The following is a 111,276-nucleotide window of genomic DNA, read 5'->3' as shown; positions in this document are numbered from 1 at the left end:
GAACGCGAGATGCGCGCGGGCGTCGCGGCGCGGTGGTGTCAGGACCGGCGGGCGTAGGCGTCCGGTTCGAGGCGGATGATGATCCGCCGGATCATCGGCAGGGCGGCGCACAGCACCGGCAGCGCGATCATCCAGGACATGATCCATGCGACCAGCCAGCGCAGCAGATAACCCTCGCGCAGGCCGAAGCCGACGGTGGTCGAGACGGCCGCGGTGACCAGCGACAGGATGAGCGACAGCAGCACCGCGGCGACGATGGTGGCGTAGCGGCGCGGCAGGTTGAAGGGTTCGAGAGCCGACGGTGCGAGGCGCGTGGTATCGATGTCCACGGGCACGGAGCCCGTGGGCGGAAGGTGGGTCGAAAGAGTGTTCATGGGTCTGTGTGGTGTTGAGTAATGTTGATGGGAGGAGCCAGGCCACGCCTGTAGAACGCCCAGAATGTCGCGAGCAGCGTGTCGTCGAGGATCTGCGCCTGCTTGGCGGCGATCTCGGCCGCCGGTGTTGCGGCATAGGGCAGCCCGGTGGCTAGCAGGGCGAGTTGTGAGCGGCAGGCGCGCTCCAGGAACACGCCGGTCAGCGTGCAGGCCGCAATGGAGCGGCCGACGAAGGCGATGCCGTGGTTGCGCATGAGCACCGACGATGCGTCGCCAAGCGTATGCGCGAGCGCGGCGCCGAGCTGCGGGGTGTCGATGAGGCCGGTGGTGTCGTTGAAGCGTGGAACGCGCGGACCGAGATAGACCGCCTCGTTGGTGACGGCGCGCAGCTCGATGTCGAGCGCGGAAAACGCGGTGGCGTGGAACGGATGGCTGTGGCCGACGACGTTGATGTCCGGGCGTGCGCGCAGGATTTCGGTGTGCAGCGGCCATTCCTTGTGGAGACGGCCGTCGCCGGCGAGGCGTCGACCGTCGAAGTCGATCAGCACGAAGTCGCTGGGATCTCGCACCTCGCCGAGGCCGATGCCCGAGCGCTTCAGCCACACGCCGCGGCCATCGGGATCGCGCAGCGACAGATGGCCGAGGGTCATGTCGGCGTGGCCCTGCTGGTGCAGGATGCGGCAGCCGCTGGCGAGTTGAAGCAGGTCGCGGGCGAGGGCGTCTGCGATCGGTGGTGCGCCGGCTGCCGCGCTGTCAGTCATTTCACGTCCTCGATCGCGACCGCGGCGGCGTCGAGCGCGGCGGCGATGGCGCGGACCTGTTCGGGTGTCAGCGGTCCCCGCGACTGGCGCAGTTGCAGCGCGAGCCGCAGGTTCTCCATGGCGCGGACGAGCTGTGGCGCGGGTCCGGGCCGTTCCGCGGCGCTTGCCGCCTTGAGTCGGGCCAGCACCTCGTCGACGATGGTCTTGTTCTCTTCGAGATAGGCGCGCCCGGCGTCGGTGATCTCGTAGAGCTTGCGCGGGCCGTCCGGGGCGGTGACCGTGGCAAGGCCCATTTCCTGCAGCAGGGTGAGGGTCGGATAGACCACGCCCGGGCTCGGGCTGTAGGCGCCGCCGAGGGTCTCCTCGATGTCCTTGATCACCTCGTAGCCGTGGCGCGGACGCTCGGCGATCAGGTGCAGGATCAGGAAGCGGAGCTCGCCATGGCCGAACAACCGTCCGCCACGCCGGCCGCGTCCACGGCCAAAACCATGTTCGCCACGGCCGAAGCCGCTGGCGTGTTCCTCGCCGCGGTGGTGCCGTCCGTGCCGGCGATGTCCGTGTTCCGCGTCCTCGTGAAAGCCTTCGTGCCGGTCCCGGCCGCCAAATCGATGTCTCATGTGTCTTCTCGTTATGATTTAGATATATCGAAATATGATCTAGATAACGCAAAAGTCAAGGCCCCCGCGAGCCGCTGCACGCGGGGGCCAGTTGGAAACGGGGAAATCGCAGCGGGATCCGCTGGTTAGTGCGTGCGCAAGGCGGCCGGCCGCTTACGGCCGTCCGGCGGCCGCCTCGCAGGCATCGACCATCGCGGGCTGGCGGCGCAGGCCGACGGCAGGGGACAGCAGGATGACCAGCGCCTGCAGGCCGAAGCCGGCGACGGCGAGGCACAGGCACGCTTCGGCGCCATAGACGGCACCGACGATCGCGCCGATCGCTGCGCCCAGCGGGCGTGCGCCATAGCTCATGATGTTGATCGCCGAGACGCGGCCGAGCAGGCGTGCCGGCGTCACCGCCTGGCGCAGCGTCGTCGTGCTGATCACCCACAGGATCGGGCCAGCGCCGAGAAGGAAGAAGCCGAGCCAGGCGACCGGCGCGAGCGGCACGATAATCGACAGCGCCAGGATCGCTGCGGCGAGAAAGCCGCACACCGGTCCCAGCGCAATCACCGTGCCGAACGCCAGCCGCGCGAGGATGCGTGTCGCCAGCAACGCGCCGATGATCATGCCGACCCCGTACATGCCGAGCGTAGCGCCAACGCCGGAGGCGGAGAGCTGCAGATGGCGCACTGCATAGGGTACGAACACCGCCAGCACCAGGAACGACGAGGTGTTGAAGATGAACTGGGTGATGAACACGGGCCGCAGCAGTGTATGAGTGAAGACGAATGCGGCCCCTTCGCGGATGTCCTGCAGCGGGTGACGCTGCGCCGCTGGCGGGCGCGCCGGCTCGGCGACGCCCGACAGCGTCACCACCGCGATCGCCGACAGCGCGGCGGCCACACCGAACGCCGGCGCCGTGCCGACGAAGCCGACCAGCGTGCCGCCGAGCGCAGGACCTGCGGCGAACGCCACGGTGCGCGCCAGCTCGATGCGGGCATTGGCAGCCGCGAGCGCGTCGGCGCCGACCAGTGCCGGCACCAACGCCGGCGCCGCGACACTGTACATCACCGTGCCGCACACCGAGACGAAGCCGAGCAGCGCCAGCAGGGGCATGCTGAGCGTGTGGCTCGCGATCAGCACCAGGATGACGATGAGTGCGCCGGCGCGCAGCGCCTCGGCGCCGGCCATCAGCCAGCGCCGCGACAGACGATCGGCGAGGAGCCCGGCGGGAATCGCAAACAGCACGAAGGGCAAGGTGAGGGCGGTCTGCAGCACCCCGGTCTCGCCTTCGCTGACGCCGAGCAGCAGCACGGCAACGATGGGCGCTGCGGCGAGCGCGATCTGCTCGGCCGACTGGGCGGCGAGGTTGGACCAGGCGAGGCGGTTGAAGGCGGGCGGCAGGGACTTGGACGGGGTGGAGGACATTGGGGCACTTCCATCGGGATTGGCTGCCCCTTGACTAGGCTTCGCCCCGGTACCGACCCACCCGTTTCCGGACAGGTTTGAACGGGAAACGGGTCATGTTCAGATGCAGTTGCAAATGAGTTGCAATTAAGGGCGGGCTATGCTGTTCTTCGGGCATGGATGCAAAGACCCCATTTGAGGCTCCGGTGCCGGCGGCCGCCGGTCCGGATCAGGCAGGCGGCTGGCGCGCGGCGCGCGGCGAGCCGTCGCTCGCCAATGTGTTCGGTTCGGTCAGAGTGGCGCGGGGCGGTTCGTTCTGGCGCAAGCTGCTTGCCTTCCTCGGCCCGGGCTATCTCGTCGCCGTCGGCTACATGGACCCCGGCAACTGGGCGACTTCGCTCGCCGGCGGCTCCAAGTTCGGCTACGCGCTGCTGTCGGTCGCGCTGATTTCCAACATCATGGCGGTGGTGCTGCAGGCGCTGTGCACGCGTCTTGGCGTCGGTTCGGGACGCGACCTCGCGCAGGCCTGCCGCGACGCCTATCCGTCGTGGGTGGCGTGGCCGCTGTGGCTGTTCGCGGAGATTGCCATCGGCGCCACCGATCTTGCCGAGATCATCGGCACCGCCATCGGCCTCAACCTGCTGTTCGGCATTCCTCTCGAGATCGGCGTGCTGATCACCGCCGCCGATGTGTTCGTGATCCTGGCGCTGCAGGCGCTCGGCTTTCGCTATGTCGAGGCGTTCGTGGTGGCGCTGCTCGGCGTCATCGCCGCGTGCTTTGCGGTGCAGATCGCCATGGCCGATCCGGACTGGGGCGCGGTGATCAGCGGCTTCGCGCCGACCATCGAGATCGTCGCCAACCGCGACATGCTCTATCTCGCGCTCGGCATCATCGGCGCCACCGTGATGCCGCACAATCTCTACCTGCATTCGGGCCTGGTGCAGACCCGCGGCTACGGCGACAGCGAGGCGGAGAAGCGCGAGGCCATCCGCCTGTCGACGATCGACTCGACTGTGGCGCTGTGTCTCGCGCTGACCATCAACGCCTCGATCCTGATCCTGGCGGCGGCGACCTTCCACAAGGCCGGCAAGACCGACGTCGCCGAGCTCGACCAGGCGCACGCCTTCCTGTCGCCACTGCTCGGCTCGACGCTGGCGCCATCGCTGTTCGGCATCGCGCTGCTGTGCTGCGGCCTCAACTCGACGGTGACGGCGACGCTGTCCGGCCAGATCGTCATGGAAGGCTTCATTCATATCAAGGTTGCGCCGTGGCTGCGCCGCATGATCACGCGGATGATTGCCATCGTGCCGGCGGCGCTGGTGACGCTGTGGTACGGCGAGAAGGGCACGGCCGAGCTGCTCATCCTCAGTCAGGTGGTGCTCAGCCTGCAGCTGCCGTTCGCCATCGTGCCGCTGGTGACGATCACCGCGAGCCGGGCCAAGATGGGCGTGTTCGTCGCGCCGCGCTGGCTGACCGCGGCGGCGGCGCTGATCGCCGCCATCATCATCGTGCTCAACGCCAAGCTGGTGTTCGACTTCGCGACCGGCGGTTAGGCCGCCGGCGCTTCCTCCGCGGCGCAGCGGCAGGCCATCAGCACGTTGCCGTCCGGATCGCGGAAGGTGAACCAGTGGCCGGACTGCAGCGGCGTCACGATGGTCGCCCCGAGCGCCTGGACATGGATGAGCGCTGCGTCGATATCGTCGGCATCGAAATGAAACAGCGGCGCGTCCCGGGATGCGCCGGGGACGAAGATCTTCGCATCCAGCACGAGATGGATGCCGCCCGCGAGGGCGAACACGGCAAGATGGCCGTGCAGCGTCGCCGGGCAGGCGGTTTGCAGCAGCCGCGCGTACCAGGCCTTGGCACTGGCGATGTCGCTGACGGGAATGAAGATCGCGCCGATGCGCGCGCGAAGAGCCGACATGCCGTGTGTCCTGTCATCATGCTTGTGCGCGGCGCGGATCGCCGGCAGTCGCGCCGCGACATGCGCGCAACGCGGTGCTGCTGTCAGCAGGTCGGATTGTCGCGCTTGCGATTGGCAATGTTGCTGCAGAGCGCGGTCAGCTCAGCGCCCAGACGTCGGCGACGATCGCCGCAAGGCCGAGCGCGCTGCGCACGGCATGAAGACGTCCCCACGACAGGATCTGCGCGCGTGACGCGGCATCGGCGCTTGTCTCGGGGATCGCCTTGAGGCGGTTGTTGGTGGGCAGCATCGCGATCAGGGTCCACGGCCAGTTGGCCAGCATCAGCGCCGCGCCGACGAGCCAGCGGGCGTCGCCGCCGATCCACCACGCGCCGAGCGCCAGTACGCCGGACAGGATCGCAAGGCTCGCCTGCATGACGAGGCCGCGGGCATAGCTCGGCTTCCATTGGGCGAGCAGGGCGCGATCGTCGAGCGTCAGCCGTGCCGGCTGCTCGGCGACGTTGATGTAGACCGCGGCGCCCGCGAAGGCCGCGGCGGTCGCGAGCGCGAGATATCCGATCAGCATGGGCGTCCTCCGTGATGGGCCGCCGTGCCCTCGGGTCAGCCGGCGTCGTTGCGGGTGTCGAAGGCGCGGCGTGCCTGCTCGATGTCGGTCATGTTGGCGAACGCCCAGTTGCCGAGCGCCTTGACCGGCTCGGCCAGTGAACGACCGAGGTCGGTCAGGGCATAGTCCACGCGAGGCGGGATGGTCGGGTACATCGTGCGGGTGACAAGCCCGTCACGCTCGAGGCCGCGCAGCGTCAGCGTCAGCATGCGCTGCGACACACCGTTGATCATGCGCTTGAGCTCGTTGAAGCGGCGCGGGCCGCCCTGCAGCAGCATGATCACCAGCACGCTCCACTTGTCGCCGACCCGCGCCAGCACCGAGCCGACCGCGCGGCAGTCGTCCACGCGGTGGGGCGGGGCAGGGTCGGTTACATCGCTGTGCGCGGGTATCGCCGCTGTGCGTGGGGGCAATGGATGTTCCCAGGTTCTGAAAATGTGCCTTCTTGCGGAATGTAGGCGCGGTCACTCATATAGTCCAGGGCACAAATTGATACCTGAAACCAAAAGGTGACTGGAATGAGCCATCCGACCAAACTCCTTCACATCGACGCCAGCATCCTCGGTGGCCATTCGGTGTCGCGGCAACTGTCCGCGGCGGCCGTGGAGCGGCTGCGGCAGACCCTGCCGAATGTCGAGGTGACCTACCGCGACATCGGCAGCGCGCCGCCCTCGCATCTCTCGGCGGCCCATCTCGCCGCGGCCCATGGCGCAGCGCCGGAGAGCGCCGCCATGGCCCAGGAGCTCGCGGCGCGGCAGGCCGTGCTCGACGAGTTTCTGGCGGCTGACGTCGTGGTCATCGGCGCGCCGATGTACAACTTCTCGGTGTCGAGCCAGCTCAAGGCCTGGATCGATCACATTCTGGTAGCGGGGAAGACCTTCAGCTACGGCCCAAATGGGCCGCAGGGGCTGGCCGGGGGCAAACGCGTGATCATCATCGTGTCGCGCGGCGGCTACTATGGGCCGGGCATGCCGGCGGCCGCCGGTGAGCATCTCGACAGCTACCTGCGCTGGGTGTTCGGCTTCATCGGCATCACCGCGCCGGAGATCATCGTTGCCGAGGGCATCCAGGTCGGTCCGGATCACCGCGAGAAGGCGCTGGCGGGCGCGCTCGACGCCGTTGGCCGCCTCCAGGCCCTGCCGCAGGTCGCATGACCGAGCCTGAAGCGCCGCCAGCGACGTCTCAGCAAGTGTCGACAGGCGACTGATCTTTTTAATGAATCGATCTCCACGACAAGCGTCCTGCCCGGCCAGGGGCCGGGCATTCGCGCGCGAGACGGGGCGTTGTGGTGTCGAGGGCGCGGGAAGGTGATGCGTCCCGGCCGTCGCTCAGTCCTGCGGTTCGCCGATGCCACCGGTGGCGTCGACGCGGAGCCAGCCGCTCGGGGCGAGGCGCTGCTGGGGCAGGAAGCGGCCCTTGTAGTCCATCTTCTTGGAGCCCTCGATCCAGTAGCCGAGATAGACGTAAGGCAGGCCCATGCGCCGCGCCCGGGTGATGTGGTCGAGGATCATGAAAGTGCCGAGCGAGCGCTCGTGCTCGCCGGGCTCGAAGAACGAGTAGACCATCGACAGCCCGTCGCTGAGGATGTCGGTCAGCGCCACCGCGATCAGTCGCTCGCCGCGTCCGGTGATGCCGGTGTCGGGGCCGCGGGTGCGGTACTCGATCAGGCGGGTCTGGACGTGGCTGTCCTCCACCATCATGGCGTAGTCGAGCACCGTCATGTCGGCCATGCCGCCATGGCGATGGCGCTCGTCGAGATAGGCGCGAAACACCGAGTACTGCTCTGACGTCGGGGCGGCGGGGCGCAGCTCGCCGACGATGTCACTGTTGCGTGCCTGAACCTTGCGCAGGTTGCGCGAGGCGCGGAATTCGTTGGCGATCACCCGCACCGAGACGCAGGCGCGGCAGTTGTCGCAGGCCGGGCGATAAGCGATCGACTGGCTGCGGCGGAAGCCGCCATGGGTGAGGAGGTCGTTGAGATCGCCGGCCTTGTCGCCGACGAGGTGGGTGAACACCTTGCGCTCGTGACGGCCCGGCAGGTAGGGGCACGGCGACGGCGCCGTGAGGTAGAATTGCGGGGTGTCGCGGGAGTGTTGCGTCACGGAATTACGTCAGCCTCCGCCGAGAGCACGTTTCCAGCGAAGTGACCGCGATTCGCGTGAACAAAATGCTCTGCTTGGACAATACTGCAACCAGTTGACCGCCGGTTCCTGTCATGGAACCGGGACGCGCCGGAAACGCGAGCCCGGCGTCGGGCTGCTGCGGTCCATCGGCGCATGATCGCCGCCGGACCGCCGGTGGTCAACGGGCGTTTTGCGGGCCTCAGACCGTCCGCATGGGCCGGGCCGCGGCGCCGTAGGGCGTGCGGTTGATGACCACGGTGCCGAGGAGGATATCGTGCAGCAGGCGCCTGCGACCGTTGAACAGGCCGATCAACAGGATCGGGCTGAACACCGAGACCGACACCCAGAACAGCACCGCATGGACGGCGCCGAGCACGAAATAGCCGGGCTCGCCGTACCAGGTGCGCAATTGCAGATCCATGGCGCGCATGCCGACGGTGGCCGAGTGCGGGCCGCCGAGCGTCGTGCCATAGTAGACGATGGCCCACACCACGGTCGCCGGCCACACCAGCCAGAACAGCGCCCAGCCGAGGCCGAGCGTGATCAGGCCGAACACGGCAATGAAGATCCACGCCAGCACCACCGGGATCGACAGCACCACGAGGTCGATCAGGAAGGCGAACACGCGCCGCAGCAGCACGCCACGGAACAGTTCCGGCTGGGTGGTGGGGTCATAGGCGTGCGGCCGGGCCTCGAAGCCGCCGGGGCTGCGCCAGGCGCCACCGCGCGACTGCCAGCCGCCCTGCGGGCCGCTGTTGCGCCAGTTGCCATTGCCCTGCGATGAATCCGACATAGCTCGTCCCTCCGACGGCGGATGACATGGCGATGCGCCATTTCCGGCACAAGGGGTGGTTTTCACCGGACGCCATGGGTTCCCGGCGACAAAACGCGCAGCGTTTGCGGCGCCAGTGTGGCGGCCCATCGGGATGTTCCGGGGATGCACGTCTTCGCCCGCGCGGTGGCGGCGCGGCTGGGGCCGCGCCGGGCCGGCGTCAGCGGTGGCCGGCGAGCATCGCGGCGACCTGCGGCGCGAAATAAGTGAGCACGCCGTTGGCGCCGGCGCGCTTGAATGCCACCAGGCTCTCGACCATGGCGCGGTCGCCGTCGATCCAGCCATTGGCCGCGGCGCCGGCGATCATCGCGTACTCGCCCGACACCTGGTAGGCGAAGGTCGGCACGCCGAAGGTGTCTTTCACCCGCCGCACGATGTCGAGATAGGGCAGGCCGGGCTTCACCATCACCATGTCGGCGCCTTCCTCGAGATCGAGCGCGACCTCGCGCAGTGCCTCGTCGGAGTTGGCGGGGTCCATCTGGTAGGTGCGCTTGTCGCCCGTCAGCGTCTTGGCCGAGCCGATGGCATCGCGGAACGGGCCGTAGAACGCGGAGGCGTATTTGGCGGCGTAGGCCATGACCTGGACGTCGAGCAGGCCGGCATGGTCGAGCGCCGCGCGGATCGCGCCGACACGGCCATCCATCATGTCCGACGGCGCGATGATGTCGCAGCCGGCTTCCGCCTGCACCAGCGCCTGGCGCACCAGCACCGCGACGGTCTCGTCGTTGAGAATGACGCCGTCCTGCAGCAGGCCGTCATGGCCATGGCTGGTGAAAGGGTCGAGCGCGACGTCGCAGAGCACGCCGATGTCGGGAAACTCTTTCTTGATGGCGCGGGTCGCCTGGCACACGAGGTTGTCGGCGTTGAGCGCTTCGCTGCCGGTCTCGTCGCGCAGCGACGGGTCGGTGTAGGGGAACAGCGCGATGCAGGGAATCGAGAGCCTGGCCGCGCGCTCGGCGTCGCGCACCACCTGATCGACGCTGAGACGGTCGACGCCCGGCATCGAGGCCACCGGCAGGCGCTTGTTGTCGCCGTCGACCACGAACATCGGCCAGATCAGGTCGTCGGTGGTGAGCACATTCTCTCGCACCATGCGGCGGGCCCATTCGGCCTTGCGGTTGCGGCGCGGCCGGACCGCGAGGTCGAGACGCGACGCACCAGCGTCCGCGTCCCGCCGCGGCTCGCCGCGCATCTCGATCGGCCGTCCGAATTTGATCGCCATGACCTGTCGTCTCCCTGAAAGTCGGTGTCCGGTTCCGGCATGCCCCGCGCTCACAGGCGCGCCGGCGGCCGAATGCCCAAATCCGTTGTACGGGCGCAGACTTAGCATCCCGTGCCGCTGTCGTCACCGCGTTCGCCGGCCGCGCACGGACCTGTGCGTGGGCGAACGGGATGAAATCCCGTTGATGGCGGTTCCACAAGCTGCCTTCGCAATTCCTGAACCCGCCTTCACTTGATATAAGAGGGAGGTATCCGCTTCCTCGGACATTTTGTCCAAGGCGGCCTGTTCAGGGCAGCCGGTCCACGGCTGCGAGTTGTGAGAAGACGGCAGCCCGATGAGTGAGTCCACCGGCCATGATCGCACCGCGCGTGATGCGGCGCCGATGATGTCCGCCATCACGGCGGGGGTGAGCGAATCCGGCGACGGCGCCTGGACGCGGCGGCTGGTCATCTTCCTGCGCATCATGGCGGTGCTGGCCATCGCCAAGGGGCTCTACCACTGGGCGCAGGTCACCGGCTTTGTCGGCAACGAGGACGAGGCGTTCGAGAACCAGACGCTGTCGTGGCAGACCGCCACCATCTACTTCGCGGTGATCGAACTCGTCGCTGCGGTCGGGCTGTGGCTGGCGACGCCGTGGGGCGCGGTGGTGTGGCTGACCTCGGTGGTGTCGATGGCGGTCATCGAGCTGATGTTTCCGAACATCTATGGCGGCAACATCGTCATCGTCGCCGTCGAGGGCGTGTTGCTGGTCGGCTATCTCACGCTGGCGTGGATGGCGGCCAAGGAGCGTCCGCCGTAGCGGGCGAGGGCGCTCGCGCCGACGTCACCGGTCCCTTCTTGTTATGTCTCGTTGTTTTGTCTCGAAATGAGACCGCCTGCGGCCACGATCGAAACGCACACTATGCGCTGCGACGGCCGCCTCCCGCTCCAAGTATCCATATCGGTGCCATTCGCGACGCCCTTCTGGCGGCGCGTTAAGCGCTGTCGCTGCGCCATAGTTATCGATTTTTGAACAGGGCGGGCCTCAGGTCTTACCGCAATATTTCGAATTTGAGCGGTGCTGTCCTGCAATGCGACACGGCCGCAGACGAAGCGTGAACAGGGCGCTCCATTGGTCAATCAATCATGACAAAACGCCCTGATTTTGCTGGCTTAATTGTCGATTCACTCTCTCAAATTCATGATCTCTTTATGGTGTTGTTTAAGCTGATCTTCAAAAGCGACCCTTACGTTGGCGCTATCAGACGGGACAAAAGTTTCGTCGAATAAGTCGATAAAAACGACGACAGGGGAAAGTGTCATGATCAAAGCCGTAGCGACGGCGGTCGAACCCGTTGAACGCGACGCCGGCAAGCCGGCCATCCAGTCGCTCTACCTCGAGGCTCTCACTCTGGTGGAGCGGCTGCATCGCCGCCTGCTCGATGTCATCAAGGACGAGTTCGATCGCCGCGGCCGCTCCGACATCAATTCGGTGCAGGCGCTGCTGCTCTACAACATCGGCGACAAGGAGCTGACTGCGGGCGAGCTGCGCACGCGCGGCTACTATCTCGGCTCGAACGTGTCCTACAACCTCAAGAAGCTCGTCGAGATGGGCTTCCTCGATCACCAGCGCTCGCGTGTCGATCGCCGCTCGGTCCGTATCCGCCTCACGGCGCAGGGCCAGGAGATTCGTCGCGTCGTCGAGGCGCTGTACCAGAAGCACGTCAAGACCGTGGAGCTGGTCGGCGGCATCTCGAACGAGGAGTTCGCGAACCTCAACAAGTCGCTGCATCGCCTCGAGCGGTTCTGGACCGACCAGATCCTGTATCGCCTCTGAGCGCGACGACATCCGGGATTCGGGCACGGCGGCGACAGACCGCCGGCCCCACGCAACAACAACAATTTCCCCTTCTCGCACGCCGATCCGGTCTCCCGGGTCGGCGTTTTTTTGCACGTGGAATCAGGCGGCACGCCTGCCGATGACCGCGACGGCGGTCGTCAGGATGTCGCACCCGCGGCTCGCTCGCGCCTGCCGGCTGCGCCGGCGCGAGCGAAATGGGAAGGGGGTTTGGTGCGGAACCCACATCGAACTGCGGCTTGCGTTTTGGGGGGCAATGGGTTTAAAGGCCGCAGACTTCATCACAGTTGGCATGAGTGAAGGCGCGCCACGTGGTTCAACCACGTTTCAGGCAAGAGTGACAGCGCAGCTCGTGCACCCCAATTCAGAGGATTTCCGAATGCCCAAGATGACCAAGACCCAGTTGATCGACGCGATTGCAGAGGGCACCCAGATTTCCAAGGCCGACGTCAAGGCCGTCATCGAGCAGATGGCGACCGTGGGCTACAAGGAGCTGAACGAGTCCGGCGAGTTCGTCATTCCCGGCTTCGTCAAGATGTCGGTCGTGAACAAGCCAGCGACCGAGGCCCGCATGGGGGTCAACCCCTTCACGAAGGAGCCGATGCAATTCGCGGCCAAGCCCGCCAGCAAGTCCGTCAAGGCGTCGCCGCTGAAGGTCGCCAAGGACGCGGTCTGAGGCAGCCGGCTGCGGCGAATCCGCCTGAGTGATTCGCTTCGAACACCGCGTCTTTCAGTCCGGGGGCACAAGACCACCGGGCCTGCGCAGCAAATGATGGTCGTTCTGAGACGCCGATCCGGTCTTCCGGGTCGGCGTTTTTTTGCAGGCAAACCGCCTTCTTGCAGGGAAGTCGCTTTCTTGTAGGCATGTAGCGCTGCGCGAAGGCACGTGCCGCGCTCGACGAAGATCTTCCTGGTAGTCGTCGGCCAGGCTGGTGCGACCGCGACATAGGGAATGCTGGCAATGACGACGGCGAGCTGAGCCGCATTGCCGGGCATGCCGCCCCAATCCAACCGTCGCAGCGGGCGCGGCGCATCGGCATCACCGGCCTCCCGGTCACGCAGGCGGGCGTCCATTTGCTGCAAGAACCAGCGGCGCGATGCTAACGCAATTGTCGCGATCAAGCCGATGCCGACGGCCAGAGCGAAGCGGCCGTCGAGCGCAACGACAGCGGTCGCGATGGGGGCGGCAACGACCAGTGTCAGGAAGTAGCCATTGAACATCGCGCGGAGCAGCAGGCCGACCGGCGGGATATCCAGTGTCACCAGCAGAAAAGCCGGAGCCGCCAGGTGCGGCCGGTGGCGCCATTGGGCTTTGGTCGGACGTCGTTGGGGCGCGAAGGATTGACTGACAGATCGGGCATGGCGGCGACAGACCGGCTCTAGAAGCAGCAACAATTTCCCTTTCTTGCGTGCCGATTTGCTCTCCGGAGTGGCGTTTTCAGCGCAGGCGGCCTGCCAGTTGTGCAATAACGATAGAGTGTTTGTCGTGCTCAAGGACCGCATCAGTGCATTAGAAAAATTGCGGGGACCAGAGGCCGAATCAGCCGCGGGTGTTGCCAGGAGCCTTCACAAATGTGCATCTCGATGAACAAGTATCTTCATTGAAATGGAGTGCTAAATAGCGAATGCGCTATAAAAATATCCGCTAATGCATATTCCGATCTACGCTAGTTAAGAATTCAATCCACACAAGCCAAAATCAGCGCCGGACTCTATCTAGACCTCTTGCCAACCATTCCGATTTTAGGTCACATATCTAAATCCCCCCGACACACAGCACCTAAGTGTACTCAATGGAGAGCTGTGTGATGTCTAACCACCAACTGCGGTTTAAGAGTCCAGGCTTCGATTTCGACGCCAAGGGATGGATGGCGATCCTCGCGGCCATCATCATTGTTGGGATCGTTGCTGCGCCGTGGCTATGGCGTTAGTGCCGATTCAAAAATCTCGTTCATGACCTGTGTGGTGCCGTTATGGACCTAACGTGCTGTTCGGCATTCTCGATATCTTTCAGCCATTCTTTGATACGCGAGCCAAATGTCACCTGATCGGCGAATTTGTCGACTGCCTTATCGGTTTTGAGCGCTGATAGTCCTGCCGCAGCAATTCCGAGATTGGTCCGAGCGTACTTTAAACTGGATTAAGTCCGTGAGGTAAGGCCAGTGCCTCAGCACTCCATCGCAGTGATCGTCTCCGCGAGAGCGCTATCTTCTCCAGTTTTGACCTAATTCGTCGTCAAACCACATTTCCGCATCGTAGTCGGCGCCCATTCTCGATCGGAAGTTCAAGTAAAGAGAATAATGATTGGCAGAGAGCCAGGCTTTAAATGCGTAGAAGCTGGGGTGTACTTGCTCGTCCGCCGGCAATGTATTGAACCATTGCGTTGCAAGGGTACGGATGGCCGGCTCGGCCTCGCTTTTCTTCATCGGTCACTCCATCCGTAAACAACGTTCTTGGGGCAGCAATCGTGAAATCAAGAAAATTTTAGGTCAGCGCGAGCACAACGTTGTTGATGAGGTCGGTAATCATGTCGTCGGCCTGTGATTGGACAACAACAACGGTCGACGGATGAGCCGCGCTATTTCGACGGTCCAGCTTCGCCTTTAGTATCTTGAAGATGTCGTCGTTAATCAGTCCCGCGCTGCTGCAAATCTCGACAACCTGACGCTCTTTTAGCTCGTCTCTAAAGTCGTCGTATTTCGAGACTCGGAGATTCTTAAGAGCGGGGAAGCGTTTCGGGATGGTGGTATTGAACGACGTGAGCTTGTTGACGTCCTTCAGTATCCAATCCAGCAGATGCGCGTAGGCCAAATTCCATGTCATGACTATGCAGGCCCGGTAGGCCTCGATGCGGTAGCACTTCAGCGCTTCCTGCAAGAAGGCGCGTTCCTCGACGCTGGGCACCTTCGCCGGCAGTTCGGTGAGGATCTTGCTCACCGTTACGACGCTGTGATGTACACCGTACATCTTGTCCAGCTCAGATCGTGCCGAGCGCGCAAGCTTATACTTGCCGCGTTCTGCGATGAGGTCCTTGGCGTCGGCTAACCGGGAGAGATATGTGGCGAGCGACGGAGGCTCCCCGATATGGAGCTTGTTGCAGCACTGGCGGATGTCGGTAGGCCCGAAGAACTCTTTGCCTCCGTGGGTGTGAAGCCACCAAGCTAAGAGTTTTATACGTTCCTTCGGCGCCGCGGTATTGAACTCGGCGACCTGCTCGATCAACTCGTTGAGCTGCATTACTCGGCTTCTTTGGCCTTGTGCAGCCCAAGCTGGTTAATGGCGTACTTCCCACGCTCGGGAGTGGAGAAATACTGCTTATGCTTCAACTCCCGCAAAGGCTGGGCGAAGTCGCCGATGTCGGTCGGCCAACCCAACAGCCGGTAGCAGGAATAGATGTGGTCCTGAGTGATGACTGGCGTGGCACGGTGATCGTGCAGCCACGCTGCAATCATCAAATAGCGCCGATGATTACTCTTCGGGTCAACCAGCGATGAAAGTGGCGGCTCGCTGTCGGTGTCGATCAAAATCATATTTGGCTTTGGAGCTACTCTGCGCTGGGCCTTCTTCTTCGGCGCAGCTGGCGTCACATCGACGGCGGCCTCGGCCTCATCGGCGTGATCGAACAGGTCGGGCTCGTCATCGTGCTCGGCCGCTGCTCCGTTGCTGCCATTCAATTGGGCAGGGGATGGCGCTAAGCGCTTCGGAGCCTGAGCAGGTCCTCGTAATGCGTTGGTGATCGCTTGGGTGACCGACTGAAGCTGGTCGTCGGCAATCTCGGCGTCGAACATGATGAACTTGATGCGGGAGGTCCCGCTAGCTTTACCGGAATTCTTTGCCATTGCTCAGGTTCCGAACTATAGGGGCGAATCAATTGCTGTAGAAATAATCTTCTGTATCTCTCGGTTGTGAGTTCCATACAAGGGGAGGTTTCCTCTTTGTTCTTATTTTCCGTGGTTATCCGGCGCAACTTAGGTGGAAAGCCGGTAATTGTGGGCGTGGAACGCGCAGCGAGCAGTCTGGAGATTCCCCAATAGCCCCGCTTCCCAAACTCACCGTCTGGTACAACACCCGCTGTCCGGTCTGTGATGCCGGCATCGACTGGCAGCGCAATCGGCTGGTACGGGCGGCGCGGGCAGGGGCGATCGAATTCCGTGACATCAATCTGGAGCCCGACGCGCTCGAGCGGTTCGGCGCGGGGATCGAGGACGTGCGCCGCCGCCTGCATGGCGTGGATGCCGATGGGCGGCTGCTTGTCGGAGCGGATTGCGCCGCCGCGATCTGGCTGCGCACGCCGGGCGACGCCTGGCTCGGGCGGCTGGCCGGCCTGCCGGTGGTCCGGTCGCTGGCCCGGTTCAGCTACGATCGCTTCGCCGATGTCCTCTACGCCTGGAACCGGCGCAAGGGCCACTGGTAGGCCATTGGCCGGGTCGTCCGGGCGCGGGATCCGAGGCGGGATCCGAGGCCTGGCGCGCGGCCGGGCTGCGAATGATCCGCCAAACGCATTTCAACCGCGCCCCGGGCCGGGCATGAGCCGTCCAAGGCCGCTCCCCGGCGGCTCCCGGACCGCCAGATGTGGTATAATTGGCCGCCTTGCAGCACTGGAACTTGGCCGCCCGGCGGCGATATGCTAAGCCCCGAGCGCCGTTTCCGACCACCCCTCGTGACCGTACGCGCCCGCACCGACAGGCCGCGGCGGTGGAGACTTTTCCGCCTATGAGCTCTTCTGCCAAGCCCGCCAACACCACCGAGACGTTCTTCTCCGCGACCCTCGCCGAGGCCGATCCCGAGATCGCGGCCGCCATCAAGGGCGAGCTCGGCCGCCAGCAGCACGAGATCGAGCTGATCGCGTCGGAGAACATCGTCAGCCGCGCCGTGCTCGAGGCGCAGGGCTCGGTGATGACCAACAAGTATGCGGAAGGCTATCCGGGCGCACGCTACTATGGCGGCTGCGAGTTCGTCGACATCGCCGAGAACCTGGCCATCGAGCGCGCCAAGAAGCTGTTCGGCGCGGGTTTTGCCAACGTCCAGCCGAACTCCGGCAGCCAGATGAACCAGGCCGTGTTCCTGGCGCTGCTGCAGCCGGGCGATACCTTCATGGGCCTCGACCTCGCCGCGGGCGGCCATCTGACCCACGGCGCGCCGGTCAACATGTCCGGCAAGTGGTTCAAGCCGGTGCACTACACCGTGCGTCGTGACGACCAGATCATCGACATGGACGAGGTCGCCAGGCAGGCCGAGCAGGTCAAGCCCAAGCTGATCGTTGCCGGCGGCTCGGCCTATTCGCGGGCCTGGGACTTCAAGCGCTTCCGCGAGATCGCCGACAGCGTCGGCGCGTATCTCCTGGTCGACATGGCGCACTTCGCCGGCCTCGTCGCCGGTGGCGTGCATGCGTCGCCCGTGCCCTATGCCCACGTCACCACCACCACCACCCACAAGTCGCTGCGCGGTCCGCGCGGCGGCCTGATCCTGAGCAACGACGAGGCGATCGCCAAGAAGCTCAACTCGGCGATCTTCCCCGGCCTGCAGGGCGGCCCGCTGATGCATGTCATCGCTGCCAAGGCGGTGGCGTTCGCCGAGGCGCTGCGTCCGGAATTCAAGGTCTATGCGAAGAACGTCGTGGAAAATGCCAAGGCGCTGGCCGAGACGCTGCGCGCCAATGGCTTCGACATCGTGTCGGGCGGCACCGACAACCACCTGATGCTGGTGGACCTGCGGCCCAAGGGCCTCAAGGGCAACATCTCCGAGAAGGCGCTGGTCCGCTCGGCCATCACCTGCAACAAGAACGGCGTGCCGTTCGATCCGGAGAAGCCGTTCGTCACCTCGGGCATCCGCCTCGGCACCCCGGCGGCGACCACGCGCGGCTTCGGCGTTGCCGAGTTCAAGCAGGTCGGCGAGATGATCTCCGAGGTGCTGAACGCGGTCGCGCAGTCGGGCGAAGCCCAGGCGCCGCTGGTTGAGGCCGCGGTCAAGGCCCGCGTGCGCGAGCTGACCGACCGCTTCCCGATCTACCAGTAAGGCTCAACGGCTCCCGGCAAGGTCCAAGGGGAAGGTCACAGGCGCATGCGCTGCCCGAGTTGCAACAGTCTCGATACGCAGGTGAAGGATTCGCGGCCGACGGAAGACTCGTCCGTGATCCGCCGGCGGCGCGTGTGCATGGCCTGTAACTTCCGCTTCACCACCTTCGAGCGCGTGCAGTTGCGCGAGCTCACGGTGATCAAGCGCAATGGCCGCCGGGTGCCGTTCGACCGCGACAAGCTCGTCCGCTCGCTGCAGATCAGCCTGCGCAAGCGGCCGGTCGACCCCGAGCGGGTCGAGAAGATGGTCTCCACCATCGTGCGTGAACTGGAGAGCGGCGGCGAGGCCGAGGTGTCTTCGGAAGCGATCGGCGAGATCGTGATGGAGCACCTGCGCGAGCTCGACGACGTCGCCTATGTCCGCTTCGCCTCGGTCTATCGCAACTTCCGCGAGGCCAAGGACTTCGAGGCGGTGCTGGGCGAACTGTCGAGCGAAGAAGACCCGCGCGCGCTGCTCCTGCGAAAATGATCTTCCGCATCCTGGAAACCAAGGTCGCGGGCGAGCTCGCACAGGCCAGGACCGCCGAAAGGGACGCCGACGAGCGCTACATGCAGCTCGCCCTTGCGCTGGGCCGGCGCGGCCTCGGCCGCACCTGGCCGAACCCCGCTGTCGGCGCGGTCGTGGTCAAGGACGGGGTCATTCTCGGGCGCGGCTGGACGGCGCCGGGCGGCCGGCCCCATGCCGAACCCCAGGCACTGCAGCGCGCCGGGGCCGCCGCGCGCGGCGCCACGCTCTATGTCACGCTGGAGCCGTGCTCCCATCACGGCAAGACGCCACCCTGCGCGGACGCCATCATCGCCGCCGGCATCGCCCGCGTCGTCAGCGCGATCGAGGATCCCAATCCCGCCGTCGCCGGCCAGGGCCACGCAAGGCTGCGCGCGGCCGGCATCAAGGTCGATGTCGGCCTCGGCGCCGAGGAGGCGGCACGCGACCATGCCGGCCATTTCCGCCGGGTGCGCGACGGCCGGCCTCATATCATCCTCAAGCTCGCGGTGTCCCGCGACGACCGCATCGCGAGCGCCGGACACCAACCCGTCGCCATCACCGGCGCGGCCGCGCAGGCGCGGGTGCACCTGTTGCGGGCGCAGTGCGACGCCATCCTGATCGGTGTCGGCACCGCGCGGGCGGACGATCCCGTGCTGACCTGTCGGCTGCCCGGCATGGCGGCGCGCTCGCCGGTGCGCGTCGTGCTCGACACCCATCTGCGCCTCAAGCCGGCGAGCCGGCTCGCGGCGTCGGCACGCCAGACGCCGCTGTGGGTGCTCACCGGCACCGCGGCGGAAGCTCCGGCCGCGGCCATTCTCGGCGCCGAGGGCGCGCAGGTGGTGCGGCTGCCGGCCGGGCCGACGGGCGTCGCGCTCGATGCGGTTGTGCACGAACTGGCGCAACGCGGTGTCACCCGCCTGATGGTGGAGGGCGGTGCCCAGATCGCCGCCGCCTTCGTCGCCGCCGGCCTCGTCGATGAGGTCTGGCTGTTGCGCGGGCCGCAGGTCATCGGCGACGACGGCGTCGCCGCGCTGCACGGCCTGCCGCTGTCGACGATCACGGCGTCGCCGGCATGGCGGGTGCGCAGCACCGAAACATTGCAATCCGATCTTCTCACGATCTACGAGCGAAACTGATGTTTACAGGTATCATCACCGACATTGGCGAGATCAGCCGGTTCTCGCCCACCGCCCAGGGCCAGCTGCATCGCCTGCGCATCGCCTGCCGCTATGACCAGAGCACCATTGCCGACGGCGCCTCGATCGCCTGCAACGGCGTCTGCCTCACGGTGGTCGGCTCCGGCGTCGCCGACGGCCAGACCTGGTTCGATGTCGACGCCGCGGCCGAGACGCTGCGCATGACCACGGCGCAGCACTGGACGCAGGGCTCCCGCCTCAACCTCGAGCGCGCGCTCAAGATCGGCGACGAGCTCGGCGGCCACATCGTCGCCGGTCATGCCGACGGCATCGCCACCATCGTCGCCCGCGACGACCTGCCGGACATGGCGCGGTTCGAGCTGCGCGCCCCGCGCGAGCTGGCCCGCTTCATCGCGCCCAAGGGCTCGATCACCCTCGATGGCGTGTCGCTGACCGTCAACACGGTGGCCGACGACCAGTTCTCGGTGCTGATCATCCCGCACACGCTGACCGTGACCACGATCGGCGACTGGCGGGAGGGGCAGGAGATCAACATCGAGGTCGACCTGATGGCGCGCTACGCCGCGCGGCTGACCGAGATGCGGGCATAACGGTAGACCTCGCCGCGAGCCGGACCGGTCTCGCCAGGCGGCGTCAGGGACAGCCTCCGGGGCGCCGCATGTTGCACCACGCCGGCACACGCAAGACCGTCGACCCGCGCGACGCCCTGACCATCGCCCGGATCGTTCGCGTCAACCATGCCGGCGAGTTCGGGGCGATCCGGATCTATTCCGCCCAGATCGCCGTCGCTCGCCTGTTCTGGCCGGACTGTGTCGCGGCCCTGACCGCGATGCGCGGACACGAACGCACGCATTGCGCGATCTTCCGGGCGGCAATGCCGTCCCGCGGATCGCGTCCGTGCCGCGTGATGCAGCTCTGGAGCTGGGGTGGCTGGCTGCTCGGCCTTGTCACGGCGCTGCTCGGTCGCCGGGGCATCTGGGCCTGTACGGCCGCCGTCGAGGCCACGGTGCATCGGCATCTCGACGACCAGCTGCATTTCCTGCGCGATCGCGATGCCGAGCTGCATGGCATCGTGCTCTCGATCCGCGCGGAGGAAATCGCCCACCTGGATCATGCCGAAGAACAGTTGCAGGCCCCGGGCAGGGGAGTACGATTGCTGCGCACGGTCATTGCGATCGCGACAGATGGTTTGATCTGGTTGTCCACCTGGGGCGATTCACAGCGGATGGCATGGGCGCTGAAGTCGGCAAAATCTTGAAAGCCGCGTGTTCTCAGAGGGTTTGCAGTGCAATATTGGCTTGGCTTCCGGGGCCGGTGCGACTAAAACCCCCGGCACCCCCTGACGACCGACATGGATTGAACACCGATGGCCGACGCTCGCCGCGCCCCGTTGAAAGACCAGACCGATATTCGCGGCGCCCGCGCGCTGATCGTGGAGGCGCGCTTCTACGACGACATCCAGGACGCGCTGCTGGAAGGCGCCCGCGCGGAACTCGATGCCGCGGGTCTCACCCACGACATTCTCACTGTGCCCGGCGCGCTGGAGATTCCGGCGGCGATCGCGATCGCGCTCGACGCGGCGGAGCAGGGAGGCAAGCCCTATGACGCGGTGATCGCGCTCGGCTGCGTCGTGCGTGGCGACACCATTCATTTCGAGATCGTGTCGATGGAATCCTCGCGTGCCCTGATGGACCTTGCGGTCGCCCGCCGCATTCCGCTCGGCAACGGCATCATCACCGTCAACACCGACGCGCAGGCGTGGGCGCGCGCCCGCCGCAGCGAACTCGACAAGGGCGGCGATGCCGCGCGGGCCGCGCTCGCCATGCTGCGCATCAAGCGCCGCCTCGCGAAGTGATCGCCATGGCCGATTCCAAACCCGCCGCCAACAAGTCCGAGCCGAAGAAGGCCAACCGGCGCGGCGCCGCGCGGCTCGCTGCCGTGCAGGCGCTGTACCAGATGGACATCGCCGGCGCCGGCGTGAACGACATCTTCGCCGAGTTCGAAAGCCACTGGCTCGGCAACGAGATCGAGGGCGACACCTATCTGCCGGCCGAGGCGGCGTTCTTCCGCGACGTCGTCGCCGGTGTGGTGCGCGACCAGGGCCGCATCGACCCGATGCTCGACGAGGCGCTGAACAAGGGCTGGCCACTGCAGCGCATCGACGCCATCCTGCGCGCGGTGCTGCGCGCCGGCGCCTATGAGCTCGAGCACCGCCGCGACGTGCCGGGACGCGTCGTCATCAAGGAATATGTCGACGTCGCCAACGCCTTCGTCGATCGCGATGAGACCGGCCTCGTCAACGCCGTGCTGGACCAGATCGGCCGCCACTTCCGCGCCGACGAGTTCAACCAGTCCGGCGGCTGAGCATGGGCGCGCCTGCGGCCGGCTCCGGTGAGGACTCGCTGATCGCGCGCTATTTCCGGCCGTTGGCGACCGATCCCGGCGCCTTCAACCTCGTCGACGACGCCGCCGTGCTCGCTGCCGGCGGTGATGATCTGGTGATCACCACCGACGCCGTGGTCGAGGGCGTGCATTTCCTCTCCGACGATCCGCCCGACACCATCGCCCGCAAGGCGCTGCGGGTGAACCTGTCCGACCTCGCGGCGAAGGGCGCGACGCCCGCGGGCTTCGTGCTGACGCTGGCGCTGCGGCAGGCAACCGACGCATGGCTCGCGCCGTTCGCCGCTGCGCTCGGCGAGGACGCGGCGGCGTTCGGTTGCCCGGTGCTCGGCGGCGATACCGTCTCGACGCCCGGGCCGCTGATGATCTCCATCACCGTGTTCGGCCGCGTGCCGCGCGGCACCATGGTCCGCCGCGACCGCGCGCAAGCGGGCGACCGCATCTTCGTGTCCGGGACGATCGGCGATGCGGCGCTCGGTCTCGATGTGCTGCGAGACGGAAAATCCGCGGCGGCGCTCGCGGCCGATCCGGCGGCGACTGCTGCGCTCGCCGCGCGCTACCGTGTGCCGCAGCCACGCAATGTGCTCGCCGGCGCGGTGCGCGCGCACGCCCGGGCCGCGATGGATGTGTCCGATGGGCTCGCCGGGGATCTCGTCAAGCTCTGCGCCGCCTCCGGCGTGTCGGCCGAGATCGATGTCGATACGGTGCCGCTGTCGGCGGCAGCCCGTGCGGTGCTTGCCGCGGGCGCGGCGAGCCGCGAAACGATTCTCTCCGGCGGCGACGATTACGAGATTCTCTGTACTGTTCCGCCGGACGGCAGTGCTGCATTCGCGGCTGCCGCTGCTGCCACGGGCGTTGCCGTGACGGCGATCGGCACGGTGCGCGCGGGTACCGCGCCGCCGTCATTTGTTGACGGGCAGGGCACGCCGGTTGTGCTGTCGCGGCTGTCCTACAGCCATTTTTGAGCATTTTCGCGGATTCGGCCGCGTCGGCGCGCCGCGCCGCGAATGGCGCCATTCGGACGCCGCCGGCACGCAGCCGTTAGACCTTGGACCAATTGTGAGAGGAAACGGGAGAGGGTCCACCCGCTGGCGTTGCGCCGCCTATGTGATTTTGGCATGCTTCGTGTCGAATTAAGGCAGCGACCTGCCTTTCGGCAGGCCTGCCTTATTTTTTGATGCCCATCCTTCGGGGACAATAACGGGCGTCATGGGGAAACACATAAGGATCGAGGCTGCATTCATGACCACTCTATGGGTGATTGTGCTCGCCGGGGCACTCTCCATCGTCTACGCCATCTGGGCGACCTCGTCGGTGCTGGGGGCCGACGCAGGCAATGCGCGCATGCAGGAAATCGCTGCCGCAGTGCGTGAAGGCGCGCAGGCCTATCTGCGTCGCCAGTACACCACGATTGCCATCGTCGGCGTCGTGATCTTCCTGCTGCTGGCCTACTTCCTCGGCGTGCTCGTCGCGGTGGGCTTCCTGATCGGCGCCGTGCTGTCGGGAGCCGCGGGCTTCATCGGCATGAACGTCTCGGTTCGCGCCAACGTGCGCACCGCCCAGGCGGCGACCAAGTCGCTCGCCGGCGGCCTCGAACTCGCCTTCAAGGCGGGCGCGATCACCGGCCTGCTGGTGGCCGGCCTCGCGCTGCTCGGCGTCACGCTGTATTTCGGCTACCTGACGCAGATCCTCAAGCTCTCGCCCAACAGCCGCACGGTCGTCGACGCGCTGGTCGCGCTCGGCTTCGGCGCCTCGCTGATCTCGATCTTCGCCCGTCTCGGCGGCGGCATCTTCACCAAGGGGGCCGACGTCGGCGGCGATCTCGTCGGCAAGGTCGAAGCCGGCATCCCCGAGGACGATCCGCGCAACCCGGCGACCATCGCCGACAACGTCGGCGACAACGTCGGCGACTGCGCCGGCATGGCGGCCGACCTGTTCGAGACCTATGCGGTGACCGCGGTCGCCACGATGGTGCTCGCAGCGATCTTCTTCGCCAAGTCGCCGCTGCTCACCAACATGATGACGTTGCCGCTCGCCATCGGCGGCATCTGCATCGTCACTTCGATCATCGGCACCTTCTTCGTGAAGCTCGGCGCCAGCCAGTCGATCATGGGGGCGCTGTACAAGGGGCTGATCGCCACCGGCGTGCTGTCGCTGGTCGGCGTCGGCATCGTCATCCACCTGCTGGTCGGCTTCGGCCCGCTCGCCGGCGTCAACTACACCGGGCTCGCGCTGTTCGAGTGCGGCATCGTTGGCCTCGCGGTCACCGGCCTGATCATCTGGATCACCGAATACTACACCGGCACCGACTATCGTCCGGTGAAGTCGATCGCGCAGTCCTCGGTCACCGGCCACGGCACCAACGTGATCCAGGGCCTTGCGATCTCGATGGAGGCGACCGCGCTGCCCGCGATCGTCATCATCGCCGGCATCCTGATCACCTACAGCCTCGCCGGCCTGTTCGGCATCGCCATCGCCACCACCACCATGCTCGCGCTCGCCGGCATGATCGTGGCGCTCGATGCCTTCGGTCCGGTCACCGACAACGCCGGCGGCATCGCCGAAATGGCGGGGCTGCCCAAGGAGGTGCGCAAGTCGACCGACGCGCTCGACGCGGTCGGCAACACCACCAAGGCCGTCACCAAGGGCTACGCCATCGGCTCCGCCGGTCTCGGCGCGCTGGTGCTGTTCGCCGCCTACAACGAGGACCTGAAGTACTTCATCGCCAATGCGGCGCAGAACTCGTACTTCCAGGGCGTTACGCCCGACTTCTCGCTGAACAATCCTTACGTCGTGGTCGGCCTGCTGTTCGGCGGCCTGCTGCCGTACCTGTTCGGCGCGATGGGCATGACGGCGGTCGGCCGTGCGGCCGGCGCCATCGTCGAGGAGGTGCGCCGCCAGTTCCGCGAGAAGCCGGGCATCATGCAGGGCAAGGACAAGCCTGATTACGGCAAGGCCGTCGACCTGCTGACCAAGGCGGCGATCAAGGAGATGATCATCCCCTCGCTGCTGCCGGTGCTCTCGCCGATCGTCGTGTACTTCCTGATCTACGTCATCGCGGGCGGCGGCGCCGCCGGCAAGTCGGCGGCGTTCTCGGCGGTCGGCGCCATGCTGCTCGGCGTCATCGTCACCGGTCTGTTCGTCGCGATCTCGATGACCTCGGGCGGCGGCGCCTGGGACAACGCCAAGAAGTACATCGAGGACGGCCATTTCGGTGGCAAGGGCTCGGACGCCCACAAGGCGGCCGTGACCGGCGACACCGTCGGCGATCCCTACAAGGACACGGCGGGCCCCGCCGTGAACCCGATGATCAAGATCACCAATATCGTGGCGCTGCTGCTGCTCGCGATCCTGGCGCATTGATCGGGCCGGGGCCGTTCGGCCCCGCCAACCTCGCTCTCCCTGGAGAAGGCCCGTGGCATCGCGCCACGGGCCATTCTTTTGAGCGGCTCTTTCTTTTGAAATTCGTGGCGTGATTGTCTAGATTTCGGCAGCCGGAATTGCACGGCTGACGGCGGCTGCCGTGCCTTTACAGAACTAAGGGAGTGAGGCCATGCCCGTGTGGTCGACCGACGCGCTGCCGCCGGCGGATCGCTTCGCCTATTGGCGGGAGGTGCGCGCCAAGCACCTGTTCGGCGTCTCGGCGGAGCTCGAGGCCGACCGGCGCGCCGGATTCCGGGGGATCTTTTCCGCCGAGCCGCTGGGGGCGGCGACACTGGTCGAGATGCATGCCTCGCCCTATTCGGTGCGGCGCACCGACGAAGACATCTCCCGCGCGCCCGGCAACAGCGTTTGCATCTACCAGCAGCTCGGCGGTGCAGCATGGTTCGGCACCGGCCGCCGCACCGAGTTCACCGTGCCGGCCGGCGCGGTTGCCACCAGCCATACCGATCTGCCCTATGCCACGCGGCCGACCACCGAGGCCGGCTTCCATCTGCGCGTGCTCAAGATTCCCTTCACCATCTGCACCCCGTTCGTGCAGCGCGACGGTGATCTGTCGCCGCAGCCGGTGGACGGCGAGCGGCGCCAGAGCACGCTGCTGTCGGCGAGCTTTCCGGCCTTTCTCGGCCAGGCGCGGTCGATGAGCGACGTCGAGGTCAACGCCGCGGTGATGGCGCTGGCCCAGGTCGCGCTGGCGGTGCGCGGCCTGTTGCCGGTTTCCGACGACGCGCTGCGGCTGGCCGTGCGCCAGCTCCGCCTGATCCAGGCGCGCGACCTGATCGGCCAGAACTTCTGGCGGGTCGATCTCACCCCGGCGCGGATCGCCGCCATGCTCGGCATTTCGGTGCGCCAGCTGCATCTGCTGTTCGAGCCGACCGGCACGAGCGTCGCGCGCCATCTCACGATGCTGCGGCTCAGCCACGCCAAGGCGCTGCTGGCGGAAGCGTCGGTGCGGCCGATTTCCGCGGTGGCGTTCGCATCGGGCTTCGATAGCCTGGCGACATTCTATCGGGTGTTCCGCGCCAATTTCGGGATGGCGCCGATGGAGTACCGGCACGCGGTGGTCGCTGCCGAATAAACGTGCCGGTCGGGCGCGCGGGATTTAATCGGCGTTATCACCACCGCTGCGTACCGCTTTGCACGGGTTGAGACGACGCCCGGCTCGCATCCCGCTAGGGTTCGCCGGGTTGAGCGAGGGAAGAGGGCTCCATGACACGAACGACCATTGTGATGGCCGCGGTGATCGCATCTCTGGCGAGCACGACCGCGAGCCGCGCCGAGACCATCGATCTGGCGACCTTGAGCTGCAAGCAGTTCCTGGAAAGCGGCGACGACGGCATCAAGATGGTGCTGACCTGGATGGACGGCTGGTACAAGGGCGACAGCGACGAGGCGATCATCGACACCAACGTGTTTGTCGAGAACGCCAAGAAGTTCGGTGCGTTCTGCGCCACCAATCCGAACATCAGCATCGTCAACGCGGCCGAGAAGATCCTCGGCAAGTAAGCCGCCCTGCGGGCGATAAGGCATCAGCGCGTGCGTGCGGCGCAGCTAGTGCGGTGCAAGCGCGCGCTGCTGGACGCGTGTTCGGGCGTGGCAACGGTGGCCCCCGCGTCTGCATTGCAGTTTGATGACAAACGCACTGGTTGCTCACAAAATAAATTCCGCGCAGCGATGGAAACCACGCGGGGATCTGCAGGTTAAGATGTTCGTCCAGCAGGGAGCACGCGACCATGGGGACCGATAGCCGCGATCCGTTCGAACAGGGCAAACTGGCCAAGCTCAAGCGCCAGCCTGACCAGCAGGAGCCGACGCCGCCCAATCCTTATCCGGAGGGGTCCGAGCAGCATGAGCGCTGGCAGGCGGGCTACAAGTTCGTGCAGCAGGGCCTCGCCGCGGTCTGACGCTGCGCCGGCTGTTCCTGCGACTGGATGATCCCGACGGGCGGCTGGCGCACGATGCGCCGGCCGATTTGTCGTTCCGCGCCGCATGGCGGCGGCTGCCGCTCAGCGGAACGAGAGCAGCTTGAACAGCGGCGTCAGGTAGCTCATTTCCTGGCCGGACGTCGGCGTCGTGCGGCTGATGAAGTCGAAGATCTTGCCGTCCTTCAGACCGTAGTTCGCAAGGCGGATGACGTGGCGGTTCTTGTCGAAGTAGACCGCGATCACGCGCTGGTCGATGACCTGCTGGTTCATGAAGGCGACCTTCCGCTCGGCGCGCTGCGAGATGTAGTAGAACACCTCGCCGTTGAGCGTCGCGACGGTGGACGGGGTGCCCAGCACGATCAGCACCTGGTCCTGGCTGGCGCCGATGGGGATCTGGTCCAGCGCGCCCTCGGGCAGGATGTAGCCCTTCTGGTACTGCTCGGAGAACGCGCCGCAGCCGGCAAGCGAGACACAGGCGGCGGTTGCCGCGAGCGCGAGGCCCAGCAGGCGGGCGGGGGCGCGGCGGCGGAGCGGCTGCCGGAGGGCGAGGTCAAGCCCCGCGCGGGCGTCGTCGTTCGACAAGGTCTTCAATTCGGTCATTCCGGGGCCACGCCCCGTCCTCTTGCATCACGCGGGGCATTGACGTACCGGGCAGGGCGCAGGCTTGACAAGACCCTTCCCGCGGAACCCGGTAATGCTTTGGCCCTTCAAACGCTTTCTGAATCCCCAGACGCCGTTGCGCGGCACCATCGAGGCCATCTATGGCATGATCGTGGCGCAGGCACGAGAACCGCTGTTTTATCAAGCACTCCACGTCCCGGACACGGTTAACGGCCGCTTCGACATGATCGTTCTGCACCTCTGGCTCGTACTCCGGCCGCTGCGGGCGGCGGAGGGCGGCGCGGTGCCGGCCGGGGGGCTCGGGCAGGGGCTGTTCGACCGCTTCTGCAGCGACATGGATGCGAATCTACGGGAAATGGGTGTCGGGGACCTGACGGTGCCCAAGCGCATGCAGAAGTTCGGCGAGGCGTTCTATGGCCGCACCGCGGCCTACGACAAGGCGCTCGCGGCCGGGCGGGACGCTCTGGCCGACGCGCTCGCCCGCAATGTGCTTAACACCACCGACACCGCGCGGGCGGCGGGTTTGTGCGACTACGTCACCGCGGCGGTGGCGGCGCTGGATGCGGTCGATCGCGCCACGCTGCAGGCCGGCACCTTCCGCTTTCCGGCCCCGAGGATACCAGCATGACGACAGAACGGGAGCGGGGCGCGGCGCCCCATCCATGGAGCATCAAGATCGCGGTCGACCAGATCCCGGACACCGGCGTGCATCAGGAGCTCGTTGCCGACCACGCCCAGCGCGCGGCGCTGGCGAAGCTCGGCGGCCTGCGCGACATCGCCGAGGCACGGGCCACCTTCGACCTGCGGCCGGCCGGGCGCGGACGTATCCAGGTGCTCGGGCGCATGACCGCGCGGGTTGGCCAGGTCTGTGTGGTGACGCTCGAGCCGATCGAGAACGCCATCGACGAGCCGGTCGATCTGCTGTTCGCCCCCGAGGATCAGGTCGCGGCCATTATCAAGGCGATGGAGCAGGAGGCGGAGGCAACGGGTGAGGATGCCGACCCGCCGGAGGCGATCGCCGACGGGACCATCGACCTTGGCCGGCTGGCCGCCGATGTGCTGTTTCTGGGAATTGATCCCTATCCTCGCAAGCCCGGCGTGGCGTTCGAGCCGGTGGTGACCGCGGAGGACCCCGAAAGCCACCCGTTCGCGGCGCTCAAGGCCCTCAAGGACGCTGCTGCGCCGCAGGGTGGGGCGAAGGATGCGCCGAAGGGGCGGGGCGCGAAACGCTCCAAAACCGATCCCGGCACCGGCGATTGAGGTCAAGCCGCCGAAACGCAAGGCGGATTCGACGGCGCAAAACCTCCGTCAAGAGTTGTATAGGGGCACGGACAGGGTATTGTCGCGGCCCGCGGTGGGTCATTCGGAGCCCAGCGGCGCCGCCCTGGCGGTGAAGGCTCAAGTCGCGGCCGCAAGGCCGCAAACATCGGATTGCCGGAACGTTCATGCCGCAAAAGGTTCGAATCGCGCTCGACGCCATGGGGGGCGATTTTGGCGCGTCGGTTGTCGTTCCGGGGGCTGCGATCTCGCTGACGCGACATCCCGACAGCGAGTTCGTCCTGTTCGGCGACAGCGCCCTGATCGGCAAGGAACTCGACGCACTGCCGGCCATGAAGGCGGTGTCGCGGGTCATGCACACCGATGTCGCCATCGGCGGAAGCGAGAAGCCGAGCCAGGCCCTGCGCCGCGGCCGCAAGGTGTCGTCGATGTGGCTGGCGATCGACGCGGTCAAGAAGGGCGAGGCCGATGTCGCCATCTCCGCCGGCAACACCGGCGCGCTGATGGCGATGGCGCGCCTCCACCTGCGCATGCTGCCGGGAATCGAGCGGCCGGCGCTCAGCGCGGTGTGGCCGACGCTGCGCGGCGAATCGATCGTGCTCGACGTCGGCGCGTCGATCGGCGCGGACGCCCAGCATCTTGCGAAGCTGGCGATCATGGGCAGCGCCATGGCGCGGGTGCTGTTCGATCTCGAGCGGCCGACCGTCGGCCTGCTCAACATCGGCGTCGAGGAAGTGAAGGGCGTGGAGGAGGTGCGCGAGGCGGCCGAACTGCTGCGCGCACTGAACCTGCCGCAGATGGATTTCATCGGCTTCGTCGAGGGCGACGGCATCGGCAAGGGCGCAGCCGACGTCATCGTCACCGAGGGCTTCACCGGTAACATCGCCCTGAAAACCGCCGAAGGGACCGCACGGCAATTCGCCGAGTACCTGCGCAGCGCGATGATGCGCACCTGGCGCTCCAGGCTCGGCGCGCTGATGGCGCGCGGCGCGTTCCGCGCGCTACGCGATAAAACGGATCCCGGCAAGGTCAACGGCGGCGTATTTCTCGGGCTGAACGGTATCGTGATCAAGAGCCACGGCGGCGCCAATGCCGCGGGCTTTGCGTCCGCCGTGGACGTCGGTTACGAGATGGTCAAATACGATCTTCTGACCAAGATCAATCAGACACTTCATCGCGAAGGCACGACGCTGAATCTTGCGCCGGCTGCCCAGGAGGTTCTCTCGTGACTGTGACGCGTTCGGTCGTGCTCGGCTGTGGGTCGTATCTGCCGGAGCAGACCCTGACCAATGCGGATCTGGCGGCGAGGATCGACACCTCCGACGACTGGATCGTGCAGCGCACCGGCATCCGCGAGCGTCACATCGCCGCCGAAGGTGAGTTTACGTCCCATCTCGGCACCCGGGCGGCGCAGGCCGCGCTCGCCCATGCCGGTGTCGACGCCCAGTCGATCGACCTGATCGTGCTGGCGACCTCGACGCCCGACAACACCTTTCCCGCCACCGCGGTCGCGATCCAGAACAATCTCGGCATCCATCACGGCGCGGCGTTCGACCTGCAAGCGGTGTGCTCGGGCTTCGTGTTCGCCATGGCGACTGCCGACAACTTCCTGCGTTCGGGCGCGTTCAAGCGAGCGCTGGTGATCGGCGCGGAGACGTTCTCGCGGATCCTCGACTGGAACGATCGCACCACCTGCGTGCTGTTCGGCGACGGCGCCGGCGCGGTGGTGCTGGACGCCCAGCAGCAGCCGGGCACGCCGGCCGATCGCGGTCTGCTCACCACCCACTTGCGCTCGGACGGCCGCCACAAGTCAAAGCTGTATGTCGATGGCGGCCCGTCCTCGACCCAGACCGTCGGCCACATCCACATGGAAGGCCGCGAAGTGTTCAAGCATGCGGTCGGCATGATCACGGACGTCATCGTCGACGCCTTCGAGGCGACGCAGACGACCGCCGAGGACATCGACTGGTTCGTGCCGCACCAGGCCAACAAGCGCATCATCGATGCCTCGGCCCACAAGCTTCATATTGCACCGCAGAAGGTGGTTTTGACGGTCGACCGTCATGGCAACACCTCGGCCGCGTCCATTCCGCTGGCGCTGTCGACGGCGGTTTCCGATGGCCGGATCAAGCAGGGCGACCTGGTGCTGCTCGAGGCGATGGGCGGCGGCTTCACCTGGGGCTCGGCGCTCGTGCGCTGGTGAGATGCAATCCATTTGACTAAAGTTTATCGGGCTTACCCTGTTGGCGATTTGGTTGTGAGCGGAGTTGACCCTAGGCGGTTAAACTCCTAATTTCAGACACGAATTGATCTTTCCAGCAGCGATTATCTCGCCGAATTGGGGCAGGCGATGGCCGGAACCGGAAAAACTGTGACGCGCGTCGACTTGTGCGAGGCGGTCTACCAGAAGGTGGGCCTGTCTCGAACAGAGTCGTCCGCATTCGTGGAACTCGTCCTGAAGGAGATCACGGACTGCCTCGAGCGAGGCGAGACCGTGAAGCTGTCCTCGTTCGGGTCCTTCATGGTGCGCAAGAAAGGACAGCGGATCGGACGCAATCCGAAGACCGGAACCGAAGTTCCGATCTCGCCGCGCCGTGTGATGGTGTTCAAGCCATCCGCGATCCTCAAGCAGCGCATCAATGGCAATGGCAACGGCGTGACCGCCGTGCCGGTGGCGGCGTCGTCGGGCGCGGCGGCCGCGAAGACGGAGTAAATCCGGCGGCGTTTTGCCGTCGGATGCCGCACGGCCTTCGGGCGGGATCCTTCCGCCCTCGTGCGCTGAACGTGCGAATCCGCTACGACGGCATGTGTCGCGCGCTCGGAAGGTAGGCATTGGACAAGGCACCGGACGCATTCCGCACCATCAGCGAGGTCGCCGACGACCTCGACATCCCCCAGCACGTGCTGCGTTTCTGGGAGACGCGCTTCAGCCAGATCAAGCCGATGAAGCGCAGCGGCGGCCGCCGCTACTATCGTCCTGACGATGTCGATCTCCTGCGGGGTATCCGCCGTCTGCTGTACGGCGAGGGCTACACCATTCGCGGCGTGCAGCGCATCCTGCGCGAGCAAGGCATCAAGGCGGTGCAGGGGCTCGCCACCGAAGGCGAGCCTGCGCCGTCGGCGGTACCCGAGCGGCAGCGCGTCGCTGCGCCGGTGCCGCCGCAGCGCGCTCGGCCCGAGTCTGAGCCCGAAGACGACGAGGACGAGATCGCGCACGCTGGCGACGACGCCGGCGATGACGACGAGATCGAGGCCGGCGCACAGCACGAAGACGACGAGGACGCCGGCGACGACGAGGCTGACGAAGCCGCGGACGGCGACGAAGGCGCTGACGATCACGAAGAGGACGAAGACGACGGCGAGGATGATGAGGCGGCACCGACGGCCGCGGCTGCGCCGGCCCGCGCCGCGCCGCCGATCCCGCCCCAGCGGCCGCCGGGTCGCGACACCTCGTTCACCGGCCGTGTCGAGCCCGTGCTGCGCAAGGCGCCGGTCGCGCCCCCCGTCGTTCGGCCCGTGGCGCCGCCACCGCCGCCTCCCGAGCGTCCCCGCGAGCCGCCGCGCGCGGGCCTGAGCGCGGCCGATGCCGCGAGGCTAAAGACCGCGCTCGACGACCTCGCGGCCTGCAAACGGCTGATCGACGACACCCTCAAGGGCGTGCCGCCCGAGATCATTCCGGTGAAATAGGTGGGGACGGGGTGCTTGCGCCCCAGCCGGAACGACGCTACAGCATGCCTCTCGCCGAAAGGCACGGAGCGTAGCGCAGCCCGGTTAGCGCACTAGTCTGGGGGACTAGGGGTCGGAGGTTCGAATCCTCTCGCTCCGACCATAAGGTTAATTTCATAGAAGCTTTGAACGTTTCCTGCGGTCGCAGGAGGTGCGGGGGGATATCGTCCCCCGGCATTTCATTGCGCGCTTGATTTGTTCTTGTTTTGTTCTATTGTGACTTTCAGGAGAGAAGTTGTGGTTACCGCTGCGCGACAACGTAAAGGGGAACCTTTTTCTTTTACAGCCAGCGCCCTCGCGTTAGTTTGGGCGCGCGGGAGTCGGCGCCGTATGGGCGCATCGACCCGGAGGAAATTAGGTCACTCCAAATTGCTTCGCCCACAGCGCATTCGTGATCCAATTCACGATCTGATCGAATTTAACGATCAAAAGTTTGAGCAGATGTGCTGGCGACTAATTCAGACGCCAGTTTTCCAGCGTTTGAGGCGCATCAAGCAACTTGGGTTCTCTGAACTAGTATATCCTGGAGCGACTCACTCTCGCTTCTCGCACAGCATCGGAGTTTTTCACACCGCGCGTAATCTAGCTAACATGATTGAACGTGACCGAAGCGATGCGTTCGATCGGCGTCGGTCGCAAGTTGCGATTGCGGCGGCGCTTTTGCATGATCTAGGGCACGGCCCCTTCAGTCATGCCTTTGAAGAAGTGCTGAAAAAGCTCGGATTCGGCAAGCACGAAGCAACAAGTGTTCGGCTAATCAAGAATGGTGAGGTGGCGCAAATCCTGAATGATTTTGCGCCGAACTTTGCAAGCTCTGTTTCGCAGATCATTGAGAACAAAGTTCCCGAAGATATCTACGCTGCTATTGTGTCCAGTCAATTTGATGCTGACCGACTTGACTATATGCGCCGGGATAGGTTGATGACCGGGGCGCAAAGCTCGGCGATCGATTTCAAGTGGCTTGCAGGAAATTTGGAAGTTAGGCGCGTCAAAGTTGGGCAAGACGAACAGGAAGTTCGTGAGGTTGAGACGCTTGTCGTTGGTCAAAAGGCTGTTTTGGCTGCAGAAGCGTACGTACTAGGATTGTTTCATCTGTATCCCACAGTCTACTTTCATAAAGCGACAAGAGCGGCCGAAAAGATTTTTGCCGCGCTGTTGTTGAGAGTCTTCCAACTTGCTCGCTCCGATCGATGTGCGGATGTTGGCCTGCAAGCAGATCATCCGCTCGTTAGGTTCGCACAGGATCCTAATGACCTTGGTCGGTTTTGTTGTCTCGATGATTCGAGTGTTTGGGGGGCGCTACCCTTACTGGTGCAATCCAAAAACTCTTGTATTGCTGAGCTCAGCAGTAGGCTGATTGATCGACGCTTCTACAAAGCAATCGACGTAACAGCAAAGATTGAACTTGCGTTAGCAGGCTTGCCCCTTGCAGAGCGAGAGGAAAAGCGGCGTAAGGCCGAAGCGTCGATTCGTGTTGATCTCAACTCTAGCGGTTTGCTCGCTGCAACTGATGAGGCTCCGCGGGTCTTTGACGATACCGTCGTAAGGGATCCCTATCGGCAGGGGCAAGGGGATGGGGCTGTCCTCGATGCGATCTACGCGATTGATCGATCCGGCGAACTCAAGGAGCTTTCGCATTTGTCACCGGTCGTTGCCGCGTTAAAGAAGTTTGAAGTCTACCGAATCTACTATCGCGAATCGGACGAAGCGACCAAGAAGGCGCTGGATAATATTATTGAGGGATACTGTCATGCCTAATCCCGGTCCGCGTGATGTGGCACAGATCATAAGCTTGGCTGGTGGCGAAATCGTTGGAAGCACCAGACTTCAGAAGATTGGCTGCTTGCTCGACTTGGTCGGGGCAGGTGTTGGTTTTGAATTTTCATACCATATTTATGGGCCGTACAGTGAGGAACTCAGCCTTGCTGCGTCTGATGCGGACGCGTTGGACCTTATAGACGTGAATGAAAAGACCGCGGCTTGGGGTGGCCGCTATTCGATCTACCGCGTTTCGACTGGTAACCAACAGACACTCGATTTAAACATTATGGCCCTTGCAAAGCGAGCAGCTCAAGCTGATAGCGTTGCGTTGGAATTAGCCGTGACCGCCGCTTTTCTTGCTGACAACGGTTACGAGGATGCTTGGGACGAGGTAGCAGAACGCAAGCGAGCCAAAGCAACGCCAGAAATGATGGCAAAGGCAAAGGCACTTTATCGAGATTTTCAAAAGATCGAAGTGCCAAATGCTCTCCCTGCAATATGATATTTTTCACCGCCCGCTTGAATTAGTAGTGGTGTGATGCTTCACGTATGCAGGCTCCACTTAGTTCAGTCAGCGCCCGCACTGGCATTCAGGCGGGCACCTCACGAGTGATCTTTCTCTTCGACCAGGTTCGCAACGCTCACTCCGTGGAGTTTTCTGGACGTTGTGTGTAGAGCCTCCGTTGTTCGTGTGGTGCGAAGCTTAGAATTGGGGTGCGGTGGCTTCGGTTGGGGCCGCAGCTGGCGCTAGCTGGGCTAGCCGCGAAGGTCTCTCCAAGAACGATCAGACCATATTGTTTTCATTAACGGCCTTAGAGGCTTTAGCTGACGAAGCCCCTTCAGTGGCTTGAGTTTTCGCAGCGCTTTAAGGGGCTTAAGTTTTCTTAAGGGCTTAAGAGGGCCGCCCGTCGCTTGGGGGATGAAAAGCACAGCGCGGCCATTCAGATCCCAAATCCAACCATTTCGAAGCCAGCCGATGACTGCGCCTGGATAGCTGTAAACTGCGTTGTCTCGGATGTAAGCGGTGGGTGTACCATCCCAATCAAAAATATGACTGTCATCCTGCAGGTACGCGATCGCTTGTCCTGTCTTATCGTAAAACTCAGCGACAGCCATTGAATATGTCCCAAATCCCGAGATGAAAACGCATTAAGTTTGCGCCGACCACAGCTTGTTTGGAAGAGTGGACGTCTCCGTAGGCTGTAACCCACGGCCTCCCCAGATCCCAAACAGTACGACAAGAAAGCCCTTCGAGGAGCCATAATTCTTCGGAGCCGAAATGTGTGCTCCCATAACCTGCTTACGCCTAAAGCAACGCCATTTAGCCGTCTGCCCGATTTGCCTACCTAGGTCGCGCATCCTGCAGAGGCAACCTTCCCAGTAGCCGCCGTCTGCCGTCTCTGACCGGCCGCTCCGACCACCGGTTCCGTTGCGCGGGTCGGTGGGCGCCGGTCTGCGGCGCGGCGGCCATGTCGCGCGCCCAAGCGCAGCGCGTTGGCGATCATGATCGGCGACGAGGCTGACCTCACGGCGGCTGCAATCAGCGGCGTGACACGGCGGAGATGGCGACCTGCACCGCGGCGAAGACATGCGGGCGCTACGCAGCCATTGATTTCGCGCGGCGTGAGGGGCGTCGCGAACGAAGACTCGTTCCGCGGTGGTAAGCGGCGTGACACACGCTCTTGAATAAGATTTATAAAAAATGTATCTTATCCGAGCCCCGTCACTCGTGGCGGCGTTGGATCCTTCGCCATGCGTCTGACCCAATTCTCCGACTATGCCCTGCGTGTGCTGCTGTATGCGGCGGCGCGAGGGGAGGAGCTGATCACGATCGAGGAGACGGCGAAGCTCTACGGGATTTCCCGTGCCCATCTCATGAAGGTCGCCAACCAATTGACGCGGTCGGGCTTTCTCAAGGCCGTGCGCGGCCGCTCCGGCGGGCTGGCGCTGGCGCAGCGGCCCGAGCGCATCCGGCTCGGCGATGTCGTGCGCGCCACTGAACCCGATTTCGCCATCGTCGAATGCATGGGCGGCGACAACCACTGCCGTATCGCGCCGGCGTGCAAGCTGCGCGGCGCACTGAATGAAGCGCTCGCGGCATTCGTCGCGGTGCTCGATGGCTATACGCTCGCCGATCTCACGCTCAATCCGCAGGAGTTCGGTATTCGCCGGCGGCCTGACGCCGGCGGACACTCGAAGGGACGAGACCCACAATGACAGATCTTCCCGAAGGCGGCCCGGAGCGGCGCGCGGCGATCACTGCGGCGATCAGCTCGCAGACCGGCATCGACGAGCCGATGATCGAGCGGCTGGTCAAGACGTTCTACGCGCGCATCCAGGTGCATCCGGTGCTCGGGCCGATCTTCGCCGCGAAAATCGAGAACTGGGACGAACACATCGACAAGCTCTGCGCGTTCTGGTCGTCGGTCGCGCTGATGACCGGCCGCTATCACGGCCATCCGATGCGGGCGCATTTGCGCCTGCCGATTGCGGCGACGCATTTCGACCAGTGGCTGGCGCTGTTCGAGACGACGGCGCGCGAGGTGTGTCCACCGCAGGCGGCCGAGCATTTTCTCGATCGCGCCCGCCGCATCGCCGACAGTTTCGAGATGGGCCTTGCCACCACCCGCGGCGAGATTGTCACGCCGCGCCACAGCCGCACGGTCACGCGCGCCTCCTGAAGGCTGCGCGGTATGCGCGTCCCCAAAACGCATCGAGGCCGGCTTTGGCCGGCCTCGACAATGGAGTGCGATGTGCCGGAGCGATCGGCGCTCAGCGGCGGACGATCAGGCCCTTCGGCGTGACCACCACCCAGCGGCCATCCTGGTAGCGCACCGCGTCGACGCGGCCGATGCCGGGCAGCGGGTCGCCGGGATAGGCCTCGTAAAGGCCCATCGGGCCGTCGACGACGGCGGCGCCGTTGCTGACGCGGGTCAGCGTCCAGCCGTCGACGATCGGCGGGCCCTTCGGCCTCGCGGCGGCGATCGAGCCGGTGACGTCGGCCGCGGCGGGGGCGGGCGCCGCGCTCGCGGTGCGCACCTTGTCCTGGGCCTCGCTGATCTTGGCGACGCGGCTCATGGTCTCGTCCTGGGACTTCTCGACCTTGTCGAGGCGCTCGCCGAGCTTGCCGAGCTGCGTCGTCCGCGTCTTGCCGGTGCGGTCGAGGTCGGACTTCACGGCGTTGAGATCGGCGTTGAGCCGGGCGACGGTCTCGCGCAGCAGCGCGGCCTCCTCGGCGGTCGCGGACTTGACCGCGGGGGCTTCGGCTTGCGGCGTCGCGCCATGGCCGAACGCCAGCGTGGCGAGGGAGCCGCCAGCGGCGCCGCACACGGCGGCGACCGCGATCACCGCAGCCATCGCCGCGATCCGGCGCCGGCGATACGGGCTCGTTCGTGCGGTTTTGTGCGGCTCGTCTTCGTGGTCGAACGCGACGCGCTCGGATGCCTCGGGCCGCTCGGGCCACAGGATCATGATGTTGGAGGCATTGCGCGCCGGCTCGGCGGGGCCTTGCGCGGTCGCATGGTGCGGGGCGGGCAAGCCTGCATCGGCCTTCGCCGCGGCCTCCGGCTGGTCGGACGCCGCGGACGAGGCGGTCTCCGGCTTGTCGAGGGCCTCACCGTCCTTGTCGGTGCTCTGCTCGGTCACGATAGATCTCCTCATTCCGTTGATTATTTAGTGACCATGATTGGTTGCGATCCCGTTACCAATTTGTGCTTTGCGACCAAGGATGTGCCGGAAATGTCTGTCATCGACATTGCGCGAGCGTCGCTGCACGGCGGCTGAATAAAATGTGTTCGGACGGGGGCGGCTGGGAACCGGCGCTGAACCGAACTGTTGATTGATGCGTCTTATCCTGCAGGCGCGTTCGGAACGTCCTGCCGCTCCGATCGTGCGTGCGCAAATGGGCAGAATTCAGGTCTGGCCATGTCCCTGCTGATCGGCATCGCCGCTGCCATCGTGGTCGTTGCGCTCGCGCTCGCGGCGGCTGTCGCGTTCATCGTGGTGTCGCTGTCGCGCGGCGCACGGTTGATCGCCTCGCGCACCGGTCGCGGGCCGATCGAGGCCGTCGTGGTGCGGCCGTGTCGTCCGCGTCCGCTGCGCCGCCAGACCATTCGCTTCGTGCAGCGGCGCTCGGTGCCGCTGGTCGCGTTCGGGCGCGGCATGCTGCGCACGCTGTTCCACGCGGCGTAGCATTCAGCGCGGTCTCTCCCGACGAGTTCCTCCCTGGATGGATGTGGTCTGTGATGGCCGCGGCCACGGCGTGCGCCGGAACGTCGCTCCGGTTCCTGGGTTGGCCCGACGTCCGTCATGAACGGACGACAAGGAGGCGACCATGATCATGAAACACGCTTTGACTGGCGTCATCGGGACAGTGCTTCTGACCGGCGTCGCGCTGGCGCAGACCCCGGCGCCGGCCAACCGCATGGACAGCACGCCGGGCGCGTCATGATCGACGATGCAGTCCCATCAGGGCATGTGGCGGGCGTCCAAGCTCGTCGGTGTCAACGTCTATAACGATAGCGGCGAGAGTCTCGGCAAGATCAACGATCTGATCGTCGACAATACCGGTGCGACCAGGAACGTGATCATCGGCGTCGGCGGCTTTCTCGGCGTCGGCGAGCGTTATATCGCCGTCAGCTTCGACAAGCTGAAGTGGTCGAACGAGCCGCTGCGCACCGCCAGCACGACGGCGCCGGCGGCGGGCGGCATGGATAGCAACCGCACCGTCGGTTCGACGGCGAAGACATCGCCGGCGCCCACGGCGTCAGGCGCCGCGGTCGACGCCTGGTATCCCGACCACGCCGTGCTGAGCGCGACCAGGGACGACGTCAAGGCGATGCCCGAGTTCAAGTACTGACGCGAAGGCCGCGTCGAGACGACGCAACACAGGAAGACCGGTGCAAGCCGGTCTTCTTTTTTGTGTGCACGGACGTCGTCGCCTGTCGTCGCGGCTTTTGTCTGGAGCGGGAGGTCGCCCGCGTCGCTGGCATTGCAATGCCCGCAGGGCCGACGCAGTCTGGAGGCAAGGTGCGATGAGCCTCGGCGCGACCCGCGTCATCGATCATATCGTCCTGCTCTGCGGAAAACCTCGATCCGACACGTGGCTTCTATCGGCCGCGCTGCTTACGCGTTGAGATGGATGAAGTCGCGCAGCAGCGGATAGATCTCGCTGTTCCAGCGCCGGCCGCTGAAGACGCCGTAGTGGCCGACGCCGGCCTGCATGTGGTGCTGCTTGCGATACTGCCGCACGCCGGTGCACAGGTCCTGCGCGGCGACGGTCTGGCCGATCGAGCAGATGTCGTCCTTTTCACCCTCGACTGTCAGCAGCCCCATGCGGCTCACCGCCGCGGGCCGCACCGGGCGGTCGCGGTGCATCAACTTGCCCTGCGGCAGCAGATGTTCCTGGAAGACGTCGCGGATGGTCTCGATGTAGAAGTCGCCGGGGAGATCCATCACCGCGAAGTACTCGTCGTAGAACGTCTTGATGGTCTCGGCCTTCTCGGTCTCGCCATTGGCGAGATGCGTCATCAGGTCGAGGTGCGACTTGACGTGGCGCTCGAGATTCATCGACACGAATGCGGTGAGCTGCACGAAGCCGGGATAGACCTTGCGGAACGCACCGGCGCACTGCACCGGCACGAGGTTGATCATGTTCTGCTCGAACCAGCTCAGCGGCTTGCTCTTGGCGAATTCATTGACCTTGGTCGGCTGGATGCGGGTGTCGATCGGCCCGGCCATCAGCGTCAGGCTCGCCGGCCGCGACGGGTGATCGTCTTCGGACATCAGCGCCGCGGCGGCGAGCGCCGACACCGACGGCTGGCAGATCGCCACCATGTGCGGCCGCGGCCCGAGCTGGCCGAGGAACGCGATCAGGTGTTCGGTGTAGTCGGCGAGGGCGAAATCGCCGGCGCTGACCGGGATGTCGCGCGGATTGTGCCAGTCGGTGATGTAGACGTCGTGATCCTGCAGCAGCGTCTGCACGGTGTTGCGCAGCAACGTGGCGAAGTGGCCGGACATCGGCGCCACCAGCAGCACGCGCGGCTGTTCCGGCGCGCCGTCCTTCCTGAAGTGCAGCAGCGATCCGAACGGCGTGGCGTAGGCGACCTCCTCGATCACCTCGCAGGCGCGGTTGCCGACCATGACCGGCTTGATGTCGTAGGGCGGCCGCTCATAGGTCAGGCGGCTGCGGGTGATCAGTTCCAGCGCGGCGGCGAGACGGCGGACGAAGGCGTCGGACGTTCCCTGCGGCAGCAGGTTGAGATAGCGCAGCGCCGCCGCCGCGCCGCTGCGCCAGGGAGCCGTGAGCACAGTGTAGTTTTCAAAGGCCTGGTACATCATTCAGGACCGTCCGGCAGTTTGTTTTGCCTCCATCCATGCAAGTTCGACGCCAGCGGTCGCTCCGGACCCGTGCCGGAACTGGCACGTGGCTTGCTCCGTCCGACGTCAACCGGCCCAAACAAGCGGCAGCCGGCGGGCGCGGCGCGCCCGGTCCGCAGCCGCGTCGGGCGCGTGTGCGTCGGCATCAGGAGGGAGACAATGGCCCGGGCGACTCTGACCATCACCAGCAAGAACTACTCGTCGTGGTCGCTGCGCGGCTGGCTGCTGACGCGGTTCGCCGGGCTCGACGTCGACGAGATCGTGGTCTCGCCCGACGATCCGGCGGCGCGGGCGGAGATCCTGCTGCTGTCGTCGTCGATCCTCGTGCCGTGCCTGCGCCACGACGGCGCGGTGGTCTGGGACACCCTCGCCATCGCCGAGTATCTCAACGAAATCAAGCCGGAGGCGGGGCTTTTGCCTGACGACCGCATCCTGCGCGCGCGCTGCCGCTCGATCTGTGGCGAGATCCACTCGGGCTTTGCCAACCTGCGCTCGTCGCTGCCGGTCAATCTCAAGGGACATTTTCCCAATTTCCGCATCTGGTCACGTGCCCAGGCCGACATCGATCGCATCGTCACGCTGTGGAGCGACTGTCTTGCCGAGAGCGGCGGGCCCTTCCTGTTCGGCGAGCGCACCATGGCGGACGCGATGTATGCGCCGGTGGTGACCCGGTTCCGGACCTATGACGTGCGTCTCAGCAGCCGCCTCGACGGCTATGCCGACGTCATCATGGCGATGCCGGAGATGCAGGAGTGGGTGGCGGCGGCGAAGCTCGAGCCGACCGACATCGAGGAGCTCGAGGTCGATTTCTAGGCAGCTGCCTGCGCGCCGCGCTGCCCAGCAATGTGCCCGGCCTGCTCAACGAACGTTCAGTGCGTAGTGCTCGCGACCGCCGCAGGCGAAGCGCAGAGGGCGTGCGCCGTGCCCGCGGCGATGGCGCTAAGTCGAGATGGATCAAACGGTTTCGGTCGTCGGAGCGGATCCGCGGCAGGACACGCGCCGCGGCCGCGGCGCAGTGGCGTGGTTTTCGCATATGCGAAGAGGGCCGCTGCGCCGGGCATGCCCGCGCTGCCGGTCCGTGATCCGCGCGCACTGAAGCCGCGCACGAACAACCTGGAGGCCGCGATGAACACCCATGCCGTCGTCAGCAAGTTCTCCCATGTCAAACCCGCCGACACCACCTACGAGGGCGGCGGCCTGCGGGACTTCTTCCTCTACCGCGATCTCGGCATCGCCGATGCCACGGGCGGCCAGGTGATCGCGCATCTCGTCAAGGCGAACCTGCCGCCGAGCGACGGCACCGGCTGGCACCGCCACGACTGCAATTTCCAGATCGTGCTGATGATGAAGGGGTGGGCCAAGTTCATGTACGAGGACAAGGTCACGCTGGTGGAAGCGGGCGACTGCGTGCACCAGCGGCCGGGCATCGTGCACTACCTGTTCGACTACTCGCCGGACATGGAGTACCTGGAGATCGTCAGCCCCGCCGATTTCAAGACGGTCGACATGCCCGCGCCGACCGATCAGGTGCCGCCGGTGACGCCCTGGAAATGACCGGGCACTGCCTCCGCGGCATCGTGGCGGCCGCGCCGGGTGTCAGATGGTGCGCGCGTCGTAGGCGTACATCCAGTTCTGGCGGCTGGCGAACAGCGGCAGCAGCAGCCGCATCATCTGGTCGCGCACGAACGCGCCGGTGGCGCTGAACTCGCGCTTGCTGTTGCCGTTCTGGCGGGCGAGCGCGACGACGCGCTCGGTGCGGCCGCGCCGTTCGTTCTCGAAATGCGCGAACGCGACGTCGGTGTTGCCGCCGTGACGGGCGATCAGCTTGCCGAGGCGCGAGGCGTCTTCCAGCGCCAGCGATGCGCCCTGGCCGGCATGCGGGCTCGTGGCATGGGCGGCGTCGCCGATCAGCAGCACGCGCCGGCGATGCCACAGCGGCAGCGTTGCGACGTCGAGGGTGTCGGTGACCACGAACTCCTGCGCGGCATCGATCAATTGCGGGATCGGCGCGTGCCAGCCATCGTGGAAGGCGAGCAGGTGATCCTTGATCGCGCGCGGGCCCATGGCGCGGAAAGTGCTCGCGTCGACGCCGGTCTCGGGCTGGGTGCTCCACCACATCGCATCGCCGCCGTTCGGCCCGCCGCAGATGCCGTAGCCGAAAAAGCCGGAGCGGCCGAACGTCATGTGCATGTCCTGGCCGACGCCGGCGGCGTCCAGCAGCGCGCGCGGCACGAAGCCGCCGAAGCCGACGAGGCCGGTATCGAAGGGGTGGGGGCCCTCCGGAAACAGCCAGGTGCGAACCGCGGAGTGGACGCCGTCGGCGCCGATCAGGATATCGCCTTCGGCGGTTTCGCCGTCCGCGAAGCGGGCGACCACCGGGCACCCGGGAACGTCGTCGACCGAGGTCAGGCGCTTGCCGAAGTGCAGGCCGGCGCCGCTGCGCACGGCTTCGTCGAGCAGGATGTCCTGCAGCGCGCCGCGGCGGATGTTGATCGCTGGCGCACCGAAGCGCGTCTCCATGTTGCGGTTGATGGCGCCGAGATAGCCGCCGCCCTGGGCGTAGAACCGCATGCCGGTCGAGCAGCTGCCGGCCTCGCGCACGGCGTCGGCGAGGCCGAGCTCCGCCATCACATGCATGCCGTTGGGCGCGACCTGAAGGCCGCCGCCGAGGTCGCCGGCTTGCGGGCGGCTCTCGAACATCTCGGCCGCATAGCCGGCGCGGCGCAGGAAAATGGCGGTGGCGGCGCCGGCGATACCGCCGCCGATGATCAGGGCCTTGCGCGTCATGTCGTCTTGCTCCGGTCGGCGCTGCAATGCTAGGAAATCACATGCGCTAATTATCTTAGATGGTAAGATATAAGATGGCTAAAATATGAAGCCCGCCGTGTCAAGGGGGCGGGAGCGCGCGGCGCTGCTGCAGGATCTCGAAACCGCGCTGCGGATGTCGTCGGCGCAGGGCACGCTGTTCAGCCAGGCGGTGGCGGACCGTCTCGGCATCGCCAGCTCCGACCTCGAATGCATGGACATCCTGCAGCTCGAGGGCCGGGTGACCGCGGGCCGCCTCGCGGAGGTGACGGGGCTGACCAGCGGCGCCATCACCGGCCTGATCGACCGGCTCGAGCGCGTCGGCCTCGTGCGGCGCGAGCGTGACGAGAGCGACCGCCGCAAGGTGTTCGTCGCGGTGGTGCCGGACAAGATCGCCGAGGTCGCAAAACTCTACGAGCCGATGCAGCGCGCGATGCAGAAGGCGTGGGCGGCCTACAGCGACGACGAACTGAAGCTGCTGCTGCGCTTTGCGTCCGAGAGCCACGCCACGCTGGTGATGCTGACCACCGACCTGCGCGCGCGAACCGCGCCGGACAAAAAAAGGCCGCGCGGGTAGCGCGGCAGTGGTCGTCCGGAGTTGGCATGCCCCGTCAACCGCGGGGACATGTCCTGCCGCCGGCCGGCGCGGCTGCGAGAGTGCCGCGTCGGCCGGCGGGCAGCTCGGTCAGGTGTTCGCCGAAGCGGCGGCGACGACCTTGCGCCGCCACGGCTTGAGCACCGCAATCGCCAGCACCGAGGCGAGAATGTTGGCGCCGGCGGCGATGAGAAACACCAGATTCCAGTTGCCCGTGCCCTGCTGCACATAGTTGGCGAGCGGCACCAGGAGCGCCGCCGTGCCCTTGGCGGTGTAGAGCAGGCCGGCGTTGGTGGCCGCGAACCTGGCGCCGAAGGTGTCGGTGCAGGTCGACGGGAACAGGCTGTAGATCTCGCCCCAGGCGAAGAACACGAAGCCGGACAGCAGCACGAACCACAGCGGATCGTGGCCCCACAGGTAGAGCATGTAGATGCCGACGCCTTCCATCGCGAAGGCGATGAACATGGTGTTCTCGCGGCCGATGTTGTCGGACACCCAGCCGAAGAACGGACGGGTCAGGCCGTTGAGCACGCGGTCGATGGTCGCCGCGAAGGTGATCGCGGTCATGGTCACGCCCATCAGCGTCACGGGGATACTGTCGACCTTGATGTCGGCGGCGATCGGCTTCAGGTTCGCCGTCACCATCAGGCCGCCGGCGCCGACGATCACGAACATGAAGTACATCAGCCAGAAGATCGGCTGGCGCACCACCTCGACCGGGCTGTAGTTGCGCCTGGTCTGGATGATGTTGGCGTTGGCGACCATCTCCGGCACCTGGCCGGGCTTGGGTGCCAGCAGGATCAGCGACAGCACGCAGATGATGACGCCCTGGCCGATGCCGAAGTTGAAGAACGCCGCCTGGAAACCGCTGGTGGCGATCATGCTCTGGATCGGCGCGACGGTCAGCGCCGAGCCGGCGCCGAAGCCGGCGGCGGTGATGCCGGCGGCGAGGCCGCGCTTCTCCGGAAACCACTTCAGCGCGTTGCCGACACAGGTGCCGTAGACGGCGCCGGCGCCGATGCCGGCGATGATCTGGGCGAGGTAGAATGCGCCGAGCGTGGTGGCATAGGCGTTCATCACCCAGCCGATGGCGCAGAGCACGCCGCCGAACATCACGACCACGCGCGGGCCGTACTTGTCGACGAACCAGCCTTCGATCGGCACCAGCCAGGTCTCGAACAGCACGAACAGGGTGAACGCCCACTGGATCGCGGCGCGATCCCAGCCGAACGTCTTCTGGATATCGGGTACGAAGAAAGTCCAGCCATACTGCAGGTTGGCGATCATCACCATGCAGATCACGCCGATGGTCAATTGCATCCAGCGGTAGCCTTCGCCGACCCGCGCCGCGGGCAGAGACGCCGTTATCGTCATCGTTGCTTGCTCCCCTTCATCGCCCTGGCGGGCGTTTTTTGCTGGCGAGGCGCGCGGCTTGTCGCCGGCGTCCCGTGTTGTGGTCAGATGTGTCCGATCATCCACCCCCGGCCGAATCCGAGTTCGGCTTCTGCTATTGCCTCGGCCCCGCGCAGCAGCGTGCGCAGGACGGTCGTCACGGTAATCTCCTCGCCATGTAGCAGCGTCGATAGCAGCAGCATCGCCAGCGGCACTATCACCAGATGCAGCACGGCGAAATCGGCCGGTGCACGGCGGCGAGCGGGAAGCGCTGTCGGCATGGCGTGATCCTCCGCGGCCGGCGCAGCCGGCGTCAGCCCTTCATCAGCGTGTCGGCGATGATGCGCATGACCTTCTCCGGACGGTTGCCGGTCAGCGCGTAGAACGTCGAGCCGTGTTGCCAGTACACGGTGGTCTCGCTTTCCGAGCGCGACACCGTCGGCCGGATCGAATGGTCCTGGGCGGTGCGGGTCGCGAACAGCGACAACTGGCCGAGCTCGCCGGCGACCAGCGTCGCCTCGATGCTGGCGCCGCTGTTAGACGGATACGTCTGCACGTCGGACAGCCGCCAGTCGTCCCTGAGCCGCGGCATTGCGATCTGCGTCCGCGAAAACACCTCCTCGGCGTCGTTCATGCGGGCCTGTGCCCGCGCCAGATGGGTGCGGTAGGCGTGCACGGCGTCGACCACGAAGGCGGGGGTGTCGTCGTTGTCCGGAATGGTGAAGGCGCCGGCCTGCCAGTGGGCGTACCAGCCGATGCCGATCAGGGCGACGACCGCGGCGGCGCGCGCCGCCCAGTGCCGCACGTTCTTCATCTGCAGGCGGCGCTCCAGCCGCCGTGCGGCCGTGACGAGCCGCGCGGCCGGCTCGGCCTGCGGCGGCGCCAACGCGAGCTTCAGTGCACCGCGGGCATGGATGTCGGCGAACACCTGCGCGGCGGCGTCGGGATGGTCGGCGAGATAGGCTGCGACCGCAATCCGCCGTGCGGGATCGAGCTGGTCGTCGACATAGGCGTTGAGGTCATCGGCGCCGATCGGGTCAGCCATGGTCGCTCCTCAGGAGGCGGAGATTGGTTCTGGCCGGTGGTGCGGCGGCGGGATCGTCGGCGGCGCGCAGGGCTTCGCGCGCCCGGCCGATGCGGGACATCAGTGTGCCGAGCGGGATGCCGAGAAGGTCTGCTGCGTCGCGGTAGCTCATGTCCTCGACGACGACGAGGTAGAGCGCGGCGCGCTGCTCTTCCGGCAAGCTGTCGAACCGGCGCGACACCTCGCGCAGCTGCAGGCGGCTTTCCTGGTCGGGCGGCGCGGCGGTGTCCGCTTGCGTCGCGGCATGGCGCAGATGGCGTGCGTCCGCGGTGGCGCGGCGGCGCTGGTCGATGAAGGTATTGTGCAGGATGGCGCGCAGCCAGTTGGTGAGGTTCTCGCCGGCGCGGTATGTTGCGCTGCGTTCGATGGCGCGCAGCAGCGTGTCGTGAACGAGGTCTTCGGCGCGCGCGTCGTCCCGCGTCAGCGCCCGCGCATAGCGCTGCAGGGCCCCCAGCGATCCGACGATGTCATGACGCCCCAATGTGCTCATCAACCGGTATACGGATCAGTACCGGTTTTCATCCTGACCGAAGTCGGAATTTATCGAGCGGGTGAAGCGCTCCCGCGCGCCGCGGCATATTGCCACGCGGCGACGAACATGCCCCACATCGCGCCGAGCATCATCCAGAAGTGGCGCCAGTGGTCGACGTCGATGATGAAGCTCTCGCCGACCGTGCCGAGGAAGGCGGCGAACACCGCGAGATAAGCCTGCTGCCAGGGCACGCGTGCGAAGATGTGGCGGAAGCCGAGGATCACGGTGGTGAACACCAGCGACGGGAAGAAGATGCCGGAAATCCAGCCGCCCGACATGAAGGCGTTGAGATAGGAGTTGTGGGTGTCTTCGGGGAAGTACTTGGTGAACTGCAGCGGGCCGATGCCGAGCGGCAGGTCGAGCGCCATCTGCGCGCCGAGCACGTAGCGGCCGAACCGGCCGAACCGGCCGGCGTCGTAGCTCTGCTCGAACGCGGCGCGCTCCTTGAACAGGTTCCCGATCGAGTCGAACGACAGCAGCACTGCTACCGCGAGCACGGCCGCCGCGACGCCGACCACCGCGAGGATGACGAGGCGGGCGCGCTGGGTCTTCGATGGGCTCGTGATGTACATCAGCACCAGCAGCAGTGCGGCGGTGAACACCAGTTGGCCCCATGCCGCGCGGGAGAACGACAGCAGTACGCCGAGGGCGATGATGCCGAAGATAATGGTGCTGCGCGCCGCCTTGCCGAAACGGTCGGTCAGCACGCTCTGCAGCACGAACAGCGCGGGCAGGATCAGGAATGCGCCGAGCACGTTCGGATCCTTGAAGGTGCCGGCGGCGCGGCTGTACAGCGTGAATGCCTCGGGACGGCCGGGCACGAGATGGAAATAGCCGATGATGCCGGTCAGCGAGGCGATGAGCGCGCCGGCGATCAGACCACGGCGGAATGCGGTGATGCGCGCGGCGGTATCCTGCGCGAACACCATGGCGAAGAATACCGCCGAGATCGCCATGTACCAGGAGGTCAGGATCCAGTTGACGATCTTGCTCTCGTCCATGAGGTACGCGGCACAGATCGTGTAACCGATGTTGATCAGGAACAGGAACAGCATCAGCGGCACGAACGGCATTCGCAGCCGCAGGCCGGTGATGGCGAAGAACGCCAGCGAGGCGACGACCACGAGTTCGTAAGGGCTCGGCTCGATGATCACGACGCTGCCGGAAATGCCAGCGAGCCACATCAGCGCGAGCTGCACGGCGTTGACCCCCGGCACCGCCTGGGGGGCTCGAACGACAACAGGGGCCGTCGCGCTGTACGCCATGGAACTCTGGTACTCGTGTTACGCAAGCTGCGGGCGCGCCGTCCGCGTCCGTCGTCGTCTCGATCCATCGGCGCCGGCCGCACCGCGGCCGGAGCGGTCCATCAGTAGGCGTTCTCGGTCTTCAGCAGTGCCAGCGGCGTCTTGGCGAGGATGTAGAGATCGAACAGCACCGACCAGTTCTCGATGTAGTAGAGGTCGAACTCGACGCGCTTCTGGATCTTTTCCTCGTTGTCGATCTCGCCGCGCCAGCCGTTGATCTGAGCCCAGCCGGTGATGCCCGGCTTGACACGGTGGCGGGCGAAATAGCCGTCGACGGTCTCGTCGAACAGGCGGTTCTGCAGCTTGCCCTGTACCGCGTGGGGGCGCGGGCCGACCAGCGACAGGTTGCCCTTGAACACGACGTTGAACAGCTGCGGCAGCTCGTCGAGGCTGCTCTTGCGAATGAAGCGGCCGACGCGGGTGACGCGTGGATCGTTCTTGGTCACCACCTTGGAGGCCGTCGGGTCGGCCTGGTGGTGGAAGAGTGAGCGGAACTTGTAGACGTCAATACGCTCGTTGTTGAAGCCGAAGCGCTTCTGGCGGAACAGCACCGGCCCCGGGCTGTCGAGCTTGATCGCCAGCGCCACCAGCGCCAGCACCGGCGACAGCGCCAGCAAGAGCAGCGCGCCGACGACATGGTCGAACAGCCACTTCATCACCAGGTCCCAGTCGGTGATCGGCTGCTCGAACACGTGCAGCGTCGGCACGTCGCCGAGATAGGAGTAGGAGCGGGGACGGAAGCGCAACTGGTTGGTGTGCGCCGACAGGCGGATGTCGACGGGCAGCACCCACAGCTTCTTGAGCATTTCGAGGATGCGCGTTTCCGCCGAGATCGGCAGTGCGAACAGCACTAGGTCGACACGGGTGCGGCGGGCGAACTCGACGATGTCGTCGACCTTACCGAGCTTGGGCAGGCCCGCGCAGGTGTTCTGGGCGCGGCTGTCGCCACGGTCGTCGAACAAGCCGAGGATCTTGAGGTCGGAATCCTCCTGGGCGTTGAGCGCGGTGATGAGCTGCTCGCCATTGGCGTCAGCGCCGACCACCACCGTGCGGCGGTCGAGCCGGCCCTCGCGTGCCCAGCCGCGCACCAGCGAGCGCACCACGAGGCGTTCGGCGGCGAGCGCGATGAGGCCGGTGAGGAAGAAAACCGACAGCCACACCCGCGATACCTCACCGCCTAGCTTGGCGAGGAACGAGGCGCCCATGAACAGCAGGAAGACGAGACACCAGGACGAGATCATCCGCGTCAGCTGCAGCCGCCGGCTGCGGAAGACCTCGATCTCGTAGATGTCGGCGGCCTGGAAGCTGATGACCGCCACCAGCGCGACCGCCAGGATCGCGAACACGTACATCCAGGAGAAGCTGGTGCCACGCAGGACATAGGCGCAGTAGACGGCGAGGCCGCTGAGGGTGATGAGGGCGAAATCGGCGAGCCGTACCATGCCGGTGATGACGATCGGCGAAACGGCGGAGCGGACTTTTTCGTTGGCGACGGCGAGCGCCGCGGGCGTCAGGCGCCGCCGGCGCTCGACACGGGGGACGCCATTGACCATCACGGTGGGCGCCGCGCTGGCGGCGTCGATAAGCGAGCGTGCGTCGATCGGTTCCACGGCAATATGTCTGGTTGCTGCCAGCGGCCTGGCCCGCGCGATCTGACGCCGGGGCCGGGCCTTCTGGCATAGCTAATGCGCGGCGGGATGCCACACACTCTCGCTTACCGGACAAATCGGAAAAATTCGTTATTGGGGAAAGGCTTGGTTAACGTTTTGCGAACGCTTCTCGGTATCCCGCGAGGACGCCCTCGACCATCGCGTTCTGCGAGAAGTGGGCGTGGATGCGCTCGCGCAGATCGCGGGCGCGCTGCTGTGTGGTGGCAGGATCCCTGAGGGCGTTTTCGATGGCGCTGGCCATCGCCGCTACGTCGCTGCCGGCGAACAGGCCGGATGCATATTCTCCAAAAATTTCCGGAATGCCGCCGACCTTCGCTGCAATCATCGGAACTCCGGCGGCGCCGGCCTCGATCACCACATAGGGCATGGAATCGCCGCGCGACGGCACCACCAGCAGGCGGCCCTGCGCGAAGCCGTAGCGCGCCTTGACGTGGCCGGCAAAACGCACGGCGTTGCCGAGCTTGAGGCGCTCGACCTGCGCCTTCAGCGCCGCGGTCTCCTCGCCGTCCCCGCCCAGCGTCAGCGTCACCGGATGATGGGCGGCGCGCAGCCGCGCCACCGCGTCGATCAGCAGGTCGGCGCCCTTGATGTGGCGGAATTCGCCGACATAGACGACGTCGGTGGCATCGGTCGCGGTTGTGACCGGATCGAACTCGCCGGCGGTAACGCCGTTGAATACGCAGTGCACGAGACCGGCCGGCTTGCCGATGCGGTTCTGGTAGGTGTCGCGGGCGAACGCGCTCTCGAACAGGAACAGCTCGGTGCGGTTCATGAGCGCGCGCTCGAGCCAGGCGTAGACCCTGCCTTCGACCGTGTCGGTCGGAAAATGCAGCGAGCCGCCGTGAGGGGTGTAGACGCGGATGGCGTGCCTGGGAGCGGGGCCCGAGCGCACGAATACGCCGGCCTTGGCGCCGTGGCCGTGCAGCACGTCCGGACGCAGCCGCCGCGCCAGCGCGCTGAAGCGCGTCCACACGATCAGGTCGGTGGGGTGCGGCGGGCGGCGCATCGCAATGCGGTGAACCCCGAGCGTCAGGCGCGGCGCGATCTCGGCCAGAGCCGCCTCGGCGCGTTCGCCGCCCGTGAGGCTGTCGGCGACAATGCCGACGGCGTGGCCTCGCTCGGCCTGGCCGTTGGCGAGATCGAGGATGTGGCGGATGATCCCGCCGACAGGCGCGCGCACCGCGTGGAGGATGCGCAGCGGCTGGTCTTGGGTGAGGGGCATGTTCAGAACCAGCGCTCGCCGACGACGACCGTGTCGCCGGGCCGCATGAGGGTGCCGAGCGGCACCGCGGCGCGGACCGCGCCGGTGCGGTCGGTCCGGGTGAGTTCGACGGAGGCCTTCTGGGCGCGCGGCGAGAAGCCGCCGGCGATCGCCACCGCGCTCTCGACCGTCATGTTGGGCACGTAGGGATACTGGCCCGGCGCCGTCACTTCGCCGAGGATGAAGAACGGACGATAGGCTTCGACCTCGACAGCGACATAGGGCTCGCGGATGTAGCCGGCGCGCAGCCTGGCGGTGATGGCGCGGGCAAGCTCGGCCGGCGTCAGGCCGCGGGCGCGCACGGTGCCGACCAGCGGCATGGTGATGGCGCCTCCGGCATCGACCGCATAGGAATTGGTGAGGCCGTCCTGGCCGTAGATCACGATGCGCAGCCGGTCGCCGCCATCGAGACGATATTCGGCGCTGGGCGCGAAGGCCACCGGCGTTGCCACGGCGTCCGGGGCGCCATAGGCGAGCTGCTGTGGCCCGCCGGCGTCTGCCAGCGGCGGTACGGTCATGCACCCCGACAACGCGAGTGCGGCGAACCAGCTGAGAATGAGTGCGCGGGCAGCCCGCATCGGAGAATCCATCACAAAAAGTATGCGCCGATTAAGGGCTTCCATGGTTAACAAAGCGTGATGCCGCGGTGCTCTGACACCAAAATCACTTTGCGCCATACGCCGGTTGCGCGCGGCCGTCCGGCCGTTGCGGTGCGGCGCGAGAGTCTCAAATTAACGCGCCAGCAACCATAATGGATTGTAATCGCCGCGGTCGGGGTGAGTCCCCGGTGTTGCGCGAGTGGGAGTCTTCAATGCGTTTGGCGTTCTGGCGTCGTGAAGCCGAGGCAGCGCCGGCCGATGTGGCCGCGGCATCCGCAAACAGTTCGACGCAGGCGGCCTTCGCGCCGGCCAGGGGCGCGGCCGCCAGGGAGGCGATGGCCGTTGTCGAGCCGGATGGGCTCGACCTTCGCGTGATCGGCCAGGCGCTGCTGCGGCGCAAGTACTGGATCCTCGGACCGACGCTGCTCGCCGCTGTGCTGTCGATCGTCGCCGTCAATCTGGTGACGCCGCGCTACAAGTCGGAGGCGCGCATCCTGATCGACGGGCGTGAGAACGTCTTCCTGCGGCCGAACGGCGAGCGCGCGGAGGAGCGCACCGCGCTCGATCCGGAGGCGGTGACCAGCCAGGTGCAGCTCGTGCTGTCGCGCGATCTCGCCCGCGACGTCATCAAGGAGAACAAGCTCGCCGAGCGGCCGGAATTCGATCCGGTGCTCAAGGGCATCTCGCCGCTGAAGTCGCTGCTGGCGCTGTTCGGCATCATTCGCGATCCCTTCAAGATGACGCCCGAAGAGCGCGTGCTCGACGCCTACTACGAGCGCCTCGCGGCGTTCGCCGTCGACAAGTCGCGGGTCATCGCGGTCGAATTCCAGTCGCAGGATCCCGATCTCGCCGCGCGCGTCGCCAATTCCATCGCCAACGGCTATCTCGTGCTGCAGCAGGCAGCGAAGCAGAATCAGGCGCGCTCCGCCGGCCAGTGGTTGTCCGGCGAGATCGACGGCCTGCGCCAGAAGGTGGCGGAGTCCGAGGCGAAGGTCGAAGATTTCCGCTCGAAGTCGAGCCTGTTCGTCGGCACCAACAACACCACGCTGTCCAACCAGCAGCTCGGCGAGATCAACAGCCAGCTGACCAGCGCGCGGGCGCAGAAGTCGGATGCCGAATCCAAGGCGCGGCTGATCCGCGAGATGCTGCAGAGCGGCCGTCCCATCGAGGCGTCGGAAGTCCTCAATTCCGAGCTGGTGCGTCGTCTGACAGAGCAGCGCATCACCCTGCAGGGCCAGCTCGCCGAACAGTCCTCGACGCTGCTCGACGGCCATCCCCGGATCAAGGAGCTGAAGGCGCAGATCGGCGATCTCGACCGCCAGTTGCGCGACGAGGCCAGCAAGATCTCGCGCTCGCTGGAAAACGATGCGCGCATCGCCGGCGCGCGGGTCGACAGTCTGACCGCGAGCCTCGACCAGATGAAGCGGCAGGCGTCCTCGACCAATGGGCAGGACGTGCAGCTTCGGGCGCTGGAGCGCGAGGCCAAGGCGCAGCGCGATCTGCTGGAATCCTATCTCGCCAAGTACCGCGAGGCGACCGCCCGCGAGAGCATCGACACCGGCCCGAGCGACGGTCGCATCATCTCGCGCGCCATCGTCACCAACGTGCCGGCCTATCCGAAGAAGATGCCGATCGTGCTGATCGCGACGCTGGCGACGCTGATGCTGTCGGCCGGCTCGATCGCTTCGGGCGAACTGCTGCGCATGACCGCGCCGCGCTCTGTCGCCGAGGACGCCGGCGCCGCCGCCGCGCCCGCATTGATCAGCGAGCCGCGCTTCACCGGGATCATGTCGTCGCGAACGCTGTCGCTGCAGATGCATGTGCAGCCGGCCCCTGCGCCGGGCATGACCCTGCCGCCGCCGGTGCCGCGTCCGCCGGTGTCGCATCCCCATCTTGCCGCGCCGGTGCCCGAGATCGAGCGTGTTGCCCGCGACCTGCAGGCGGCCGGCGTGTCGGCCCGCAAGATCACCATGATCGGCGTCGGCCAGAACGAGAGCGTCACCCTGACGGCGCTGACGCTGGCGCGGCTGCTGTCGCGCAAGGGCAAGGTGGTGATGGTCGAGCTGTCGCTGTCGTCGCCGACGGTCGGTGCGGTCTCCAGCGACCCCATGGCGCCGGGCTTGTCCGACCTGATGCTGGGATCCGCGAGCTTCGGCCAGATCATTTCGCGGGATCGCCTGTCGCAGGTGCATCTCGTCGGTGCCGGCCGGGCCTCGAAGGATCGCACGCTGCTGCAGTCGCCGCGGCTCGCGCTCGCGATCGATGCGCTGCTGCGCGTCTACGATCATGTGGTGCTCGACGCCGGTACTGCCGTCGACCTGCCGGCGACGCTGCTGTCGACCGATGCCCAGGCCATCGTGATCCCGGATCCGGCCATGGATGCCGATGCCCGTGCGTTCATGGCGGAGCAGCTCCGCGCCACCGGCTTCCTCGGCGTCACGATGCTGAGCGGCCCGGCCGATCCGCTGGACGACGGCCACCCGACGGTCGCGGCGGCATAGTCAGCACGTGACGTGACCAGGCGGATATGATCAAGCGAAGGCCCCCGGCATGACCGGGGGCCTTCGGCGTTTCAGGGCCTGGATTGTTTCGGGGGAAGCGCCTCAGCGCTGGAGGACGCCGCGCACGCGCTGGGCAAGCTGGGCGAGGGCCGGGGTCTGCTTCACGGCGCGCTTGGCCCGGGTCATCGCCGAGAGCGCCATGCCGGCAGCACTGCCTCGTGCGGACAGCGGAAGGAAGCTGTCGAAGATCGGCTCGTCGTCCTTGCAGAACAGCAGCTTGTAGTCGTCCGAACCGATGCCAAGGTCGATTGCGGTGTAGTCGAGGTCGGCATAGTGGTCGATGATGTTGCGCAGCAGGATCAGGCCGGGGCTGTATTTCGCGTTCGGCGAGATGGTGTAGGTGTTGAACATCATCGAGAAGCGATGGCCGTCGGCCATGCCGGCGAAGATCGCGATGACTTCCTCGTCGCATTCCAGCGCATGGATCTCGATGGTGCGGCCGTCGCCCCAGCGGGCGTGGCAGGCGTCATCGATGAAGGCAGCGATGCCGGGTTCGGCGAAGACGTTCGGCAGCTTCTGGATCGCCATGCGCTGCGGCTTCATGGTGAAGAACGCGTCGATGACACGGCGGATTTCATCGTCGCTGCGCGCGATCAGATAGCGATAGCCGGCGAGCCCCTGCAGCTTGCGCTCCTTGCCCTTGAGGCGGCGGCGGAACGAGTTGCTGATCCGGTCGGCGGGCTGCGCGCCGGGCGTCAGCGTGAGCAGCGGGCAGTTGTTGACCGATGGCTGCGACGGCAGGGCCGCAAGCGGGTTGGCGACATCGAGCCAGCGCGCGGGCTGGCGCGTCAGGGCGAGCAGGTCCGCCTTGCGCTCGTCGCGCAGCAGGTCCCGCAGGCGCATGAGGTCGGCTTGGCCCGCGGTCGCGGCGAAGTCCGGCGCGAGCAGCGGCATGTTGAAGGTCGCGTGCTTGCCGCCGAGGAAGCTTGCCACGCGCACGCCGCTCTCGCGTCGCACGCCGAGCGGCAGCAGCAGCAGCGGGCGCGCGGCGCTGTCACAGGCGACGACGATGAAGGGAGTAACGCCCTCGAGGCGTCCCACATGGGTCTGCCACGCCGACAGAAAGTCGAAGCGCTGGAACGGCGTCAGCAAAGATCCCGTGCGCTCCATGGTGCGCCAGGTCGCTTCGGCTTCCGCCATGTCGCTGAAGATGTCGACCCGCGCCAGTCGCGCTGTGGTGGACGCCGTCCGACCATGCTCCGTGTCGTTGTCCATCACCGCAGCCACGGGCATCGCTGGAACCTGTCAGACTTCCACATTTTCTGGATCGTCCCGACCTTTGCAAACAAATGTCAACAAACCGTAAGGACAATAGCGCGTCTTGCGGCCGGACACACCGCATGGCGAGGGGGATCATCGTGCAGTTGCAGACACAGGCTCCGGGCGGACCGGCGCTCGGGCTGGCGTACTGGAGCGGCGTGGCGCGCTGGCTCGAGCTGCGCCGTGGCGGCACCGGTGCGATTTTACGGTTCCGGCAGGTTCACCCGGCGCGGCATGGCGATTTTCAGCCGCTGCGCGCGGGTACGATCACGCCGCCGCAACTCGATCGGCTGATCGTGGGGCTGCGGCGCTGGCGCTTCGAAATCGTCAGCCTCGACGAGACCCTGCGACGGATTGCGGCACCGCGCGCGGCGCAACGCTTCGTGTGCCTGACCTTCGATGGCGCCGACCGCGGCGTGATGCGCCATGCCGCACGGGTACTGGCGCGCCGCGACGCCCCGTTCGCGGTCTATGTGCCGACCGCATTCGCCGATGGTGTCGCCGAGCTGTGGTGGCTGGCTCTTGAGCGGATCATCGCCGGCCATGCGCGCATCGGTCTGGTCATCGATCGCCGCGAGCGCCATTTCGAGGCGGCGCGGGTCGACGAGAAGGAGGCGCTGTTCAGCCTGCTCGCCGGCTGGCTCGACGATCTCGCACCGGCCGCGCGCTCCCACGCGATCCGCGACCTGTGCGCACGCTATGGCGTCGATCTCGACGCGCTGTCGCAGATCTCGTCGATGGATTGGGACGACGTGCGGTTGCTCGCCTCCAGCCCGCTGGTCACCATTGGAACGGCCACGGTGAGCGGAGCGGCGCTGCACCGCCTCGATGATGCGCAAGCGCTGCGCGAGATGCAGGCGGGGCGGGATGCCGCGGAGGCAGCGCTCGATCGGGCATTGCCGCACTTCGCCTATCCGGATGGGCCGCTCGGCGCGCGCGAGCTTGCCCTCGCAGGGCAGGCCGGCTTCGCCAGCGCGGTCACGACAGCGGGCGGATTGCTGTGGCCGGACGGCCAATCTTCCGGGCTGGCGCTGCCGCGCATCGCATGGGATGGCCGGCGCCCGTCGCTGCGCGGGCTGCGCGCCCGCCTGGCTGGAATCGGAGGCCGCTGAGGCCGGCCCGTGGCGGCAGTCAGGTGGTGGGGTCGGGGCGTGCCATCCAGGTCACGATCGGCATTGCCGGCAGTACCCAGCCGAGGCCCGCGATCACATAGTAGAAGAACTGGACGAGACGGGATTCTGCGATGAAAGGCGCCTGGGCGAACGCCATGCCGAGCAGCGACCAGACGATCACGAGGATCAGCAGGACGACCGTTCCAATCAGCTTTCGTACGCGGATGTTCATGACGGAAATGTGCGTTCCTGCACTGGTGAGGGCGGATTTGACCGCTTTTCGGGCCCGGGCGGCGCGACTATAAGGGCCGCACGTACCCGATCAAGGTGATGATGTCCACATGTCCGACAGCGCCGTTTCTCCCCGACATCTTGCACCCCTGCGGATCTGGCTGGCGGCCGTCGCCGCGCTGATCGTCGCCATGGTGCTGGTCGGCGGCGCCACCCGCCTGACGGAATCGGGCCTGTCCATCGTCGAGTGGAAGCCGGTGACCGGCGCGCTGCCGCCGCTGACGGACAGCGGCTGGAACGCAGCCTTCGAGGCTTACAAGAAGATCCCCCAGTACCGCGAACTCAACCACGGCATGAGCCTTGCGGAGTTCAAGGAGATCTTCTGGTGGGAATGGAGCCATCGCCTGCTCGGTCGGGTGATCGGCGCAGCCTACCTGCTGCCGTTCCTCTGGTTCCTGTGGCGTGCCACGCTCAGTGGCGAGCTCAAGCGGCGGCTGTGGGTCATCTTCGCGCTCGGCGGCCTGCAGGGCGCCGTCGGCTGGTGGATGGTGGCGTCCGGGCTGACCGAGCGGGTCGAGGTGTCGCAGTATCGTCTCGCGGCGCATCTGATGCTGGCGCTGGTGATCTATTCGGCGATCGTCTGGACGCTGCGGCGGTTGCGGCCGGGCACGCCGGTCGTGGCCCCTCCGCGGCTGCGCATCACCGCGATCGTGCTGCTCGTCCTGGTCTATTTGCAGCTGTATTTCGGCGCACTGGTCGCCGGCCTGCGCGCGGGCCGGGCGTTCAACACCTGGCCGTTGATCGACGGTGCGTTCGTTCCCGACGCCGCGCGGCTGTTCTTCGAGCAGCCGTGGTGGCGCAACTTCTTCGACAACACCCTGACGGTGCAGTTCTGCCACCGCATGCTGGCCTACACGATCTGGATCGTCGCCATCCTGCATGTGGTCGACGCGGTCCGCAGCCGCACCGGCGCGGCCGTCAACGGCGCGCTGTGGCTGGTGATCGCGGTGACGCTGCAGGCCGCGCTCGGCATCCTGACGCTGCTGCACATGGTGCCGATCGGTCTTGCGCTGGCGCATCAGGGTGTTGCGATCATCGTGCTGACGCTGGCGCTGCTGCAGGCCGAACGCCTGGCCGCCGGCGAGGCGGTGGCCCGCGCGGCGCCGCTCGCCGTGCCCGCAGGACAGCGAGGCTGACGCCGTCATTCGTCATCTGCTGAAAAGCAAACGCGGCGCCGGAGACCGGCGCCGCGTTTCGTCTGTCCGGATGGTCGCGCGCAGCGCGATCAGGCGTTCAGCGCCTGATCGAGATCGGCGATGAGATCTTCCTTGTCCTCAATGCCGACCGACAGGCGCACCACGTCGGGACCGGCGCCGGCCAGCGTCTTCTGGGCGTCGTCGAGCTGGCTGTGCGTGGTCGAGGCCGGATGGATGACCAGCGAGCGGGTGTCGCCGACATTGGCGAGATGCGAGAACAGCTTGACGTTCGACACCAGCTTGACGCCGGCGTCATAGCCGCCCTTGAGGCCGAAGGTGAACACCGCGCCGGCGCCCTTGGGGGCGTATTTGCGGGCGAGGTTGTGATAGCGGTCGCCGGGCAGGCCGGCGTAGTTCACCCAGGCGATGGCCGGGTGGGTCGACAGCCATTCGGCGACGGCCTTGGCGTTGTCGGAGTGCTTCTGCACCCGCAGCGCCAGCGTCTCGATGCCGTTGAGGATCAGGAAGGCGTTGAACGGCGAGATCGCCGGGCCGAGGTCGCGCAGGCCGAGCACGCGCGCGGCGATGGCGAAGGCGAAGTTGCCGAACGTCTCCTGCAGGCGGATGCCGTGATATTCGGGGCGCGGCTCGCTGAGCGTCGGATAGCGGCCGTCGCGCGACCAGTCGAACGTGCCGGCGTCGACAAGGATGCCGCCGATCGAGTTGCCATGGCCGCCGAGGAACTTGGTGAGCGAATGCACCACGATATCGGCACCGTGGTCGATCGGCCGGATCAGGTAGGGCGTCGCCAGGGTGTTGTCGACGATCAGCGGCACGCCGGCGCGGCGGGCGATGGTGGCGATCGCTTCGATGTCGGTGATGCTGCCGCCGGGATTGGCGATCGATTCAATGAAGATTGCCTTGGTCTTCGGCGTCACCGCCTTCTCGAAGCTCTCGATGTCGTCCGGATCGGCCCACACCACGTTCCAGCCGAATTTCTTGAACGCGTGATTGAACTGGTTGATCGAGCCGCCATAGAGCTTGCGCGCGGCGACGAACTCGTCGCCCGGCTGCAGCAGGGTGTGGAACGCGAGGAACTGGGCGGCGTGGCCCGATGCGGTGGCAAGGCCGGCCGTGCCGCCCTCGAGCGCGGCGACGCGCTCTTCCAGCACCGCCGTCGTCGGATTGCCGATGCGGGTGTAGATGTTGCCGAACGCCTGCAGGCCGAACAGCGAGGCGGCGTGGTCGGCGTCATTGAAGACGAACGACGTGGTCTGATAGATCGGCGTCGCACGGGCCCCCGTCGTCGGATCCGGCTGGGCGCCGGCATGAATCGAGAGCGTGGAAAATCCGGGAGGGCGTTCGGTCATCATGAATCCTTGGTTGACGCGAAATCGGCAGATCGTCGGTGCAATGACGCGCGGCGATGCCGCACGTCCGCCATGCTGCGGGGGCGGGTGGGGCCCCGTCAAGCCGGCGCCGCAGCTATAGCAAAAATCGCAAGGCTTTGCTGCGTGGCGCGTTGACCGCAAAACAAATCGCGTGCGGACAACCGCGGCCGCAGGCAGGCCGTGCTGCCCGCAGCCGGTGGCGGATGCGTGGCGCTGCGGGACTGCCGCTATTGGTCCTTGGTGGTCTGGCTGGCGCGGTCAGCAGCGGTCGTGGCTGCCCCCGTGACGCTCTGGCGGTTGAGCGACAGCCGCATGCCCTGTGTCGGCGCCGGCGCACGGCGTGCGCTGAGGGTGCGCGAGTTGACGCCCATCCACTGGATCTCGGCGCTGAGACGGCCGTATTCGATCTTCGGACAGCGGTTCATCACCACCTGGATGCCGTGCGCCTCGGCCTTCGCCGCGGCGGCATCGTCACGCACGCCGAGCTGCATCCAGATCACTTTCGGCAAAGGCGACAGCGTCAGCGCCTCCTCGATGATGGGCGCGACATGCGCCGAGGCGCGAAAGATGTCGATCATGTCGATGGGCCGGTCGATGTCGCGCAGCGAGGCGACGAACGGCTTGCCGACAAGGTTCTTGCCGACCTGGCCCGGATTGATCGGGATCATGTCATAGCCGCGCTCGGCGAGATACTTGAAGGCGAAATAGCTCGGACGCACGTTGACCGGCGAGGCGCCGATCATCGCAATGGTCTTCACCGAGTTGAGGATCCCGCGGATGTAATTGTCGTCGTAGGTGTCGTGATTCATTCTTGTTTGTATTGTCCGGTGGTCTACCGGTCCTCCCAGGTCGGCGCGCGCTTGTCGATGAAGGCGTTGATGCCTTCCTCGGCGTCGCGCGCCATCATGTTTTCGGTCATCACCTCTGCGGCATAGCGGTAGGCATCCGCGAGCGGCATCTCGATCTGCCGGTAGAACGCTTCCTTCCCGATCTTGACGGTGTGCGCTGATTTCGCCGCAACGCGCCTGGCCAGCGCGATCGCCGCGTCGCGCTCGGTGCCGGCCGCAACCACCTCGTTGACGAGGCCGAGCGCCTGCGCGCGGGTCGCCGGCACCGGTTCACCGGTCAGCAGCATGTGCATGGCGTGCTTGCGCGGCACGTTGCGCGACAGCGCGACCATCGGGGTCGAGCAGAACAGGCCGATGTCGACGCCGGGGGTGGCGAAGCTTGCGCGCTCGGAGGCGACGGCGAGGTCACAGCTCGCCACCAGCTGGCAGCCGGCCGCGGTCGCAAGGCCCTGCACCGACGCCACCACGGGCTTCGGCAGCCGCACCACCGCCTGCATCATCGCGCTGCAGGCGTTCATGATGGTCGCGAAGTAGGCACGGCCGCGATCGGGATCGCCGCGCCGCGCGGTCAGTTCCTTGAGGTCGTGCCCCGACGAGAACACTGGGCCGTTGGCGGCGATCACCACGGCGCGCACGGCGTGGTCATCCCGGATGTCGTCGAGCGCCCGATGCAGCGCGGAGATGAGGCCTTCCGACAGGCAGTTGCGCGCCGACGGGCGATTCAGGGTCAGAATGGCGACGGAATCGATCGTTTCGCGCGTCAGAATGTCGGATTGTGGGACTTGCATGGCTGCTCGCGAAGCGGTCATCGGCGTGTCACAAGGCTATTCATCGCCGGCACCCTAATGTAGACCGGGGATCAAGGCGAGGCGAAAGCCTGGCGAGAAGGGCAGGGTTGAAAAATTATGGCCGCAGCGAAAATGACCGTCGCCGAACTCGAGGCGTTTCTGCAGCGCGAGTTTCCCCAGGCATTCAGCGGCGGCGATATCGTCATCGAAAGCGCCGACGGCCAGACCTGCCTGCTGCGCCAGACCTACAGCGAGCGCATGCTGCGGCCCGGCGGCACCGTATCCGGGCCGACGCTGATGGCGCTCGCCGATTTCGCCATGTACGTGGTGCTGCTGTCGGCCATCGGCCCGGTCGGCCTCGCCGTGACCACCAATCTCAACATCAATTTCCTGCGCAAGGGCCAGCCTGGCCAGGACGTCATGGCCGCAGCGCGCCTGCTCAAGCTTGGCAAGCGCCTCGCGGTCGGTGAGGTGAACCTGCTGTCCGGCACCTCGCCGGACCCGATCGCCCACGTGACGTCGACATATTCCATTCCGACCGCTGCCATTTCTCGGAGGTAATATTGCACCATATTTTTAAATCCCTGATTTTGTGAATGTATTTTTGACATCAGGACGTTGACGCTCGCCGCCTCTTTCTCTAGAAACCGGCCAGCGCGGCGCACGCCGCCGCAACCTTATTTTCAATTGGACATCTCACATGACAACGTTTTCGGCGAAGCCGGCCGAGGTCGAGAAGAAGTGGGTGCTGATCGACGCCAAGGGTCTGGTGGTCGGCCGCCTCGCGACCCTCGTCTCGATGCGCCTGCGCGGCAAGCATCGGCCCACCTACACCCCCCATGTCGATGACGGTGACAACGTCATCATCATCAACGCGGCCAAGGTGGTGCTGACCGGCCGCAAGCGCGAGAAGAAGGTGTATTACCATCACACCGGCTTCATCGGCGGCATCAAGGAGCGCACTGCGCGCTCGATCCTCGAGGGCCGCTTTCCGGAGCGCGTTCTCGAGAAGGCCGTCGAACGCATGCTGCCGCGTGGTCCGCTGGGCCGCAAGCAGCTCGGCAACCTGCGTGTCTACGCCGGCGCGGAGCATCCGCACGAGGCGCAGCAGCCGGAAGTCATCGACATCGCATCACTGAATCGCAAGAACACGAGGGTCGCGTAATCATGGCCGAGTCCATTCAATCGCTCGACCAGCTGTCGTCACTGAAGGTGACGACGACCGCCGAGGCTCCGAAGTACGTCAAGAAGGTCGACAAGTTCGGTCGCGCCTATGCCACCGGCAAGCGCAAGGACGCGGTCGCCCGTGTCTGGATCAAGCCGGGCTCCGGCAAGATCGTCGTCAACACCCGCGAGTTCGAAGTCTACTTCGCTCGCCCGGTGCTGCGCATGATGATCGAGCAGCCGCTCAGCATCGCGGCCCGCTCGGGCCAGTACGATGTGATCTGCACCGTGTCCGGCGGCGGCCTGTCGGGCCAGGCGGGCGCCGTGCGCCACGGCCTGTCCAAGGCCCTGACCAACATGGAGCCGGAGCTCCGCGGCGTCCTCAAGAAGGGCGGCTTCCTCACCCGCGACTCCCGCGTCGTCGAGCGCAAGAAGTACGGCCGCGCCAAGGCCCGCCGCAGCTTCCAGTTCTCGAAGCGCTGATATTTCGCTTCCGCGCCGTCGGGCGCAGCGAACGCAAAGGGCAGCCCTCGGGCTGCCCTTTTTCGTTGGTGGCTGCGGGTTTTATCGCGCCGCCCGATGTGTTGGTTTCAAAAAGATTGCAAGAAACCGCGCTGTTTTTGCGAAAACTGCAAGACGCGGAACAACCATTTCCGAACACCACGACGGTAATACTGGCCTCAGAAGAGGGGGCCTATGCAGCTCCATCCGCTTTGGAAGGCCTTTCGATTCTGGCTGGTGGGCAGGTATGTCGCTGGATATTTCGACGCTCTATCTCGTTGCGGCTCTCGTCGCGGCAATGCTTGGGGCATTGCTTCTGTTCTTCTGGCGCCAGGAGCGAATTCCGGCACTGGGCTGGTGGGGCACGGCCTATCTCCTCGGTGCAGTGTCGATCGGAGCCTGGGTGCTGATTGGTGCGCGGCTTGGCGGCCCGGTGCTGCTGGCGGTCAACATCATCGGCTTCCTCGCCTGCGGCATGGTGTGGACGGCGGCGCGGGTCTTTCACGGCCGCCGCCCCAGCGTCGTCGGCCTGGCGGCGGGTGCGGCGATCTGGGCCGCGACCGTGTTCTTCGCCGGCGAGGCGCCATTCCTCGACACTGTGGTGAGTGCGGCGATCGTCGCCGCCTACGCGGCGCTGACCGCGAGCGAACTCTGGTCCGAGCGCCGCAGCACGATGCGTTCGCGCTGGCCGGCGCTGGTGATTCCCGTGCTGCACGGCGCCGTGCTGATGCTGCCAATCGCGCTCGGCGGCCTGCTGTCCTCCCATGACGACGCGTTCCAGCCCAACAGCGTCTGGGTGATGATCTTCGCCATCGAGCTGGTGCTCTATGCCGTCGGCACGGTCTTCATCATCTTCATGATGGTGAGTGACCGCACGGTGCGGGCGCACAAGGCCGCCGCCTCGATCGATCCGCTCACCGGGCTGCTCAACCGCCGCGGCTTCAGCGAAGCTACCGCGCGCATGATCGAGCGCGAGGCCAAGGCCGGTCGACCCGTCACGGTGATGATTTTCGATATCGACCACTTCAAATCGATCAACGACCGGTTTGGCCATCCGGCGGGCGACGAGGTGCTCAAGCTGTTCGCCGCGGTGATCACGGCCAATCTGCGGATCACCGACCTGATCGGCCGCATCGGCGGCGAGGAGTTCGCGGCGATGCTGCCGTGCGCGATCGACGAAACTGTGCTTGCCGCCGAACGCGTGCGACTGGCGTTCGCCGGCTGCGGCATCGAGGTCGACGATGCGCCGATCGACACCACGGTCAGCATCGGCGTCGCCGGCGGGCCGGCCGACACCGAGCTCGACGTGCTGCTGGCGAGTGCCGACACCGCGCTCTATCGCGCCAAGCGCGGCGGTCGCAACCGCGTCGAGGTGGCCGCAGAGGAGCCCCTGTCGCTCGACGAAAGCCGCCGTCGCCAGGTGGAACAGGCCAGCGTCCGCAAGGCGAGTGTCGTGCGCCAGACCGGCAGCGTGGTCGGCGTCGCGCAGTAGGTGGTGTTTTTTGCGAAAAGCTAACGGGGCGTTTACCATGTCGCTCCTAGCATCGCTGCATGTTGATGAACATCGATCCGCAGCGTCAGTCCGCTCTCTCGTCGCTCGAAGCCAGCATCGCGTCCGCGCGCGCCGGCTTTGCGTGTCTGTTCTCCACGTCCGACGAGTATGAGCGCGCGCTGATCGACGAGCGCCGCGCCCAGGGGCGCTACGGGCGCCATGCGCCGCCGCCGAGCCGCTGGCCGGCCGTGATGTTCGTCGGTGTTGCACTGATGGTCGCCGGTGCCGCGCTGCTGATGATCTGACCGCGGTCGCGCGGTCGCGCGGTCGCCCATCCCTGCCATTGTTCCCGAATCCGTTTGTCGCCGCCTGCGCCAGCCGCTATTGACGGGTGCGCGGCGGGCGAAGCCGTCGCGGCGTGGAGAGGGAACGCAACAATGATCACCGAAATCGCACAGATCGAGGTCAAGCCCGGCAGCGAGGCCGATTTCGAGGCCGCCGTGGTCAAGGCCAAAGCCGCCTTCGGCCGCTCCCGGGGCTTTCATGGCTTCGAGCTGCATCGCTCGATCGAGAAGCCGCAGCGCTATCGTCTGGTGGTGAAGTGGGAGACGCTTGAAGCGCACACCGTCGACTTCCGCGGCTCGGAGAACTTTGCCGAGTGGCGCGCGCTGGTCGGTCCGTTCTTTGCGGCGCCGCCCGAGGTGGAGCACACCGAGACGGTGGTCACGACCGCCTGATCCATGCGATGTGGCCGGCGGCGGTTCAGGCCGCCGCCTTGGCGTCAGCGTCCGTCATGGCTGCGCTTTCGGCCTCGCCGTAGACGTGCTTGAGCGCCACTTTGGTCACCGCAATCAGCGGCAGCGCCAGCGCCAGCCCCCACAATCCGAATAGCACGCCAAGGAAGATCTGCGAGGCGAACAGCGTCGCTGGCGGAATGTTGATGGCGTGGCGCTGGATCAGCGGCGTCAGGATGTTGCCCTCGAGAAACTGCAGCCCGGCATAGAGGCCGAACGCGCTGATCACCGCGGTCCAGCCCGAGCCGAGGCTCGCCAGCACGATAATGATGCCGGCGATGAACGAGCCCACCGTCGGGATGAAGGTGAGCAGGCCGGCCTGGAAGCCGAGCACCAGCGCGCCGGGAATGCCGATGATGGTCAAGCCGGTCCAGGCGATCACGAAGATGACGCTCATGGTGGTGATCTGGCCGAGCAGCCAGCGGCGGAGTGTTTCGGCGATATCGTCCACCAGCCGCGCCGCGTAGGCCTTGTGCCGCCTGGGCACGAAGTTGAGCAGGCCGTTGCGGTAGACCTCGGGCTGCAGCGCCAGCATCACGCCGAGCAGCACCACGACGAAAATGTTGCCGACCGTGCCGAATACGCCGAGCAGCAGCTTGGCGGTCTGGCCGAGCACGGCGGTGGTGCCCGAGGCGATGGTGCCGGCACTCGGCAGCTCCGGCTTGCTGCGGGGGGCGTTGTCAGAGGTCGGTGGGGGCGTCGTCGATGTCGCCGGTCCGAGCGCCGTCGCTGTATCGAGGAAGCTGGTGTCGATGCCGTGCTGGTCGAGGAACGACTTCACCGTGCCCACCTGGGAGCGAATGGTGGCGGTGAGGGCGCTCGCCTGCTGGGCGATGGTTGCGCCGCCGAGCACGACGACGCCGGAGATGATGCCGGTCAGCAGCAGACAGACGAGCGCGAGGCGGACGAGGTAGGGGCCGCCGATCAGGCGGCCGAGCAGGTGGCTGAGCGCGTTCAGGAACACGCCGAACAGGATACCGGCGAAAATCAGGAACAGCGTGGCCGCCGCGTACCACACCAGGGCGAGGAACGCGGCAAAGGCGACGATCGCGCAGCCGCCGAGGGCGATCGACCGCGCCAGGGTGGGCTGCGGCGGCACGGGATCGGCGGAAACGGGGCTCATCTGTCACCTCAGGAAAAGGGAGGTCATTCTTCGCCGAACGCGCGGCGCGGATCAAGCGGCGGAGAGGGAACCGGCTTGGCCGAACCCGACCGGCGGATCAAAAAAACAAAAAAGAAAGGCGCCCGTGAGGGCGCCTTTCGCACGTCGAGGGCAGAGCCCCGATGACGCTCAGTAGGAGTAGTACATCTCGAACTCGACCGGATGCGGGGTCATCTCGAAGCGAGCGACTTCCGTCATCTTGAGTTCGATGTAGCTGTCGATGAAATCGTCATCGAACACGCCGCCGGCCTTGAGGAAGGCGCGATCCTTGTCGAGGCTCTCCAGCGCTTCGCGCAGGCTGCCGCAAACCGTCGGGATCTCCTTGAGCTCCTCCTTCGGCAGGTCGTACAGATCCTTGTCCATGGCAGCGCCCGGATCGATCTTGTTCTTGATGCCGTCGAGGCCGGCCATCAGCATCGCGGCGAAGGCGAGGTAGGGGTTCGCCATCGGATCCGGGAAGCGGACCTCGACGCGCTTGGCCTTCGGCGAGGTGGTGTACGGGATGCGGCACGACGCCGAGCGGTTGCGCGCCGAATAGGCGAGCAGCACCGGAGCCTCATAGCCCGGAACCAGGCGCTTGTAGGAGTTGGTCGACGGGTTGGTGAAGGCGTTCAGCGCCTTGGCGTGCTTGATGATACCGCCGATGTAGTGCAGGCAGCTCTCCGAGAGGTCGGCATACTTGTTGCCGGCGAACATCGGCTTGCCTTCCTTCCAGATCGACTGGTGCACGTGCATGCCCGAGCCGTTGTCGCCGTACACCGGCTTCGGCATGAAGGTGGCGGTCTTGCCGTAGATGTGCGCGACCTGGTGGATGCAGTACTTGTAGATCTGCATCTGGTCGGCCATCAGCGTCAGGGTATCGAACTTCATGCCGAGTTCGTGCTGGGCCGACGCCACCTCGTGGTGGTGCTTCTCGACCTTGACGCCCATCTTGGCCATCGCGCCGAGCATTTCCGAGCGCATGTCCTGCACGCTGTCCTGCGGCGGCACAGGGAAGTAGCCGGCCTTGGTGCGGATGCGGTGGCCGAGGTTACCGCCCTCGTACTCGGTGTCCGAGTTGGTCGGCAGTTCGACCTGATCGAGCTTGAAGCCGGTGTTGTACGGGTTCGCCGAATAGCGCACGTCGTCGAACACGAAGAACTCGGCTTCCGGGCCGACGAACACGGTGTCGCCGATGCCGAGCGCCTTGACCTGGGCTTCCGCCTTCTTGGCGATGCCGCGCGGGTCGCGGTTGTAGGGCTCGCCGGTGGTCGGCTCGAGCACGTCACAGGTCAGGACCAGGGTGGTCTCGGCGAAGAAGGGGTCGATCGACGCGGTGACCGGATCCGGCATCAGGCACATGTCGGACTCGTTGATCGCCTTCCAGCCCGCGATCGAGGAGCCGTCGAACATGATGCCTTCAGCGAAGGTCTCTTCCTCGATCATGCTGACGTCGAACGTGACGTGCTGCCACTTGCCGCGCGGATCGGTGAAACGGAAATCGACGTACTTGACGTCGTTGTCCTTGATCAACTTCAGGACGTCTTTGGCGGTCTTCATGAGTACCCCTTGTCTGTACGGGCCTTGGTCGTGATGAGGCGGCCGCAGCGGGCGGCCGTGTGGGAGGGAAATTGAAATTCTGTCGGGTTAGATGGCGTCCAGGCCGGATTCTCCAGTTCTGATGCGAATGGCTTCTTCGATGTTGGAAACGAAAATCTTGCCGTCGCCGATCCGGCCAGTCTGTGCGGCACGGCGGATAGCATCAATTGCCTTCTCGACCAACTCGTCGGAGATGACAATTTCAATTTTCACCTTGGGCAGGAAATCGACGATGTACTCCGCGCCACGGTAGAGCTCGGCATGACCCTTCTGCCGCCCGAAGCCCTTCGCTTCGGTCACCGTGATGCCCTGAAGCCCGACTTCCTGAAGAGCCTCTTTCACCTCGTCGAGCTTGAAGGGTTTGATGATCGCCTCGATTTTCTTCACTGAACGTCTCCCCGGCACTCCGAAGCTGCAGAGCAGGCTCTCGCCCATGCTGCCTTGTCGTCTCAGGCGCGCGTGCACGACGACGCGCCAATGGAGCCCATCTGTAAGCAGGGTCTGTGCCAACTTGGATTGTCGTGGAAAACGGGAATAGTATCAGTGCATTAACCGAAGCCGGCGGCTCCCGGTTGTGGCGGAGGATGGTTGCCATGCACAAAAAATAGTCCGAATGCGCAATGTTTGTTCAGATGGGGCGGATTTGGTGTCGCGACTGGATCAAGTTTCAGCGGATTGCCTGAGGATGAGGCGGTTTCGGGAGGAATGAAGTCATGGAATTGCTGACGCCGGGCGAGATGGCGCGCGCCGATGCACTGACCATCGCCGCCGGGACCGAGGGCTTTGCGCTGATGCTGGCCGCGGGACGGGCGGTGGCCGGCATTGCGGGGCAGATGGCGCCGGCCGGGCCGATCGTGGTCGTCGCCGGGCGCGGTAACAATGGCGGCGACGGCTTCGTCGCGGCCGCCGAGCTTGCGGCGCGCGGGCGCGAGGTGTCGGTGATCCTGCTGTGTCGCCGCGATACTCTGAAGGGCGACGCGGCGCGGGCCGCAGCGGCCTGGTCCGGGCCGGTGCTGTCCTATGACGCCGCTGATCCGGGCGGGATCGGCCGGCCGGCGCTGATCATCGACGTGCTGTTCGCCGCGGGACTCGACCGGCCGGTGAAGGGCGACCCGCTCGCGATGATCGCCGCCATGAATGCCAGCGGCGCGCCGATCCTCGCGGTCGATCTGCCCAGCGGCATCGATGGCGAGACGGGCGCGGTGATGGGAGGCGCGGTGCGGGCGACCGCCACCGTGACGTTCTTCCGCCGCAAGCCGGGCCATCTGCTGCTGCCCGGCCGGCTGCACTGCGGTCCTGTGCATCTCCTCGACATCGGAATCGCGCCGACGGTGCTCGGCGACATTCGGCCGGCGGCGTTCGACAACGATCCCGATCTGTGGCGGAGCCAGGTGCCGGTGCCGCGGGTCGATGGCCACAAGTACGGTCGTGGCCATGCGGTGGTGGTGTCCGGCGGGATCGCCTCGACCGGGGCCGCGCGCCTCGCCGCCCGCGGGGCGTTGCGGGCAGGCGCAGGTCTGGTGACCGTGGCGTCGCCGGGCGAGGCGCTTGCGATCCATGCCGCGGCCCTGACCACGATCATGGTTCGCCCGGCCGATACCGCCGCCGACCTCGCGCGCATGCTGGCCGACCCGCGGCTCAACGCCTGTGTGGTCGGGCCGGGCGCCGGGGTCGGCGCGCCGACCCGCGCCCTGGCGCTGGCGGCGATCGGGCCGGGGCGGGGTGTCGTGCTGGATGCGGATGCTCTGACGAGCTTCGCGCCCGGGCCTGAGGTGCTGTTCGAAGCGGTTCATGCGCTGGATGATCCTCAGGTTGTCCTGACGCCGCACGATGGCGAATTTTCGAGATTGTTCAGATCGTTGGATGGATCTGCGAAAGTTCGATCGAAGCTCGATCTGGCGCGTGCGGCGGCCGCGCGTGCAGGGGCCGTCGTGCTGATCAAGGGACCGGACACGGTGGTGGCGGCGCCGGACGGGCGCGCAGCGATCGCGGCCAATGCGCCGCCCTGGCTTGCGACCGCGGGCTCGGGGGATGTGCTTGCCGGTTTCATCGCCGGGCTGCTGGCGCAGCGCGTTCCCGCATTCGCCGCCGCTTGCATGGCGGTGTGGCTGCATGGCGAAGCCGGGCGTGAGGTCGGGCCGGGCCTGATCGCGGAGGATCTGCCGGAAGCGCTCCCGGCAGTGCTGCGGCGGCTCTATGCCACCCTCGGGGTGGTCTGAGCCGTCACTCGACGGCGTACCACTGCACCAGCCGCGGCGTCGCCCAGTCGGTGCCGGCGCTTTCCAGCAACCAGGATCCGGCGGTCGCGGGGAAGGCGATGCGGTGGGTCTGCCGGGCGTCGAGAAGAAGGGTGTCGAGCCAGAACGGCTTCCAGCCGTCGTCGAGCCGGTCGAGCAGGCGGAACGGGCCGCCGTGCAGCCGGAACATGACCGGCGTTGCCGCGCGGTTGGTCAGCGCCAGAACCACCACCCGGCCACGCTTCGCCCGGAACGACGGCGGCTGGCCGGCGGTGAATGTTATCGGCGGGCTCCAGCCGCCCGGGGCAGGCTTGATGTCGAGCGGCAGGTCGACGCGCAGTGCATTCTGAAGATCAAGTTTGTCCGGTAAGCCATTGGAAGGAAAGGTTTCGAGAGAGGCGAGCGGCGCGAGGCGAAGCGGTGTCGCCTCGCCATAGAGCAGCCGCCCGACCTGTCGTGCCGTGGTGCCGTCGTGCAGTCGGATCGCTGCCGGCCGAGACGGCTCGGCGGTCATGTCGACGAAGGTGTCGACACGCGACCCGGGGGCCAGCACGACCTGGCCGTTACGGGCGGCGAACGGTTCGGCCGGGTGGCTGTCGATCGCCATCACCTGGAGATCGTGGTCGTCGATTTTGAATGCGATCACAGCCCGTTGGCAGCCATTGATCAGACGAAGGCGGACCCGCTCATGGCGACGGACGGTGAGATCGAACGCGGACTTGCCGTTGATTGTGAACAGGGGCGATGCGCCGGCGGGGTCGCGGCCAGGCGCCAGGGCCGTGCCGTCGGGACCGAACCGCCAGTCCTCGATGAGCAGCGTCTCGTCGCGGTCGGCGCTGAGGCGCGCCGCCTCCGGCGCGACCAGCGGGCGAACCGGCAGCGCGCGAGCGGCGCCGTCGCCTAGGAGGCGCGTGTCGAGCAGCAGCGTTCCGGACTGCCGCACGGTGAAGGCGAGCCTCGCGCTTTGACCCGGCGCGATCGGCTGGCGAGCGAGCAGCGGCTCGCTGGTGGCGGACCCGGCGAGGCCGTGGATATCCGGCACGATTGGCAGCGGCAGGTCGTTGGTCAGGGTGATTTCGACGTCGCCCTGCGGCAGCGTCAGCGGCGCGCTGCCGTCGGCGAACGCCCAGACGGCGGAGGGCGGCTGATTGTCGCGCAGCGGCTGCGCAGTCGTCTGCAGCCGGAGCGCTAGCTGGCGCCCCTGGGGGCGGGCCTGGGCCAGGGCAGGCGACGCGCCGAGGGATGTCAGTGCGGTGCCGGCAAAGCCGGCCAGGACGGCGCGGCGGGACGGGGTGAAGCGGGAAGTCATCATGTTGCGATGCGGACCATGTTCCGAGGGGGCTGTCCAGCCAGCCGTGGCCTGGCCGGCGTCCCGGCCCGGTTAGCGGCCGAAACGGCCATTTTTTTGCTGCGAAGGGATGCGCCCATGTTATAAGCCCGCCGCTCGCGGCATCGCCGCCGGACGTGATGCGCCTCGCGGGCGTGGCGGAATTGGTAGACGCGCTGGATTTAGGTTCCAGTGACGAAAGTTGTGGGGGTTCGAGTCCCTCCGCCCGCACCATCAGCGCCACGTTTTGCGGTCGAGATGTTTGGCGGACGAGACTTGGGTATCCCGGACATCCGTCCGAAGGAACGCCGATACAGGCCGATGCCGCGTATCGATATTTGATTGCAACGAACCGGTCGTCGACCGGCGTAAGGAAGAAGATTGACGCTCATGCAGGTGAAAGAGACTGTCGCCGACGGCCTGAAGCACGAATTCCAGGTGAGCCTTCCGGCCGCCGAAATCGATGCCAAGGTCGATGCCCGCCTTGCCGACATGAAGGACAAGGTCCGTATCAACGGCTTCCGCCCGGGCAAGGTGCCGGTCGCGCATCTCAAGAAGGTCTATGGTCGTTCGGTCGCTGCCGAGACGCTCGAGCAGATGATCCGCGACACCAACGCGCAGATCTTCAGCGAGCGCGGCTTCCGTCTGGCCACCGAGCCGAAGGTGACGATGCCGACCGAGGAGAAGGAAATCGAGGCGATCCTCGCCGGCGCATCCGATCTCAACTATTCGGTCGCGATCGAGGTCGTGCCCGCGATCCAGCTCGCCGACTTCAAGACCTTCACCATCGAGAAGCCGGTCGCCGACGTCAGCGAGGCCGACGTCGACGAGGCGATCAAGCGCATCGCCGACCAGAACCGCCCGTATGAGGCCAAGGGCGACGGCGCCAAGGTCGAGAACGGGGACCGCGTCACCGTGTCGTTCAAGGGCACCATCGACGGAACGGCGTTCGACGGCGGCACCGCCGAGGACATCCAGGTGGTGATCGGCTCGGGCAGCTTCATTCCGGGCTTCGAGGAGCAGCTCGTGGGCATCGGCGAGGGCGAGACCCGCACGCTCAAGGTGTCGTTCCCGACCAACTATGCCGCCGCGAATCTCGCCGGCAAGGCGGCCGAGTTCGAGACCACCGCGACCAAGATCGAGGCCGCCAAGGACGCGGTGATCGACGACGAGTTCGCCAAGACGCTCGGCCTCGAATCGCTCGACAAGCTCAAGGAAATCATGCGCGAGCGCCTGACCCAGGAGTTCGCCGGTGCGACGCGCCAGCGCGTCAAGCGCATCCTGCTCGATCGTCTCGACGAGGCTCACCGATTCGATCCGCCGCCGTCGCTGGTCGACGAAGAGTTCAACCTGATGTGGAACTCGATCAAGGCGGAGATGGAGTCGGGCGGCAAGACCTTTGCCGACGAGAACACCACCGAGGACGCCGCCAAGGAAGAGTATCGCAAGATCGCTGACCGCCGCGTGCGCCTCGGCCTCGTGCTCTCCGAGATCGGTGACAAGAACAAGATCACCGTGACCGACGACGAGGTCAGCCGTGCGGTGGTCGATCGCGCCCGCCAGATGCCGGGCCGCGAGAAGGAAGTGTGGGACTTCTACCGCAAGAACCCGAACGCGCTCGCCCAGCTCCGCGCGCCGATCTACGAGGACAAGGTCGTCGACTTCATCCTCGAGCTCGCCAACGTCACCGACAAGAAGGTGTCGCGCGAGGAGCTCTACAAGGACGACGACGAGAAGAGCGCGGCGTGATTTCGGGCCCGATCATGCGGTCGGGCCCCATTAAGCTTAACCTGAGAAACGGCGCGCGGACCCCGCGCGCCGCTTTGCTGCTTGACGCCGAATCGGCTTCAAGTAGGCCTGCCCCCGGGGGCCGGCCTGGCCGGAGCCCGGCGCGGCGCAACCGTTTCCCGGCGCGCGTCCGCGCCGATCTTGCCGCCGGACAACCGGCTCATATCTGTACCCCCTGCATCACGGGGCGTTCGCGCGACGCAAGGCCATCTCGGCCGGCGACGCCGCGGGTGCCTCGGCCAACCTCCAGGTGATTCATGCGCGATCCGGTAGAAACCTACATGAACCTCGTTCCGATGGTGGTCGAGCAGACCAACCGCGGTGAACGGGCGTACGATATCTTCTCGCGCCTCCTGAAAGAGCGCATCATTTTCCTCACCGGACCGGTCGAGGACGGCATGGCTTCGCTGATCGTCGCGCAGCTGCTGTTCCTCGAAGCCGAGAATCCGAAGAAGGAGATCTCGATGTACATCAACTCGCCGGGCGGCGTGGTGACGTCGGGTCTGGCGATCTACGACACCATGCAGTTCATCCGCCCGCCGGTGTCGACGCTGTGCACCGGCCAGGCCGCGTCGATGGGCTCGCTGCTGCTGACCGCCGGCGAGAAGGACATGCGCTTCGCGCTGCCGAACGCGCGCATCATGGTTCACCAGCCGTCGGGCGGCTTCCAGGGCCAGGCGACCGACATCATGTTGCATGCGCAGGAGATCCTGAGCCTCAAGAAGCGGCTCAACGAGATCTACGTCAAGCACACCGGCCAGCCCTATCAGGCCATCGAGGATGCGCTCGAGCGCGACAAGTTCCTCACCGCCGAAGCGTCCCGCGAGTTCGGCCTGATCGACAAGGTGGTCGAGAAGCGCACCGACGAGCCGGCGCCGGCGAAGCCCGCGACCTGATCGCGGCCTGCGTGGCCCGTCCGGTGGCGTCGCCGCCGGCCGGTCGGGCTGTTGCGGCGGGCAGGGCGGAACGGCGGTCCGGAACGCTCGCGGTGCACTGAGCGGGATTCATTGCTTGGGCGTGGGTTCCGCGGACGAAACGCCCGTAACAATTGCGCAACGGCAGGTGGAATTTGCCCAGACTGCCGTGCAAATGTCCCAAATCACGGTAGTTTCAGATCGTTGGGGCTTCCATCCGATTAGCGAATTCTTGATAGTCGGCTGGCACCATGGCTCGATGGCGCATATCGGGTAGTATCCCCTTGTGGGGTTGTTATTCGCGATTCGTGCGACATCTGGATTGAAGGGCCTTTTCTGGTACGGTTTTTGCTCCTATCTAGGTAGACTTGAGTGTTGCCAGGCGGGGCGGTCCAGAAAAGATCGACAGACGGAGACAGGAATGAGCAAGGTCGGTACGAGCGATTCAAAGAACACCCTGTATTGCTCGTTCTGCGGAAAGAGCCAGCACGAAGTCCGCAAGCTGATCGCCGGTCCGACCGTCTTCATCTGCGACGAGTGCGTCGAGCTCTGCATGGATATCATCCGTGAGGAGAACAAGTCCTCGCTGGTGAAGTCGCGCGACGGCATTCCGACGCCGAAGGAAATCTGCAAGGTTCTGGATGACTACGTCATCGGCCAGCAGCATGCCAAGAAGGTGCTCTCGGTCGCGGTGCACAACCACTACAAGCGGCTGAACCACCAGACCAAGCACACGGACGTCGAGCTGGCGAAGTCCAACATTCTGCTGATCGGTCCGACTGGCTCGGGCAAGACGCTGCTGGCGCAGACGCTGGCGCGCATCCTCGACGTGCCGTTCACGATGGCCGATGCGACGACGCTGACCGAAGCCGGCTATGTCGGCGAGGACGTCGAGAACATCATTCTCAAGCTGCTGCAGGCCGCCGATTACAATGTCGAGCGTGCGCAGCGCGGCATCGTCTACATCGACGAAATCGACAAGATCTCGCGCAAGTCGGATAACCCTTCGATCACCCGCGACGTGTCGGGCGAGGGCGTTCAGCAGGCGCTGCTGAAGATCATGGAAGGCACGGTCGCCTCCGTGCCGCCGCAGGGCGGCCGCAAGCATCCGCAGCAGGAGTTCCTGCAGGTCGACACCACCAACATCCTGTTCATCTGCGGTGGTGCGTTCTCCGGCCTCGAGAAGATCATTTCGGCCCGCGGTCGCTCGACCTCGATCGGCTTCGCGGCCCAGGTGATGGCGCCGGAAGACCGCCGCACCGGCGAGATCTTCCGCGAGGTCGAGCCGGAGGACCTGCTGAAGTACGGTCTCATTCCGGAGTTCGTCGGCCGTCTGCCGGTGGTTGCCACCCTGGAAGACCTCGACGAGACCTCGCTCAAGAAGATCCTGCAGGAGCCGAAGAACGCGCTGGTCAAACAGTACCAGCGGCTGTTCGAGATGGAGAACATCGAGCTCACCTTCGCCGACGAGGCCCTGGGTGCGATCGCGCGCAAGGCGATCGAACGCAAGACCGGCGCGCGTGGGTTGAGATCGATCATGGAGGGCATCCTGCTCGAGACCATGTTCGAGCTGCCGGGCCTCGAGGGCGTCGAGGAGGTGGTGATCTCCCGCGACGTCGTGGAAGCCACGGCCCGCCCGCTGTACATCTACGCCGATCGCTCCGATCGCGCGGTGGAGACGAGCGCGAGCGCCTGATCCGGCGAGCCTCCGGTCGCTCCACGGCGCGCCCGGAGGTCTTCACCAACAGCTCTGAAAAAGACGGCCCGAAGCTGCTTCGGGCCGTCTTTTTTGTCGCATCCGAGGCCGCTTTTTGCTCTGCTGGGCGAATGCGACGTTCACTTGACACCCCGGTCACCCGTAGCCACCTAATGGCAGTTGCGGTGTGAAATTGTTGTCAGATTCGCCGCATCGACGACCCGGACAGGCAGGGGATCGCGCTGCGATCGATGGCTCAAGAGAGCGCTTGTTCTGCCCGGAACACTGGCACCCTGTGGTGGCTGCGTCGGCTTGGCGGGCTGCGTGCAGGGGGGCGAAACATAAGGATGACGGGCATGACTGCCTCAAAGTCTCGGCCAACAATTGCATACGGCGAACCGAATTCGTACCCGGTCCTGCCGCTTCGTGACATCGTCGTCTTCCCCCACATGATCGTGCCGCTGTTCGTCGGCCGCGAGAAGTCGATCCGTGCCCTCGAAGAGGTGATGAAGAACGATGCGCTGATCATGCTGGCGACGCAGAAGAACGCGTCGGACGATGATCCGAGCCCGGACTCGATCTACGAGATCGGTACGCTGGCGAGCGTGCTGCAGCTCTTGAAGTTGCCCGACGGTACCGTGAAGGTGCTGGTCGAGGGCCTCGAGCGTGCGCGCGTGTCGAAGTACACCGATCGTTCCGAGTACTATGAAGCGACCGCGGAAGCGCTTGCCGACACCGACGCCAAGAGCGTCGAGGCAGTCGCGCTCGCGCGCTCGGTGGTGTCAGACTTCGAGAGCTACGTGAAGCTCAACAAGAAGATTTCCGCCGAGGTGGTGGGAGTCGTGCAGCAGATCACCGACTTCGCCAAGCTCGCCGACACCGTCGCCTCGCACCTGGCGGTGAAGATCTCCGATCGCCAGAACATCCTCGAGACGCTGTCCGTGTCCCAGCGCCTGGAGAAGGTGCTCGGGCTGATGGAGAGCGAGATCTCGGTGCTGCAGGTCGAGAAGAAGATCCGCTCGCGCGTCAAGCGCCAGATGGAGAAGACCCAGCGCGAGTACTATCTCAACGAGCAGATGAAGGCGATCCAGAAGGAACTCGGCGACGACGAAGGTCGCGACGAGCTGGCCGATCTGGAAGACAAGATCAAGAAGACCAAGCTCTCCAAGGAAGCGCGCGACAAGGCCCAGCACGAGCTCAAGAAGCTGCGCCAGATGTCGCCGATGTCCGCGGAAGCGACGGTCGTGCGCAACTATCTCGACTGGCTGCTGTCGATCCCGTGGGGCAAGAAGTCCAAGGTCAAGAAGGACCTCAATGCCGCGCAGGAAGTGCTCGATGCCGATCACTATGGCCTGGAGAAGGTCAAGGACCGCATCGTCGAGTATCTCGCCGTGCAGTCGCGCGCCAACAAGCTGACCGGTCCGATCCTGTGCCTCGTCGGCCCTCCGGGCGTCGGCAAGACCTCGCTCGGCAAGTCGATCGCCAAGGCGACCGGCCGCGAGTTCGTGCGCGTGTCGCTCGGCGGCGTGCGTGACGAGGCGGAGATCCGCGGTCATCGCCGGACCTATATCGGTTCGATGCCCGGCAAGATCATCCAGTCGATGCGCAAGGCCAAGACCTCGAACCCGCTGTTCCTGCTGGACGAGATCGACAAGATGGGCGCCGATTTCCGCGGTGATCCGTCGTCGGCGCTGCTCGAGGTGCTCGACCCCGAGCAGAACTCGACCTTCAACGACCACTACCTCGAGGTCGACTACGATCTGTCGAACGTGATGTTCATCACGACCGCGAATACGTTGAATATTCCCGGGCCGCTGATGGACCGCATGGAGATCATCCGCATCGCGGGCTACACCGAGACCGAAAAGGTCGAGATCTCGCGCAAGCACCTGATCCCGAGTGCAGTCGCCAAGCACGGTCTGGACTCCAAGGAGTTTTCGATCGACGACGCGGCGCTGCTGTTGCTGATCCGCCGCTACACCCGCGAAGCGGGCGTGCGCAATCTCGAGCGTGAGCTGTCGACGCTGGCCCGCAAGGCGGTGAAGGAGCTGACGCTCACCAGCAAGAAGTCGGTGGTCGTGACCGAGAAGAACATCGAGGAGTTCCTCGGTGTGCCGAAGTTCCGCTTCGGCGAGATCGAGAGCGACGACCAGGTCGGTGTGGTCACCGGTCTTGCCTGGACCGATGTGGGTGGCGAGCTGCTCACCATCGAAAGCGTCATGATGCCCGGCAAGGGCCGCATGACGGTCACGGGCAACCTGCGTGATGTCATGAAGGAGTCGATCCAGGCAGCGGCGTCGTACGTCCGCTCGCGGGCGATCACCTTCGGCATCGAGCCGCCGCTGTTCGACCGCCGCGACATCCACGTGCACGTGCCGGAAGGCGCGACGCCGAAGGATGGCCCGTCGGCTGGCGTCGCGATGGCCACCACCATCGTGTCGGTGCTGACCGGCATTCCGATCCGCCATGACATCGCCATGACCGGCGAGATCACGCTGCGGGGCCGGGTGTTGCCGATCGGCGGCCTCAAGGAGAAGCTCCTGGCGGCGGCGCGGGGCGGCATCAAGACGGTGCTGATCCCGGACGAGAACGCCAAGGATCTCACCGAGATCCCGGACTCCATCAAGAGCGGCCTCGAGATCATTCCGGTGTCGCGCATGGACGAGGTGATCAAGAAGGCGCTGGTCCGCCAGCCGCAGCCGATCGAGTGGGAGGAAGACACCTCCCGTCCGCCGGCCGCGGACTCGGACGACGCGCCGGGCCTGACCGCGCACTGATCCGCGGGATCCGAAGTCATGAACGGAACGGCGCCTTTGGGCGCCGTTTCTTTTTTTCAGGCTTCATGCGGCGGTTTCGGCGGGCGGTTGAGCAGACCCCTCCCGGTGTAAACCGGATGCTCCGGCTTGCGTTTGCCGGCCGGGCAGGGCAAAACACCGCCCATGGGCGGTTAGCTCAGCTGGTTAGAGCATCTCGTTTACACCGAGAGGGTCCGCGGTTCGAATCCGTGACCGCCCACCATCAAGCGTCCGGACACGTTTGTATTCTCGATCTTCGCTGCGATCAGGCCGGAATCGCGCGCTCTCGACTTGAGCGCCAGAACATCGATCACGCCGACAGTGACTTCGCCGCTGGCGCATGATCAAGTCGATCTCCAGGCCAGCATGGAGATCGCGATGGCTTTTCGTGTGTTGATCATCGGCGGCACAGGTCAGGTCGGATCTGCCGTGGTGCGCGCGCTCGCTGCCGAACCATCCTGCGTCGAGGTCGTGATGGTCACGCGCAGGACGGCTGCTTCGGCACCTTCGCCTCGTGTGCGTCAGGTGGAGCTCGATACGGCCGCCTCGCGTTTTCCGGACGACGTCGCCGGGCTTGCACAAGCGCTGGTCGCGCAAGGCGATCCCGTCTATGGCGCAAGCTGCGTCGGTGTCGGCAAGGGCAGCGCGGCATGGAGCGAGGAAGCACTGAAGTCCCTCGAAATCGGTGTTGTCGGCGGCTTTGCCCGCGGCTGTCGCGATGGCGGCATCTCGCGCTTTGCACTGCTCTCCGCGGCGGGAAGCTCTGCGACGAGCTGGATTCGCTATGCGCGCATCATGGGGTTGAAGGAAGAAGCCGTTCGGAACATCGGATTCCAGCGTCTCGCGATCTTTCGGCCGGGAGTTATCGCGGGCAATGCTCACACTCCGGGCTATGTGGCGCAGCTGGGGCGTCTGCTGCCGGGACCGTTCGGCACGATCGAGCAGGACGATATCGGGCGCGCGTTTGCCGCTGAGTTGGCCGACGGCGCGGCGCCCGGCGGGGTCGTGTATCTGGAGAACGCGGCGATGAGACAGGCTGCACGCGGGCGGTCCGATCGTCAGGTCTGAGCGGACGCGTGCGCGTGCCGCGCGGTTGAAGACCGGGGTCGGACGGGCGCGCGTGTCGCATTGACAGCACGGGCTCCGCGGCGCACGGCAAGCTGGCCGATGCCGATCCGGGGAGCTGCGCTCGTCATGACCATTGCAAGCGATGCCCGCTTCTGGGACCGGGCTTCACGGACGTATGCGAGCGGCCCGGTGGCCGATCAGGCCGGATACCAGCGCACGCTGGACCGCACCAGCGCCTTGCTGCGACGAAGCGACAACGTCTTGGAGCTGGGCTGCGGTACCGGAACAACGGCGCTTCTGCTCGCTGGCCATGTGCAGGCGTATCTTGCGACGGATATTTCCGCCGCGATGATCGCGATCGCCGACGAGAAGCTTTTGGCGCATCCGACGCCGGGTCTGGTGTTTCGCGCCACGACTGCGGAAGCGCTGGTGCCGATTGCGCCGCCGTTCGATGCCGTGCTGGGCTTCAACTACCTTCACCTCGTCCGCGATCTGCACGACACGTTGCGATGCATTCACGCGCTGCTGGCGCCGAACGCTCTGTTCATCACCAAGACGCCGTGCGTCGGCGACATGAACCCGCTTATCCGCCTGGTGCTGCCCGTGATGCGCGCGGTCGGCAAGGCGCCCTACGCCGGCGTTTTTCGCGCGACGGAGCTGAGCCGGGACATCCGCGCTGCGGGTTTCAAGATCGTCGTGACCGAGACCCACGCGACCAAGGGCGATGACCACCGCCCCTATATCGTGGCGCGCAAGATATAGAGCTCGCCGCCGTAAACCCTGTTTGCCGCTTACGCGTAAACCCTGATACCGGGCCCGGTATCGCTGCCTATAGTGCCCCGTCGGAGGGGATGCATCGACGCGAGGCTGGAACCATGGCGGCGGTATCCTACGATCGGCAGACCATCAACTCTCCAAACCCGCTGGCGCGCTACGCCCATCGCAGCCGGGTGGCGCGGTCGGTCGCGCTGGTCGAGCAGCACCTGCCGCTGAATGGCAATGTCGTTGATTTCGGCGCCGGCACGGGCCTGCTGCTGAGTTCGCTGGGGGAGCGGCGGCCGGATGTCGGCCTGTTCGCCATCGAGCCCTACATGCCGCCGGCGCGCGACCCGCGGCTCCACTATCTCCACGATTTCGCCGCGCTCGCGGTCCGCCCGGATGTGGTGTCCGCGTTCGAGGTCTGCGAGCATCTCAGCGACAGTGAGACCGCGCTGTTCCTCGCCAATGCCTGGGATGCCCTAAAGCAGGAGGGCCACCTGATCATTTCGGTTCCGATCATGGTCGGTGGCGCGTTGCTGCTGAAGGAACTGAACCGGGCGGTGTTGTTCCGGCGCGCCTCGGACTATTCGGCGTCGGAACTTATGGCCGGCACGCTTGGCCGGACTGTGCCACGTCCAGCCGATCGCGGGCCGACACACAAGGGTTTCGACTTCCGCTGGCTGCGCGATCAGTTGCGGCAGCGCTTCGTCGTGGAAGAGCAGATCCTGTCGCCGCTGCCGCTGCCGTGGTGGGCGAATTCGCAGATCTTCTTCGTGTGCAGGAAGACCTGAAATCAGCAACAGCTGACATGAAAAAACCGCTGCCGGCCGGCGCATGATGCGCCCGTCGGCAGCGGCTGGTGTGCTCTCGCGCGGTTGCTGTCGCGCCTCAGTGCTGCTGCACCGTGATGCCGCCCTGGTGATAGGTGCCCGGCCGGTTCGGCGTCACAATGACCGCATCAGGGCGGCCGGGGCCGCCACGTCCAGCGCCAGAGCCGCGGCCCCAGTCGCCGCCGCGACGATCCCAGTCACCGCGCCGGTCCCAGTCGCCACGACGTCCCCAGTCGCCACGTCCACGCCAGCCATCGTCGCGATAATAGCGATGGCCGTAGTATTCACGGTCGTAGTAGCGCGGGCCGGGATGATAGTTGCCGTAACGGTCGTACCAGCCGACCTTGACGGTGTCGGCGGAGTGGGCCGCGATCGCGCCAGCCGGTTGCGCCTGGAAGGCGTGCGCGGGCAGCGCGGCCGCGCACAGTCCCAGCAGGGCGGCGGCAATGGTGAGTGCTTTCACGGAAAAAATCTCCTTCGAAGACGCGAGTCTCAGGTCGCGTTGCCAACACTCAAGCGATGATCGATGGCGGCATTGAGTCCAAACGGCAACAGAGCCTGCGACGAAAGCACGCAAGCAACCTTACGCCGCCGGCGGCGTTAACAGAATCGGCCTTTTGCCGGCGATTGCCACGGTGCTCAGGCGTTCTCTTCCCAGATCATCGCGAGATGAACGATGGTCTGCGCCGCCTTCTCCATGTCCTGCACGCTCACCCATTCCAGACGCGAGTGGAAGGCGTGCTCGCCGGCGAAGATGTTGGGGCAGGGCAGCCCCATGAACGACAGCCGCGAGCCGTCGGTGCCGCCGCGGATGCTGGTGCGCACCGGTGTCAGCCCTGCGCGGCGGATCGCCTCGGCCGCATGGGCGCTGACCTGCGGATGGCGGTCCAGCACCTCCTTCATGTTGCGGTACTGCTCGCGGATCTCGATGCGGTAGGACGAGCGCGGGAAGTCACGCATCACGTCCTTCACGATGCGCTCCAGCAAAGCTTCCTTGTCGTGCAGTCCTGCCGTCGAAAAGTCACGAACGATCAGGCTGAGCTCGGCGCTGTCGAGGCCGCCGGAGAGGCGGGTGACATGGAGGAACCCGTCGCGGCCTTCCGTCGTCTCTGGCGAGCAGGTATCCTTGGGCAGGCCTTCGACGATGCGCGCAGCAATCTTGATGGCGTGCTCCATCTGCCCCTTGGCGAAGCCGGGATGCGCGCTGAGGCCCTGGATGAACACGGTGGCGGAGTCCGCCGAGAAGGTCTCGTCCTCGAGGTGGCCGGCGCTTTCGCCGTCGATGGTGTAGGCGAATTCGGCGCCGAGCTTCTTCAGGTCCACTTTGTCGACGCCGCGGCCGATCTCCTCGTCGGGCGTGAACAGGATCTTGATGACGCCGTGGGGAATCTGCGGGTTCGCCACCAGGAAGCGCGCCGCTTCCATGATCTCGGCGACGCCGGCCTTGTTGTCGGCGCCAAGCAGCGTGGTGCCGTCGGTCGTGATGATGTCGTTGCCGATCTGGGTGGCGAGCGCCGGATGCGCCGCGGCGCGAATCACCTGCGACGGATCGGCCAGCAGCACGATGTCGCCGCCCTGGTAGTTGCGCACGATCTGCGGCCTGACGTCCTTGCCAGTGCAGTCCGGCGAAGTGTCCATGTGCGAGCAGAAGCAGATCACCGGCACCTGCTTCGCCGACGTCGCCGGGATGGTGGCGTAGACGTAGCCGTTGTCATCGAGATGCGCGTCGGCGAGGCCCATCTCGACGAGCTCCTGCGCCAGCAGGCGTCCGAGATTCTTCTGCTTGTCGGTGGAGGGGCAGGTGGGCGAGTCCGGATCGGACTGTGTGTCGATGGCGACATAGCGCAGGAAGCGCTCGGTGATCGACGGGGCGAAGGTAAAGGGAGGAATCACGAGGAGCAACCGCCGCAGCGGCTGAGGGGCATTCCGGGGCCGTCGCTGCGACCGGCCCCGAGATGATGGTAGCGCGAAACGGGTGCCCCCGCATCCGAAGTTCGTGACACGTTGCAGCGCGCTCGATCACCAACCTCCGATGCGACAGGGGCATTCGCAAATTGATGCTTCGCGTGCCGCTTTCCTGATCTGGTGTCTCCAGGACGAGCCGGCAACTGATGATGCAGGAAGGTCACATCGGCGGCGCCGTCTTTTTCTCAGACCGCTTCCTTCAGTTCCTTGGCGGCGCGGAAGGCAACCTTCTTGCTGGCCTTGATCTGGATGGCCTCGCCGGTGGCGGGGTTGCGGCCGGTGCGGGCGGCGCGCTTGCGGACCTGGAGGATGCCGAGGCCAACGATGCGGACGCGCTCGCCCTTTTTCAGGTGCTTGGTGATCTTGCCGATGAGATCGGTAAGAATCGCCTCGGTCTGCTTCTTGGAGAGCTCATGCTCCTCGGCCAGGCCAGCCGCGAGATGCTTGAGCGTGACAGTGGCGGGGCTCGCTGCTTTCTTCGCCATATCTGGCCCTCCTTGGGTGTGATGGTTGTGTCAAAAAATGCAGGTAAATCGCGGCTTAGACGATTCGATTGCGGCCAACCACGCCCGTTCGGGCCGGAAAACGGGCATTTTCGGGCCTGTGGCAAACGCGACGCCTGTCAAAATCGGGGTCCACGCGTGCGCCTTGACGCAGCGATGCCGAATTCAGGGCAGTTCGGATGGTCGGGAACAGGGGTTATGGGCAGGGGCCATCGGGCGAACATCGCCAGATCGGGCATGCGCAGATCGAAATTTCAGCTAAGTGCTTGATTTCGCTGGCGCGAGAGACGGGGCTCGAACCCGCGACCTCCGGCGTGACAGGCCGGCGCTCTAACCAACTGAGCTACTCCCGCATCGGGGGAACAATGCCCCGCCGCGATGGATGTGGGACTTAAAGGTGCCGTTCGCCCAAGTCAAGTTGAAGTGTGTGATGTCGGCACGATCATGTGGGTTTTCTTCCACGTGATCAGGTTGCCCGTGCGATGTCGCCGCGGATCGCGCCTGCCGCCCACACGAACAGCAGCGCGCCGAGCGTCGAGGTCGCGCCCGCCGACAGCAGCGCGTAGCGCACGGCATCCGCGCCGTAGCTCGCCTTCAACATGTCGCTGATCATGCCGACCGCGAGCGGGCCGACGCCCTGGCCGAAGCAGGTCGCGGTCAAGAGCACGATGGCGGAGGCCAGCGCGCGCATGCTCGGCCGCGCCACCGTCTGCGCGATCGCAAAGATCGGCCCGAGATGGAAGCCGACCAGGAACGAAGTGGCGGCGAGGGCGGCGACCATGATCGTGAAGCTCGGTGTCAGCATGCACACGGCGAACACCGGGCCGGCGAGGCCCGACATCAGCGCCGGCGCCCACAGTTTCCAGCGGTCGTCGCGGCGGCTGATGCGCGCGACGACGAGGCCGCCGACCAGCGTGCCGGCCATGCCGCACAGTCCCTTGAAGGTGCCGGCATAGGTGCCGATCTCGGCGCTCGACAGGTGATGCACGCGGGCGAGGAACGGCGGAATCCACGCCGAGGTGGCGTAGTTGGTGTAGGTCGTCAGGCAGAAGCCGATCAGCACGATGACGAAGCTGCGCTGGGTGAACAGAAAACGCAGCGTCGCGCCGAGCGGGTCGGGCGTGACCGATGCGCTGCCCGGTTCGGAGGCGCCGCGCGCCGGCTCGGCGACGGTCAGCCACAGCACGGCGGCGAGCACGAGGCCCGGCAGGCCCGCGCTCATGAAGGCCGTGCGCCAGCCGTAATGCTGGCTCACCCAGCCGCCGATGAAGTAGCCGAGAAACACGCCGAGATAGGTGCCGATGGCATAGATGCCGAGCGCGCGCGGCCGTTCGTTCTTGGTGAAGAGGTCGGCGACCAGCGACTGCGAGGCGGGCGTGCCCGCGGATTCGCCGATGCCGACACCGATGCGCGCCAGCGCCAGCGTGGTGACGCTCGAGGCGAGGCCGCACAGGAATGTCATCGCGCTCCAGAACGCGAACGCCACGGCGACGATGTTGCGGCGGTTGAGGCGATCGGCGGCGCGCGCGATCGGGATGCCGAGGATCGAGTAGAACAGCACGAAGCCGAAACCGGCGAGCAGTCCCATCATGGTGTCGCTGAGCGCGAACTCCTTCTTGATGGGCTCGATCAGCACGTTGAAGATGGTGCGGTCGAGGAAGTTCAGCGCATAGATCGTGGTCAGCAATCCGAGCACGTAGTAGCGGCGCAGCGCCGTCGGCGCGTGCGCCCGTGCTTGCGGAATCGCCTGCGGTGCGACATCGACCATGGGTCCCTCCCGATGTGGCGTTCTTATATATGTGGCGCGCCGGCCGTGGCCGGCGTCGCGGGTCGTCTTGCGCATGCAGCGGCGTGATGGCGCCGTCAGGCTTCGCGAATGTAGTTGCCGGCCTCGAACGTCACGGGCGGCGCGCCGGCATCGAAACTGACGCCGGCCGGATCGCGCCCCGCCGCCAGGGCGTCGAGCTGATCACGGATCATCCGCCGCACCAGCAGAACGCCACGGTCGCTCTGGCCGAAATGCTCCTCCGAATGCATCGTGATCGGGCCCTGGCCGACCTGGGCCTCGTAGTCGCCTGGGAAGCGCTGGTGCTCGTCCTCGGTCATGTCCCACCAGAACTTGCCGTTGAACTTGGAGCGCATGCGGCCGATGTCGCCGGCATTCCTGACGCGGCCGGCGACATAGATGCGGAACGAGGTGTCGGTCATCGGCAGCACCCAGCCGATCGACTCGACGCGGACGAACTGCGCGACCCGCGGATTGGGCACGACGCGCAGGGTGGGGAAGACGGCCTCGGTCACGCGGTAGAACACCTTGCCGTCGTCCTGTCGGCGGGTGGAGCGCACTGCGACGCCGCGCGGTGTGCTCTCGAAGGTGACGTCGGGCATCGACGCCATCATGGTGGTGAACTGCGGGCCGCTGAACGAGCCGTGCAGCACCGGCACATGATAGGGGTCAGCGACGTTCTCGAAATGCTGCAGCCAGTTGCAGGGAATGATCGCCGGGCCACCACCGCCGATCGAGCTGTCGTCGGCCTCGACGAACTCGCCCTCGTCCATGGTCTCAAGGCAGTCGTAGCGCGGTAGCACCGGCTTTTTGTCCGGCGGGCCCATATAGGCGAAGATCAGGCCGTAGCGTTCCTCGACCGGATACCAGGGTTGGCGCACCCGGTCCTTGAACGCGCCGCCGTTCGGCTCGCAGGGCTGTTCCAGGCAATGGCCTTCGGTGTCGAACAGCCAGCCGTGGTAGCAGCAGCGGATGCCCTGGTCCTCGACCTTGCCATAGTAGAGCGTCGTGCCGCGGTGGCAGCAGCGGGCATGGAGCAGGCCGGGCCGGCCCTGCCTGTCGCGGAACAGGATGAGGTCCTCGCCGAGGGCCTGGACACGCACCGGGGTGTCGCGGGCGTCCGTGGACAGCCCGACCGGATGCCAGTACCGCCGCAGCAGTTCCCCCATCGGCTTGCCCCGGCCGACCTCGGTCAGGTCGGCCTTGTAGGCCGCCGGTTTCATCTCATAGCCGGTGCCGGTGTCGTGGGCGACGATGGTCATGTCGTTTCCTCCCGCCCATGGTCGGGGACCGGGGCGTTTCCTTTTGTTTGGAACTGGAAAAATGAGAGGAGATCGATGACAATGTCAACGAATTTCCGGCCGTCCCTCGCTCGAGCGCGGGATCGGCAGGGAGGTGCTTGGCTTGGAACGGTTTTCTTGGCAGAGGACGGGGATGACCGAGATCGAGACCGCGATGGAGCAGGCGCCGGGGCAGGGGGCGGAGGCCGGCGTGGCCGAGCTCGCGCCGATCACCGGGATGCTGTCGTCGCGGCTGATCGTGCTCGCCAACCTGCTCAAGCGCGGCGCGTTGCTGCGCTACAAGCGGCTCGCCGGGTTGTCGTCGGTCGAGTTCGGTCTCGTCGCCTCGCTGGGGCGGCGGCCGCCGATGAGCGTGGCCCGGCTGGCCGAGGCGGTCGGCATGGACAAGGGGCAGATCAGCCGGGCGCTGGCCGGGCTCGTGGCGCGCAAGATCGTCGCGAAGGAGGTCAACGCCCGCGACACCCGCGAGGTGCTGGTGTCGCTGACCAAAGCCGGGCTCTCAGCGCATGACAGGATTGTCGAAGGCGCGCTGGAGCGCCAGCGCGACCTGCTCACGGGAATCGATCCGGCAGAGGTCGCCGGCCTGCTGGGTGCGATCGACGTTCTGACCGGGAAAGCTGCGGCAATGCTGGAGGCGGAGCGCCAGATCGAGAATAAATAATTGTGACGCGGGCGGTTGGCCGGGGCCGAAAAGGCTTGTCCCCATCTGCACTTCATCATGGAAGGGCTCAAAATACCTTGTCTTGCCACCCCTGTTGCACTGCGCTAATCCAGAACCATTCCAAAGTTTCGCGAATCCGCGGAACGGTTTTCCGCTGAGATCGAGGATTGCCGATGGGCGGCATCTTGCAGAGCTACCTACCCCTTGTCGTGTTCATCGGCGTCGCGGTGGTGATCGGACTGGCGTTGCTGATCGCCCCGTTCCTCGTCGCGTACCAGCAGCCGGATGCGGAAAAGCTCTCCGCCTACGAGTGCGGCTTCAACGCCTTCGACGACGCGCGCATGAAGTTCGACGTGCGCTTCTATCTGGTTGCCATCCTGTTCATCATTTTCGACCTCGAGGTCGCGTTCCTGTTCCCGTGGGCGGTGGCCTTCGGCAAGCTTGGCGCCGCCGGCTTCTGGTCGATGATGGTGTTCCTGGCGGTGCTGACCATCGGTTTTGCCTATGAATGGAAGAAAGGGGCGCTGGAATGGGATTGATCCAGCCCGCAGTTGCACCGGCGGCCACCGGCGTTCTTGACCCCCGCACCGGACAGCCGGTGGGGGCGGACGATCGTTTCTTCCTCGAAGTGAACAACGAGCTCGCCGACAAGGGCTTCTTCGTCACCGCGACGGAGGACCTGATCACCTGGGCGCGCACCGGCTCGCTGATGTGGATGACCTTCGGTCTCGCCTGCTGCGCGGTCGAAATGATGCAGATGTCGATGCCGCGCTACGACGCCGAGCGCTTCGGCTTCGCGCCGCGCGCCTCGCCGCGCCAGTCGGACGTGATGATCGTCGCCGGCACGCTGACCAACAAGATGGCCCCGGCGCTGCGCAAGGTCTATGACCAGATGCCGGAGCCGCGCTACGTCATCTCGATGGGATCGTGCGCCAATGGCGGCGGCTACTACCACTATTCGTACTCGGTGGTGCGTGGCTGCGACCGCGTCGTGCCCGTCGACATCTATGTGCCCGGCTGTCCGCCCACCGCGGAAGCGCTGCTGTACGGCGTCATGCTGTTGCAGAAGAAGATCCGGCGCACCGGCACGATCGAACGCTAGGTTTCAAACGTTTTAAGGCCTGCAGGAATGGACGACGCGAAGCTCGACGCCTCCCAACGCGATGCCTCCAAGCTCGACAGCTCCAGGCTGGATGCTTTGGGGCAGGCGATTGTCGCAGCGCTGCCTGGCGCGGCGCTCGCGTATGACATCGCGTTCGACCAGCTCACCGTAGCGGTGGAGACCGGCAAAATTGTGGAGGTCGTGCGGCTGCTGCGCGACGATCCGCGTTTCCGCTTCATCAACATCATCGACGTCACGGCGGTGGACTACCCGGGGCGCGAGCTGCGCTTCGACGTGGTCTATCACCTGATGTCACCGGCGCTGAACGAGCGCCTGCGGCTGCGTGGACATGCCGGCGAGACCACCCAGGTGCCGTCGATCATCGACGTATTTCCGGGCGCCGACTGGTTCGAGCGCGAGACCTACGATCTCTACGGCGTGATCTTTACCGGTCACCCCGACATGCGCCGCCTGCTGACCGACTACGGCTTCGACGGTCATCCGCTGCGCAAGGACTTCCCGCTGACCGGCTTCGTCGAGGTGCGTTACGACGACCAGGAGAAGCGCGTGGTTTACGAGCCGGTCCGGCTCAACCAGGAATTCCGCAAGTTCGATTTCATGTCGCCGTGGGAAGGCGCGGACTATCCGCTGCCGGGCGACGAGAAGGCCGCCGGCGGAAAGGCAGGCAACTGATGGCTGAGGCATCGCTCCGCAATTTCACGATCAACTTCGGGCCGCAGCATCCGGCGGCCCACGGCGTGCTGCGCCTCGTGCTCGAGCTCGACGGCGAGGTGGTCGAACGCGTCGATCCGCATATCGGCCTTTTGCATCGCGGCACCGAGAAGCTGATCGAGCAGAAGACCTACCTGCAGGCGATTCCGTATTTCGATCGCCTCGACTACGTCGCGCCGATGAACCAGGAGCACGCGTTCTGCCTCGCGGCGGAAAAGCTGCTGGGCATCACGGTGCCGCGGCGCGGTCAGCTGATCCGCGTGCTGTACAGCGAGATCGGCCGCATCCTGTCGCATCTGCTCAACGTCACGACGCAGGCGATGGACGTCGGCGCGCTCACCCCGCCGCTGTGGGGCTTCGAAGAGCGCGAGAAGCTGATGGTGTTCTACGAGCGCGCCTCGGGCAGCCGCATGCACGCCGCGTTCTTCCGCATCGGCGGCGTCCACCAGGACCTGCCGCCGGCGCTGATCGACGACATCTGGAACTGGTGCGATCCGTTCATCAAGGTCGTCGACGACCTCGAGACCCTGCTCACCGACAACCGCATCTTCAAGCAGCGCAACGTCGACATCGGCGTGGTGACGCTGGAGCAGGCATGGGAGTGGGGCTTCTCCGGCGTCATGGTGCGCGGCTCGGGCGCAGCGTGGGACCTGCGCAAGGCGCAGCCCTACGAGTGTTACGCCGAGATGGATTTCGATATCCCGATCGGCAAGAACGGCGACTGCTACGATCGCTACTGCATCCGCGTCGAGGAGATGCGCCAGTCGGTGCGCATCATGAAGCAGTGCATCGAGAAGCTGCGCGCGCCGGACGGGCAGGGTCCCGTCGCCGTGGAGGATCACAAGATCTTCCCGCCGCGTCGCGGCGACATGAAGCGCTCGATGGAAGCGCTGATCCATCACTTCAAGCTCTACACTGAAGGCTTCCACGTGCCGGCCGGCGAAGTCTACGCCGCGGTCGAGGCGCCGAAGGGCGAGTTCGGCGTCTATCTCGTCGCCGACGGCAGCAACAAGCCCTACAAGTGCAAGATTCGCGCGCCGGGGTTCGCGCATCTGCAGGCGATGGACTTCCTGTGCAGGGGCCATCTGCTCGCGGACGTGTCGGCCATCCTCGGCTCGCTCGACATCGTGTTCGGAGAGGTCGACCGGTGATTTCGACCGTCAGCCCCGCCTTCGCCTGCAACCTCGGCGCCGCCCGGCGCTCGTTGAGAGACTGAGTCCCATGTCCGTCCGCCGTCTGGCACCGAAAGAGCTGCAGCCCGCGAGCTTCGAGTTCACCGCGGAAAACCTCGCCTGGGCGAAGGCGCAGATCGCGAAGTATCCCGAAGGCCGCCAGGCCTCGGCGGTGATCCCGATCCTGTGGAAGGTGCAGGAGCAGCACGACGGCTGGGTGTCCGAGCCGGCGATCCGCGCCGTCGCCGATCTCCTCGACATGCCCTACATCCGCGTGCTCGAGGTTGCGACCTTCTACACCATGTTCCAGCTGCAGCCGGTGGGCAAGAAGGCCCACGTCCAGGTTTGCGGCACCACGCCGTGCCAGCTGCGCGGCGCCGGCGACCTGATCAAGGAATGCCAGCACCGCATCCATCACGATCCCTTCCATCTGTCCGCCGACGGCGATTTCAGCTGGGAAGAGGTCGAGTGCCTCGGCGCCTGCGTCAACGCGCCGATGATGATGGTCGGCAAGGACACCTACGAAGACCTGACGGTCGAGAGCTTCAACAAGGTGCTCGACGGCTTCGCCGCCGGCAACCCGCCGAAGCCCGGTCCGCAGAGCACCCGTCCGTCGTCCGCTCCGATCAGCGGACTGACCTCGTTGAAGGATAAAGTGTGATGCTGGACGACAAGGACCGCATCTTCCGCAATCTCTACGGCCTGCACGACTGGGGCCTGGAAGGCGCGCGCGCGCGCGGCGCCTGGGATGGCACCAAGGGCCTTCTCGACAAGGGCCGTGACTGGATCATCAACGAGATGAAGGCGTCCGGCCTGCGCGGCCGTGGCGGCGCCGGCTTTCCGACCGGCCTGAAGTGGTCGTTCATGCCCAAGCAGTCCGACGGGCGGCCGCACTATCTCGTCGTCAATGCCGACGAGTCCGAGCCCGGCACCTGCAAGGACCGCGAGATCCTGCGCCACGATCCGCACCTGCTGATCGAGGGCTGCCTGATCGCCAGCGCCGCGATGGGCGCCCATGCCTGCTACGTCTATGTCCGCGGCGAATTCATTCGCGAGCGCGAGCATCTGCAGGCGGCGGTCGACCAGGCCTATGAAGCCAAGCTGATCGGCAAGGACAACGTTCACGGCTATCCGTTCGATCTCTACGTTCACCACGGCGCCGGCGCTTACATCTGCGGCGAGGAGACCGCGCTGCTCGAGAGCCTGGAGGGCAAGAAGGGCCAGCCGCGCCTCAAGCCGCCGTTCCCGGCCAACATGGGCCTCTATGGCTGCCCGACGACGGTGAACAACGTCGAGTCGATCGCAGTGGCGCCGGACATCCTGCGCCGCGGCGCCGGCTGGTTCGCCTCGATCGGCCGCGCCAACAATGTCGGCACCAAGCTGTTCGGCATCTCCGGTCACGTCAACACGCCGTGTGTGGTCGAAGAGGCCATGGGCATCCCGTTCCGCGAGCTGATCGAGAAGCATGGCGGCGGCATCCGCGGCGGCTGGGACAACCTGCTCGCCATCATTCCCGGCGGCGCATCGTGTCCGCTGATCCCGGCGGCCGACTGCCAGGACCTGATCATGGATTTCGACGGCACCCGCGCGGTGAAGTCGAGCTTCGGCACCGCCGGCGTGATCGTGATGGACAAGTCCACCGACATCATCCGCGCCATCGCCCGCATCAGCTACTTCTTCAAGCACGAGAGCTGCGGCCAGTGCACGCCGTGCCGCGAGGGCACCGGCTGGATGTGGCGCGTGCTGTCGCGCATGGCCGAGGGCCGGGCACACAAGAACGAAATCGGCATGCTGCTCGAGGTCACCACCCAGGTCGAAGGCCACACCATCTGCGCGCTCGGCGACGCGGCGGCCTGGCCGATCCAGGGCCTGATCCGGCACTTCCGCCCGGAGATCGAGCGGCGCATCGATGCCTATTCGCACAAGGCCGACATCGACGATGTCGGCGTTCTCGATCCCGCCCACATGGCCGCGGCGGAGTGAGCCGCAGCCATGCATACCGAACACCATTGCAACACGCCGGTGCGCTCGCGCCGGTCGGCAAGTTGAGGAAGTCGTGAGGCAATGACGAAGCTTCTCATCGACGGCAAGGAAATCGAAGTTCCGGCGGAATACACGCTGCTGCAGGCCTGCGAGGCCGCCGGCGCCGAGATCCCGCGCTTCTGTTACCACGAGCGTCTTTCGATCGCCGGCAACTGCCGCATGTGCCTCGTCGAGGTGAAGGGCTCGCCGAAGCCGGTCGCGAGCTGCGCCTGGGGCGTGCGCGACTGCCGGCCGGGTCCCAACGGCGAGCCGCCGGAGGTCTCGACCCGCTCGCCGATGGTCAAGAAGGCGCGCGAAGGCGTGATGGAGTTCCTGCTGATCAACCATCCGCTCGACTGCCCGATCTGCGATCAGGGCGGCGAGTGCGACCTGCAGGACCAGGCGATGGGTTACGGCGTCGACACCAGCCGTTTCGCCGAGAACAAGCGTGCGGTGGAAGACAAGTACCTCGGCGCGCTGGTCAAGACGTCGATGACCCGCTGCATCCAGTGCACCCGCTGCGTGCGCTTCTCCACGGAAGTGTGCGGCGTTCCCGAGATGGGCGCCACCGGCCGCGGCGAGGACATGGAGATCACGTCCTACCTCGAGAGCGCGCTGACCTCCGAGCTGCAGGGCAACCTCGTCGATATCTGCCCGGTGGGCGCGCTGACCTCCAAGCCTTACGCCTTCGCGGCGCGGCCCTGGGAGCTCGGCAAGACCCAGTCGATCGACGTGATGGATTCCATCGGCTCGTCGATCCGCGTCGATACCCGCGGCCGCGAAGTGATGCGCATCCTGCCGCGCGCCAACGAAGCGGTGAACGAGGAGTGGATCTCCGACAAGACCCGTCATGTCGTCGACGGCCTGCGCACCCAGCGCCTCGACCGGCCGTACCTGCGGGACAACGGCAAGCTGCGCCCGGCCACCTGGCAGGAGGCGTTCGCCGCCATTGCCGCCAAGGTCAGGGGGCGTGACGCCAAGCGCCTTGGCGCCATCGCCGGCGATCTCGCCGCGGTGGAAGAAATGTATGCGCTGAAGGCGCTGCTCGGCCAGCTCGGCTCGGCCAACACCGCCACCCAGTACGGCGCGTTCGACGGCAAGGCCGGCCGCGCATCGTATGTCTTCAATCCGACCATTGCCGGCCTCGAGCAGGCCGACGCGCTGCTGATCGTCGGCAGCAACCCGCGCAAGGAAGCGGCCGTGCTCAACGCCCGCATCCGCAAGCGCTGGCGCACCGGCCAGCTCAAGGTCGCGGTGATCGGCGACAAGGCCGATCTGACCTACGACTATGATTATCTCGGCGCCGGCGCCGATACCCTGGCCGAGCTCGCCGCCGGCAAGCTCGCTTTCGCCGAGGTGCTCAAGAACGCCAAGGCGCCGATCGTGCTGGTCGGCGCGGGCGCCATCGATCGCGCCGATGGCGCCGCCGTCGTTGCCCAGGCAGCGAAGTTCGCCGCGGACATCGGAGCGATTAAGGACGGCTGGAACGGCTTCGCCGTGCTGCAGCCGGCGGCGTCCAGCGTCGGCGCGCTCGACATCGGCTTCACGCCGGGCGAGGGCGGCCTCGACGCCGCGCGGATGGCTGCGGCCGGCGCGCTCGACGTGCTGTTCCTGCTCGGCGCCGACGAGGTCAAGGTCGCTGACGGCGCCTTCGTCGTCTACATCGGCACCCATGGCGACCGCGGCGCCCATCGCGCCGACGTCATCCTGCCGGGTGCGGCCTACACCGAGAAGAGCGGCCTGTTCGTCAACACCGAGGGCCGGGTGCAGATGGCGAGCCGCGCCGCATTCCCGCCGGGCGATGCCCGCGAGGACTGGGCGATCCTGCGCGCGCTGTCCGACGTGCTCGGCGCGCGGCTGCCCTACGATTCCCTCGGCGCGCTGCGCCAGGCGCTGTTCAAGGCCGTGCCGCACCTGACGCGCGTCGGTCAGATCGAGCCGGCCGATGCCGCCGGCGTTCGCACGCTGGCGTCGCGCGGCGGCAGCATCGACAAGGCCGGTTTCCACTCGCCGGTCGAGGACTTCTACATGACCAATCCCATCGCCCGGGCGTCCGCCGTGATGGCCGAGTGTTCGCGCCTCGCCGCGGGCCGCGTTCTGACCGCAGCGGAGTAAGTCGATGACCTTCGCCGAAATCTGGACCAGCACGTTGTGGCCGCTGATCATCATGGTGGCCCAGAGCGTCCTGCTGCTGGTCATCCTGCTGGTCGGGATCGCCTACATCCTGCTCGCCGACCGCAAGATCTGGGCGGCGGTGCAGATCCGCCGCGGTCCCAACGTCGTCGGGCCGTTCGGCCTGCTGCAGTCGTTCGCCGACCTCCTCAAGTTCGTGCTCAAGGAGCCGGTGATCCCGGCGGGCGCGAACAAGGGCGTGTTCCTGCTCGCGCCGCTCGTCTCCTGCGTGCTGGCGCTGGCCGCCTGGGCGGTGATCCCCGTCAACCTCGGCTGGGTGATCGCCGACATCAATGTCGGCGTGCTCTACATCTTCGCGATCTCGTCGCTGTCGATCTACGGCATCATCATGGCCGGCTGGGCGTCGAACTCGAAGTATCCGTTCCTCGCCGCGCTGCGCTCTGCCGCCCAGATGGTGTCCTACGAAGTCTCGATCGGCTTCGTCATCATCTGCGTGCTGCTGTGCGTCGGCTCGCTGAACCTGACGGCGATCGTCGAGGCGCAGCATACGCGCGGCCTTGCCAGCCTGGTCGGCCTGCCGTGGCTGACCATCCTGAACTGGTACTGGCTGCCGCTGTTGCCGCTGTTCGTGATCTTCTATGTCTCGGCGCTGGCCGAGACCAACCGTCCGCCGTTCGATCTCGTCGAGGCGGAGTCCGAACTCGTTGCCGGCTTCATGGTCGAGTACGGCTCGACGCCGTACATGATGTTCATGCTCGGCGAATACGTCGCCATCGCCACGATGTGCGCGATGGGCGCGATCCTGTTCATGGGCGGCTGGCTGCCGCCGGTCGACCTGCCGCCCTTCAACTGGGTGCCGGGCGTGATCTGGTTCGTGCTCAAGCTGCTGTTCATGTTTTTCCTGTTCGCGATGGCCAAGGCGATCGTGCCCCGTTATCGCTACGACCAGCTGATGCGGCTGGGCTGGAAGGTGTTCCTGCCGATCTCGCTGGTCATGGTCGTGATTGTCGCGGCGTACGTGCAGTTCGTCGCGCCGCTAGTGAGGCTCTGATGAGTGTCGCAACCGCAACCCGTTCGCTGCTCCTGAAGGAATTCGTCTCGGCGTTCTTCCTCGCCATGCGCTATTTCTTCAAGCCGAAGCCGACGCTGAACTATCCGTTCGAGAAGGGGCCGATCTCGCCCCGTTTCCGCGGCGAGCATGCGCTGCGCCGCTATCCCAACGGCGAGGAACGCTGCATCGCCTGCAAGTTGTGCGAGGCGGTCTGCCCGGCGCAGGCCATCACCATCGAGGCCGGCCCGCGCCGCAACGACGGCACCCGCCGCACGGTGCGTTACGACATCGACATGGTGAAGTGCATCTACTGCGGGCTGTGCCAGGAAGCGTGTCCGGTCGATGCCATCGTCGAGGGGCCGAACTTCGAGTTCGCCACCGAGACCCGCGAGGAGCTGTTCTATGACAAGGCCAAGCTGCTCGCGAACGGCGACCGCTGGGAGCGCGAAATCGCCAAGAGCATCGCGCTCGATGCGCCGTACCGGTGAGGTGACAGGATGATCCTTCCGGCGCTGTTCTTCTATCTGTTCGCGGGCATCTGCGTCGCTTCGGCGGTGATGGTGATCGCCTCGCGCAATCCCGTCCACTCGGTGCTGTTCCTGATCCTGGCGTTCGTCAACGCCGCGGGTCTGTTCGTACTGCTGGGCGCCGAGTTCCTGGCCATGATCCTGATCGTGGTCTATGTCGGCGCCGTGGCGGTGCTGTTCCTGTTCGTGATCATGATGCTCGACGTCGACTTCGCCGAGCTCAAGCAGGGCTTCCTCGAGTACCTGCCGATCGGCCTCGTGATCGGCGCGATCTTCCTCGCCGAACTGCTGCTCGTGGTCGGCGGCTGGGTGATCAGCCCGACCCTGACCAAGTCGGTGGCGGCGCCGATCCCGGCGAACGTGACCAACGCCGAGGCGCTCGGCCTCGTGCTCTATACGAAGTATGTGCACTACTTCCAGCTCGCCGGTGCGGTGCTGCTGGTCGCCATGATCGGCGCCATCGTGCTGACGCTGCGCCACAAGGCGAGCGTCAAGCGGCAGAGCATTCCGGTGCAGAACGCGCGCACCAAGGCGCTGGCGATGGAAGTGCGCAAGGTGGCGCCGGGGCAGGGCCTGCAGGACGCCGATGCGGAAGGGTGGGTGCGATGACGATCGGCCTCGGACACTATCTCGCGGTCGCCGCGATCCTGTTCACGCTGGGCATTCTCGGCATCTTCCTCAACCGCAAGAATGTCATCGTCATCCTGATGTCGGTCGAGCTGATCCTGCTCGCCGTCAACATCAACCTGGTGGCGTTCTCGACGTTCCTCAACGACATTGTCGGGCAGGTGTACGCGCTGCTGGTTCTGACCGTTGCGGCGGCGGAAGCGGCGATCGGCCTGGCCGTGCTGGTGGTGTTCTATCGCAACCGCGGTTCGATCGCGGTCGAAGACATCAATCTGATGAAGGGCTGACGGCGGATGATTCAGGCCATTGTTTTCCTGCCACTGCTGGGCGCGATCCTCGCCGGTCTGATCACGCTGTTCGGTGCGCATGCGCGCAATCCGAGCGGCGACGACATCGACCATGGCGACGCGCATGGCGATCATGGCGCCCATGCCCATGCCGCGCATGACGATCACGGCCACGACGATCACGGTCACGACGACCATGGCCCGGTCGAGCCGCCGGCCGCCGGTTCGCGCGCGGCCGAGATCATCACCACGACGCTGCTGCTGATCGCTGCGGGCTTGTCCTGGGTGACCTTCGTCGGCGTCGGCTTCGGGCATCACGACGCCCGTATCGTGCTGCTGCCCTGGATCAACTCCGGCGAACTCAACGTCTTCTGGACGCTGCGCGTCGATACGCTGACCGCCGTCATGCTGGTGGTGGTGAACACCGTGTCGGCGCTCGTGCACCTGTATTCGATCGGGTACATGCACGAGGATCCGAACCGGCCGCGGTTCATGGCCTACCTGTCGCTGTTCACCTTCGCCATGCTGATGCTGGTGACCTCCGACAACCTGGTGCAGATGTTCTTCGGCTGGGAAGGCGTCGGTCTGGCGAGCTACCTGCTGATCGGCTTCTGGTTCCAGAAGCCGACGGCCAATGCCGCCGCCATCAAGGCGTTCGTGGTCAACCGCGTCGGCGACTTCGGCTTCTCGCTCGGCATCTTCGCGATCTTCGCGCTGGTCGGCTCGACCGATTTCGACACCATCTTCGGCGCCGCGCCGGGCCTCGTCGGCAAGACCATCCATCTGTTCGGTCACGACATCGACGCGCTGACGCTAACCTGCCTGCTGCTGTTCATGGGCGCGATGGGCAAGTCGGCCCAGTTCCTGCTGCACACCTGGTTGCCGGACGCCATGGAGGGCCCGACCCCGGTCTCGGCCCTCATTCATGCCGCGACCATGGTGACGGCAGGCGTGTTCATGGTGGCGCGGCTGTCGCCGCTGTTCGAGCTGGCGCCGACGGCGCAGGCCTTCGTCATGCTGATCGGCGGCACCACAGCGCTGTTCGCGGCGACCATCGGCCTCGTGCAGAACGACATCAAGCGCATCGTCGCCTACTCGACCTGTTCGCAGCTCGGCTACATGTTTGTCGCGCTCGGGGCAGGGGCCTACTCGGTCGGCATCTTCCACCTGTTCACCCACGCCTTCTTCAAGGCGCTGCTGTTCCTGGGCTCGGGCTCGGTGATCCACGCGATGCACCACGAGCAGGACATCCGCAAGATGGGCGGTCTGTGGCGCAAGATTCCCTTCACTTTCTTCATGATGGGGGTGGGAACCCTGGCGCTGACCGGGTTCCCGTTCTTCGCGGGCTACTACTCCAAGGATGCGATCATCGAGTCCGCGTACGTCGCTCACAATCCGTTCGCGCTCTACGCTTTCCTCGCCACGGTGATCGCCGCCGGCCTGACGTCGTTCTATTCCTGGCGTCTGGTGTTCAAGACGTTCTTCGGCGAACCGCACGACCGCAAGCATTACGACGCGGCGCATGAGAGCCCGATCGTCATGCTGATCCCGCTGGCGGTGCTGGCGGCCGGCTCGATCCTTGCCGGCTTTCCGTTCAAGGAGCTGTTCGCCGGCCATGGCGTCGAGGAGTTCTTCCGCGAAGCGTTGAAGATGAAGCCGCATATCCTCGAGGAGATGCACCACATCCCGGCGCTGATCGGCTGGTTGCCGTTCATCATGATGGTCGGCGGCTTCCTGATCTCCTACCTGTTCTACATCAGCAAGCCGTACCTGCCGGTGGAGCTCGCCAACGACCATCCGCTGCTGTACCGCTTCCTGCTCAACAAGTGGTACTTCGACGAGCTCTACGACTTCCTGTTCGTGCGCCCGGCGAAGCGCCTCGGTTATTTCCTCTGGAAGAAGGGCGACGGCGCGACCATCGACGGGCTCGGCCCCGACGGGATCGCCGCGCGGGTGCTGGACGTCACCCGCGGCGCCGTCCGCCTCCAGAGCGGATACCTCTATCACTATGCCTTCGCGATGCTGATCGGTGTCGCAGGTCTCATCACCTGGTTCATTTTCGGTCTCGGGGGCCAATAAATGACTACCTGGCCCGTTCTTTCGGTCGTCACCTTCCTGCCGCTCGTCGGCGCCATCCTGGTCTATCTCAGCCGGGGTGACGACGAAGCCGCCAGGCGAAATTCGCGCTGGATCGCGCTGTGGACCACGCTCGTCACCTTCGCGGTGTCTCTGGTGCTGGTCTGGCGGTTCGATCCGTCGCAAGCCGGATTCCAGTTCGAGGAGAAGGGTCCCTGGCTCGCCCAGGCGATCAACTACCACATGGGCGTCGACGGCATTTCGCTGCCGTTCGTCATCCTGACCACCGCCTTGATGCCGTTCTGTATCGTCGCCAGCTGGAAGTCGGTGACGATGCGGGTGCGCGAATACATGATGGCGTTCCTGGTGCTGGAAACGCTCATGGTCGGCACCTTCTCGGCGCTCGACCTCGTGCTGTTCTACCTGTTCTTCGAGGGCGGCCTGATCCCGATGTTCCTGATCATCGGCGTCTGGGGCGGTCCGCGCCGGGTCTATGCCAGCTTCAAGTTCTTCCTCTACACGCTGCTCGGCTCGGTGCTGATGCTGCTCGCCATCATGGCGCTGTACTGGAATGCCGGCACCACCGACATCCCGACGCTGATGCACACCGCCGTGCCGCGCAGCCTGCAGACCTGGGCATGGTTGGCGTTCTTCGCCTCGTTCGCGGTGAAGATGCCGATGTGGCCGGTGCACACCTGGCTGCCGGACGCCCACGTCGAGGCGCCGACCGCAGGCTCGGTGGTCCTCGCGGCCATCCTGCTGAAGATGGGCGGCTACGGCTTCCTGCGCTTCTCGCTGCCGATGTTCCCGCTGGCGTCGCATGACTTCGCGCCGCTGGTCTACACGCTCTCGGTGATCGCGATCGTCTACACCTCGCTGGTGGCCCTCATGCAGGAGGACATCAAGAAGCTGATCGCCTATTCGTCGGTCGCGCACATGGGCTTCGTCACCATGGGCATCTTCGCGGGCACGACGCAGGGCATCGCCGGCGGCGTGTTCCAGATGGTGTCGCACGGCATCGTCTCGGGCGCGCTGTTCCTCTGCGTCGGCGTGGTCTACGACCGCCTGCACACCCGCGAGATCGCCGCCTATGGCGGCCTCGTCAACCGCATGCCGCTCTACGCCTTCGCCTTCATGGTGTTCACGATGGCCAATGTCGGCCTGCCGGGCACCTCGGGCTTCGTCGGCGAGTTCCTGACGCTGCTGGGCACCTTCAAGGTCAGCACCGCGACCGCGTTCTTCGCGACCCTGGGCGTGATCCTGTCGGCCGCCTATGCGTTGTGGCTCTACCGCAAGGTGGTGTTCGGCGCGCTGACGAAGCCGTCGCTGGCCTCGATCAAGGATATCACCCTGCGCGAGGGCGTGCTGCTGATGCCGCTGGTCGTGCTGACCATCCTGTTCGGCGTCTATCCCAAGCCGGTGCTCGACATCTCGTCGGCGTCGGTCCAGCAACTCGTGACCAATTACAGCCAGGCGATCACGGCCGTGAAGGCGGCCGCGCTGCCATGACCGCGTCGACGGATCGGGATTGAACCTCATGACTTTCGCCGGATATTCCCTGCTTCCTGTCGTGCCGGAGATCGTGCTGGCGCTGGGGGCGATGCTGCTCCTGATGATCGGCGCCTATCGCGGCCCGCAGACCACGGGCACGATCAGCGTGCTGGCGGTGCTGCTGCTGATCCTCACCGGCGCGCTGGTGCTGTGGCTGCCGGCCGGAAAGCTCGTGACCTTCAACGGCAGTTTCGTCGTCGACGACTTCGCGCGCTTCCTGAAGATCCTGGCCCTGATCGGCTCGGGCACCGCGCTGATCCTGTCGCGCGAATTCCTGTCCGATCCGTCGCGGCGGATCTTCGAGTTCGCGATCCTGATCCTGCTGTCGACCGTCGGCATGCTGGTGCTGATCTCGGCCGCCGACCTGATCGTGCTCTATCTCGGCCTCGAGCTGATGTCGCTGGCGCTCTACGTCGTGGCGGCGAGCCATCGTGACGATGCCAAGTCGACCGAGGCGGGCCTCAAGTACTTCGTGCTCGGCGCGCTGTCGTCCGGCATGCTGCTGTACGGCGCCTCGCTGATCTACGGCTTCTCCGGCACCGTCAGTTTCGCCGGCATCGCGGTGGCCGCCAAGGGCGGCAGCACCGGCGTGGTGTTCGGCATCGTGTTCCTGCTCGCCGGCCTGTGCTTCAAGGTGTCGGCCGTGCCGTTCCACATGTGGACGCCGGACGTCTATGAGGGCGCCCCGACGCCGGTGACCGCGTTCTTCGCCTCGGCCCCGAAGGTCGCCGCGCTCGCGGTGTTCACCCGCGTGACGCTGACCGCATTCCCGGGCGTGACGGCGCAGTGGCAGCAGATCGTGGTGTTCGTCGCCATCGCCTCGATGGCGCTGGGCTCGTTCGCCGCCATCGGCCAGAAGAACATCAAGCGCCTGATGGCGTATTCCTCGATCGGCCATATGGGCTTCGCGCTCGTCGGCCTCGCGTCGGGGACGCAGGAAGGCGCGCAGGGCGTGCTGATCTATATCGCCATCTACGTGGCGATGACGCTGGCGTCGTTCTCGGTGATCCTGGCGATGAAGCGCAACGGCCAGGCTGTCGAGAACATCTCGGATTTCGCCGGGCTTGCGCGCACCAATCCGCTGCTGGCGTTCTTCTTCGCGATGCTGCTGTTTTCGCTCGCCGGCATTCCGCCGCTCGCCGGCTTCTTCGCCAAGTTCTACGTGTTCCTGGCCGCCATCAAGTCCGGCCTGTTCGCGCTGGCGGTGATCGGCGTGCTGACCAGCGTCGTGGGCGCGTTCTACTATCTCAGCATCATCAAGACGATGTACTTCGACGAGCCGGCCGGCGCGGTCGATCCGGTACGCGTCGAGCTGCGTGCGGTGCTGGCGATCGCCGGCACCTTCAACCTGCTGTTCTTCGTCTATCCGGCGCCGCTCGTCAGCGTGGCGACGGCAGCGGCGAAGTCCCTGTTCTGATGGCTTTCGCGCTCGGTCCCGCGGCCCGTTCGGCAGGCTACCGGCTCGAGGCGTTCGAGAGTATTGGATCGACCAACGCGGAAGCGCTGGCGCGTGCACGCGCCGGCGAGCGCGGGCCGCTCTGGCTGGTGACGCCGCAGCAGACCGCCGGCCGTGGCCGTCGCGATCGGGCCTGGGTGTCGCCGCGCGGCAATCTCGCCGCCAGTGTCATCGAAGTCATCGACGTCTCGCCGCCGTTGGCGGCGACGCTCGGCTTTGCCGCCGGCCTCGCGCTCGAGCAGGCGCTGCAGGCCGTCAGCATCGAGGCGCGGCTGCGCTCGCCCGAATCTTCGAACACCGCGTTCACCCTGAAGTGGCCCAATGACGTGCTGGCCGGCGGCCGCAAGCTGTCCGGCATCCTGCTGGAGGCCGAGCAGGTCACGCCCAGCGGTCTCGCGGTCGTGGTCGGCATCGGTGTCAATGTCGTCGCTGCGCCCGAGGGCACGCCGTATCCGGCAGCGGCGCTGCATGCGCTGGGCATCCATGTCGGCGCGGAAGAGCTGTTCACGGCACTGTCGGACGCCTGGGCGCGGCTGCGCGCCGTCTGGGACAACGGGCGCGGTTTTGCGGAGATCCGCCGGCAATGGCTGGAGCGGGCCTCCGGGCTCGGCCAGCCGGTGTCGGTGAAGACGGGAGGCGCGCCGTTGAGTGGCCGCTTCGAGACCATCGATGAGACTGGCTGTCTGATCGTATTGACCGACGATGGAAGTCGGGTGCCGGTGACCGCCGGCGATGTCTATTTCGGGGCGGCCGCCTCGGCAGGAGCCGTATGATGGCGCGACCGGACGAACTGACTTTTGCGCCGCTCGGCGGCGTCGGCGAGATCGGCATGAACCTGTCGATCTATGGCATCGGCAACCGCCATCAGCGCAGCTGGCTGGCGGTCGACCTCGGCGTGTCGTTCGGCGACGAGGATCGCCTGCCGGGCATCGACCTTGTCATGCCCGACGTGCGCTTCCTTGAGCAGGAGCGCAAGAACCTCGTCGGCATCGTGCTGACCCACGCCCACGAGGACCATTTCGGCGCCATCATCGACCTGTGGCCGCGCCTGCGGGTGCCGATCTATGCCACCGCGTTCAGCGCCGGCCTGTTCGAGGCCAAGTGCGCAGCCGAGCGCAATGCGCCGGAGATCCCGGTCACGGTCGTGCCGTCGGGCGGGCGCATCGATCTCGGGCCGTTCAACGTCGAGTTCATTCCGGTCGCCCACTCGATCCCGGAATCCCACGCGCTGGCGATCCGGACGTCGGCCGGCACGGTGCTGCATACCGGTGACTGGAAGATCGATCCGACGCCGATCATCGGCAAGCCGACCGACGAGAGGCGGTTGCGCGAGATCGGCGACGAGGGGGTGCTGGCGCTGGTCGGCGATTCCACCAACGCGGTGCGCGACGGCCGCTCGCCTTCGGAAACCGAGGTTGCCGCGGCGATCACCGCCATCGTCAAGCAGGCCAGGGGCCGCGTTGCCGTGACGACTTTCGCCTCCAACGTCGCCCGCATCCGCGCGGTGGCGGATGCCGCGCGTGCCGCCGACCGCGAGGTCGTGGTGGTCGGCCGCGCCATGGAACGCGTGGTGCAGGTCGCGCGCGAAACCGGCTATCTCGACGGCGTCGCCGAATTCCGCAGCGCCGAGTACTATGGCCACTTTCCTCCCGATAAGGTGCTGGCGCTGTGCACCGGCAGCCAGGGCGAGCCGCGCGCGGCGCTGGCGCGCATCGCCAATGACGATCATCCGCTGGTCACTCTCAACAAGGGCGATTGCGTGATCTTCTCCTCGCGCACCATTCCCGGCAATGAGAAGGCCGTCGGCGCCATCATCAACTCGTTCGTCGAGCAGGGCGTGGAGATCATCACCGACCGCACCCATCTCGTCCATGTCTCGGGTCACCCGCGCCGTGACGAGCTGCGCGACATGATCTCCTGGGTGCGGCCGCAGGTGCTGGTGCCGGTGCATGGCGAGGCACTTCACCTGTCGGAGCATGCCAAGCTGGCCCGCGCCGCCGGCGTGCCCAAGGTCGTGATCGTGCGCAACGGCAACCTGCTGCGCCTCGGTCCCGGCGATCCCGCCGTGGTCGACAATCTGCCGGCGGGCCGCATCTACAAGGACGGCATGCTGCTCGAGGACGAGAAGGCGCGTGCCGTGGTGGAGCGGCGCCGGCTGTCGTTCGCCGGATGCGCCTTCGTCGCGCTGGCGCTGACCGAGAAGGGCGAACTTGCCGACGATCCGGAAGTTGATCTCGTCGGCGTTCCCGAGAAGAATGCCGAAGGCGAGGTGATCGCCGACGAGGTGTTCGATCTGGTGGTGTCGACCGTGGAGAATCTGCCGCGCGCACGTCGGCGCGACGGCGATGCCGTCGCAGAGTCGGTTCGCCGCGCGGTGCGCGCCTCGATCGCCGAGCAGTGGGGCAAGAAGCCCCTGTGCGTCGTGCATGTCTTGATGGTTTAACCTGCGACGTCCGGACGTCCGTCCGCAGGGATGGCGCCGGCTGCTGCAGGGTTCGCAAGGGAGGATGTCATGCTCGGTCGTCTCAATCATGTCGCGATCGCGGTCCGCGATGCGCAGAAGGCCGCGAAGATCTATGGCGTCGCCTTCGGTGCCGAGATTTCGGATGCGGTGCCGTTGCCGGAGCATGGCGTGATCACCGTGTTCGCGACACTGCCGAACACCAAGATCGAATTCATCCAGCCCTATGGCGAGACGTCGCCGATCGCCAGGTTTCTCGAGCGCAACGCCGATGGCGGCATCCATCACATCTGCTACGAGGTGCCCGACATCATCGCCGCCCGTGATACGCTGGTCCGCGAGGGCGCGCGCGTCCTCGGCGACGGCGAGCCGAAGATCGGTGCCCATGGCAAGCCGGTGCTGTTCCTGCATCCCAAGGACTTCTCCGGCGCTCTCGTCGAAATCGAACAGGCCTGACCGACGTGTCGATCTCGTCCTCGATCGCGATCTATTTCGTGCTGTGGTGGGTGGTGCTGTTCGCGGTGCTGCCGTTCGGCGTGCGCAGTCAGGTCGAGGAGGGCACCTCCTCGGCGCCGGGCTCCGATCCCGGTGCGCCGGTGATGCCGCTGATGGCCAGGAAGCTGCTGTGGACCACGGTGATCTCGCTGGTGCTGTTCTCGGCCGGCCTGTGGGCCTATCGCGAGGGCTACCTCAACGTCGAACGCCTGACGAAAATGATGGGGATTCCGCTGTAGCGCGGATCGAGCCTGTGCGACATGGGGTATGCGACGGCGACGGGGCGGCGCGGGACGTCGCCTGCGCCGTATCGCCTCACTGAGCGGTCGCGCAGCCGGGTGTCCTTGACCCGAGGAGGGACGCGAACTAACCTTTGTCTCGCAGGATCGTGAATTGTCGAGGTCTTGCGCGCATGCTTCGCATGCGCCGCTTATTTTGTTTCAAAAGTTCGTTTTTGATTTGTGCTCGCCGTTGTCTTGCATGGGCGCTTAGGCGTCACCGTCAATCCTGTTTTGAATGAATCGGGCTCGGATCGGAGAAGCGAGAGCGCTGATTGCGCGCGCGGATGGTCTGCAACGGGCAATGTGACGTGAACGGATTTCGATCGTGCCGATGCCCGGCGTGACCAGTCGCAAGAGTTCTTTCCTCCCGAATGCCCGCTTCGCAATTGCGCGAGGGCAGAATGCGTTTTCCGGATGGTTTCCTGGCGTCGCCACTCGGCGGCCGAAGCACCGGCCTTTTGTCGGGGTGTGCAGGGCAATATTCTCAAGGGGCATGACCGCGATCACGCGGCGCTGCTTCTCGTCACCTTCGGAGCCGATGCGGCGGCCGCACGCGCCTGGATCGCCGGCGCGTTGCGGCGGCGGCTCAAGTCTGCGGCCGATCAGGCGGCCGATACCGAGCGCTGGCATCTGGAAGGCGGGGACGGTGCGCCGTTCGTCTCGTTCTATCTGTCGCGAGACGGTTATGTGCGGCTCGGGGTGCCGGACGCCGCGATCCCGCGAGATCCCTATTTTCGCGCCGGCATGAAGGCATCGCCAGCCGGCATCCAGACCGTGGTGTCGGACCCGCCGGTGGCGCAATGGGACGCCGCCTTTCAGGGGCGCATCGACGCCCTGGTGCTGCTCGGCGACGACAACCCCGCGCGTCTCGCCAGCGATCTTGCGGAGATCCGCGGCGAACTGCAGCCGATCACCGAGCGCGTGGCCGTCGAGACCGGACGCAAGCTGCTGTTCGATTTTCCCGGACGGCCGAATGTCGAGATCGAACATTTCGGCCATCAGGACGGCATCAGCCAGCCGCAGATGATCAAGCAGGAGGCGGCGGCGGAGGTGCGTGCGCGGGGAGGCGCGAACTGGAATCCGGCGGCGCCGCTGTCGCTGGCGTTCGCCGAGGAAGCCGGAGCGGGCGGGACGTTCGGCAGCTATCTCGTTCTGCGCAAGCTCGAACAGCATGTCGGATGGTTTCATGCCGCGCGCGATGCCATGGCGGCGGCGCTGGGGATCGATAGCGACGCGGCGTCCGCGCTCGCCGTCGGCCGCCGGCCCGACGGCACGCCGGCGATCCCGACCACCGTGGTTGAGCCAGGCGCGGACCCCAACGATTTCAATTTCAAGGCCGATGCCCAGGGCGGCCTGTGTCCCTTCCAGTCTCATATTCGCAAGACCAATCCGCGCGGCGATCTCGCCCGCTTTCAAGGCGCGACCGATGAGATCGAACGTGGCTTCCGCATCGCGCGGCGCGGAATTTCCTATGGCGAACGACCGGACCTCGCGCGGGGAGCGACAGTGCCGCCGCCCGACACCGGCGTCGGCCTGTTGTTCATGAGCTACCAGGCTCAGCTGCGACAGTTCGTGATCCAGCAGGAAGGATCGGATTCCAACGACTTCGTGCAATCCGGTGTCGGCGTCGATGCGGTCATCGGCAACAATCCGGCGCCCGTTGCGCAGCGCTGGCCAGCGAATGGTGTGCCGACCGATCGCAGGTTCTCCATGGCCGGCTTCGTCACCTTCAAGGGCGGTGAATATTTCTTCGCGCCGAGCTTTCCGTTCATCGAGAGCCTGTCGCCATCGGTGGCCTGAGCCATGCCGGTGAGGCGTGCCTGTAACATTCGTCTGTCGTGACCAGCGCCGGGGGCCAACAATGAGCTATCTCAACCGCGTCCGACTGATTTTTTTCGGCAAATTCCAGGCGGATATGTCGACGGTGAACAACGACGTTCGTCACTACGACAATGCCTCGTTTCTCGATCGCTATCAGGAACTGCAGAACGAGAAGGGAATGAACGGCTGGTGGAATCCGACCGGATCGGGAGCCTTCCGCCTCGTCGATTGTACCGTTCGTGCGGTGCACTACGAGGACGGCACCTCAGCCGATACGCCGCAACAGGACAGTGTGGTCGGCACGACGATCGCCGGCGCCGACAATCGCACCAGCGCCAAGCTCGTCGATATCGACCCGCAGTGGCAGCTCGCCTCGCAACTGTGGGGGCTGCAGGTCAGGTTGCTGGATGGGGCAGGACACGCGCTGGTCGGCGGCGAGTATGTGCCGCATCCATTTCGCGACCTGCTGTTTTCGCGGATCGCCGGATCTGGCGGTGACGGTGCGGCATCGGCCTATTTTCAGTCCGTCCTCACCGATCTCGCATGGGGTGAAGCCGGGCGCAGCAGCCGTTTCATCAGGGAGCTCAAGGAGACGACGCAGTCCGGCAAGATTTCGATCCGGCTCATGACCTACGGTTTCCAGGATGCCTACGGGCAGGATGGTTTCACGTATGGCAGGGTATCGGGCGTCATCGGGCCCTATCTCGATGGCGAACCGGAATCGTTTGTGCGGGGGCGCCGTTTCGCACCGGCGTTCGGGGCAGCGTCCTGGAACGGGATCAATCTCTTCACGGGCGCGGTCGTCGATGACAGGCACCGGCTGTTGCTCGATCTTGCGAACGCGCTGCCGCTGACGCCCGACAGGACGCTGCTCGACATCGGCGAGCTCAGCGTCGGCGCTCTGCTCAACGAAAATACGCCGGAGGGGGCGCCCGTCGCGCTCGGCTCGTTCGCGACGATCGGCAGGATTCCCTATCGGGACGCCGACTGGCTGCAGAAGACCGGCGGCATCGCCAGCTTCGAGCTCAGCCGTGGCCAGAGGGCGGCGGTACGGAACGGCCCTCTGGCACTGGCCGTGACATCCGCGGCCGGCGCGACACCGGTGGTCGCGATCCGCGAAACCGCGAACGGTCAGTTCGTCGGCGCCGAGCCGTTCGTCCTGCGGATTGACGCCGGTGGCTCGGCGACAGTCTCCTTTTATGCCTCCGTGTATGGCGCTCCGCTGCCGGCCGCGGAGATCGTGATCACGCAGCAGGGCGAGCTGACCGATCTCGGCGGCAACGGGCCGCTGAATCCGCCGGTGCCGATCCCGATCATCGGCATTCCGCAGAAAGCGCTGACGCTTCCCGGCGCGGTCGGCGCGGATGGTGATGGGGTTGCCAGAATGACCCTGTTGACCAGTCCGCCGAACAATCCGCGCGGCTACCTCGACGGCCAGATGTATATCATCAACTTCCAGATCGCCGGGCAGCCACGGCAGTCGTTCGGTCAGTTCGAGGCGATCGCAGTTCATTTGCGTGACGCCTATCAGGTGCCGGACAGCCCGACATGGGCCGACCACATTTCGCCGATCTTCACCCAGTACGGCAATCTCTATCCGATCATGAGCCGCCGTCTCGTCAACCTGAACGATCCGGCATCGGTGTTCGCCCATCGCAAGATCCTGGCACTGGCGTTCTCGCTGGACATCGGCGATCCCAACTACATGCCGGTGACCCGCGATCTCTCGGAGGCCAAGCGGCAGACGATCGTGAAATGGCTGGGCGTGATCGACGCCGGCGGCGATCCTGCTTTTCAGGCCCTGGCGCACGCTCCGCCGAGCGCGGCCCCCGCAGCGCCCTCGCCACCCGCGCCTCCGGGCCATGAGGTGTCGGCGGGGGAAGGCGGCAAGACAACGTTTGCGCGCGGCTTGGCGCGCGCACGCGGTCTGCCCGAGCCATTGTGATTGCCAGTCTGCATTCGTTCACGCGAACCATTTGAGGACGTCATGCTCAAGCTCCGATCAGGGATCGTCGAGGCTGTCCGGGGCGCCGGCTCGGGCCCCGAGCTCCATGAATTCCTCCAGAACGCCGTGAAGCTGGAGCACTCGACGATTCCGCCGTATCTGACGGCGCTGTACTCGATCAAACCGGGCACGAACCGCGCCGTCGCCGGGATCATTCGCTCGATCGTCGTCGAGGAGATGCTGCACATGACGATCGCGGCCAATGTCCTCAACGCGATCGGCGGAGCGCCCGAGATCAACCGGGCCGATTTCATTCCGACCTATCCCGGTCCGCTACCGATGATGGCGGATGACGGCCTGAAGGTCGGGCTGGAGAAGCTCAGCAAGGATCTCGTGCGGGACGTCTTCATGAAGATCGAGCAACCGAAAGACCCCAAACATTATCCGTCGAAGATGCTGGCGGCTGCGCTTCCTTCGTTCCAGACGATCGGGGCGTTCTATGATGCGATCGCGGAGAAGATCAGGGAGCTGGGGGACACGATCTTTGTCGGCGACCCCGCCAGGCAGGTCGTGAATGGCGGCTGGTTCCCGGCCGACGAGCTCTTCCCGATCACCAATGTGGACACCGCGGTACGGGCGCTGATGCTGATCAAGGATCAGGGGGAGGGGACCAGCGACGATCCTTTCGAACCTGACGGCGAACCGGCCCATTACTATCGCTTCGAGGAAATCATTCGCGGCGCCAGCCTGGTCAGGGACAAGGCGACGAAGCGGATTTCGTTCAGCGGAGCGCCGGTGCCGTTCGATCAGGCGGATGTCATCGACATTGTCAGCAACAGCCGGGCCGGTATGTACGAGGCCGGCTCGCTCGCCCGCAACGGCGTCGACCTTGCCAACGCCACCTACAGCAAGCTGCTCAATGCGCTGCATCAGACGTTCAACGGACAGTCGGACAAGCTCGACGCCGCTCTCGGCGTGATGAACGAATTCCGGCTGGTCGTGATGGAAAAGGTCGTCAGCGTCCGCGTGAAGGGAAGCGACCAGTTCGCGGCTCCGGCCTTCGAGTTCGTGTCAGTGGTCAACTGATCGTCCGACCCCGGGAGAGCGCCATGCAATCAGGCATCGTCTACTACAAGCGAAGCGGATCGACGTTCGATGGCCGCTGGAGCCATCAGGATACGGGGGGCGTGTTCGCACGGGAAGTCGTCCATGATGCCCAGCCGGGGCCTTTCGTCGGCAGCTGGCAGGTCGAGATCTTCGCGCCTGACGGCCGTTCGCTGTTTGTCGGTCAGCTGCAGGCCGTTCCCCTCGGCGATTGCGTGAGCCTGAGCTGGACCAAGACCGGCGAGACCGCTGCGAGTTTTGTCGGCCTTGGCCATGCGATCGATCCGGACCTGGTGATGGCCTGCTTCGAGCCGGCAGGCGGACAGGCGTCCCAGGGCAGGTGACGGACAGCCCGCGGATGACGCCGCTTCCAGGATGTTGGGGATCGGGCAGCGGCGTGCGCCTCTGTCGCAGGCGGCGTCACACCGATGACACGTTGAGGCCGTAACTCCGGCCGTGTCAGCGACGATGGTCTGAAGCGAACGCGAGATCCGCGCGCGGGAAAAAAGACAAAAAAAAGCAGGGCCATGCCCTGCTTAAAAATTGTGTCGA

Annotated in this window: 113 protein-coding genes and 4 tRNA genes; 76 read left to right on the top strand and 41 right to left on the bottom strand. The window is 65.8% G+C overall.

The genetic code is table 11. From position 1 onward, the window contains the following. Window positions 1–38 precede the first annotated feature (38 nt). The 4 genes from JQ639_RS19635 to JQ639_RS19620 form a co-directional block, all read right to left on the bottom strand. Entirely contained in the window at window positions 39–329 is a 291-nt protein-coding gene (locus JQ639_RS19635) for a DUF2798 domain-containing protein (RefSeq protein WP_211970651.1), read from the bottom strand. A 41-nt stretch (window positions 330–370) separates the two neighbouring features. Then, window positions 371–1,135 (bottom strand): class II aldolase/adducin family protein, encoded by a 765-nt coding sequence (locus JQ639_RS19630; RefSeq protein WP_211970650.1) that lies wholly within the window; start codon window positions 1,133–1,135, stop codon window positions 371–373. Continuing rightward, a complete protein-coding gene (locus JQ639_RS19625; RefSeq protein WP_211970649.1) occupies window positions 1,132–1,752 on the bottom strand; it encodes a PadR family transcriptional regulator in 621 nt (206 codons plus the stop codon). Before JQ639_RS19625 ends, JQ639_RS19630 begins: the two co-directional genes overlap by 4 nt. A 153-nt stretch (window positions 1,753–1,905) precedes the next feature. Then, the gene (locus tag JQ639_RS19620) at window positions 1,906–3,162 is read right to left on the bottom strand and encodes an MFS transporter (RefSeq protein ID WP_211970648.1); all 1,257 of its coding nucleotides are present in this window, start codon (window positions 3,160–3,162) and stop codon (window positions 1,906–1,908) included. 155 nt (window positions 3,163–3,317) lie between these two features. Between JQ639_RS19620 and JQ639_RS19615 the strand changes: the two genes are divergently transcribed. Then, window positions 3,318–4,694 carry an Nramp family divalent metal transporter gene (locus JQ639_RS19615; protein ID WP_211970647.1) on the top strand — a complete coding sequence of 459 codons (1,377 nt, stop codon included), beginning with the start codon at window positions 3,318–3,320 and terminating at the stop codon, window positions 4,692–4,694. On the opposite strand, the gene JQ639_RS19610 is transcribed toward JQ639_RS19615, so the two are convergent. The 3 genes from JQ639_RS19610 to JQ639_RS19600 form a co-directional block, all read right to left on the bottom strand. Beyond that, window positions 4,691–5,065 carry a VOC family protein gene (locus JQ639_RS19610; RefSeq protein ID WP_211970646.1) on the bottom strand — a complete coding sequence of 125 codons (375 nt, stop codon included), beginning with the start codon at window positions 5,063–5,065 and terminating at the stop codon, window positions 4,691–4,693. The two genes, JQ639_RS19615 and JQ639_RS19610, sit on opposite strands and share 4 nt — an antisense overlap. A 136-nt stretch (window positions 5,066–5,201) precedes the next feature. Then, window positions 5,202–5,630, bottom strand: a complete 429-nt coding sequence (locus JQ639_RS19605) for an anthrone oxygenase family protein (RefSeq protein ID WP_211970645.1) — start codon at window positions 5,628–5,630, stop codon at window positions 5,202–5,204. Window positions 5,631–5,665: 35 nt separating this feature from the next. Then, window positions 5,666–6,016 carry a winged helix-turn-helix transcriptional regulator gene (locus JQ639_RS19600; protein WP_349644692.1) on the bottom strand — a complete coding sequence of 117 codons (351 nt, stop codon included), beginning with the start codon at window positions 6,014–6,016 and terminating at the stop codon, window positions 5,666–5,668. A 171-nt stretch (window positions 6,017–6,187) separates the two neighbouring features. Here JQ639_RS19600 and JQ639_RS19595 point away from each other — a divergent pair, with 171 nt between their 5' ends. After that, on the top strand, window positions 6,188–6,823 hold the full coding sequence (locus JQ639_RS19595) for an FMN-dependent NADH-azoreductase (protein WP_211970644.1): 636 nt from the start codon (window positions 6,188–6,190) through the stop codon (window positions 6,821–6,823). Window positions 6,824–6,997: 174 nt separating this feature from the next. Here the strand turns inward: JQ639_RS19595 and JQ639_RS19590 are convergent, their stop codons facing one another. The 3 genes from JQ639_RS19590 to hemB all read right to left on the bottom strand — a co-directional run bounded on the left by JQ639_RS19590 (window position 6,998) and on the right by hemB (window position 9,846). Further along, a complete protein-coding gene (locus tag JQ639_RS19590) occupies window positions 6,998–7,771 on the bottom strand; it encodes an arginyltransferase (protein ID WP_211970643.1) in 774 nt (257 codons plus the stop codon). Window positions 7,772–7,991: 220 nt separating this feature from the next. Continuing rightward, complete coding sequence (locus tag JQ639_RS19585) at window positions 7,992–8,585, bottom strand: RDD family protein (protein ID WP_211970642.1); 594 nt, start codon at window positions 8,583–8,585, stop codon at window positions 7,992–7,994. Window positions 8,586–8,784: 199 nt separating this feature from the next. Beyond that, on the bottom strand, window positions 8,785–9,846 hold the full coding sequence (gene hemB, locus JQ639_RS19580) for a porphobilinogen synthase (protein ID WP_211970641.1): 1,062 nt from the start codon (window positions 9,844–9,846) through the stop codon (window positions 8,785–8,787). Window positions 9,847–10,180: 334 nt separating this feature from the next. Here hemB and JQ639_RS19575 point away from each other — a divergent pair, with 334 nt between their 5' ends. The 3 genes from JQ639_RS19575 to JQ639_RS19565 all read left to right on the top strand — a co-directional run bounded on the left by JQ639_RS19575 (window position 10,181) and on the right by JQ639_RS19565 (window position 12,359). After that, entirely contained in the window at window positions 10,181–10,645 is a 465-nt protein-coding gene (locus JQ639_RS19575; RefSeq protein WP_211970640.1) for a DUF6163 family protein, read from the top strand. A 501-nt stretch (window positions 10,646–11,146) separates the two neighbouring features. Continuing rightward, complete coding sequence (gene ldtR, locus JQ639_RS19570; RefSeq protein WP_211970639.1) at window positions 11,147–11,662, top strand: transcriptional regulator LdtR; 516 nt, start codon at window positions 11,147–11,149, stop codon at window positions 11,660–11,662. A 400-nt stretch (window positions 11,663–12,062) separates the two neighbouring features. Then, window positions 12,063–12,359: an HU family DNA-binding protein gene (locus tag JQ639_RS19565; RefSeq protein ID WP_211970638.1), complete on the top strand. Its 297-nt coding sequence runs from the start codon at window positions 12,063–12,065 to the stop codon at window positions 12,357–12,359. Between the two features lie 1,528 nt (window positions 12,360–13,887). Here the strand turns inward: JQ639_RS19565 and JQ639_RS19560 are convergent. From JQ639_RS19560 to JQ639_RS19550, 3 genes are read right to left on the bottom strand one after another with little or no spacing between them, the layout of a single operon-like run. Next, window positions 13,888–14,109 carry a hypothetical protein gene (locus JQ639_RS19560; RefSeq protein ID WP_211970637.1) on the bottom strand — a complete coding sequence of 74 codons (222 nt, stop codon included), beginning with the start codon at window positions 14,107–14,109 and terminating at the stop codon, window positions 13,888–13,890. A 58-nt stretch (window positions 14,110–14,167) separates the two neighbouring features. Further along, entirely contained in the window at window positions 14,168–14,920 is a 753-nt protein-coding gene (locus tag JQ639_RS19555) for a hypothetical protein (protein WP_211970636.1), read from the bottom strand. Then, a complete protein-coding gene (locus tag JQ639_RS19550; protein WP_211970635.1) occupies window positions 14,920–15,522 on the bottom strand; it encodes a hypothetical protein in 603 nt (200 codons plus the stop codon). Before JQ639_RS19550 ends, JQ639_RS19555 begins: the two co-directional genes overlap by 1 nt. Before the next feature lie 191 nt (window positions 15,523–15,713). Here JQ639_RS19550 and JQ639_RS19545 point away from each other — a divergent pair, with 191 nt between their 5' ends. The 13 genes from JQ639_RS19545 to JQ639_RS19485 all read left to right on the top strand — a co-directional run bounded on the left by JQ639_RS19545 (window position 15,714) and on the right by JQ639_RS19485 (window position 27,146). Then, window positions 15,714–16,097, top strand: coding sequence for a thiol-disulfide oxidoreductase DCC family protein (locus JQ639_RS19545; RefSeq protein ID WP_211970687.1), 384 nt, complete (start codon window positions 15,714–15,716; stop codon window positions 16,095–16,097). A 299-nt stretch (window positions 16,098–16,396) separates the two neighbouring features. Then, entirely contained in the window at window positions 16,397–17,698 is a 1,302-nt protein-coding gene (glyA, locus tag JQ639_RS19540; RefSeq protein WP_211970634.1) for a serine hydroxymethyltransferase, read from the top strand. A gap of 45 nt (window positions 17,699–17,743) precedes the next feature. Further along, window positions 17,744–18,226: a transcriptional regulator NrdR gene (gene nrdR / locus JQ639_RS19535; protein WP_211970633.1), complete on the top strand. Its 483-nt coding sequence runs from the start codon at window positions 17,744–17,746 to the stop codon at window positions 18,224–18,226. After that, window positions 18,223–19,380 (top strand): bifunctional diaminohydroxyphosphoribosylaminopyrimidine deaminase/5-amino-6-(5-phosphoribosylamino)uracil reductase RibD, encoded by a 1,158-nt coding sequence (gene ribD, locus JQ639_RS19530; RefSeq protein ID WP_211970632.1) that lies wholly within the window; start codon window positions 18,223–18,225, stop codon window positions 19,378–19,380. Before nrdR ends, ribD begins: the two co-directional genes overlap by 4 nt. After that, window positions 19,380–19,991 carry a riboflavin synthase gene (locus JQ639_RS19525; RefSeq protein WP_211970631.1) on the top strand — a complete coding sequence of 204 codons (612 nt, stop codon included), beginning with the start codon at window positions 19,380–19,382 and terminating at the stop codon, window positions 19,989–19,991. Before ribD ends, JQ639_RS19525 begins: the two co-directional genes overlap by 1 nt. Before the next feature lie 68 nt (window positions 19,992–20,059). Beyond that, complete coding sequence (locus JQ639_RS19520) at window positions 20,060–20,659, top strand: demethoxyubiquinone hydroxylase family protein (RefSeq protein WP_211970630.1); 600 nt, start codon at window positions 20,060–20,062, stop codon at window positions 20,657–20,659. Between the two features lie 108 nt (window positions 20,660–20,767). Continuing rightward, a complete protein-coding gene (gene ribH, locus JQ639_RS19515; protein ID WP_211970629.1) occupies window positions 20,768–21,256 on the top strand; it encodes a 6,7-dimethyl-8-ribityllumazine synthase in 489 nt (162 codons plus the stop codon). Window positions 21,257–21,261: 5 nt separating this feature from the next. Next, window positions 21,262–21,765, top strand: coding sequence for a transcription antitermination factor NusB (gene nusB, locus JQ639_RS19510; protein ID WP_211970628.1), 504 nt, complete (start codon window positions 21,262–21,264; stop codon window positions 21,763–21,765). A gap of 2 nt (window positions 21,766–21,767) precedes the next feature. Beyond that, window positions 21,768–22,766, top strand: coding sequence for a thiamine-phosphate kinase (gene thiL / locus JQ639_RS19505; protein WP_211970627.1), 999 nt, complete (start codon window positions 21,768–21,770; stop codon window positions 22,764–22,766). 277 nt (window positions 22,767–23,043) lie between these two features. After that, entirely contained in the window at window positions 23,044–25,164 is a 2,121-nt protein-coding gene (locus tag JQ639_RS19500; protein WP_211970626.1) for a sodium-translocating pyrophosphatase, read from the top strand. 190 nt (window positions 25,165–25,354) lie between these two features. Next, entirely contained in the window at window positions 25,355–26,320 is a 966-nt protein-coding gene (locus JQ639_RS19495; RefSeq protein WP_211970625.1) for a helix-turn-helix transcriptional regulator, read from the top strand. Window positions 26,321–26,472: 152 nt separating this feature from the next. Continuing rightward, entirely contained in the window at window positions 26,473–26,748 is a 276-nt protein-coding gene (locus JQ639_RS19490) for an HdeA/HdeB family chaperone (protein ID WP_211970685.1), read from the top strand. Between the two features lie 227 nt (window positions 26,749–26,975). Next, window positions 26,976–27,146 (top strand): hypothetical protein, encoded by a 171-nt coding sequence (locus JQ639_RS19485; protein WP_211970624.1) that lies wholly within the window; start codon window positions 26,976–26,978, stop codon window positions 27,144–27,146. Window positions 27,147–27,248: 102 nt separating this feature from the next. Here JQ639_RS19485 and JQ639_RS19480 read toward each other — a convergent pair whose 3' ends face one another. Beyond that, window positions 27,249–27,767, bottom strand: coding sequence for an outer membrane protein assembly factor BamE (locus JQ639_RS19480; protein WP_249123703.1), 519 nt, complete (start codon window positions 27,765–27,767; stop codon window positions 27,249–27,251). 94 nt (window positions 27,768–27,861) lie between these two features. On the opposite strand from JQ639_RS19480, the gene JQ639_RS19475 reads away from it, so the two are divergent. The 9 genes from JQ639_RS19475 (at window position 27,862) to JQ639_RS19435 (ending at window position 35,055) form a co-directional block, all read left to right on the top strand. After that, window positions 27,862–28,416 (top strand): ubiquinol-cytochrome C chaperone family protein, encoded by a 555-nt coding sequence (locus tag JQ639_RS19475; RefSeq protein ID WP_211970623.1) that lies wholly within the window; start codon window positions 27,862–27,864, stop codon window positions 28,414–28,416. Beyond that, the gene (locus tag JQ639_RS19470) at window positions 28,413–29,048 is read left to right on the top strand and encodes a YceD family protein (protein WP_211970622.1); all 636 of its coding nucleotides are present in this window, start codon (window positions 28,413–28,415) and stop codon (window positions 29,046–29,048) included. The genes JQ639_RS19475 and JQ639_RS19470 overlap by 4 nt, the downstream gene beginning before the upstream one ends. Window positions 29,049–29,233: 185 nt before the next feature. Next, a complete protein-coding gene (plsX, locus tag JQ639_RS19465) occupies window positions 29,234–30,295 on the top strand; it encodes a phosphate acyltransferase PlsX (protein WP_211970621.1) in 1,062 nt (353 codons plus the stop codon). Further along, window positions 30,292–31,269 carry a beta-ketoacyl-ACP synthase III gene (locus JQ639_RS19460; RefSeq protein WP_211970620.1) on the top strand — a complete coding sequence of 326 codons (978 nt, stop codon included), beginning with the start codon at window positions 30,292–30,294 and terminating at the stop codon, window positions 31,267–31,269. The genes plsX and JQ639_RS19460 overlap by 4 nt, the downstream gene beginning before the upstream one ends. Window positions 31,270–31,416: 147 nt before the next feature. Then, window positions 31,417–31,779: an integration host factor subunit alpha gene (locus JQ639_RS19455; RefSeq protein WP_211970619.1), complete on the top strand. Its 363-nt coding sequence runs from the start codon at window positions 31,417–31,419 to the stop codon at window positions 31,777–31,779. A 119-nt stretch (window positions 31,780–31,898) separates the two neighbouring features. Further along, on the top strand, window positions 31,899–32,753 hold the full coding sequence (locus tag JQ639_RS19450) for a MerR family transcriptional regulator (RefSeq protein ID WP_211970618.1): 855 nt from the start codon (window positions 31,899–31,901) through the stop codon (window positions 32,751–32,753). 64 nt (window positions 32,754–32,817) lie between these two features. Then, window positions 32,818–32,895, top strand: a tRNA-Pro gene (locus JQ639_RS19445). A 227-nt stretch (window positions 32,896–33,122) separates the two neighbouring features. Then, window positions 33,123–34,550 carry an HD domain-containing protein gene (locus tag JQ639_RS19440; protein WP_211970617.1) on the top strand — a complete coding sequence of 476 codons (1,428 nt, stop codon included), beginning with the start codon at window positions 33,123–33,125 and terminating at the stop codon, window positions 34,548–34,550. Continuing rightward, entirely contained in the window at window positions 34,543–35,055 is a 513-nt protein-coding gene (locus JQ639_RS19435) for a hypothetical protein (RefSeq protein WP_211970616.1), read from the top strand. Before JQ639_RS19440 ends, JQ639_RS19435 begins: the two co-directional genes overlap by 8 nt. A gap of 254 nt (window positions 35,056–35,309) precedes the next feature. Here the strand turns inward: JQ639_RS19435 and JQ639_RS19430 are convergent, their stop codons facing one another. Next, the gene (locus tag JQ639_RS19430) at window positions 35,310–35,669 is read right to left on the bottom strand and encodes a 4-fold beta flower protein (RefSeq protein ID WP_211970615.1); all 360 of its coding nucleotides are present in this window, start codon (window positions 35,667–35,669) and stop codon (window positions 35,310–35,312) included. 636 nt (window positions 35,670–36,305) lie between these two features. Here JQ639_RS19430 and JQ639_RS19425 point away from each other — a divergent pair. Together JQ639_RS19425 and JQ639_RS19420 are read left to right on the top strand one after the other, a co-directional pair. Further along, window positions 36,306–36,770, top strand: a complete 465-nt coding sequence (locus JQ639_RS19425; RefSeq protein ID WP_211970614.1) for an RrF2 family transcriptional regulator — start codon at window positions 36,306–36,308, stop codon at window positions 36,768–36,770. Next, window positions 36,767–37,234: a group III truncated hemoglobin gene (locus tag JQ639_RS19420; RefSeq protein ID WP_211970613.1), complete on the top strand. Its 468-nt coding sequence runs from the start codon at window positions 36,767–36,769 to the stop codon at window positions 37,232–37,234. Before JQ639_RS19425 ends, JQ639_RS19420 begins: the two co-directional genes overlap by 4 nt. 91 nt (window positions 37,235–37,325) lie before the next feature. Here the strand turns inward: JQ639_RS19420 and JQ639_RS19415 are convergent, their stop codons facing one another. Beyond that, window positions 37,326–38,198 (bottom strand): hypothetical protein, encoded by an 873-nt coding sequence (locus JQ639_RS19415; protein ID WP_211970612.1) that lies wholly within the window; start codon window positions 38,196–38,198, stop codon window positions 37,326–37,328. A 279-nt stretch (window positions 38,199–38,477) separates the two neighbouring features. Between JQ639_RS19415 and JQ639_RS19410 the strand changes: the two genes are divergently transcribed. Then, window positions 38,478–38,744, top strand: a complete 267-nt coding sequence (locus JQ639_RS19410) for a hypothetical protein (protein WP_211970611.1) — start codon at window positions 38,478–38,480, stop codon at window positions 38,742–38,744. Window positions 38,745–39,009: 265 nt separating this feature from the next. After that, on the top strand, window positions 39,010–39,411 hold the full coding sequence (locus JQ639_RS19405) for a PRC-barrel domain-containing protein (RefSeq protein ID WP_249123702.1): 402 nt from the start codon (window positions 39,010–39,012) through the stop codon (window positions 39,409–39,411). Between the two features lie 266 nt (window positions 39,412–39,677). Here JQ639_RS19405 and JQ639_RS19400 read toward each other — a convergent pair whose 3' ends face one another. After that, complete coding sequence (locus JQ639_RS19400) at window positions 39,678–40,892, bottom strand: polyhydroxyalkanoate depolymerase (protein WP_211970610.1); 1,215 nt, start codon at window positions 40,890–40,892, stop codon at window positions 39,678–39,680. A gap of 198 nt (window positions 40,893–41,090) precedes the next feature. Here JQ639_RS19400 and JQ639_RS19395 point away from each other — a divergent pair, with 198 nt between their 5' ends. Both JQ639_RS19395 and JQ639_RS19390 read left to right on the top strand, forming a co-directional pair. Further along, complete coding sequence (locus JQ639_RS19395; protein ID WP_211970609.1) at window positions 41,091–41,744, top strand: glutathione S-transferase family protein; 654 nt, start codon at window positions 41,091–41,093, stop codon at window positions 41,742–41,744. A gap of 312 nt (window positions 41,745–42,056) precedes the next feature. After that, window positions 42,057–42,485, top strand: a complete 429-nt coding sequence (locus JQ639_RS19390) for a cupin domain-containing protein (protein ID WP_211970608.1) — start codon at window positions 42,057–42,059, stop codon at window positions 42,483–42,485. Between the two features lie 42 nt (window positions 42,486–42,527). On the opposite strand, the gene JQ639_RS19385 is transcribed toward JQ639_RS19390, so the two are convergent. Further along, window positions 42,528–43,718: an FAD-dependent oxidoreductase gene (locus tag JQ639_RS19385; protein WP_211970607.1), complete on the bottom strand. Its 1,191-nt coding sequence runs from the start codon at window positions 43,716–43,718 to the stop codon at window positions 42,528–42,530. An 85-nt stretch (window positions 43,719–43,803) separates the two neighbouring features. On the opposite strand from JQ639_RS19385, the gene JQ639_RS19380 reads away from it, so the two are divergent. Beyond that, window positions 43,804–44,313 carry a MarR family winged helix-turn-helix transcriptional regulator gene (locus JQ639_RS19380; RefSeq protein WP_211970606.1) on the top strand — a complete coding sequence of 170 codons (510 nt, stop codon included), beginning with the start codon at window positions 43,804–43,806 and terminating at the stop codon, window positions 44,311–44,313. A gap of 108 nt (window positions 44,314–44,421) precedes the next feature. Here JQ639_RS19380 and oxlT read toward each other — a convergent pair whose 3' ends face one another. From oxlT to JQ639_RS19340, 8 genes are all read right to left on the bottom strand, one after another. Beyond that, window positions 44,422–45,705, bottom strand: a complete 1,284-nt coding sequence (oxlT, locus tag JQ639_RS19375; RefSeq protein ID WP_211970605.1) for an oxalate/formate MFS antiporter — start codon at window positions 45,703–45,705, stop codon at window positions 44,422–44,424. Between the two features lie 83 nt (window positions 45,706–45,788). Then, window positions 45,789–46,004 (bottom strand): hypothetical protein, encoded by a 216-nt coding sequence (locus tag JQ639_RS19370; RefSeq protein ID WP_211970604.1) that lies wholly within the window; start codon window positions 46,002–46,004, stop codon window positions 45,789–45,791. A 32-nt stretch (window positions 46,005–46,036) separates the two neighbouring features. Then, on the bottom strand, window positions 46,037–46,768 hold the full coding sequence (locus tag JQ639_RS19365; RefSeq protein WP_211970603.1) for an anti-sigma factor family protein: 732 nt from the start codon (window positions 46,766–46,768) through the stop codon (window positions 46,037–46,039). Further along, window positions 46,761–47,297 (bottom strand): sigma-70 family RNA polymerase sigma factor, encoded by a 537-nt coding sequence (locus JQ639_RS19360; protein WP_211970602.1) that lies wholly within the window; start codon window positions 47,295–47,297, stop codon window positions 46,761–46,763. Before JQ639_RS19360 ends, JQ639_RS19365 begins: the two co-directional genes overlap by 8 nt. 50 nt (window positions 47,298–47,347) lie before the next feature. Further along, window positions 47,348–48,604, bottom strand: coding sequence for an O-antigen ligase family protein (locus JQ639_RS19355; RefSeq protein WP_211970601.1), 1,257 nt, complete (start codon window positions 48,602–48,604; stop codon window positions 47,348–47,350). A 101-nt stretch (window positions 48,605–48,705) separates the two neighbouring features. Continuing rightward, on the bottom strand, window positions 48,706–50,253 hold the full coding sequence (locus tag JQ639_RS19350) for an undecaprenyl-phosphate glucose phosphotransferase (RefSeq protein ID WP_211970600.1): 1,548 nt from the start codon (window positions 50,251–50,253) through the stop codon (window positions 48,706–48,708). Window positions 50,254–50,401: 148 nt separating this feature from the next. Beyond that, a complete protein-coding gene (locus JQ639_RS19345; RefSeq protein ID WP_211970599.1) occupies window positions 50,402–51,535 on the bottom strand; it encodes a glycosyltransferase family 4 protein in 1,134 nt (377 codons plus the stop codon). Window positions 51,536–51,537: 2 nt separating this feature from the next. Beyond that, entirely contained in the window at window positions 51,538–52,152 is a 615-nt protein-coding gene (locus JQ639_RS19340; RefSeq protein WP_211970598.1) for a polysaccharide biosynthesis/export family protein, read from the bottom strand. A 233-nt stretch (window positions 52,153–52,385) separates the two neighbouring features. Here JQ639_RS19340 and JQ639_RS19335 point away from each other — a divergent pair, with 233 nt between their 5' ends. Next, window positions 52,386–54,674 carry a GumC family protein gene (locus JQ639_RS19335; RefSeq protein ID WP_211970597.1) on the top strand — a complete coding sequence of 763 codons (2,289 nt, stop codon included), beginning with the start codon at window positions 52,386–52,388 and terminating at the stop codon, window positions 54,672–54,674. A gap of 102 nt (window positions 54,675–54,776) precedes the next feature. On the opposite strand, the gene JQ639_RS19330 is transcribed toward JQ639_RS19335, so the two are convergent. Then, complete coding sequence (locus tag JQ639_RS19330) at window positions 54,777–55,967, bottom strand: GNAT family N-acetyltransferase (RefSeq protein ID WP_211970596.1); 1,191 nt, start codon at window positions 55,965–55,967, stop codon at window positions 54,777–54,779. Between the two features lie 107 nt (window positions 55,968–56,074). On the opposite strand from JQ639_RS19330, the gene JQ639_RS19325 reads away from it, so the two are divergent. Next, window positions 56,075–57,106 carry a polysaccharide deacetylase family protein gene (locus tag JQ639_RS19325; protein ID WP_211970595.1) on the top strand — a complete coding sequence of 344 codons (1,032 nt, stop codon included), beginning with the start codon at window positions 56,075–56,077 and terminating at the stop codon, window positions 57,104–57,106. A 19-nt stretch (window positions 57,107–57,125) separates the two neighbouring features. Here the strand turns inward: JQ639_RS19325 and JQ639_RS19320 are convergent, their stop codons facing one another. Then, a complete protein-coding gene (locus tag JQ639_RS19320; RefSeq protein ID WP_211970594.1) occupies window positions 57,126–57,338 on the bottom strand; it encodes a DUF2842 domain-containing protein in 213 nt (70 codons plus the stop codon). A gap of 109 nt (window positions 57,339–57,447) precedes the next feature. On the opposite strand from JQ639_RS19320, the gene JQ639_RS19315 reads away from it, so the two are divergent. After that, window positions 57,448–58,533, top strand: a complete 1,086-nt coding sequence (locus JQ639_RS19315; RefSeq protein WP_211970593.1) for a COX15/CtaA family protein — start codon at window positions 57,448–57,450, stop codon at window positions 58,531–58,533. Window positions 58,534–58,622: 89 nt separating this feature from the next. On the opposite strand, the gene JQ639_RS19310 is transcribed toward JQ639_RS19315, so the two are convergent. From JQ639_RS19310 to JQ639_RS19300, 3 genes are all read right to left on the bottom strand, one after another. Continuing rightward, the gene (locus tag JQ639_RS19310) at window positions 58,623–59,903 is read right to left on the bottom strand and encodes an O-acetylhomoserine aminocarboxypropyltransferase (protein ID WP_211970592.1); all 1,281 of its coding nucleotides are present in this window, start codon (window positions 59,901–59,903) and stop codon (window positions 58,623–58,625) included. A gap of 248 nt (window positions 59,904–60,151) precedes the next feature. Beyond that, window positions 60,152–60,733, bottom strand: a complete 582-nt coding sequence (locus JQ639_RS19305; protein WP_211970591.1) for a CoA-binding protein — start codon at window positions 60,731–60,733, stop codon at window positions 60,152–60,154. Between the two features lie 23 nt (window positions 60,734–60,756). Then, entirely contained in the window at window positions 60,757–61,560 is an 804-nt protein-coding gene (locus JQ639_RS19300) for an enoyl-CoA hydratase (RefSeq protein ID WP_371745187.1), read from the bottom strand. Between the two features lie 117 nt (window positions 61,561–61,677). On the opposite strand from JQ639_RS19300, the gene JQ639_RS19295 reads away from it, so the two are divergent. The 6 genes from JQ639_RS19295 (at window position 61,678) to JQ639_RS19270 (ending at window position 65,454) form a co-directional block, all read left to right on the top strand. Further along, entirely contained in the window at window positions 61,678–62,121 is a 444-nt protein-coding gene (locus tag JQ639_RS19295) for a PaaI family thioesterase (RefSeq protein WP_211970589.1), read from the top strand. Between the two features lie 139 nt (window positions 62,122–62,260). Next, a complete protein-coding gene (gene rplM, locus JQ639_RS19290; protein WP_211970588.1) occupies window positions 62,261–62,725 on the top strand; it encodes a 50S ribosomal protein L13 in 465 nt (154 codons plus the stop codon). Window positions 62,726–62,727: 2 nt separating this feature from the next. Beyond that, complete coding sequence (gene rpsI, locus JQ639_RS19285) at window positions 62,728–63,207, top strand: 30S ribosomal protein S9 (protein WP_211970587.1); 480 nt, start codon at window positions 62,728–62,730, stop codon at window positions 63,205–63,207. 265 nt (window positions 63,208–63,472) lie between these two features. Continuing rightward, window positions 63,473–64,717, top strand: a complete 1,245-nt coding sequence (locus JQ639_RS19280) for a GGDEF domain-containing protein (protein WP_211970586.1) — start codon at window positions 63,473–63,475, stop codon at window positions 64,715–64,717. 59 nt (window positions 64,718–64,776) lie between these two features. After that, a complete protein-coding gene (locus JQ639_RS19275) occupies window positions 64,777–65,022 on the top strand; it encodes a hypothetical protein (RefSeq protein WP_211970585.1) in 246 nt (81 codons plus the stop codon). Between the two features lie 132 nt (window positions 65,023–65,154). Further along, window positions 65,155–65,454 (top strand): antibiotic biosynthesis monooxygenase family protein, encoded by a 300-nt coding sequence (locus JQ639_RS19270; protein ID WP_211970584.1) that lies wholly within the window; start codon window positions 65,155–65,157, stop codon window positions 65,452–65,454. Between the two features lie 25 nt (window positions 65,455–65,479). Here JQ639_RS19270 and JQ639_RS19265 read toward each other — a convergent pair whose 3' ends face one another. The 3 genes from JQ639_RS19265 to JQ639_RS19255 form a co-directional block, all read right to left on the bottom strand. Continuing rightward, window positions 65,480–66,634 carry an AI-2E family transporter gene (locus JQ639_RS19265; RefSeq protein WP_211970583.1) on the bottom strand — a complete coding sequence of 385 codons (1,155 nt, stop codon included), beginning with the start codon at window positions 66,632–66,634 and terminating at the stop codon, window positions 65,480–65,482. Between the two features lie 168 nt (window positions 66,635–66,802). Next, entirely contained in the window at window positions 66,803–68,212 is a 1,410-nt protein-coding gene (gene glnA / locus JQ639_RS19260; protein ID WP_211970582.1) for a type I glutamate--ammonia ligase, read from the bottom strand. Window positions 68,213–68,299: 87 nt separating this feature from the next. Beyond that, complete coding sequence (locus tag JQ639_RS19255) at window positions 68,300–68,638, bottom strand: P-II family nitrogen regulator (protein WP_027537227.1); 339 nt, start codon at window positions 68,636–68,638, stop codon at window positions 68,300–68,302. A 326-nt stretch (window positions 68,639–68,964) separates the two neighbouring features. Here JQ639_RS19255 and JQ639_RS19250 point away from each other — a divergent pair, with 326 nt between their 5' ends. Beyond that, window positions 68,965–70,470 carry an NAD(P)H-hydrate dehydratase gene (locus JQ639_RS19250; RefSeq protein WP_211970581.1) on the top strand — a complete coding sequence of 502 codons (1,506 nt, stop codon included), beginning with the start codon at window positions 68,965–68,967 and terminating at the stop codon, window positions 70,468–70,470. Window positions 70,471–70,474: 4 nt separating this feature from the next. Here JQ639_RS19250 and JQ639_RS19245 read toward each other — a convergent pair whose 3' ends face one another. Beyond that, window positions 70,475–71,797 (bottom strand): multicopper oxidase family protein, encoded by a 1,323-nt coding sequence (locus JQ639_RS19245; RefSeq protein WP_249123700.1) that lies wholly within the window; start codon window positions 71,795–71,797, stop codon window positions 70,475–70,477. Between the two features lie 167 nt (window positions 71,798–71,964). On the opposite strand from JQ639_RS19245, the gene JQ639_RS19240 reads away from it, so the two are divergent. The 9 genes from JQ639_RS19240 to JQ639_RS19200 all read left to right on the top strand — a co-directional run bounded on the left by JQ639_RS19240 (window position 71,965) and on the right by JQ639_RS19200 (window position 81,626). Further along, a tRNA-Leu gene (locus JQ639_RS19240) sits at window positions 71,965–72,049 on the top strand. Window positions 72,050–72,205: 156 nt separating this feature from the next. Then, window positions 72,206–73,564: a trigger factor gene (gene tig / locus JQ639_RS19235; protein ID WP_211970579.1), complete on the top strand. Its 1,359-nt coding sequence runs from the start codon at window positions 72,206–72,208 to the stop codon at window positions 73,562–73,564. A gap of 296 nt (window positions 73,565–73,860) precedes the next feature. After that, the gene (locus JQ639_RS19230) at window positions 73,861–74,499 is read left to right on the top strand and encodes an ATP-dependent Clp protease proteolytic subunit (RefSeq protein WP_211970578.1); all 639 of its coding nucleotides are present in this window, start codon (window positions 73,861–73,863) and stop codon (window positions 74,497–74,499) included. Between the two features lie 439 nt (window positions 74,500–74,938). Beyond that, window positions 74,939–76,213 carry an ATP-dependent Clp protease ATP-binding subunit ClpX gene (gene clpX / locus JQ639_RS19225; protein ID WP_211970577.1) on the top strand — a complete coding sequence of 425 codons (1,275 nt, stop codon included), beginning with the start codon at window positions 74,939–74,941 and terminating at the stop codon, window positions 76,211–76,213. Window positions 76,214–76,569: 356 nt separating this feature from the next. Next, window positions 76,570–78,990, top strand: coding sequence for an endopeptidase La (lon, locus tag JQ639_RS19220; RefSeq protein WP_211970576.1), 2,421 nt, complete (start codon window positions 76,570–76,572; stop codon window positions 78,988–78,990). 164 nt (window positions 78,991–79,154) lie between these two features. Next, window positions 79,155–79,231: transfer RNA gene (locus tag JQ639_RS19215), tRNA-Val, on the top strand. 68 nt (window positions 79,232–79,299) lie between these two features. Continuing rightward, window positions 79,300–80,076 carry an NAD-dependent epimerase/dehydratase family protein gene (locus JQ639_RS19210; RefSeq protein ID WP_249123699.1) on the top strand — a complete coding sequence of 259 codons (777 nt, stop codon included), beginning with the start codon at window positions 79,300–79,302 and terminating at the stop codon, window positions 80,074–80,076. Window positions 80,077–80,202: 126 nt separating this feature from the next. Further along, window positions 80,203–80,838, top strand: a complete 636-nt coding sequence (locus JQ639_RS19205) for a class I SAM-dependent methyltransferase (protein WP_211970575.1) — start codon at window positions 80,203–80,205, stop codon at window positions 80,836–80,838. Window positions 80,839–80,951: 113 nt separating this feature from the next. Then, window positions 80,952–81,626 (top strand): class I SAM-dependent methyltransferase, encoded by a 675-nt coding sequence (locus JQ639_RS19200; RefSeq protein ID WP_211970574.1) that lies wholly within the window; start codon window positions 80,952–80,954, stop codon window positions 81,624–81,626. Between the two features lie 97 nt (window positions 81,627–81,723). Here the strand turns inward: JQ639_RS19200 and JQ639_RS19195 are convergent, their stop codons facing one another. The 6 genes from JQ639_RS19195 to JQ639_RS19170 all read right to left on the bottom strand — a co-directional run bounded on the left by JQ639_RS19195 (window position 81,724) and on the right by JQ639_RS19170 (window position 87,181). Beyond that, complete coding sequence (locus JQ639_RS19195) at window positions 81,724–82,128, bottom strand: hypothetical protein (RefSeq protein ID WP_211970573.1); 405 nt, start codon at window positions 82,126–82,128, stop codon at window positions 81,724–81,726. Window positions 82,129–82,304: 176 nt separating this feature from the next. Beyond that, window positions 82,305–83,558 carry a peptidase T gene (pepT, locus tag JQ639_RS19190; protein ID WP_211970572.1) on the bottom strand — a complete coding sequence of 418 codons (1,254 nt, stop codon included), beginning with the start codon at window positions 83,556–83,558 and terminating at the stop codon, window positions 82,305–82,307. 257 nt (window positions 83,559–83,815) lie between these two features. After that, the gene (locus JQ639_RS19185; protein ID WP_211970571.1) at window positions 83,816–84,115 is read right to left on the bottom strand and encodes an HU family DNA-binding protein; all 300 of its coding nucleotides are present in this window, start codon (window positions 84,113–84,115) and stop codon (window positions 83,816–83,818) included. 294 nt (window positions 84,116–84,409) lie between these two features. Further along, a tRNA-Asp gene (locus JQ639_RS19180) sits at window positions 84,410–84,486 on the bottom strand. Between the two features lie 113 nt (window positions 84,487–84,599). Further along, a complete protein-coding gene (locus tag JQ639_RS19175; protein WP_211970570.1) occupies window positions 84,600–85,901 on the bottom strand; it encodes a spinster family MFS transporter in 1,302 nt (433 codons plus the stop codon). 95 nt (window positions 85,902–85,996) lie between these two features. Next, the gene (locus tag JQ639_RS19170; protein WP_211970569.1) at window positions 85,997–87,181 is read right to left on the bottom strand and encodes an aromatic ring-hydroxylating dioxygenase subunit alpha; all 1,185 of its coding nucleotides are present in this window, start codon (window positions 87,179–87,181) and stop codon (window positions 85,997–85,999) included. A 193-nt stretch (window positions 87,182–87,374) separates the two neighbouring features. Between JQ639_RS19170 and JQ639_RS19165 the strand changes: the two genes are divergently transcribed. The 23 genes from JQ639_RS19165 (at window position 87,375) to JQ639_RS19055 (ending at window position 111,068) form a co-directional block, all read left to right on the top strand. Then, a complete protein-coding gene (locus JQ639_RS19165; RefSeq protein ID WP_211970678.1) occupies window positions 87,375–87,881 on the top strand; it encodes a MarR family winged helix-turn-helix transcriptional regulator in 507 nt (168 codons plus the stop codon). 173 nt (window positions 87,882–88,054) lie between these two features. Next, window positions 88,055–88,420 (top strand): NADH-quinone oxidoreductase subunit A, encoded by a 366-nt coding sequence (locus JQ639_RS19160; protein ID WP_211970568.1) that lies wholly within the window; start codon window positions 88,055–88,057, stop codon window positions 88,418–88,420. Then, entirely contained in the window at window positions 88,390–88,983 is a 594-nt protein-coding gene (locus JQ639_RS19155; protein ID WP_211970567.1) for a NuoB/complex I 20 kDa subunit family protein, read from the top strand. The genes JQ639_RS19160 and JQ639_RS19155 overlap by 31 nt, the downstream gene beginning before the upstream one ends. 27 nt (window positions 88,984–89,010) lie before the next feature. Then, entirely contained in the window at window positions 89,011–89,676 is a 666-nt protein-coding gene (locus JQ639_RS19150) for an NADH-quinone oxidoreductase subunit C (protein WP_211970566.1), read from the top strand. Then, a complete protein-coding gene (locus JQ639_RS19145) occupies window positions 89,676–90,866 on the top strand; it encodes an NADH-quinone oxidoreductase subunit D (protein WP_211970565.1) in 1,191 nt (396 codons plus the stop codon). Before JQ639_RS19150 ends, JQ639_RS19145 begins: the two co-directional genes overlap by 1 nt. Window positions 90,867–90,936: 70 nt before the next feature. Further along, complete coding sequence (gene nuoE / locus JQ639_RS19140; protein ID WP_211970564.1) at window positions 90,937–91,548, top strand: NADH-quinone oxidoreductase subunit NuoE; 612 nt, start codon at window positions 90,937–90,939, stop codon at window positions 91,546–91,548. Beyond that, window positions 91,548–92,870, top strand: coding sequence for an NADH-quinone oxidoreductase subunit NuoF (gene nuoF, locus JQ639_RS19135; RefSeq protein WP_211970563.1), 1,323 nt, complete (start codon window positions 91,548–91,550; stop codon window positions 92,868–92,870). The genes nuoE and nuoF overlap by 1 nt, the downstream gene beginning before the upstream one ends. An 81-nt stretch (window positions 92,871–92,951) precedes the next feature. Further along, the gene (nuoG, locus tag JQ639_RS19130) at window positions 92,952–95,024 is read left to right on the top strand and encodes an NADH-quinone oxidoreductase subunit NuoG (RefSeq protein ID WP_211970562.1); all 2,073 of its coding nucleotides are present in this window, start codon (window positions 92,952–92,954) and stop codon (window positions 95,022–95,024) included. 4 nt (window positions 95,025–95,028) lie between these two features. After that, complete coding sequence (gene nuoH, locus JQ639_RS19125) at window positions 95,029–96,093, top strand: NADH-quinone oxidoreductase subunit NuoH (RefSeq protein ID WP_211970561.1); 1,065 nt, start codon at window positions 95,029–95,031, stop codon at window positions 96,091–96,093. After that, on the top strand, window positions 96,093–96,581 hold the full coding sequence (gene nuoI, locus JQ639_RS19120) for an NADH-quinone oxidoreductase subunit NuoI (RefSeq protein ID WP_211970560.1): 489 nt from the start codon (window positions 96,093–96,095) through the stop codon (window positions 96,579–96,581). Before nuoH ends, nuoI begins: the two co-directional genes overlap by 1 nt. Before the next feature lie 9 nt (window positions 96,582–96,590). Further along, the gene (locus JQ639_RS19115) at window positions 96,591–97,229 is read left to right on the top strand and encodes an NADH-quinone oxidoreductase subunit J (protein ID WP_211970559.1); all 639 of its coding nucleotides are present in this window, start codon (window positions 96,591–96,593) and stop codon (window positions 97,227–97,229) included. Then, on the top strand, window positions 97,226–97,534 hold the full coding sequence (nuoK, locus tag JQ639_RS19110) for an NADH-quinone oxidoreductase subunit NuoK (RefSeq protein ID WP_211970558.1): 309 nt from the start codon (window positions 97,226–97,228) through the stop codon (window positions 97,532–97,534). The genes JQ639_RS19115 and nuoK overlap by 4 nt, the downstream gene beginning before the upstream one ends. Window positions 97,535–97,540: 6 nt before the next feature. Further along, on the top strand, window positions 97,541–99,613 hold the full coding sequence (nuoL, locus tag JQ639_RS19105) for an NADH-quinone oxidoreductase subunit L (RefSeq protein ID WP_211970557.1): 2,073 nt from the start codon (window positions 97,541–97,543) through the stop codon (window positions 99,611–99,613). Beyond that, the gene (locus JQ639_RS19100) at window positions 99,614–101,119 is read left to right on the top strand and encodes an NADH-quinone oxidoreductase subunit M (protein ID WP_211970556.1); all 1,506 of its coding nucleotides are present in this window, start codon (window positions 99,614–99,616) and stop codon (window positions 101,117–101,119) included. A gap of 28 nt (window positions 101,120–101,147) precedes the next feature. After that, window positions 101,148–102,578: an NADH-quinone oxidoreductase subunit NuoN gene (gene nuoN, locus JQ639_RS19095; RefSeq protein ID WP_211970555.1), complete on the top strand. Its 1,431-nt coding sequence runs from the start codon at window positions 101,148–101,150 to the stop codon at window positions 102,576–102,578. Beyond that, complete coding sequence (locus tag JQ639_RS19090) at window positions 102,578–103,390, top strand: biotin--[acetyl-CoA-carboxylase] ligase (protein WP_211970554.1); 813 nt, start codon at window positions 102,578–102,580, stop codon at window positions 103,388–103,390. Before nuoN ends, JQ639_RS19090 begins: the two co-directional genes overlap by 1 nt. Beyond that, window positions 103,390–105,060, top strand: a complete 1,671-nt coding sequence (locus tag JQ639_RS19085; protein ID WP_211970553.1) for a ribonuclease J — start codon at window positions 103,390–103,392, stop codon at window positions 105,058–105,060. The genes JQ639_RS19090 and JQ639_RS19085 overlap by 1 nt, the downstream gene beginning before the upstream one ends. A gap of 69 nt (window positions 105,061–105,129) precedes the next feature. Next, complete coding sequence (gene mce / locus JQ639_RS19080) at window positions 105,130–105,534, top strand: methylmalonyl-CoA epimerase (protein WP_211970552.1); 405 nt, start codon at window positions 105,130–105,132, stop codon at window positions 105,532–105,534. Window positions 105,535–105,539: 5 nt separating this feature from the next. After that, a complete protein-coding gene (locus tag JQ639_RS19075; protein ID WP_211970551.1) occupies window positions 105,540–105,812 on the top strand; it encodes a DUF1467 family protein in 273 nt (90 codons plus the stop codon). 456 nt (window positions 105,813–106,268) lie between these two features. After that, window positions 106,269–107,654, top strand: coding sequence for a Dyp-type peroxidase (locus tag JQ639_RS19070; protein ID WP_211970550.1), 1,386 nt, complete (start codon window positions 106,269–106,271; stop codon window positions 107,652–107,654). A gap of 61 nt (window positions 107,655–107,715) precedes the next feature. After that, the gene (locus JQ639_RS19065) at window positions 107,716–109,620 is read left to right on the top strand and encodes a hypothetical protein (RefSeq protein ID WP_211970549.1); all 1,905 of its coding nucleotides are present in this window, start codon (window positions 107,716–107,718) and stop codon (window positions 109,618–109,620) included. Between the two features lie 42 nt (window positions 109,621–109,662). Beyond that, window positions 109,663–110,706: a ferritin-like domain-containing protein gene (locus JQ639_RS19060; protein ID WP_211970548.1), complete on the top strand. Its 1,044-nt coding sequence runs from the start codon at window positions 109,663–109,665 to the stop codon at window positions 110,704–110,706. Window positions 110,707–110,729: 23 nt separating this feature from the next. Then, complete coding sequence (locus tag JQ639_RS19055; protein WP_211970547.1) at window positions 110,730–111,068, top strand: hypothetical protein; 339 nt, start codon at window positions 110,730–110,732, stop codon at window positions 111,066–111,068. The last annotated feature ends 208 nt before the right edge of the window (window positions 111,069–111,276 follow it).

Origin of the sequence: Bradyrhizobium sp. U87765 SZCCT0048, from assembly GCF_018131225.1 — a bacterium.
GTDB lineage: Bacteria > Pseudomonadota > Alphaproteobacteria > Rhizobiales > Xanthobacteraceae > Bradyrhizobium_A.
This window is presented reverse-complemented; position numbering and strand designations above follow the sequence as displayed.

Coding starts and splice junctions, on each gene's coding strand:
- ribD (WP_211970632.1), top strand. CDS start 18,223: ATGATCTTCCGCATCCTGGAAACCAAGGTCGCGGGCGAGCTCGCACAG.
- JQ639_RS19175 (WP_211970570.1), bottom strand. CDS start 85,901: ATGGTCGATGTCGCACCGCAGGCGATTCCGCAAGCACGGGCGCACGCG.
- nuoK (WP_211970558.1), top strand. CDS start 97,226: ATGACGATCGGCCTCGGACACTATCTCGCGGTCGCCGCGATCCTGTTC.
- JQ639_RS19305 (WP_211970591.1), bottom strand. CDS start 60,733: ATGAATCACGACACCTACGACGACAATTACATCCGCGGGATCCTCAAC.
- nrdR (WP_211970633.1), top strand. CDS start 17,744: ATGCGCTGCCCGAGTTGCAACAGTCTCGATACGCAGGTGAAGGATTCG.
- mce (WP_211970552.1), top strand. CDS start 105,130: ATGCTCGGTCGTCTCAATCATGTCGCGATCGCGGTCCGCGATGCGCAG.
- JQ639_RS19425 (WP_211970614.1), top strand. CDS start 36,306: ATGCGTCTGACCCAATTCTCCGACTATGCCCTGCGTGTGCTGCTGTAT.
- JQ639_RS19355 (WP_211970601.1), bottom strand. CDS start 48,604: ATGGCGTACAGCGCGACGGCCCCTGTTGTCGTTCGAGCCCCCCAGGCG.
- JQ639_RS19160 (WP_211970568.1), top strand. CDS start 88,055: ATGGGCGGCATCTTGCAGAGCTACCTACCCCTTGTCGTGTTCATCGGC.
- JQ639_RS19405 (WP_249123702.1), top strand. CDS start 39,010: ATGCAGTCCCATCAGGGCATGTGGCGGGCGTCCAAGCTCGTCGGTGTC.
- JQ639_RS19070 (WP_211970550.1), top strand. CDS start 106,269: ATGGTTTCCTGGCGTCGCCACTCGGCGGCCGAAGCACCGGCCTTTTGT.
- JQ639_RS19455 (WP_211970619.1), top strand. CDS start 31,417: ATGGCCGGAACCGGAAAAACTGTGACGCGCGTCGACTTGTGCGAGGCG.
- JQ639_RS19295 (WP_211970589.1), top strand. CDS start 61,678: ATGGCCGCAGCGAAAATGACCGTCGCCGAACTCGAGGCGTTTCTGCAG.
- JQ639_RS19185 (WP_211970571.1), bottom strand. CDS start 84,115: ATGGCGAAGAAAGCAGCGAGCCCCGCCACTGTCACGCTCAAGCATCTC.
- JQ639_RS19265 (WP_211970583.1), bottom strand. CDS start 66,634: ATGAGCCCCGTTTCCGCCGATCCCGTGCCGCCGCAGCCCACCCTGGCG.
- JQ639_RS19360 (WP_211970602.1), bottom strand. CDS start 47,297: ATGAGCACATTGGGGCGTCATGACATCGTCGGATCGCTGGGGGCCCTG.
- JQ639_RS19555 (WP_211970636.1), bottom strand. CDS start 14,920: ATGCAGCTCAACGAGTTGATCGAGCAGGTCGCCGAGTTCAATACCGCG.
- JQ639_RS19165 (WP_211970678.1), top strand. CDS start 87,375: ATGGAGCAGGCGCCGGGGCAGGGGGCGGAGGCCGGCGTGGCCGAGCTC.
- JQ639_RS19630 (WP_211970650.1), bottom strand. CDS start 1,135: ATGACTGACAGCGCGGCAGCCGGCGCACCACCGATCGCAGACGCCCTC.
- JQ639_RS19370 (WP_211970604.1), bottom strand. CDS start 46,004: ATGCCGACAGCGCTTCCCGCTCGCCGCCGTGCACCGGCCGATTTCGCC.
- glyA (WP_211970634.1), top strand. CDS start 16,397: ATGAGCTCTTCTGCCAAGCCCGCCAACACCACCGAGACGTTCTTCTCC.
- JQ639_RS19470 (WP_211970622.1), top strand. CDS start 28,413: ATGACGACAGAACGGGAGCGGGGCGCGGCGCCCCATCCATGGAGCATC.
- JQ639_RS19310 (WP_211970592.1), bottom strand. CDS start 59,903: ATGACCGAACGCCCTCCCGGATTTTCCACGCTCTCGATTCATGCCGGC.
- JQ639_RS19280 (WP_211970586.1), top strand. CDS start 63,473: ATGTCGCTGGATATTTCGACGCTCTATCTCGTTGCGGCTCTCGTCGCG.
- JQ639_RS19565 (WP_211970638.1), top strand. CDS start 12,063: ATGCCCAAGATGACCAAGACCCAGTTGATCGACGCGATTGCAGAGGGC.
- JQ639_RS19440 (WP_211970617.1), top strand. CDS start 33,123: ATGGGCGCATCGACCCGGAGGAAATTAGGTCACTCCAAATTGCTTCGC.
- JQ639_RS19420 (WP_211970613.1), top strand. CDS start 36,767: ATGACAGATCTTCCCGAAGGCGGCCCGGAGCGGCGCGCGGCGATCACT.
- rpsI (WP_211970587.1), top strand. CDS start 62,728: ATGGCCGAGTCCATTCAATCGCTCGACCAGCTGTCGTCACTGAAGGTG.
- JQ639_RS19380 (WP_211970606.1), top strand. CDS start 43,804: ATGAAGCCCGCCGTGTCAAGGGGGCGGGAGCGCGCGGCGCTGCTGCAG.
- JQ639_RS19275 (WP_211970585.1), top strand. CDS start 64,777: ATGTTGATGAACATCGATCCGCAGCGTCAGTCCGCTCTCTCGTCGCTC.
- nusB (WP_211970628.1), top strand. CDS start 21,262: ATGGCCGATTCCAAACCCGCCGCCAACAAGTCCGAGCCGAAGAAGGCC.
- JQ639_RS19100 (WP_211970556.1), top strand. CDS start 99,614: ATGACTACCTGGCCCGTTCTTTCGGTCGTCACCTTCCTGCCGCTCGTC.
- JQ639_RS19520 (WP_211970630.1), top strand. CDS start 20,060: ATGTTGCACCACGCCGGCACACGCAAGACCGTCGACCCGCGCGACGCC.
- JQ639_RS19500 (WP_211970626.1), top strand. CDS start 23,044: ATGACCACTCTATGGGTGATTGTGCTCGCCGGGGCACTCTCCATCGTC.
- JQ639_RS19560 (WP_211970637.1), bottom strand. CDS start 14,109: ATGAAGAAAAGCGAGGCCGAGCCGGCCATCCGTACCCTTGCAACGCAA.
- JQ639_RS19325 (WP_211970595.1), top strand. CDS start 56,075: ATGGCGAGGGGGATCATCGTGCAGTTGCAGACACAGGCTCCGGGCGGA.
- rplM (WP_211970588.1), top strand. CDS start 62,261: ATGACAACGTTTTCGGCGAAGCCGGCCGAGGTCGAGAAGAAGTGGGTG.
- nuoI (WP_211970560.1), top strand. CDS start 96,093: ATGAGTGTCGCAACCGCAACCCGTTCGCTGCTCCTGAAGGAATTCGTC.
- JQ639_RS19270 (WP_211970584.1), top strand. CDS start 65,155: ATGATCACCGAAATCGCACAGATCGAGGTCAAGCCCGGCAGCGAGGCC.
- JQ639_RS19410 (WP_211970611.1), top strand. CDS start 38,478: ATGTCCCTGCTGATCGGCATCGCCGCTGCCATCGTGGTCGTTGCGCTC.
- JQ639_RS19550 (WP_211970635.1), bottom strand. CDS start 15,522: ATGGCAAAGAATTCCGGTAAAGCTAGCGGGACCTCCCGCATCAAGTTC.
- lon (WP_211970576.1), top strand. CDS start 76,570: ATGACTGCCTCAAAGTCTCGGCCAACAATTGCATACGGCGAACCGAAT.
- nuoE (WP_211970564.1), top strand. CDS start 90,937: ATGTCCGTCCGCCGTCTGGCACCGAAAGAGCTGCAGCCCGCGAGCTTC.
- JQ639_RS19615 (WP_211970647.1), top strand. CDS start 3,318: ATGGATGCAAAGACCCCATTTGAGGCTCCGGTGCCGGCGGCCGCCGGT.
- JQ639_RS19490 (WP_211970685.1), top strand. CDS start 26,473: ATGGCCGCGGTGATCGCATCTCTGGCGAGCACGACCGCGAGCCGCGCC.
- ribH (WP_211970629.1), top strand. CDS start 20,768: ATGGCCGACGCTCGCCGCGCCCCGTTGAAAGACCAGACCGATATTCGC.
- JQ639_RS19085 (WP_211970553.1), top strand. CDS start 103,390: ATGGCGCGACCGGACGAACTGACTTTTGCGCCGCTCGGCGGCGTCGGC.
- JQ639_RS19390 (WP_211970608.1), top strand. CDS start 42,057: ATGAACACCCATGCCGTCGTCAGCAAGTTCTCCCATGTCAAACCCGCC.
- JQ639_RS19230 (WP_211970578.1), top strand. CDS start 73,861: ATGCGCGATCCGGTAGAAACCTACATGAACCTCGTTCCGATGGTGGTC.
- JQ639_RS19495 (WP_211970625.1), top strand. CDS start 25,355: ATGCCCGTGTGGTCGACCGACGCGCTGCCGCCGGCGGATCGCTTCGCC.
- JQ639_RS19480 (WP_249123703.1), bottom strand. CDS start 27,767: ATGACCGAATTGAAGACCTTGTCGAACGACGACGCCCGCGCGGGGCTT.
- plsX (WP_211970621.1), top strand. CDS start 29,234: ATGCCGCAAAAGGTTCGAATCGCGCTCGACGCCATGGGGGGCGATTTT.
- JQ639_RS19055 (WP_211970547.1), top strand. CDS start 110,730: ATGCAATCAGGCATCGTCTACTACAAGCGAAGCGGATCGACGTTCGAT.
- JQ639_RS19435 (WP_211970616.1), top strand. CDS start 34,543: ATGCCTAATCCCGGTCCGCGTGATGTGGCACAGATCATAAGCTTGGCT.
- nuoN (WP_211970555.1), top strand. CDS start 101,148: ATGACTTTCGCCGGATATTCCCTGCTTCCTGTCGTGCCGGAGATCGTG.
- nuoL (WP_211970557.1), top strand. CDS start 97,541: ATGATTCAGGCCATTGTTTTCCTGCCACTGCTGGGCGCGATCCTCGCC.
- JQ639_RS19330 (WP_211970596.1), bottom strand. CDS start 55,967: ATGCCCGTGGCTGCGGTGATGGACAACGACACGGAGCATGGTCGGACG.
- JQ639_RS19090 (WP_211970554.1), top strand. CDS start 102,578: ATGGCTTTCGCGCTCGGTCCCGCGGCCCGTTCGGCAGGCTACCGGCTC.
- JQ639_RS19585 (WP_211970642.1), bottom strand. CDS start 8,585: ATGTCGGATTCATCGCAGGGCAATGGCAACTGGCGCAACAGCGGCCCG.
- JQ639_RS19320 (WP_211970594.1), bottom strand. CDS start 57,338: ATGAACATCCGCGTACGAAAGCTGATTGGAACGGTCGTCCTGCTGATC.
- JQ639_RS19340 (WP_211970598.1), bottom strand. CDS start 52,152: ATGCGGGCTGCCCGCGCACTCATTCTCAGCTGGTTCGCCGCACTCGCG.
- JQ639_RS19150 (WP_211970566.1), top strand. CDS start 89,011: ATGGACGACGCGAAGCTCGACGCCTCCCAACGCGATGCCTCCAAGCTC.
- nuoH (WP_211970561.1), top strand. CDS start 95,029: ATGACCTTCGCCGAAATCTGGACCAGCACGTTGTGGCCGCTGATCATC.
- JQ639_RS19145 (WP_211970565.1), top strand. CDS start 89,676: ATGGCTGAGGCATCGCTCCGCAATTTCACGATCAACTTCGGGCCGCAG.
- JQ639_RS19115 (WP_211970559.1), top strand. CDS start 96,591: ATGATCCTTCCGGCGCTGTTCTTCTATCTGTTCGCGGGCATCTGCGTC.
- JQ639_RS19485 (WP_211970624.1), top strand. CDS start 26,976: ATGGGGACCGATAGCCGCGATCCGTTCGAACAGGGCAAACTGGCCAAG.
- JQ639_RS19365 (WP_211970603.1), bottom strand. CDS start 46,768: ATGGCTGACCCGATCGGCGCCGATGACCTCAACGCCTATGTCGACGAC.
- JQ639_RS19385 (WP_211970607.1), bottom strand. CDS start 43,718: ATGACGCGCAAGGCCCTGATCATCGGCGGCGGTATCGCCGGCGCCGCC.
- JQ639_RS19065 (WP_211970549.1), top strand. CDS start 107,716: ATGAGCTATCTCAACCGCGTCCGACTGATTTTTTTCGGCAAATTCCAG.
- JQ639_RS19345 (WP_211970599.1), bottom strand. CDS start 51,535: ATGCCCCTCACCCAAGACCAGCCGCTGCGCATCCTCCACGCGGTGCGC.
- JQ639_RS19395 (WP_211970609.1), top strand. CDS start 41,091: ATGGCCCGGGCGACTCTGACCATCACCAGCAAGAACTACTCGTCGTGG.
- JQ639_RS19060 (WP_211970548.1), top strand. CDS start 109,663: ATGCTCAAGCTCCGATCAGGGATCGTCGAGGCTGTCCGGGGCGCCGGC.
- JQ639_RS19625 (WP_211970649.1), bottom strand. CDS start 1,752: ATGAGACATCGATTTGGCGGCCGGGACCGGCACGAAGGCTTTCACGAG.
- JQ639_RS19620 (WP_211970648.1), bottom strand. CDS start 3,162: ATGTCCTCCACCCCGTCCAAGTCCCTGCCGCCCGCCTTCAACCGCCTC.
- oxlT (WP_211970605.1), bottom strand. CDS start 45,705: ATGACGATAACGGCGTCTCTGCCCGCGGCGCGGGTCGGCGAAGGCTAC.
- JQ639_RS19200 (WP_211970574.1), top strand. CDS start 80,952: ATGGCGGCGGTATCCTACGATCGGCAGACCATCAACTCTCCAAACCCG.
- thiL (WP_211970627.1), top strand. CDS start 21,768: ATGGGCGCGCCTGCGGCCGGCTCCGGTGAGGACTCGCTGATCGCGCGC.
- JQ639_RS19155 (WP_211970567.1), top strand. CDS start 88,390: ATGGAAGAAAGGGGCGCTGGAATGGGATTGATCCAGCCCGCAGTTGCA.
- JQ639_RS19250 (WP_211970581.1), top strand. CDS start 68,965: ATGGAATTGCTGACGCCGGGCGAGATGGCGCGCGCCGATGCACTGACC.
- JQ639_RS19605 (WP_211970645.1), bottom strand. CDS start 5,630: ATGCTGATCGGATATCTCGCGCTCGCGACCGCCGCGGCCTTCGCGGGC.
- JQ639_RS19475 (WP_211970623.1), top strand. CDS start 27,862: ATGCTTTGGCCCTTCAAACGCTTTCTGAATCCCCAGACGCCGTTGCGC.
- JQ639_RS19170 (WP_211970569.1), bottom strand. CDS start 87,181: ATGACCATCGTCGCCCACGACACCGGCACCGGCTATGAGATGAAACCG.
- JQ639_RS19525 (WP_211970631.1), top strand. CDS start 19,380: ATGTTTACAGGTATCATCACCGACATTGGCGAGATCAGCCGGTTCTCG.
- JQ639_RS19245 (WP_249123700.1), bottom strand. CDS start 71,797: ATGACTTCCCGCTTCACCCCGTCCCGCCGCGCCGTCCTGGCCGGCTTT.
- JQ639_RS19400 (WP_211970610.1), bottom strand. CDS start 40,892: ATGATGTACCAGGCCTTTGAAAACTACACTGTGCTCACGGCTCCCTGG.
- nuoF (WP_211970563.1), top strand. CDS start 91,548: ATGCTGGACGACAAGGACCGCATCTTCCGCAATCTCTACGGCCTGCAC.
- JQ639_RS19575 (WP_211970640.1), top strand. CDS start 10,181: ATGAGTGAGTCCACCGGCCATGATCGCACCGCGCGTGATGCGGCGCCG.
- JQ639_RS19300 (WP_371745187.1), bottom strand. CDS start 61,560: ATGCAAGTCCCACAATCCGACATTCTGACGCGCGAAACGATCGATTCC.
- glnA (WP_211970582.1), bottom strand. CDS start 68,212: ATGAAGACCGCCAAAGACGTCCTGAAGTTGATCAAGGACAACGACGTC.
- JQ639_RS19315 (WP_211970593.1), top strand. CDS start 57,448: ATGTCCGACAGCGCCGTTTCTCCCCGACATCTTGCACCCCTGCGGATC.
- JQ639_RS19335 (WP_211970597.1), top strand. CDS start 52,386: ATGCGTTTGGCGTTCTGGCGTCGTGAAGCCGAGGCAGCGCCGGCCGAT.
- JQ639_RS19430 (WP_211970615.1), bottom strand. CDS start 35,669: ATGGCTGTCGCTGAGTTTTACGATAAGACAGGACAAGCGATCGCGTAC.
- ldtR (WP_211970639.1), top strand. CDS start 11,147: ATGATCAAAGCCGTAGCGACGGCGGTCGAACCCGTTGAACGCGACGCC.
- nuoG (WP_211970562.1), top strand. CDS start 92,952: ATGACGAAGCTTCTCATCGACGGCAAGGAAATCGAAGTTCCGGCGGAA.
- hemB (WP_211970641.1), bottom strand. CDS start 9,846: ATGGCGATCAAATTCGGACGGCCGATCGAGATGCGCGGCGAGCCGCGG.
- tig (WP_211970579.1), top strand. CDS start 72,206: ATGCAGGTGAAAGAGACTGTCGCCGACGGCCTGAAGCACGAATTCCAG.
- JQ639_RS19610 (WP_211970646.1), bottom strand. CDS start 5,065: ATGTCGGCTCTTCGCGCGCGCATCGGCGCGATCTTCATTCCCGTCAGC.
- JQ639_RS19595 (WP_211970644.1), top strand. CDS start 6,188: ATGAGCCATCCGACCAAACTCCTTCACATCGACGCCAGCATCCTCGGT.
- clpX (WP_211970577.1), top strand. CDS start 74,939: ATGAGCAAGGTCGGTACGAGCGATTCAAAGAACACCCTGTATTGCTCG.
- JQ639_RS19205 (WP_211970575.1), top strand. CDS start 80,203: ATGACCATTGCAAGCGATGCCCGCTTCTGGGACCGGGCTTCACGGACG.